This is a genomic window from Pseudomonas sp. NFPP24, assembly GCF_900112095.1.
Lineage (GTDB): Bacteria > Pseudomonadota > Gammaproteobacteria > Pseudomonadales > Pseudomonadaceae > Aquipseudomonas > Aquipseudomonas extremorientalis.
The window spans coordinates 110,075-221,632 of record NZ_FOKD01000003.1 but is presented as its reverse complement, the minus strand read 5'-3'; the positions used below and the strand labels follow the sequence as shown (position 1 = coordinate 221,632).

General features: G+C 62.0%; 115 protein-coding genes (2 of these 115 only partly in view). 61 read left to right on the top strand and 54 right to left on the bottom strand.

The genetic code is table 11. From position 1 onward, the window contains the following. The 3 genes in view from BM026_RS07895 to BM026_RS07885 are tightly spaced (at most 15 nt apart) and all read left to right on the top strand, a layout consistent with a single transcriptional unit that may run on beyond the window. On the top strand, positions 1–1,162 hold the 3' portion of the coding sequence (locus BM026_RS07895; protein WP_093527927.1) for an efflux transporter outer membrane subunit. The gene continues 290 nt to the left of window position 1, outside the view; the window shows 1,162 of its 1,452 coding nt (coding positions 291–1,452); its start codon lies beyond the left edge, outside the window; its stop codon occupies positions 1,160–1,162. Positions 1,163–1,177: 15 nt separating this feature from the next. After that, the gene (locus tag BM026_RS07890) at positions 1,178–2,377 is read left to right on the top strand and encodes an HlyD/EmrA/EmrK family protein (protein WP_071493452.1); all 1,200 of its coding nucleotides are present in this window, start codon (positions 1,178–1,180) and stop codon (positions 2,375–2,377) included. Then, entirely contained in the window at positions 2,377–3,906 is a 1,530-nt protein-coding gene (locus BM026_RS07885) for a DHA2 family efflux MFS transporter permease subunit (RefSeq protein ID WP_058423856.1), read from the top strand. Before BM026_RS07890 ends, BM026_RS07885 begins: the two co-directional genes overlap by 1 nt. 155 nt (positions 3,907–4,061) lie before the next feature. On the opposite strand, the gene lpxH is transcribed toward BM026_RS07885, so the two are convergent. Continuing rightward, positions 4,062–4,811, bottom strand: coding sequence for a UDP-2,3-diacylglucosamine diphosphatase (lpxH, locus tag BM026_RS07880; protein WP_093527924.1), 750 nt, complete (start codon positions 4,809–4,811; stop codon positions 4,062–4,064). Then, complete coding sequence (locus BM026_RS07875) at positions 4,808–5,311, bottom strand: peptidylprolyl isomerase (RefSeq protein ID WP_010209496.1); 504 nt, start codon at positions 5,309–5,311, stop codon at positions 4,808–4,810. The genes lpxH and BM026_RS07875 overlap by 4 nt, the downstream gene beginning before the upstream one ends. Before the next feature lie 239 nt (positions 5,312–5,550). Between BM026_RS07875 and BM026_RS07870 the strand changes: the two genes are divergently transcribed. Together BM026_RS07870 and cysS are read left to right on the top strand one after the other, a co-directional pair. Beyond that, positions 5,551–7,251, top strand: coding sequence for a glutamine--tRNA ligase/YqeY domain fusion protein (locus BM026_RS07870; protein WP_092244897.1), 1,701 nt, complete (start codon positions 5,551–5,553; stop codon positions 7,249–7,251). A gap of 21 nt (positions 7,252–7,272) precedes the next feature. Continuing rightward, positions 7,273–8,661, top strand: coding sequence for a cysteine--tRNA ligase (cysS, locus tag BM026_RS07865; protein ID WP_092244900.1), 1,389 nt, complete (start codon positions 7,273–7,275; stop codon positions 8,659–8,661). Between the two features lie 352 nt (positions 8,662–9,013). Here cysS and BM026_RS07860 read toward each other — a convergent pair whose 3' ends face one another. Continuing rightward, complete coding sequence (locus BM026_RS07860) at positions 9,014–9,562, bottom strand: dihydrofolate reductase family protein (protein ID WP_093512856.1); 549 nt, start codon at positions 9,560–9,562, stop codon at positions 9,014–9,016. 111 nt (positions 9,563–9,673) lie between these two features. Here BM026_RS07860 and lepB point away from each other — a divergent pair, with 111 nt between their 5' ends. Further along, positions 9,674–10,342, top strand: coding sequence for a signal peptidase I (gene lepB, locus BM026_RS07855; RefSeq protein WP_093527921.1), 669 nt, complete (start codon positions 9,674–9,676; stop codon positions 10,340–10,342). A gap of 50 nt (positions 10,343–10,392) precedes the next feature. Then, a complete protein-coding gene (locus BM026_RS07850) occupies positions 10,393–10,851 on the top strand; it encodes an HIT family protein (RefSeq protein ID WP_093512853.1) in 459 nt (152 codons plus the stop codon). A 126-nt stretch (positions 10,852–10,977) separates the two neighbouring features. Here the strand turns inward: BM026_RS07850 and BM026_RS07845 are convergent, their stop codons facing one another. The 7 genes from BM026_RS07845 to BM026_RS07815 form a co-directional block, all read right to left on the bottom strand. Continuing rightward, complete coding sequence (locus tag BM026_RS07845; RefSeq protein ID WP_028616866.1) at positions 10,978–11,316, bottom strand: Na+/H+ antiporter subunit G; 339 nt, start codon at positions 11,314–11,316, stop codon at positions 10,978–10,980. After that, complete coding sequence (locus BM026_RS07840) at positions 11,313–11,591, bottom strand: K+/H+ antiporter subunit F (RefSeq protein ID WP_005789171.1); 279 nt, start codon at positions 11,589–11,591, stop codon at positions 11,313–11,315. Before BM026_RS07840 ends, BM026_RS07845 begins: the two co-directional genes overlap by 4 nt. Further along, positions 11,588–12,076, bottom strand: coding sequence for a Na+/H+ antiporter subunit E (locus BM026_RS07835; RefSeq protein ID WP_093527918.1), 489 nt, complete (start codon positions 12,074–12,076; stop codon positions 11,588–11,590). Before BM026_RS07835 ends, BM026_RS07840 begins: the two co-directional genes overlap by 4 nt. Next, on the bottom strand, positions 12,073–13,755 hold the full coding sequence (locus BM026_RS07830; RefSeq protein ID WP_092244912.1) for a monovalent cation/H+ antiporter subunit D: 1,683 nt from the start codon (positions 13,753–13,755) through the stop codon (positions 12,073–12,075). The genes BM026_RS07835 and BM026_RS07830 overlap by 4 nt, the downstream gene beginning before the upstream one ends. Continuing rightward, positions 13,752–14,096, bottom strand: coding sequence for a Na+/H+ antiporter subunit C (locus tag BM026_RS07825; RefSeq protein ID WP_003192163.1), 345 nt, complete (start codon positions 14,094–14,096; stop codon positions 13,752–13,754). Before BM026_RS07825 ends, BM026_RS07830 begins: the two co-directional genes overlap by 4 nt. Next, positions 14,096–17,017, bottom strand: coding sequence for a monovalent cation/H+ antiporter subunit A (locus BM026_RS07820; protein ID WP_093527915.1), 2,922 nt, complete (start codon positions 17,015–17,017; stop codon positions 14,096–14,098). The genes BM026_RS07825 and BM026_RS07820 overlap by 1 nt, the downstream gene beginning before the upstream one ends. Before the next feature lie 213 nt (positions 17,018–17,230). Next, positions 17,231–18,160: a DMT family transporter gene (locus BM026_RS07815; protein ID WP_093123976.1), complete on the bottom strand. Its 930-nt coding sequence runs from the start codon at positions 18,158–18,160 to the stop codon at positions 17,231–17,233. A gap of 92 nt (positions 18,161–18,252) precedes the next feature. Between BM026_RS07815 and BM026_RS07810 the strand changes: the two genes are divergently transcribed. The 11 genes from BM026_RS07810 (at position 18,253) to BM026_RS07760 (ending at position 29,218) form a co-directional block, all read left to right on the top strand. Continuing rightward, positions 18,253–18,816 (top strand): helix-turn-helix domain-containing protein, encoded by a 564-nt coding sequence (locus tag BM026_RS07810; protein ID WP_093512847.1) that lies wholly within the window; start codon positions 18,253–18,255, stop codon positions 18,814–18,816. Positions 18,817–18,971: 155 nt separating this feature from the next. Next, on the top strand, positions 18,972–20,168 hold the full coding sequence (locus BM026_RS07805) for an SfnB family sulfur acquisition oxidoreductase (RefSeq protein WP_093512845.1): 1,197 nt from the start codon (positions 18,972–18,974) through the stop codon (positions 20,166–20,168). A gap of 12 nt (positions 20,169–20,180) precedes the next feature. Next, positions 20,181–20,507 (top strand): acyl-CoA dehydrogenase, encoded by a 327-nt coding sequence (locus BM026_RS07800; protein ID WP_071491957.1) that lies wholly within the window; start codon positions 20,181–20,183, stop codon positions 20,505–20,507. Continuing rightward, the gene (locus tag BM026_RS07795) at positions 20,507–21,940 is read left to right on the top strand and encodes an LLM class flavin-dependent oxidoreductase (RefSeq protein WP_092244926.1); all 1,434 of its coding nucleotides are present in this window, start codon (positions 20,507–20,509) and stop codon (positions 21,938–21,940) included. The genes BM026_RS07800 and BM026_RS07795 overlap by 1 nt, the downstream gene beginning before the upstream one ends. A gap of 109 nt (positions 21,941–22,049) precedes the next feature. Further along, complete coding sequence (locus BM026_RS07790; RefSeq protein ID WP_093512841.1) at positions 22,050–22,952, top strand: AMP-binding protein; 903 nt, start codon at positions 22,050–22,052, stop codon at positions 22,950–22,952. Then, positions 22,949–23,719 carry an ABC transporter ATP-binding protein gene (locus tag BM026_RS07785; protein ID WP_093527912.1) on the top strand — a complete coding sequence of 257 codons (771 nt, stop codon included), beginning with the start codon at positions 22,949–22,951 and terminating at the stop codon, positions 23,717–23,719. The genes BM026_RS07790 and BM026_RS07785 overlap by 4 nt, the downstream gene beginning before the upstream one ends. Further along, positions 23,719–24,600 carry a branched-chain amino acid ABC transporter permease gene (locus BM026_RS07780; protein WP_093527909.1) on the top strand — a complete coding sequence of 294 codons (882 nt, stop codon included), beginning with the start codon at positions 23,719–23,721 and terminating at the stop codon, positions 24,598–24,600. The genes BM026_RS07785 and BM026_RS07780 overlap by 1 nt, the downstream gene beginning before the upstream one ends. 4 nt (positions 24,601–24,604) lie before the next feature. Continuing rightward, complete coding sequence (locus BM026_RS07775) at positions 24,605–25,654, top strand: branched-chain amino acid ABC transporter permease (RefSeq protein WP_071491953.1); 1,050 nt, start codon at positions 24,605–24,607, stop codon at positions 25,652–25,654. A gap of 21 nt (positions 25,655–25,675) precedes the next feature. Further along, entirely contained in the window at positions 25,676–27,016 is a 1,341-nt protein-coding gene (locus tag BM026_RS07770; protein WP_093512834.1) for an ABC transporter substrate-binding protein, read from the top strand. A gap of 3 nt (positions 27,017–27,019) precedes the next feature. Next, a complete protein-coding gene (locus BM026_RS07765) occupies positions 27,020–27,787 on the top strand; it encodes an ABC transporter ATP-binding protein (protein WP_093123960.1) in 768 nt (255 codons plus the stop codon). A 12-nt stretch (positions 27,788–27,799) separates the two neighbouring features. Then, on the top strand, positions 27,800–29,218 hold the full coding sequence (locus tag BM026_RS07760) for an FAD/NAD(P)-binding protein (protein ID WP_093527906.1): 1,419 nt from the start codon (positions 27,800–27,802) through the stop codon (positions 29,216–29,218). Here BM026_RS07760 and BM026_RS07755 read toward each other — a convergent pair. The 4 genes from BM026_RS07755 to BM026_RS07740 are packed head-to-tail and all read right to left on the bottom strand — an operon-like array spanning position 29,210 to position 33,818. Continuing rightward, on the bottom strand, positions 29,210–30,454 hold the full coding sequence (locus BM026_RS07755) for an efflux RND transporter periplasmic adaptor subunit (protein ID WP_093527903.1): 1,245 nt from the start codon (positions 30,452–30,454) through the stop codon (positions 29,210–29,212). The genes BM026_RS07760 and BM026_RS07755 overlap by 9 nt on opposite strands. After that, positions 30,444–31,922 carry a TolC family protein gene (locus BM026_RS07750; RefSeq protein ID WP_071491948.1) on the bottom strand — a complete coding sequence of 493 codons (1,479 nt, stop codon included), beginning with the start codon at positions 31,920–31,922 and terminating at the stop codon, positions 30,444–30,446. The genes BM026_RS07755 and BM026_RS07750 overlap by 11 nt, the downstream gene beginning before the upstream one ends. Continuing rightward, the gene (locus BM026_RS07745; RefSeq protein ID WP_093123951.1) at positions 31,915–33,114 is read right to left on the bottom strand and encodes an ABC transporter permease; all 1,200 of its coding nucleotides are present in this window, start codon (positions 33,112–33,114) and stop codon (positions 31,915–31,917) included. The genes BM026_RS07750 and BM026_RS07745 overlap by 8 nt, the downstream gene beginning before the upstream one ends. Next, the gene (locus BM026_RS07740) at positions 33,111–33,818 is read right to left on the bottom strand and encodes an ABC transporter ATP-binding protein (RefSeq protein WP_093527900.1); all 708 of its coding nucleotides are present in this window, start codon (positions 33,816–33,818) and stop codon (positions 33,111–33,113) included. Before BM026_RS07740 ends, BM026_RS07745 begins: the two co-directional genes overlap by 4 nt. A 356-nt stretch (positions 33,819–34,174) precedes the next feature. On the opposite strand from BM026_RS07740, the gene BM026_RS07735 reads away from it, so the two are divergent. Next, on the top strand, positions 34,175–34,933 hold the full coding sequence (locus BM026_RS07735) for a TetR/AcrR family transcriptional regulator (protein WP_092244948.1): 759 nt from the start codon (positions 34,175–34,177) through the stop codon (positions 34,931–34,933). A gap of 168 nt (positions 34,934–35,101) precedes the next feature. Here BM026_RS07735 and BM026_RS07730 read toward each other — a convergent pair whose 3' ends face one another. After that, positions 35,102–36,163, bottom strand: coding sequence for an FUSC family protein (locus BM026_RS07730; protein WP_092244949.1), 1,062 nt, complete (start codon positions 36,161–36,163; stop codon positions 35,102–35,104). Between the two features lie 90 nt (positions 36,164–36,253). Beyond that, positions 36,254–37,870 (bottom strand): NADP-dependent glyceraldehyde-3-phosphate dehydrogenase, encoded by a 1,617-nt coding sequence (locus BM026_RS07725; protein ID WP_093527897.1) that lies wholly within the window; start codon positions 37,868–37,870, stop codon positions 36,254–36,256. A 138-nt stretch (positions 37,871–38,008) separates the two neighbouring features. Here BM026_RS07725 and BM026_RS07720 point away from each other — a divergent pair, with 138 nt between their 5' ends. Beyond that, entirely contained in the window at positions 38,009–38,869 is an 861-nt protein-coding gene (locus tag BM026_RS07720; protein ID WP_093527894.1) for a Dyp-type peroxidase, read from the top strand. Here the strand turns inward: BM026_RS07720 and BM026_RS07715 are convergent. Continuing rightward, entirely contained in the window at positions 38,866–39,291 is a 426-nt protein-coding gene (locus BM026_RS07715) for a winged helix-turn-helix domain-containing protein (protein WP_093527891.1), read from the bottom strand. The two genes, BM026_RS07720 and BM026_RS07715, sit on opposite strands and share 4 nt — an antisense overlap. Positions 39,292–39,883: 592 nt before the next feature. Here BM026_RS07715 and BM026_RS29175 point away from each other — a divergent pair. The 7 genes from BM026_RS29175 (at position 39,884) to BM026_RS07680 (ending at position 45,552) form a co-directional block, all read left to right on the top strand. After that, on the top strand, positions 39,884–40,045 hold the full coding sequence (locus BM026_RS29175) for a hypothetical protein (RefSeq protein ID WP_016969018.1): 162 nt from the start codon (positions 39,884–39,886) through the stop codon (positions 40,043–40,045). A 103-nt stretch (positions 40,046–40,148) separates the two neighbouring features. Further along, the gene (locus BM026_RS07705; protein WP_093527888.1) at positions 40,149–41,033 is read left to right on the top strand and encodes a SctD/MshK family protein; all 885 of its coding nucleotides are present in this window, start codon (positions 40,149–40,151) and stop codon (positions 41,031–41,033) included. 26 nt (positions 41,034–41,059) lie between these two features. Next, on the top strand, positions 41,060–41,416 hold the full coding sequence (locus BM026_RS07700; RefSeq protein ID WP_093123932.1) for a hypothetical protein: 357 nt from the start codon (positions 41,060–41,062) through the stop codon (positions 41,414–41,416). Beyond that, positions 41,416–41,751, top strand: a complete 336-nt coding sequence (locus BM026_RS07695) for a tetratricopeptide repeat protein (RefSeq protein ID WP_071491939.1) — start codon at positions 41,416–41,418, stop codon at positions 41,749–41,751. The genes BM026_RS07700 and BM026_RS07695 overlap by 1 nt, the downstream gene beginning before the upstream one ends. After that, complete coding sequence (gene sctV, locus BM026_RS07690) at positions 41,748–43,880, top strand: type III secretion system export apparatus subunit SctV (protein WP_093512813.1); 2,133 nt, start codon at positions 41,748–41,750, stop codon at positions 43,878–43,880. Before BM026_RS07695 ends, sctV begins: the two co-directional genes overlap by 4 nt. Further along, positions 43,877–45,157 carry a type II and III secretion system protein family protein gene (locus BM026_RS07685; protein WP_093527885.1) on the top strand — a complete coding sequence of 427 codons (1,281 nt, stop codon included), beginning with the start codon at positions 43,877–43,879 and terminating at the stop codon, positions 45,155–45,157. Before sctV ends, BM026_RS07685 begins: the two co-directional genes overlap by 4 nt. A 14-nt stretch (positions 45,158–45,171) precedes the next feature. Further along, complete coding sequence (locus BM026_RS07680; RefSeq protein WP_071491936.1) at positions 45,172–45,552, top strand: hypothetical protein; 381 nt, start codon at positions 45,172–45,174, stop codon at positions 45,550–45,552. Positions 45,553–45,758: 206 nt separating this feature from the next. Here BM026_RS07680 and BM026_RS07670 read toward each other — a convergent pair whose 3' ends face one another. Next, positions 45,759–46,523 (bottom strand): tetratricopeptide repeat protein, encoded by a 765-nt coding sequence (locus BM026_RS07670; protein WP_093527882.1) that lies wholly within the window; start codon positions 46,521–46,523, stop codon positions 45,759–45,761. Positions 46,524–46,571: 48 nt separating this feature from the next. Here BM026_RS07670 and BM026_RS07665 point away from each other — a divergent pair, with 48 nt between their 5' ends. The 13 genes from BM026_RS07665 to BM026_RS07605 are packed head-to-tail and all read left to right on the top strand — an operon-like array spanning position 46,572 to position 55,383. Continuing rightward, positions 46,572–47,135 (top strand): type III secretion protein, encoded by a 564-nt coding sequence (locus tag BM026_RS07665; RefSeq protein ID WP_093123922.1) that lies wholly within the window; start codon positions 46,572–46,574, stop codon positions 47,133–47,135. A gap of 12 nt (positions 47,136–47,147) precedes the next feature. Beyond that, positions 47,148–47,381 (top strand): hypothetical protein, encoded by a 234-nt coding sequence (locus tag BM026_RS07660; RefSeq protein WP_092244980.1) that lies wholly within the window; start codon positions 47,148–47,150, stop codon positions 47,379–47,381. A 9-nt stretch (positions 47,382–47,390) separates the two neighbouring features. After that, the gene (locus BM026_RS07655) at positions 47,391–47,825 is read left to right on the top strand and encodes a hypothetical protein (RefSeq protein ID WP_093527879.1); all 435 of its coding nucleotides are present in this window, start codon (positions 47,391–47,393) and stop codon (positions 47,823–47,825) included. 4 nt (positions 47,826–47,829) lie between these two features. After that, positions 47,830–48,612: a type III secretion system inner membrane ring lipoprotein SctJ gene (sctJ, locus tag BM026_RS07650; RefSeq protein ID WP_093123916.1), complete on the top strand. Its 783-nt coding sequence runs from the start codon at positions 47,830–47,832 to the stop codon at positions 48,610–48,612. After that, positions 48,609–49,223: a type III secretion protein gene (locus BM026_RS07645; protein WP_092244986.1), complete on the top strand. Its 615-nt coding sequence runs from the start codon at positions 48,609–48,611 to the stop codon at positions 49,221–49,223. Before sctJ ends, BM026_RS07645 begins: the two co-directional genes overlap by 4 nt. Beyond that, positions 49,220–49,804: a type III secretion system stator protein SctL gene (gene sctL / locus BM026_RS07640; protein WP_092244989.1), complete on the top strand. Its 585-nt coding sequence runs from the start codon at positions 49,220–49,222 to the stop codon at positions 49,802–49,804. The genes BM026_RS07645 and sctL overlap by 4 nt, the downstream gene beginning before the upstream one ends. Further along, positions 49,801–51,123: a FliI/YscN family ATPase gene (locus BM026_RS07635; protein ID WP_093123906.1), complete on the top strand. Its 1,323-nt coding sequence runs from the start codon at positions 49,801–49,803 to the stop codon at positions 51,121–51,123. The genes sctL and BM026_RS07635 overlap by 4 nt, the downstream gene beginning before the upstream one ends. Positions 51,124–51,139: 16 nt before the next feature. After that, complete coding sequence (locus BM026_RS07630; protein WP_092244992.1) at positions 51,140–51,586, top strand: hypothetical protein; 447 nt, start codon at positions 51,140–51,142, stop codon at positions 51,584–51,586. Then, the gene (gene sctQ / locus BM026_RS07625; protein ID WP_093512800.1) at positions 51,583–52,584 is read left to right on the top strand and encodes a type III secretion system cytoplasmic ring protein SctQ; all 1,002 of its coding nucleotides are present in this window, start codon (positions 51,583–51,585) and stop codon (positions 52,582–52,584) included. The genes BM026_RS07630 and sctQ overlap by 4 nt, the downstream gene beginning before the upstream one ends. Then, entirely contained in the window at positions 52,581–53,234 is a 654-nt protein-coding gene (sctR, locus tag BM026_RS07620) for a type III secretion system export apparatus subunit SctR (protein WP_017137580.1), read from the top strand. The genes sctQ and sctR overlap by 4 nt, the downstream gene beginning before the upstream one ends. A 10-nt stretch (positions 53,235–53,244) precedes the next feature. After that, the gene (locus BM026_RS07615; protein ID WP_093123897.1) at positions 53,245–53,514 is read left to right on the top strand and encodes an EscS/YscS/HrcS family type III secretion system export apparatus protein; all 270 of its coding nucleotides are present in this window, start codon (positions 53,245–53,247) and stop codon (positions 53,512–53,514) included. Positions 53,515–53,520: 6 nt separating this feature from the next. Beyond that, entirely contained in the window at positions 53,521–54,333 is an 813-nt protein-coding gene (gene sctT, locus BM026_RS07610) for a type III secretion system export apparatus subunit SctT (RefSeq protein WP_071491925.1), read from the top strand. Between the two features lie 3 nt (positions 54,334–54,336). Next, positions 54,337–55,383, top strand: coding sequence for an EscU/YscU/HrcU family type III secretion system export apparatus switch protein (locus BM026_RS07605; protein ID WP_092245001.1), 1,047 nt, complete (start codon positions 54,337–54,339; stop codon positions 55,381–55,383). A gap of 32 nt (positions 55,384–55,415) precedes the next feature. Here the strand turns inward: BM026_RS07605 and BM026_RS07600 are convergent, their stop codons facing one another. Then, positions 55,416–55,838 carry a hypothetical protein gene (locus BM026_RS07600; RefSeq protein ID WP_093527876.1) on the bottom strand — a complete coding sequence of 141 codons (423 nt, stop codon included), beginning with the start codon at positions 55,836–55,838 and terminating at the stop codon, positions 55,416–55,418. A 213-nt stretch (positions 55,839–56,051) separates the two neighbouring features. Beyond that, positions 56,052–58,868: an ATP-binding protein gene (locus tag BM026_RS07595; protein WP_092245527.1), complete on the bottom strand. Its 2,817-nt coding sequence runs from the start codon at positions 58,866–58,868 to the stop codon at positions 56,052–56,054. 574 nt (positions 58,869–59,442) lie between these two features. On the opposite strand from BM026_RS07595, the gene BM026_RS07585 reads away from it, so the two are divergent. From BM026_RS07585 to BM026_RS07555, 7 genes are read left to right on the top strand one after another with little or no spacing between them, the layout of a single operon-like run. Further along, positions 59,443–59,715 (top strand): BufA1 family periplasmic bufferin-type metallophore, encoded by a 273-nt coding sequence (locus tag BM026_RS07585; protein WP_049712652.1) that lies wholly within the window; start codon positions 59,443–59,445, stop codon positions 59,713–59,715. Continuing rightward, positions 59,712–60,119 carry a DoxX family protein gene (locus BM026_RS07580; protein ID WP_093123889.1) on the top strand — a complete coding sequence of 136 codons (408 nt, stop codon included), beginning with the start codon at positions 59,712–59,714 and terminating at the stop codon, positions 60,117–60,119. The genes BM026_RS07585 and BM026_RS07580 overlap by 4 nt, the downstream gene beginning before the upstream one ends. 18 nt (positions 60,120–60,137) lie before the next feature. After that, positions 60,138–60,899: an alpha/beta fold hydrolase gene (locus BM026_RS07575; protein WP_071491921.1), complete on the top strand. Its 762-nt coding sequence runs from the start codon at positions 60,138–60,140 to the stop codon at positions 60,897–60,899. A gap of 26 nt (positions 60,900–60,925) precedes the next feature. Beyond that, the gene (locus BM026_RS07570) at positions 60,926–61,198 is read left to right on the top strand and encodes a BufA2 family periplasmic bufferin-type metallophore (protein WP_093123885.1); all 273 of its coding nucleotides are present in this window, start codon (positions 60,926–60,928) and stop codon (positions 61,196–61,198) included. A gap of 54 nt (positions 61,199–61,252) precedes the next feature. After that, entirely contained in the window at positions 61,253–62,077 is an 825-nt protein-coding gene (locus tag BM026_RS07565; RefSeq protein ID WP_071491920.1) for an MNIO family bufferin maturase, read from the top strand. Further along, positions 62,074–62,823, top strand: coding sequence for an HvfC/BufC N-terminal domain-containing protein (locus BM026_RS07560; RefSeq protein ID WP_093527873.1), 750 nt, complete (start codon positions 62,074–62,076; stop codon positions 62,821–62,823). The genes BM026_RS07565 and BM026_RS07560 overlap by 4 nt, the downstream gene beginning before the upstream one ends. Continuing rightward, a complete protein-coding gene (locus tag BM026_RS07555) occupies positions 62,816–63,268 on the top strand; it encodes an alpha/beta fold hydrolase (RefSeq protein ID WP_093527870.1) in 453 nt (150 codons plus the stop codon). The genes BM026_RS07560 and BM026_RS07555 overlap by 8 nt, the downstream gene beginning before the upstream one ends. Here the strand turns inward: BM026_RS07555 and BM026_RS07550 are convergent, their stop codons facing one another. Continuing rightward, entirely contained in the window at positions 63,269–63,994 is a 726-nt protein-coding gene (locus BM026_RS07550) for a carbonic anhydrase (RefSeq protein WP_092245022.1), read from the bottom strand. Positions 63,995–64,173: 179 nt separating this feature from the next. Here BM026_RS07550 and BM026_RS07545 point away from each other — a divergent pair, with 179 nt between their 5' ends. Genes BM026_RS07545 through BM026_RS07535 form a run of 3 tightly spaced genes read left to right on the top strand, consistent with a single transcriptional unit; the run spans position 64,174 to position 67,199 of the window. Continuing rightward, on the top strand, positions 64,174–65,538 hold the full coding sequence (locus BM026_RS07545) for an MFS transporter (protein ID WP_093123870.1): 1,365 nt from the start codon (positions 64,174–64,176) through the stop codon (positions 65,536–65,538). Positions 65,539–65,584: 46 nt separating this feature from the next. After that, positions 65,585–66,715 carry an MFS transporter gene (locus BM026_RS07540; RefSeq protein WP_093527867.1) on the top strand — a complete coding sequence of 377 codons (1,131 nt, stop codon included), beginning with the start codon at positions 65,585–65,587 and terminating at the stop codon, positions 66,713–66,715. A gap of 16 nt (positions 66,716–66,731) precedes the next feature. Further along, positions 66,732–67,199, top strand: coding sequence for an MEKHLA domain-containing protein (locus BM026_RS07535; protein ID WP_231999507.1), 468 nt, complete (start codon positions 66,732–66,734; stop codon positions 67,197–67,199). Here BM026_RS07535 and BM026_RS07530 read toward each other — a convergent pair. Next, positions 67,196–67,717 carry a DUF3087 family protein gene (locus tag BM026_RS07530; RefSeq protein ID WP_092245035.1) on the bottom strand — a complete coding sequence of 174 codons (522 nt, stop codon included), beginning with the start codon at positions 67,715–67,717 and terminating at the stop codon, positions 67,196–67,198. The two genes, BM026_RS07535 and BM026_RS07530, sit on opposite strands and share 4 nt — an antisense overlap. Before the next feature lie 113 nt (positions 67,718–67,830). Here BM026_RS07530 and BM026_RS29170 point away from each other — a divergent pair, with 113 nt between their 5' ends. Further along, positions 67,831–68,007 carry a hypothetical protein gene (locus tag BM026_RS29170; RefSeq protein WP_175507937.1) on the top strand — a complete coding sequence of 59 codons (177 nt, stop codon included), beginning with the start codon at positions 67,831–67,833 and terminating at the stop codon, positions 68,005–68,007. A gap of 14 nt (positions 68,008–68,021) precedes the next feature. Further along, positions 68,022–68,222: a DUF6021 family protein gene (locus BM026_RS07525; RefSeq protein WP_083351478.1), complete on the top strand. Its 201-nt coding sequence runs from the start codon at positions 68,022–68,024 to the stop codon at positions 68,220–68,222. Between the two features lie 21 nt (positions 68,223–68,243). Here BM026_RS07525 and BM026_RS07520 read toward each other — a convergent pair whose 3' ends face one another. From BM026_RS07520 to BM026_RS07505, 4 genes are all read right to left on the bottom strand, one after another. Beyond that, the gene (locus tag BM026_RS07520; protein ID WP_092245038.1) at positions 68,244–68,753 is read right to left on the bottom strand and encodes a flavin reductase family protein; all 510 of its coding nucleotides are present in this window, start codon (positions 68,751–68,753) and stop codon (positions 68,244–68,246) included. A gap of 70 nt (positions 68,754–68,823) precedes the next feature. After that, positions 68,824–69,858 carry a methionine synthase gene (locus BM026_RS07515; protein ID WP_093527864.1) on the bottom strand — a complete coding sequence of 345 codons (1,035 nt, stop codon included), beginning with the start codon at positions 69,856–69,858 and terminating at the stop codon, positions 68,824–68,826. 27 nt (positions 69,859–69,885) lie between these two features. Continuing rightward, positions 69,886–70,869: a DUF1852 domain-containing protein gene (locus tag BM026_RS07510; protein WP_093527861.1), complete on the bottom strand. Its 984-nt coding sequence runs from the start codon at positions 70,867–70,869 to the stop codon at positions 69,886–69,888. A gap of 214 nt (positions 70,870–71,083) precedes the next feature. Then, the gene (locus BM026_RS07505) at positions 71,084–71,320 is read right to left on the bottom strand and encodes a DUF6555 family protein (protein WP_058425027.1); all 237 of its coding nucleotides are present in this window, start codon (positions 71,318–71,320) and stop codon (positions 71,084–71,086) included. Between the two features lie 120 nt (positions 71,321–71,440). Here BM026_RS07505 and BM026_RS07500 point away from each other — a divergent pair, with 120 nt between their 5' ends. Together BM026_RS07500 and BM026_RS07495 are read left to right on the top strand one after the other, a co-directional pair. Further along, entirely contained in the window at positions 71,441–72,274 is an 834-nt protein-coding gene (locus BM026_RS07500; protein WP_093527858.1) for an arylamine N-acetyltransferase family protein, read from the top strand. 126 nt (positions 72,275–72,400) lie between these two features. After that, entirely contained in the window at positions 72,401–73,153 is a 753-nt protein-coding gene (locus tag BM026_RS07495) for an outer membrane beta-barrel protein (protein WP_093527856.1), read from the top strand. A 354-nt stretch (positions 73,154–73,507) separates the two neighbouring features. On the opposite strand, the gene BM026_RS07490 is transcribed toward BM026_RS07495, so the two are convergent. The 24 genes from BM026_RS07490 to BM026_RS07375 all read right to left on the bottom strand — a co-directional run bounded on the left by BM026_RS07490 (position 73,508) and on the right by BM026_RS07375 (position 100,597). After that, positions 73,508–73,822 (bottom strand): helix-turn-helix domain-containing protein, encoded by a 315-nt coding sequence (locus BM026_RS07490; RefSeq protein WP_071491908.1) that lies wholly within the window; start codon positions 73,820–73,822, stop codon positions 73,508–73,510. Then, positions 73,812–74,162 (bottom strand): type II toxin-antitoxin system RelE/ParE family toxin, encoded by a 351-nt coding sequence (locus tag BM026_RS07485; protein WP_093513166.1) that lies wholly within the window; start codon positions 74,160–74,162, stop codon positions 73,812–73,814. Before BM026_RS07485 ends, BM026_RS07490 begins: the two co-directional genes overlap by 11 nt. A 239-nt stretch (positions 74,163–74,401) precedes the next feature. Then, on the bottom strand, positions 74,402–75,865 hold the full coding sequence (nuoN, locus tag BM026_RS07480; RefSeq protein ID WP_058425023.1) for an NADH-quinone oxidoreductase subunit NuoN: 1,464 nt from the start codon (positions 75,863–75,865) through the stop codon (positions 74,402–74,404). A gap of 7 nt (positions 75,866–75,872) precedes the next feature. Beyond that, positions 75,873–77,405: an NADH-quinone oxidoreductase subunit M gene (gene nuoM, locus BM026_RS07475; RefSeq protein ID WP_017737145.1), complete on the bottom strand. Its 1,533-nt coding sequence runs from the start codon at positions 77,403–77,405 to the stop codon at positions 75,873–75,875. A gap of 49 nt (positions 77,406–77,454) precedes the next feature. Next, complete coding sequence (gene nuoL / locus BM026_RS07470; RefSeq protein WP_071491906.1) at positions 77,455–79,308, bottom strand: NADH-quinone oxidoreductase subunit L; 1,854 nt, start codon at positions 79,306–79,308, stop codon at positions 77,455–77,457. After that, positions 79,305–79,613, bottom strand: coding sequence for an NADH-quinone oxidoreductase subunit NuoK (nuoK, locus tag BM026_RS07465; protein WP_003174727.1), 309 nt, complete (start codon positions 79,611–79,613; stop codon positions 79,305–79,307). Before nuoK ends, nuoL begins: the two co-directional genes overlap by 4 nt. A 2-nt stretch (positions 79,614–79,615) precedes the next feature. Beyond that, positions 79,616–80,119, bottom strand: coding sequence for an NADH-quinone oxidoreductase subunit J (gene nuoJ / locus BM026_RS07460; protein ID WP_016974048.1), 504 nt, complete (start codon positions 80,117–80,119; stop codon positions 79,616–79,618). A gap of 9 nt (positions 80,120–80,128) precedes the next feature. Further along, complete coding sequence (gene nuoI, locus BM026_RS07455) at positions 80,129–80,677, bottom strand: NADH-quinone oxidoreductase subunit NuoI (protein WP_003174725.1); 549 nt, start codon at positions 80,675–80,677, stop codon at positions 80,129–80,131. 11 nt (positions 80,678–80,688) lie between these two features. After that, on the bottom strand, positions 80,689–81,696 hold the full coding sequence (gene nuoH / locus BM026_RS07450; protein WP_071491905.1) for an NADH-quinone oxidoreductase subunit NuoH: 1,008 nt from the start codon (positions 81,694–81,696) through the stop codon (positions 80,689–80,691). Continuing rightward, the gene (gene nuoG / locus BM026_RS07445) at positions 81,693–84,407 is read right to left on the bottom strand and encodes an NADH-quinone oxidoreductase subunit NuoG (protein ID WP_092245056.1); all 2,715 of its coding nucleotides are present in this window, start codon (positions 84,405–84,407) and stop codon (positions 81,693–81,695) included. The genes nuoH and nuoG overlap by 4 nt, the downstream gene beginning before the upstream one ends. 135 nt (positions 84,408–84,542) lie before the next feature. Then, complete coding sequence (gene nuoF / locus BM026_RS07440; protein ID WP_025858970.1) at positions 84,543–85,898, bottom strand: NADH-quinone oxidoreductase subunit NuoF; 1,356 nt, start codon at positions 85,896–85,898, stop codon at positions 84,543–84,545. Continuing rightward, complete coding sequence (gene nuoE, locus BM026_RS07435; protein WP_003174721.1) at positions 85,895–86,392, bottom strand: NADH-quinone oxidoreductase subunit NuoE; 498 nt, start codon at positions 86,390–86,392, stop codon at positions 85,895–85,897. Before nuoE ends, nuoF begins: the two co-directional genes overlap by 4 nt. Positions 86,393–86,394: 2 nt before the next feature. Further along, positions 86,395–88,179, bottom strand: a complete 1,785-nt coding sequence (gene nuoC / locus BM026_RS07430; protein WP_092245059.1) for an NADH-quinone oxidoreductase subunit C/D — start codon at positions 88,177–88,179, stop codon at positions 86,395–86,397. A 72-nt stretch (positions 88,180–88,251) separates the two neighbouring features. Next, positions 88,252–88,926 carry a NuoB/complex I 20 kDa subunit family protein gene (locus BM026_RS07425; protein ID WP_003174719.1) on the bottom strand — a complete coding sequence of 225 codons (675 nt, stop codon included), beginning with the start codon at positions 88,924–88,926 and terminating at the stop codon, positions 88,252–88,254. A gap of 10 nt (positions 88,927–88,936) precedes the next feature. Further along, complete coding sequence (locus tag BM026_RS07420) at positions 88,937–89,350, bottom strand: NADH-quinone oxidoreductase subunit A (protein WP_003219575.1); 414 nt, start codon at positions 89,348–89,350, stop codon at positions 88,937–88,939. A 599-nt stretch (positions 89,351–89,949) separates the two neighbouring features. Beyond that, entirely contained in the window at positions 89,950–91,275 is a 1,326-nt protein-coding gene (gene aceA, locus BM026_RS07415) for an isocitrate lyase (protein WP_003174717.1), read from the bottom strand. A 491-nt stretch (positions 91,276–91,766) separates the two neighbouring features. After that, complete coding sequence (locus BM026_RS07410) at positions 91,767–92,504, bottom strand: secretin N-terminal domain-containing protein (RefSeq protein ID WP_093527853.1); 738 nt, start codon at positions 92,502–92,504, stop codon at positions 91,767–91,769. A gap of 229 nt (positions 92,505–92,733) precedes the next feature. Next, on the bottom strand, positions 92,734–93,156 hold the full coding sequence (locus tag BM026_RS07405) for a GNAT family N-acetyltransferase (RefSeq protein ID WP_092245065.1): 423 nt from the start codon (positions 93,154–93,156) through the stop codon (positions 92,734–92,736). Beyond that, entirely contained in the window at positions 93,149–94,315 is a 1,167-nt protein-coding gene (locus BM026_RS07400) for a ribosomal protein uL16 3-hydroxylase (protein WP_093527848.1), read from the bottom strand. The genes BM026_RS07405 and BM026_RS07400 overlap by 8 nt, the downstream gene beginning before the upstream one ends. A gap of 84 nt (positions 94,316–94,399) precedes the next feature. After that, a complete protein-coding gene (purB, locus tag BM026_RS07395; protein WP_093527845.1) occupies positions 94,400–95,770 on the bottom strand; it encodes an adenylosuccinate lyase in 1,371 nt (456 codons plus the stop codon). Positions 95,771–95,895: 125 nt separating this feature from the next. Then, entirely contained in the window at positions 95,896–96,519 is a 624-nt protein-coding gene (hflD, locus tag BM026_RS07390; protein WP_058425015.1) for a high frequency lysogenization protein HflD, read from the bottom strand. Then, on the bottom strand, positions 96,516–97,640 hold the full coding sequence (gene mnmA, locus BM026_RS07385) for a tRNA 2-thiouridine(34) synthase MnmA (protein ID WP_071491899.1): 1,125 nt from the start codon (positions 97,638–97,640) through the stop codon (positions 96,516–96,518). The genes hflD and mnmA overlap by 4 nt, the downstream gene beginning before the upstream one ends. 59 nt (positions 97,641–97,699) lie before the next feature. Beyond that, positions 97,700–98,146 (bottom strand): NUDIX hydrolase, encoded by a 447-nt coding sequence (locus tag BM026_RS07380; RefSeq protein WP_093123827.1) that lies wholly within the window; start codon positions 98,144–98,146, stop codon positions 97,700–97,702. Between the two features lie 225 nt (positions 98,147–98,371). Continuing rightward, positions 98,372–100,597: an NADP-dependent isocitrate dehydrogenase gene (locus BM026_RS07375; protein WP_093527843.1), complete on the bottom strand. Its 2,226-nt coding sequence runs from the start codon at positions 100,595–100,597 to the stop codon at positions 98,372–98,374. 493 nt (positions 100,598–101,090) lie between these two features. On the opposite strand from BM026_RS07375, the gene icd reads away from it, so the two are divergent. After that, on the top strand, positions 101,091–102,347 hold the full coding sequence (gene icd / locus BM026_RS07370) for an NADP-dependent isocitrate dehydrogenase (protein WP_028616796.1): 1,257 nt from the start codon (positions 101,091–101,093) through the stop codon (positions 102,345–102,347). Between the two features lie 77 nt (positions 102,348–102,424). On the opposite strand, the gene cspD is transcribed toward icd, so the two are convergent. Beyond that, positions 102,425–102,691 (bottom strand): cold shock domain-containing protein CspD, encoded by a 267-nt coding sequence (gene cspD / locus BM026_RS07365; protein WP_092245095.1) that lies wholly within the window; start codon positions 102,689–102,691, stop codon positions 102,425–102,427. 218 nt (positions 102,692–102,909) lie between these two features. On the opposite strand from cspD, the gene clpS reads away from it, so the two are divergent. After that, positions 102,910–103,278: an ATP-dependent Clp protease adapter ClpS gene (clpS, locus tag BM026_RS07360; RefSeq protein ID WP_071491895.1), complete on the top strand. Its 369-nt coding sequence runs from the start codon at positions 102,910–102,912 to the stop codon at positions 103,276–103,278. A 29-nt stretch (positions 103,279–103,307) separates the two neighbouring features. Then, entirely contained in the window at positions 103,308–105,578 is a 2,271-nt protein-coding gene (clpA, locus tag BM026_RS07355) for an ATP-dependent Clp protease ATP-binding subunit ClpA (RefSeq protein ID WP_071491894.1), read from the top strand. Between the two features lie 183 nt (positions 105,579–105,761). Here the strand turns inward: clpA and infA are convergent, their stop codons facing one another. The 3 genes from infA to aat form a co-directional block, all read right to left on the bottom strand. Next, positions 105,762–105,980: a translation initiation factor IF-1 gene (gene infA, locus BM026_RS07350; protein ID WP_002553999.1), complete on the bottom strand. Its 219-nt coding sequence runs from the start codon at positions 105,978–105,980 to the stop codon at positions 105,762–105,764. Positions 105,981–106,080: 100 nt separating this feature from the next. Beyond that, a complete protein-coding gene (locus BM026_RS07345; protein WP_071491893.1) occupies positions 106,081–106,788 on the bottom strand; it encodes an arginyltransferase in 708 nt (235 codons plus the stop codon). A 55-nt stretch (positions 106,789–106,843) separates the two neighbouring features. After that, positions 106,844–107,524 (bottom strand): leucyl/phenylalanyl-tRNA--protein transferase, encoded by a 681-nt coding sequence (gene aat / locus BM026_RS07340; protein WP_071491892.1) that lies wholly within the window; start codon positions 107,522–107,524, stop codon positions 106,844–106,846. 288 nt (positions 107,525–107,812) lie between these two features. On the opposite strand from aat, the gene BM026_RS28880 reads away from it, so the two are divergent. The 4 genes in view from BM026_RS28880 to BM026_RS07325 are tightly spaced (at most 54 nt apart) and all read left to right on the top strand, a layout consistent with a single transcriptional unit that may run on beyond the window. After that, positions 107,813–108,049 (top strand): hypothetical protein, encoded by a 237-nt coding sequence (locus BM026_RS28880; protein WP_139217544.1) that lies wholly within the window; start codon positions 107,813–107,815, stop codon positions 108,047–108,049. After that, positions 108,024–110,432, top strand: coding sequence for a DNA translocase FtsK (locus BM026_RS07335; protein ID WP_071491891.1), 2,409 nt, complete (start codon positions 108,024–108,026; stop codon positions 110,430–110,432). The genes BM026_RS28880 and BM026_RS07335 overlap by 26 nt, the downstream gene beginning before the upstream one ends. Positions 110,433–110,486: 54 nt before the next feature. After that, positions 110,487–111,110: an outer membrane lipoprotein periplasmic chaperone LolA gene (gene lolA, locus BM026_RS07330; protein WP_071491890.1), complete on the top strand. Its 624-nt coding sequence runs from the start codon at positions 110,487–110,489 to the stop codon at positions 111,108–111,110. A 27-nt stretch (positions 111,111–111,137) separates the two neighbouring features. Further along, positions 111,138–111,558 carry the 5' end (the start) of a replication-associated recombination protein A gene (locus BM026_RS07325; protein WP_071491889.1) on the top strand. 902 nt of this gene lie beyond the right edge of the window, so 421 of the gene's 1,323 nt are visible here — the first part of the coding sequence; it begins with the start codon at positions 111,138–111,140; its stop codon lies beyond the right edge, outside the window.

The window sequence follows — 111,558 nt, the reverse complement described above, 5'->3', positions numbered from 1 at the left end:
CAACGCCGAGCGCATGCCGACCCTCGACGCCAGCGCCGGTGTCAGCCGCTCGCGCCTGGCAAAAGACCAGGACCCGCGCGGTGAAGGCGATGCTTATTCGACCGTGCGCAACATCGGCGCCAGCTTCAACTACACCTTCGACCTCTGGGGCGGCCAGCGGGCTGCCTGGGAAGCCGCGTTGGGTGAGGCGCGTGCTGCCCAGGTCGACCAGCAGGCCGCGCGCCTGACCCTGGCCGCCAACGTGGCCAAGGCCTACAGCGACCTGGGCCAGGCCCATATCGTGCGCGACCTGGCCAACGACGACCTCAAGCGCACCCGGCAGATGCTCGACCTGGGCAAGCGCCGGCTGAATTCGGGCATCGACAGCCAGTACCAGTACCAGCAGACCGAAAGCCTGGAAGCCAGCGCCCAGTCGCAACTGATCGACGCGGAAAAACAGCTGCAAAGCGCCAAGATCGCCCTGGCCGTATTGCTTGGCAAAGGCCCGGACCGTGGCAGTGAACTGGCCCGGCCCAACGTGCTGAAACCCAGCGCGGTGGCCGTGCCCTCGGTGCTGCCGGCCGAGCTGTTGGGCCGCCGCCCGGACCTGATCGCCGCGCGCTGGCGGGTCGAATCGGCGGGCCGGAACATCGATGCCAGCAAGACGCGCTTCTACCCTAACCTCAACCTGAGCGCGAGCGCCGGGGCCGAGTCGTTGCTGGGGGATGCGATGTTCGGGTCGGCCAGCCGCTTCTTCAACATTGCGCCGACGATCTCGCTGCCGATCTTCGACGGCGGCCGCCTGCGTGCCGACCTCGATGCCCGCGACGCCGACTACGACCTGGCGGTGGCGCAGTACAACAAAACCCTGGTGCAAGCCCTGGGCGATATCGGCAACACCCTTTCGCAACTGCGCGACACCGGCCGGCAGATCCAGGCCCAGCAACATGCCGCGGACATTGCCCAGCAGTCCTACGACACCGGGGTGCAGCGCTACAGCTCCGGGGTCGGTAACTACCTGGATGTGCTCAGCATCGAGCAGCAACTGCTGCAGGCCCAGCGTCAGCTGGCAACCCTGAATGCCGCGCAGATCGATCTGTCGATTCAACTGATGCAGGCCCTGGGCGGCGGCTACAGCGCCGACAACGTGGCAGCGACCACCCCCGCCACACGCACGGAATAATTTGAGGTATTTGTCATGGCCACTGCCGAAAACACCAATGCAACCGAACAACCCAAAGACAACAACCCCCGCAAACGCAAGGTGATGCTGATCGGCCTGGCGCTGATCGTCATCCTCGCCGTGGTCGGCGTATGGGGCTGGTATGAGCTGTACGGCCGCTTCAGCGAAAGCACCGACGACGCCTACGTGAACGGCAACGTGGTGGAAATCACCCCGCTGGTCACCGGCACCGTGGTCAGCATCGGCGCCGACGATGGCGACCTGGTCCACGAGGGCCAGGTGCTGATCAACTTCGACCCGAACGACGCCGCCGTCGGCCTGCAAAGTGCCCAGGCCAACCTGGCCCGCACCGTGCGCCAGGTGCGCGGCCTGTACAGCAACGTCGACGGCATGAAGGCCCAGGTCAATGCGCAGAAAGCCGACGTGCAGACCGCCCAGGACAACTTCAATCGTCGTAAAACCCTGGCCCAGGGCGGGGCGATTTCCCAGGAGGAGCTGTCCCATGCCCGTGACAGCCTCACTGCGGCCAAAAACGCCCTGACCAACCTTGAGCAACAACTGAAAACCACCAATGCGTTGGTGGACGACACGGTGATCAGTTCTCACCCGGATGTGCAGGCCGCCGCCGCGCAACTGCGCCAGGCCTACCTGGCCAATGCGCGCAGCACCTTGATCGCACCGGTCACCGGCTATGTGGCCAAGCGCACCGTACAACTGGGCCAGCGCGTACAACCGGGCACCGCATTGATGGCGGTGATCCCGCTGAACCAGCTGTGGATCGACGCCAACTTCAAGGAAACCCAACTGCGTGACATGCGCATCGGCCAGCCGGTGGACATCGAATCGGACATCTACGGCAGCGACGTGAAATTCAGCGGCACCATCGACAGCCTCGGCGCCGGTACCGGCAGCGCGTTTGCCCTGCTGCCGGCGCAGAACGCCACGGGTAACTGGATCAAGATCGTGCAACGGGTGCCGGTGCGTATCCACATCAATGCCGAAGAACTGGCCAAGCACCCGCTGCGCGTGGGCTTGAGCACCCTGGTCAAGGTCGACCTGCATGACCAGAGCGGCCCGGTACTGGCGCAACAGGCGCCGCAGAAGGCCTCGTTCAGCACCAACGTGTATGACCGCCAACTCGCCGAGGCCGACGCCATGATCACCCAGTTGATCCATGACAACAGCCTCGCCGCGCCCAAGGCTGTGCAACGCTGATGAGCAATAACGCCTCCTTCACGCCACCCAGCCTGTTGATGGCCACCATTGGCCTGTCGCTGGCGACCTTCATGCAGGTGCTCGACACCACCATCGCCAACGTGGCGTTGCCGACCATTTCCGGCAACCTGGGCGTGAGTTCGGAGCAGGGCACCTGGGTCATCACCTCGTTTGCGGTGAGCAACGCGATTGCCTTGCCGCTCACCGGCTGGCTGAGCCGGCGGTTTGGCGAGGTCAAGCTGTTCTTGTGGGCGACGATGCTGTTCGTGCTGGCGTCGTTCCTGTGTGGTATTTCCACGTCGATGCCCGAGCTGATCGCTTTTCGCGTCATACAAGGCCTGGTGGCCGGGCCGTTGTACCCGATGACCCAGACGCTGCTGATCGCCGTCTACCCGCCGGCTAGGCGTGGCATGGCCCTGGCGTTGCTGGCGATGGTCACGGTGGTGGCGCCGATTGCCGGGCCGATCCTCGGCGGCTGGATCACCGACAGCTACAGCTGGCCGTGGATCTTCTTCATCAACGTGCCCATCGGTATCTTTGCGGTGATGGTGGTGCGTTCGCAGTTGAAGAAACGTCCGGTGCAGACCAGTTATCAGCCGATGGACTACGTCGGGTTGCTGAGCTTGATCGTCGGCGTGGGCGCCTTGCAGATCATTCTCGACAAGGGCAATGACCTGGACTGGTTCGAATCCAACTTCATTATCGTGGGCGCGGCGATTTCGGTGATTGCCCTGGCGGTGTTCATCATCTGGGAACTCACCGACAAACACCCGGTGGTCAACCTGAAGCTGTTTGCCTACCGCAACTTCCGCATCGGCACCATCGTGTTGATCCTGGGGTACGCAGGCTTCTTCGGCATCAACCTGATCCTGCCGCAATGGTTGCAGACCCAGATGGGCTACACCGCGACCTGGGCCGGGCTGGCGGTGGCGCCGATCGGTATTTTGCCGGTGCTGATGTCGCCGTTCGTGGGCAAGTACGCGCACAAGTTCGACCTGCGCCTGCTGGCGGGCCTGGCCTTCCTGGCGATTGGCTTGAGCTGCTTCATGCGCGCAGGTTTCACCAATGAGGTGGACTTCCAGCACATCGCCCTGGTGCAGCTGTTCATGGGGATTGGCGTGGCGCTGTTCTTCATGCCGACCTTGAGCATATTGATGTCCGACCTGCCGCCGCACCAGATTGCCGACGGCGCGGGCCTGGCCACGTTCCTGCGCACCCTGGGCGGCAGCTTCGCGGCGTCGCTGACCACCTGGATCTGGATTCGCCGGGCGGACCAGCACCATGCCTACATGAGCGAGAACATGACCACCTACGACTCGGCGACCCGCGATGCCTTGCAGGCGCTCGGTGGGGCAGGGCAGAAGGCCTATACGCAGCTGGACCAGATCCTCACCAGCCAGGCATACATGATGTCCACCGTGGATTACTTCACGTTGCTGGGGTGGATGTTCATGGGGTTGATGCTGTTGGTGTGGCTGGCCAAGCCGCCGTTTGGCGCCAAGGCCGGGCCGGAGGCTTCCGGCCACTGATCCGCAAGGGCTGGAATGCAATCAACTGTGGGAGGGGGCTTGCCCCCGATGGCGGTGGCTCAGTCAAAAATATGCTGACAGATCCACAGCCATCGGGGGCAAGCCCCCTCCCACATTTTGATCTCTTTTCACGGGGGATCTGGGGTGTTGGTGGCTCAAGCCCCAGGCAACGCCAATTGCGGATTGACGAAGTCAAACGCCGCCAACTGAAACCCTTGCTCATCCACCTGCAGCGCCCAGCCCTGCTTGTCCCAATCCCCCAGCACAATGCGCTTGGCGGCCTGGTCGCCAATCTGCAACTTGTGAATGGCGGGGCGGTGGGTATGGCCGTGGACCAGGGTGCGCACGCCGAACTGCTGCATCACCCGCGGCACTTCCTCGGGCGTTACATCGACAATGTCGTTGGCCTTCATGCGCGTCTGCGCCCGGCTTTCACTGCGCAGCTTGCGCGCCAGCTTGTGCCGCGTGCCCAGGGGCAGGTGGCGCAGGATAAACAGCACGATCGGGTTACGCAGGATGCGCCGCAGCTTCATATAGCCGACGTCGCGGGTGCAGAGACTGTCGCCGTGCATCAACAGCACGGGCTCGCCATGGAGCTGCACGACACTCGGGTCCTTGAGCAAGGTGGCGCCTGCGGCTTTGCAGAACGCCTTGCCGATCAGGAAATCGCGATTGCCGTGCATGATGAAAATCGGAGTGCCGCTGTCGCTCAGTTCGCGCAGGGCTGCGCAAATGGAGCGCTGAAACGGTGTCATCCCATCGTCGCCAATCCAGGCTTCGAAGAAGTCCCCCAGAATGTACAACGCCTGGGCGCCACGGGCGCGGCCGTGGAGCAGATCCAGAAACGCCCGGGTGATGTCCGGGCGCTCCTCTTCCAGATGCAAATCTGAAATCAGCAGTATCACCCAACGATCTCGGCTTTCTCGACGATCACGTCTTCTACCGGAACGTCCTGGTGACCGGCTTTACCGGTGGTCTGCACGCCTTTGATCTTGTCGACGACGTCCTGGCCTTCGGTGACTTTACCGAATACCGCGTAGCCCCAGCCCTGCACGTTCTTGCCGCTGTGGTTCAGGAAGGCGTTGTCGGCCACGTTGATGAAGAACTGCGCGGAGGCCGAATGCGGCTCCATGGTACGGGCCATGGCGACGGTGTACTTGTCGTTGGAAAGGCCGTTGTCCGCTTCGTTCTGGATGCTTGGGCGCTTGTCTTTCTTTTCTTTCATGCCAGGCTCGAAACCGCCGCCCTGGATCATGAAGTTGCCGATGACACGGTGGAAAACGGTGTTTTCGTAGTGGCCGGCGTTCACGTACTCGATGAAGTTGGCGACGGTGATCGGCGCTTTCTCGGCGTTGAGCTCGATGACGATGTCACCGTGGTTGGTGGTCAGTTTGACTTGAGTCATGTTGGCTACTCTTTTCAGGGAATTCGTGGGTTTGGGTGCCCGGGGCACCACGACCGGTATGGCGAAACTGCGGCCAAGGCGCGCAGTTTAGCGTGACCTGCAGGAATTTCGAGGTGGTTTTTTACCACTGGTGCGTTAAATGCACCGCAACCCTGTCAGCGGCTTGACAGCATCAGCTATGATAAGCCCTTTGTTTTGTCGGCCTAGCCCGGCCACGTACTTGTCTGTTCAAGGATCCTATGAGCAAGCCCACTGTCGACCCTACCTCGAATTCCAAGGCCGGACCTGCCGTCCCGGTCAATTTCCTGCGCCCGATCATCCAGGCGGACCTGGATTCGGGCAAGCACACGCAGATCGTCACCCGCTTCCCGCCAGAGCCCAACGGCTACCTGCACATCGGTCACGCCAAGTCGATCTGTGTGAACTTCGGCCTGGCCCAGGAATTCGGCGGCGTCACGCACCTGCGTTTCGACGACACCAACCCGGCCAAGGAAGACCAGGAATACATCGACGCCATTGAAAGCGACGTGAAGTGGCTGGGTTTCGAATGGTCCGGTGAAGTGCGCTATGCCTCGCAGTACTTCGACCAACTGCACGATTGGGCCGTCGAGCTGATCAAGGCCGGCAAGGCCTACGTCGACGACCTGACCCCGGAGCAGGCCAAGGAATACCGTGGCACCCTGACCGAGCCGGGCAAGAACAGCCCGTTCCGCGACCGTTCGGTAGAGGAGAACCTCGACTGGTTCGCCCGCATGCGCGCCGGTGAGTTCCCGGACGGCGCCCGCGTATTGCGCGCCAAGATCGACATGGCCTCGCCGAACATGAACCTGCGCGACCCGATCATGTACCGCATCCGCCACGCCCATCACCACCAGACGGGCGACAAGTGGTGCATCTACCCGAACTACGACTTCACCCACGGCCAGTCGGACGCCATCGAAGGCATCACCCACTCCATCTGCACCCTGGAGTTCGAAAGCCATCGTCCGCTGTACGAATGGTTCCTCGACAGCCTGCCGGTACCGGCGCACCCGCGTCAGTACGAGTTCAGCCGCCTGAACCTGAACTACACCATCACCAGCAAGCGCAAGCTCAAGCAACTGGTCGATGAAAAGCACGTACACGGCTGGGACGACCCACGCATGTCGACGCTGTCGGGCTTCCGCCGTCGCGGCTACACGCCGGCGTCGATCCGCAACTTCTGCGAGATGGTCGGCACCAACCGTTCCGACGGCGTGGTCGACTACGGCATGCTCGAATTCAGCATCCGCCAGGACCTCGATGCCAACGCCCCACGTGCCATGTGCGTGCTGCGCCCGTTGAAGGTCGTGATCACCAACTACCCGGAAGACAAGGTCGACCACCTTGAACTGCCGCGTCATCCGCAAAAAGAAGAACTCGGCGTGCGCAAGCTGCCGTTCGCCCGTGAAATCTACATCGACCGCGATGACTTCATGGAAGAGCCGCCAAAAGGCTACAAGCGCCTGGAGCCAAACGGCGAAGTGCGCCTGCGCGGCAGCTACGTGATCCGTGCCGACGAAGCAATCAAGGACGCCGATGGCAACATCGTCGAACTGCGTTGCTCGTATGACCCGGACACCCTGGGCAAGAACCCCGAAGGCCGCAAGGTCAAGGGCGTGATCCACTGGGTGCCGGCGGCGGCCAGCATCGAGTGCGAAGTGCGCCTGTACGATCGCCTGTTCCGCTCGCCAAACCCTGAAAAGGCTGAAGACAGCGCCAGTTTCCTCGACAACATCAACCCTGACTCCCTGCAAGTACTTACGGGTTGTCGTGCCGAACCCTCGTTGGGCGAAGCACAGCCGGAAGACCGTTTCCAGTTCGAGCGCGAAGGTTACTTCTGCGCGGATATCAAGGACTCGAAACCAGGTCGCCCGGTATTCAACCGCACCGTGACCTTGCGTGATTCGTGGGGTCAGTGATTCTGTCTTAAGGGAATTGTCGTGTTAACGATCTACAACACACTCAGCAAGACCAAAGAAGTCTTCAAGCCGCTGGACGGCAACAAGGTGCGCATGTACGTGTGCGGCATGACCGTGTACGACTACTGCCACATCGGCCACGGCCGCAGCATGGTGGCCTTCGACCTGGTGACCCGCTGGTTGCGTTTCAGCGGCTATGACCTGACCTATGTGCGCAACATCACCGACATCGACGACAAGATCATCAACCGCGCCAACGAAAACGGCGAGTCGTTCGACGCGCTGACCGAGCGCATGATCGCCGCGATGCACGAGGACGAGGCCCGGCTCAACATCCTCAAGCCGGACATGGAACCGCGTGCCACCGACCACATCCCGGGCATGCACGCGATGATCCAGACCTTGATCGACAAGGGTTACGCCTACGCGCCGGGCAATGGCGACGTGTACTACCGCGTCGCCAAGTTCATGGGCTACGGCAAGCTGTCGCGCAAGAGAATCGAAGACCTGCGCATCGGCGCACGTATCGAAGTCGACGAAGCCAAGCAGGACCCGCTGGACTTCGTGCTGTGGAAAGGCACCAAGCCCGGCGAGCCGAGCTGGGAGTCGCCATGGGGCGCCGGGCGTCCGGGCTGGCACATCGAATGCTCGGTGATGTCCACCTGCTGCCTGGGCGAGACCTTCGACATTCACGGCGGCGGCAGCGACCTCGAGTTTCCGCACCACGAAAACGAAATCGCCCAGAGCGAAGCCGCCACCGGCAAGACTTACGCCAACGCCTGGATGCACTGCGGCATGATCCGCATCAATGGCGAGAAGATGTCCAAGTCCTTGAACAACTTCTTCACCATCCGCGACGTGCTGGAAAAGTACCACCCCGAGGTTGTGCGTTACCTGCTGGTATCGAGCCACTACCGCAGCGCCATCAACTACTCGGAAGACAACCTCAAGGACGCCAAAGGCGCCCTGGAGCGTTTCTACCACGCATTGAAAGGCCTGCCGGCCGTGGCGCCGGCCGGCGGCGAAGCCTTCGTCGCACGCTTCACCGAAGTCATGAACGACGACTTTGGTACACCGGAAGCCTGCGCGGTGCTGTTCGAGATGGTGCGCGAGATCAACCGTTTGCGTGAGAGCGATCTTGATGCGGCGGCGGGTCTGGCGGCGCGCTTGAAAGAACTGGCCAGCGTGCTTGGGGTTCTGCAAATGAAGCCCGAAGATTTCCTGCAAGCCGGTGCCGAAGGGCGTGTGGATGCGGCGCAAGTGGATGCGCTGATACAGGCGCGTTTGACTGCACGTGCCAACAAGGACTGGGCGGAATCCGACCGACTCCGCGACCAACTCACCGCCATGGGCGTGGTGTTGGAAGACGGGAAGGGTGGGACGACGTGGCGGTTGGCTGATCAGGCTTGATTGGTAAACGTTGAATGAAAAACGCCCCGACTGGTTCGGGGCGTTTTTTTGCACATCCGTTTAACGGCTTACTCGATCAACTGTGGTAGCTGGCAGGGCGGGTGATGAGCGCCCTGTGGCGAGCGGGCTTGCCCCGCGTTGGGCTGTGAAACAGCCCCAGAACCCGCGGCCGAAGAGTGCCTGATTCACCGCATTCCTCCTTCCAGGGTCGCTTCGCAACCCAACGCGGGGCAAGCCCGCTCGCCACAGTTACGTGCGATATTGAAAGTTGTGCTGATACCTATGTCGCGATAACAGAGTGTCTACCATATATCGATTCGCCCACCTCCATTGCACGCTGGCTTTGCAATTGCTACGACAGCGATACTTGATAGCGGCTCTGCACAAATCCATTGTCCGATACATACGTGCCGAGATGACGAAGTTCTTGCTCGCTGCCCATCTGGCTGAACAAACAAACCCCTTTGCCCAGCAACACTGGTATGCGTGTGATGATCAACTCCTCGATCAGGCCCGCTTCAAGAAACGCCTGGATCGTCTGGCCACCGTCGATATAAAGGTGCTTCATACCGCGCTCGGCTAACGTTGCCACCAGTGTGGTCACGTCTCCCGCCATGACCTCGATCTTGCCCTCCAGATGTGTCGGAATCTGCAACTGCTGGCGAGACAGCGCAATCACCGGGATACCCTCATAGGGCCACTTCGCAAATGACAACACCTTCTCCAGGGTCTTGCGTCCCATCACCAGCGCATCCACCGTGGCGACAAAGCCTTCATAAGTCACGCCGTTCAACTCGGCGGTTTCATACTCCGGCCGGTGCAACCAGTCGATATCACCGTCCGGGCGGGCGATGAAGCCGTCGACGCTGGCGGCGATAAACACTGAACATTTGATATCCATGGCGAAAACTCCTTTTGTGCGCTTGGACGCTAATGTTGATTTAATCCTCGCGTGTAACAACCGGGCGTCTGGGAAACAGACCTGATGCCCCTTTCTGCCGTGCGAGGATGTATGCGAAGTTGGTTGATCCGTTACCGTTACGCAATCATTTTCTGGTTGTGCTTCGGCGTTTTCCGTACCTCCCTGGCGGACTGGAATCCCATTCCCTCTGGCTCCATGCGCCCGACCTTGCTGGAGGGCGATGTAGTGTTGGTGAACCGGGTGGCCTACGACCTCAAGCTGCCGCTCACGGACATTTCCCTGGCCCAGCTCGATAACCCCCGGCGCGGTGATGTGGTGACGTTCTCGTCGCCCAAGGACGGCATGCGTCTGATCAAGCGCATCGTCGGCATTCCCGGTGACACCCTGGAAATGAAAGATGAGGTGTTGTGGGTCAACGGCGTGCCTGCCACCTACAGTGACGCGCAGGACATCAGCGAACCCATCCTGCCCGGCCATACGGTGCCAGGAATCAAGCTGACCGAACGGGCGGCCAACCGTCAGCGCACGGTGCAGTTCATGCCGACGGTGCGGGCACTGCGCAATTTCGGGCCGGTGGTGGTGCCGGCCGACAGTTACTTCATGCTGGGGGACAATCGCGATAACAGCGATGACTCCCGGTACATTGGTTTTGTGCCGCGTCGGCTGTTGATCGGGCGGGCACATCATGTGCTGGCATCGGCGCAGATCCTGGATCACTGGATGCCACGGTTTCGCAGGTTTGGCTCGCCTATCTTGTAATGGAAGTTGTGCTATTTGAAGGGCACCAAGAACCACTGATGGAGACTCGAATGACGTGTATTTTCTGCAGCATCGTCCAAAAGACTTCCCCGGCGCACATCCTGTGGGAAGACGACCAGCACATGGCCTTCCTGTCGATCTTCCCCAACACCCCGGGGTTCAGCGTGGTGATTCCCAAGCAGCATTACGGCAGTTATGCGTTTGCGCAGTCGGATGAAGTGCTAGCCGCGCTGGTGGTGGCGGCGAAGAGGACGGCGTTGCAGATCGACCGTGCGTTTCCCGATGTGGCGCGCACCGGGATGATCTTGGAAGGGTATGGCGTGGATCACCTGCATGCGAAGCTGTTTCCCATGCATGGAACCGGCGGCGACAGTACCTTCAAGCCGCTGAGTTCGAAGGTGGACAAGTTCTTCGAGGCATATGAAGGGTACATCTCGTCCCACGATCATGTGCGGGCCGATGATGAGGGGTTGGCGGAATTGGCGGCGCACATCAGGTCTTTTGCCTAGCGCCAATCCAAATGTGGGAGGGGGCTTGCCCCCGATAGCAGTGGGTCAGCTACAGGTGAGCTGACTGATCCACCGCCATCGGGGGCAAGCCCCCTCCCACAGTTTTGACCGTGTTTTCTATAGGGATCAACGGCGGCTGCTGACTTCGGCGGGTACATCATCCCCAGCCATGCGCTTGCGGAACAACGCCGTGCGCGCCAACAGCAACGTGGTCACCGGCACGGTGATCGACAGCAGAATCGGAATCAACCACCCGTGCAACACCGGCCCGGACTTGAGCACCGAAAAATAAATGATCGACGCCAACGCCACACACCACGCTCCCAGCGTCGATGCGAGTGCGGGCGGGTGCATGCGCTGGAAGAAGTCCTTCATGCGCAGCAACCCGATCGCGCCAATCAATGCAAATACACTGCTGAGCACCAGCAGCACGGCCACGACGATTTCCATCCATAACGGCATCATTCAATCACCTCCCCACGCAGCAGGAATTTCGCCAGGGCAAACGAGCCGACGAAGCCGAACAGCGCGATCAGCAGCGCCGCTTCAAAGTAGGTGTCACTGGCATACCGGATACCCAGCACCAGCATCATCAACATCGCCAGGATGTACAGGTAGTCCAGCGCCAGTACCCGGTCCTGGGCTGACGGGCCTTTGAACAGGCGGATAAGCGTCAGCACCATGGCCAGGGAGAACAGGAACAGGCTGAACAGGATCGCATTGGAGAGCAGCGCGCTCATTCGAAGATCTCCATCAGGGGCCGTTCGTAGGTGGTCTTGAAGTGCTCGATGAAGGGCGCCTCATCGTCCAGGTCGAATACGTGCAAGAGCAGGATGCTGCGGTCCAGCGCCAGTTCCGACCAGATGGTGCCGGGCACCACGGTGGTGATCATCGACAGCGCGGCGAGGCCGTTGGGGTCGCGCAGGTCCAGGGGAATCCTGATGAAGCGCGAACGCGGTGGGCGGGAGCCGCAGGTCAGCACGCCCCAGGCCACTTGCAGGTTGGAGACGATCACGTCACGGCCCACCAGGAAAAACAGGCGGATGATCACGCCGGGGCGACGGATGCGGATCGGCAGTGGTCGCAACGGTGCCATCAGCAGCGGCGCAAGAAAGCCCAGCAGTGCACCCAGCAGCAGGTTGCCCGGACTGACCGACAGGTTCAGCACCAGCCACAGCACCCACAGCGCCAGGGACAGCCACGGAGCAGGGAGCAATCGCTTCATGGTTGCACCTCCAGGGCGGCGGCCTGGGCTTCGGGGCTCGGCACCGGACGCGTGGCCATCACCGCCATCACATAGTGCTCGGGGTTGTTCAGGCTCACGGCAGTGGCCTGGGTGTAGCGCAGCAGTGGTTCCGCCTTGAAGGTCAGCAGGATGCTCAAGCCCAGCAGGAAGAAAATCGGCACGCATTCATAGCGACGCAGTAGCGGCGAAGGGCGTTCTTCCGGGGTCCAGAAGCGCTGGATGCCCAAGCGTGCGAAGGCAATCAACGAGGCCAGGCCGGAGAGAATCAGCAACGCCACCAAGCCCCAGGCGGCTGGCCGGATCGGTTCGTCAATACTCATACCCAGGCCCAGTGGATTGACCAGCGCACTCAACAGACTGAGCTTGCCGATAAACCCGGAGAGCGGCGGCATGCCGATGATCAGCAGGGCGCAGGCGATAAAGCTCAAGCCGAGGAACGCCATGGTCCAGGGAATCACCTGGCCGACCACGGCTTGCTGCTCGTCATCGAGGTTGACGCCAGGGCGCGGGTGCAGGGATTCCATGGCCTTGGGCAACGCATCGATCTCTTCATCCAGCGGCAGGTCGTTGGCCGAGCGTGACCGTTCGATCAATTCAGCCAGCAGGAACAGCGCGCTCAAGGCCAGGGTGGAACTGACCAGATAGAACAGCGCGCCCGCCGTCAGGCTTGGTTGGGCGAAACCGACGGCGGACAGCAAGATCCCCGCCGACACCAGGATGCTCAAGCTGGCCATGCGCTCCAGGCGCTGCGCCGCCACCATCGCCAGCGCCGCGCAAATGATGGTCGCCATGCCGCCATACACCAGCCAATCCCCGCCAAACAGCGCCGACGCCCCGGCCTGGCCGGAGAACAGCAGGGTCCACAGGCGCAGCACGGTGTACACGCCGACCTTGGTCATGATCGCAAACATCGCCGCCACCGGCGCACTGGCCGAGGAGTAGGCGGGCGCCAGCCAGAAGTTCAGCGGCCACATGCCGGCCTTGGCCAGGAACGCCGTCGCCAGGATCGCCGCGCCGGCATGCAACAGACCACGATCGGCCTCCGGCACCAGCGGGATTTTCAGCGCCAGGTCAGCGAAGTTCAGCGTGCCGGTGACACCGTAGATCATCGCCGCGCCAATCAGGAACAGCGAAGACGCCAACAGGTTGATCGCAATGTAATGCAACCCCGACGACACCCGCGCACGCCCGGAGCCATGCAGCATCAGGCCATAGGAGGCCGCCAGCAGCACTTCGAAGAACACGAACAGGTTGAACAAGTCCGCCGTGAGGAAGGCGCCGTACAACCCCATCATCTGTATCTGGAACAGTGCGTGGAAGCTGGTGCCCGCACGATCCCAACGGGCCATGGCGAACAGCAGCGCACTCACGCCGATGATCCCGGTGAGTACCAGCATCAGCGCCGAGAGTTGGTCCACCACCAGCACAATGCCGAATGGCACCTGCCAGTTGCCCGGCAGGTAAACCCCAATCGAGCCTGGGCCGCCTTTTTGCGTCCAGTACAGCAGCAGGATTGCGATGCCCAGGCCGATGACGCTGGAGAACAGATTGATTTTCGCCTTGAGCGGGCGGCGCTTTTCGCCAAGCATCAGCATCAGCGCGGCGGTCAGCAATGGCAGCAGGATCGGCGCGACGATCAGTTGATTCACCCAATTCATTCCTTGGGCTCCCGGCCGTCCACATGGTCGGTGCCGGTCAGGCCCCGGGAGGCGAGCAGCACCACCAGGAACAACGCGGTCATGGCGAAGCTGATCACGATGGCCGTGAGCACCAGGGCCTGGGGCAGCGGATCGGTGTAGTTGAGCAGGTCCTGCGGCACGCCGTCCTTGATGATCGGCTCCTTGCCGATAAACAGGCTGCCCATGCTGAAAATGAACAGGTTGACCCCGTACGACAGCAGGCACAGGCCCATCACCACCTGGAAGGTCCGTGGCCGCAGGATCAACCAGACGCCGGAAGCCGCCAGGACTCCAATGGCAATTGCGATGACTTCTTCCATCAGGCGGCTCCTTCCGTTGCGGCAACCACTTTGGCCTGGTTGCTCGGTTTATGGGCCCGCACGGACTGGTGACCGAGGGCGGTGAGCATCAGCAGCGTCGAGCCGACGACCATGGCGTACACGCCGACGTCGAAGAACAGCGCGCTGGCGATGTGAATGTCGCCAAGCAATGGCAGGCTGAAATGCCAGGTGTGAGTGGTGAGGAACGGGTAGCCGGCAAACAGCGCGCCGAGCCCGGTCAGGGTTGCCGACAGCAGCCCGAAGCCCATCCAGCGCATCGGCCGCAGGCTCATCTGCGCCTCGACCCACTGCGTACCGGCGACCATGTATTGCAGGATGAACGCCACCGACATCACCAGCCCGGCGACAAAACCGCCACCCGGTTGGTTGTGGCCGCGCATGAACAGGTAGAACGACACCACCAGCGCAATCGGCAGCAGCAGGCGCACCAGCACCGCCGGCACCATCATGAAGCCCAGGGCGGTGTCGCTGGCCTGGCGCGGGTTGACCAGGTCGGTGGCCACGTCCGGCGCCAACTGGCGCTGTTGCGGCGGCAACTCCATGCTCTCTTTTGACGGGCGGAAGCGCCGCAGCAGGGCGTACACCGTCAGCGCCACGGCGCCGAGTACGGTGATTTCGCCCAGGGTGTCGAAGCCCCGGAAGTCCACCAGCATCACGTTCACCACATTGCTGCCGCCGCCTTCGGGCAGGGCGCGGCTGAGGTAGAACGAAGAAATATCGTTGGGCGTCTGGCGCGTCAGCATCGCGTAGGACAGCAACGCCATGCCACCGCCCACCACGGTCGACAACAGGAAGTCACGCAGGCGACGGATGCGCGCCTTGCGCAGCGAGCTGGGCAGTGGCGACACCTCTTCGATCCGCCGTGGCAGCCAGCGCAGGCCGAGCAGGATCAGCACGGTGGTGACCACTTCGACCACCAACTGGGTCAGCGCCAGGTCCGGCGCCGAGAACCACACGAAGGTCACGCAGGTCATCAGGCCGCACACGCTGACCATGGTCAGGGCCGCCAGCCGGTGGTACTTGGCTTGCCAGGCGGCGCCGAGGGCACAGGCAATCGCCAGCAGCCACAGGGTGACGAACACGATGGAGCCCGGGATCTTCGGGCGGTCGCCCCAACTGAGGCCACTGTTGAGCATCGGGATCATGCCGCCGATCACCGCCACCAGCACCAGCAGGAACAATTGGGTCTGCAGGCGCTTGGTGCTGATGCGTTTCTCGATCCTGCGCACGCCGCGCATCATCACCACCAGGCTGCGCTCGAAGCCGCGCTTGCCGTTGAAGTAGCTGATTACCGGCGGGTACTTGAAGCGGCCACGCTTGAGTTGCTTGCGCAGCAGCAGGTACAGCACCACGCCGCCGGACATGGCCACCAGGCTCATGATCATTGGTGCGTTCCAGCCGTGCCAGATTGCCAGGCTGTACTCCGGCAGCACGCCACCCACTACCGGCAGCGCGGCGGCGGCGAGGATCGAGCCGACCACCTGGGCCGGGAAGATCCCCACCAGCAGGCAGGTGAACACCAGCAACTCGACCGGTGCGCGCATCCAGCGTGGCGGTTCGTGGGGAGTGTGCGGCAGGTTGGTCGCGGTCGGGCCGAAGAACACGTCGACGGTGAAGCGCAGGGCGTAGGCCACGCTGAAGGTACCGGCGATGGTCGCGATCAACGGCAGGGCGAACTCCACCCAGGCCGTCGAGGTGATGAACACGGTTTCGGCGAAGAACATCTCTTTGGACAGGAAACCATTGAGCAACGGCACGCCGGCCATGGACGCACTGGCCACCATCGCCAGGGTCGCGGTAAACGGGATCAACCGCACCAGCCCGCTGAGCTTGCGGATGTCCCGCGTGCCACTTTCATGGTCGATGATGCCCGCGGCCATGAACAGCGAAGCCTTGAACGTGGCGTGGTTGAGGATGTGGAACACGGCTGCGACGGCCGCCAGCGGGCTGTTGAGACCCAGCAGCAAGGTGATCAGCCCGAGGTGGCTGATGGTGGAGTAGGCCAGCAGGCCCTTGAGATCATTCTGGAACATGGCGCAGTAAGCGCCGAGGAGGAGGGTAAGGGCGCCGGCACCGCCGACGATCCAGAACCATTCTTCGCTGCCGGACAGCGACGGCCACAGGCGGGCCAGCAGGAACACGCCGGCCTTCACCATCGTTGCCGAATGCAGGTACGCCGACACCGGCGTAGGGGCCGCCATCGCGTGGGGCAGCCAGAAGTGGAAGGGGAACTGCGCGCTTTTGCTCAAGGCGCCGACCAGCACCAGGGCCAGCATGACCGGGTACAGCGAATGCGCGCGGATCTGCGCGCCCGCCGCCAGTACCTGGTCCAGGTCATAGCTGCCGACGATATGCCCCAGCAACATTACGCCCGCCAGCAGGCACAGGCCGCCGGCGCCGGTGACCATCAGCGCCATGTACGCCCCACGGCGCGCATCGGCGCGGTGGTGCCAGTAGCCGATCAGCAGGAACGAGAACAGGCTGGTCAGTTCCCAGAAGAACACGATCTGGATCAGGTTGCCGGAGATCACCAGCCCGAGCATGGCGCCCATGAAGGCCAGGAAAAACGCGAAGAAGCGCGGCACCGGATCGTCCGGCGACATGTAATAGCGCGCATACAGCGACACCAGCGTGCCGATGCCCAGCACCAGCATCGAGAACAGCCAGGCAAATCCATCCATGCGCAGCACGAAGTTCAGCCCGAGGCTGGGCAACCACATGAGTTCTTCGCGGATCACGCCACCGTGGGCGATCTGGGGGTAGAGCAGGGCGACTTGAATAGTGCCGACCAGGGCCACCAGGCCGGCCAGCAGGGATTCGGTGTTACGTGCATTGTGCGGCAGCAAGGCCGCCAGACAGCTGCCAATGAACGGCAGAAGCAGTAGAACTATCAGGGACATAGGCTTCTAATCTGCGGGAGTTTGGGATGCATCATACGTGCCGCTTTAACGATCACCAAACGGCAAGATGTGGCAGGATCCTACAAGCTAAGCCGAAATCGCCCATTTGGCATTGTTTCAGGTAACCCGATTCGGACAAGCGACACCGCCCCCCCTGTGGGAGCCGGGCTTGCCCGCGATGGCGATCTGACAGCCACTGCAAGTACTCGGACCTTATCCCTGCTGTTCCTGTTCCCTCTCATCGCGCAATTCCAGGGCCTTCTGCCCCTTGGTCTTCATCTCGCTGACAATCACCGCCAACACAATCAACGCCGCCCCCACCATCGCGATCGGCGGGAAGCGTTCCCCGGCAATCCGCCCGACCACGCCGGCCCACACCGGCTCACCGGCATAAATCAACGTGGCGCGGGTCGGCGAAACACTTTGCTGCGCCCAATTCATCGCCACCTGGATCACCGCACTGGTCAAGCCCAGGCCCACCGCGCTGAACAGCAGCAACCACGAAAACCCCGGCAGCGCCTCGCCCATTGGCACCACCATCAGGAACGACAGCAACGACGCCGTGGCCAGTTGCACCACGGTCACCCGACGCACGTCCACCTGCCCGGCAAAGGCGCTGATCAGGATGATCTCCGCCGCGATTGCCACTGCACCGATCAACGTGGCGATTTCACCGGGACTGAAATTCAGCGAAGCCCCCGCCGGCCCGGTCAGCAGCATCAAGCCGGTAAACGCCAGCATAATACCGATGCTCGGCATCAACCCCGGGCGCCGGCCCAGCACCAGCCATTGCAACAGCGGTACGAACGGCACATATAACGCCGTGATAAACGCCGATTGACTGCTCAAGATGGTCTGCAAGCCAATGGTTTGCAGCCCGTAGCCAAACATGATCGCCACACCGATAAACACTCCGGCTTTCAATTCGAACAGCGTCAGGTCGCGCAACGTGCGCAAGGAAAAGAACCCCACCACAATCGCTGCGGCCGCAAAGCGCAAACCGACAAAAAACATCGGCCCACTGACCGTCATCGCATGTTGCACCAGCAAAAACGTGCCGCCCCAGATCATGGTGATCACCACCAGGATGCATTCGGCTTTGCTGAAACGGTTGAAACGTGGGGAGGCGGTCGGGGTGGTCATGGCGGCTCGGTCTTGCAAGGGAAAGGCACGGACCGCACAATGCGCCGCACGCTGGGCAGTATACTGCGCACACCCACCCATTGAGCAATATAGTGCACAAAGAAAATCCCCACCGGGCTTCGGTCCTGCAGCACGTCAGCCAGAACGTCCGTCGCCTGCGGCATGCCGCCGACCTGAGCCAGACTGCGCTCTCGGAAAAATCCGGGGTCAGCCGGCGCATGTTGGTGGCCATCGAGGCGGGCGAAAAGAACGTCAGCCTGTCCACCCTCGACCGCGTGGCCGAAGCGTTGGACGTGGCGTTCAGCGACCTGATCCAGGCGCCCGATGCCCCCGACCACAGCCGCATCAATGAACTGGCCTGGGCCGGTGACATTCCCGGCAGCAAGGCGGTGTTGCTGGCCAAGGCCACGGCGCGGCGCGAGGTCGAGTTGTGGGAAATGCAACTGGAGCCGGGCGATCGCTACAGCCCTGACCCCGACCCGGATGGCTGGAGCGTGCAATTGTTCGTGTTCCAAGGCTGCCTCACGCTGCTGGTGGGCGATGAAGAAAAGCGCGTCGCGGCTGGTGAGTTTTATATGTTCGCCAGCCGGAACGTGCATGGTTATCGCAATGACGGCGACATGGCAGTGCGCTTTGTGCGCAACGTGGTGATCTAACTGTTCCTGCGGCAACAGTGGATGGACACTTTGCTGGTTTAAAAAGCGCTCGGCTGCGCTGAAATGCCAGCAACTCGCTGATTTTATTGGCGACTGGATTCAGGCACGACTCCTGCAATCACCCAGGTCATCCCCTCGGAGCCTGGAGTCGGCCCATGTCAGCCCACCCTCAACACCCTGCCCATATCATCCGCTCGGACGCGGAAGCCATCGAGGTCGCCACGCGGCTGGCGGCGCGGTTTGCCGTCGAGGCCAGCGCCCGCGACCGTGAGCGGCGCCTGCCGGTGGCCGAGCTTGACGAGTTCTCCTCCAGCGGCCTGTGGGGCATCACCATTCCCAAAGCGTACGGCGGCGCTGGCGTGTCCTATGTGACCGTGGCAGAGGTGATCAAATTGATCTCTGCCGCCGACCCGTCCCTGGGGCAGATCCCGCAGAACCACCTGGGCGTGGTGGACATCCTGTTGCAAACCGCGACCGAGGCACAAAAACAGTACTACTTCGGCAAAGTCCTCCAGGGCTACCGTTTCGGCAACGCCTTTTCCGAAGCCAAGAGCAAGAACGCCGGCACCTTCGATACCCAGATTCGCTTTCACGGCGATACCGCGCAGATCAACGGCGAGAAGTTCTACTGCACCGGCGCGCTGTTTGCTCACCTGGTGCCCACCGTCGGCAACAATGAAGACGGCCAGGCCTTTATCGCCTTTGTCGAACGCGACGCGCCCGGCCTGAACGTGATCGACAGTTGGGACGGCTTCGGCCAGCGCACCACTGCCAGCGGGGGTGTGACCCTTGATGGTGTGACCGTGCCCCTGAGCGCGGTAATCCCTGCGCACCAGGCCTTCGACCAGCCGACCGCCAATGGTCCGATTTCGCAGATCATCCAGGCGGCGGTCGATACCGGTATCGCCCTCGGTGCCCTTGAACAGGCGAAGATTTACGCACGCCAGGCGCGGCCCTGGATCGACAGCCAACAGGATCACGGCTGGCAGGACCCGTTCACCATCGCCGCCATCGGCGACCTGGAATGGCGTGTGCACGGCACCGAAGCCATCCTCGCCAAGGCGGGGCAAGCCGTAGACCGCGCCCTCGCCGAGCCCAGCGAAGACAGTGTCGCCCACGCCTCACTGGTGGTCGCCCAGGCCAAAGTCCTTTCTGCCGAAACCGCCTTGCTCGCCAGCAGCAAACTGTTCGAACTGGCCGGCACCCGCTCGGTCACCGGCAAGCACAACCTCGACCGCTTCTGGCGCAATGCACGCACCCACACTCTGCACGACCCGGCGCGCTGGAAATACCACCTGATCGGCAACTATGTGCTCAACGGCGTAAAACCTGCGCGCCACGCCTGGAACTGAGGAACCTCACCCATGACTGCACTGACCCTTGCGCGCCAACTGCTGGATAGCACCCGCCGTCACGTTGAAAACAGCACTGACCCCTACGTGATCAGCCGCTTCGGCGACTTGCAGATTCGCGTCGATGTGGCCGCGGCCTTGTTTGAACGCGCCGAAACCCATCCAGGCCCGGTGGCGTTGACCGAAGCGCAAATCGCCGCCGCAGAGGCGCTGATCGCCGCGAGCAACGCCGAGTTCGAACTCACCGGCCAACGCACCGCACTGCCGTCGAGCCTTGATGACCCGCTGCGTACGAAGTACCAGATCGTCGGCAACTACCATCTCAACGGAGTGCTTTGATGTCCCGTGAAATCCGCTTGAACGCCTTCGACATGAATTGTGTCGGCCACCAGTCGCCGGGCCTGTGGGCGCATCCGCGTGACCGTTCGTGGCAGTACAAGGACCTGGAATATTGGACCGACCTCGCCAGGATCCTTGAACGCGGCAAGTTCGACGGCCTGTTTATCGCCGATGTGCTGGGCATCTATGACGTGTACAACGGCAACGGCGACGCGGCGATTCGCCAGGCCACCCAAGTGCCGGTCAACGACCCGCTGTCGCTGATCGCACCGATGGCCTTGGTCACCGAACACCTGGGCTTCGGCCTGACCGCTTCGTTGTCGTTCGAACATCCGTACCCGTTCGCCCGCCGTCTCTCGACCCTGGACCACCTGACCAAGGGCCGCATCGGCTGGAACATCGTCACCTCCTACCTGGAAAGTGGCGCCAAGAATCTTGGCCAGAAGGCCCAGACCGAGCACGATGCGCGCTACGACTACGCCGAGGAATACCTGGAGGTCTGCTACAAACTCTGGGAAGGCAGTTGGGAGGAGGGCGCCGTGTTGCGTGACCGCGAACGGCGGATTTTCAGCGACCCGAGCAAGATCCACGAGATCCGCCACGTCGGCAAACACTTCCAGGTGCCCGGCATTCACCTCTGCGAACCGTCGCCGCAGCGCACGCCAGTGCTCTACCAGGCGGGCGCGTCGAGCCGTGGCAAGCAGTTCGCCGCCGAACAGGCCGAGTGCGTCTTCGTTGCCGCGCCGTCCAAGGTGCTGCTGAAAAAGACCGTGGCCGACATCCGCCGACGTGCGGCCGAAGCCGGGCGCGATCCGAAGAAAATCCTGATCTTCAACTTGCAGACCGTGATCGTCGGCGAGACCGATGCCAAGGCCAAAGCCAAGTTTGAGGAGTACAAATCCTATGTCAGCTATGAAGGCGCCATGGCGCTGATTTCCGGCTGGACCGGCATCGACTTCAGCCAGTTCAAACCGGATGAGCCACTCAAGCACGTGCACACCAACGCCATTCAATCGGCGGTAGAGGCGTTCTCTACGGCCGATCCGAACAAGGTCTGGACCCCGAATGAGCTGGCCGACTGGGTCGGTATCGGCGGCTTTGGCCCGCTGTTCGTCGGCGGCCCGGAAACCGTCGCGGACCTGTTGCAGGAATGGGTCGAAGACACCGATGTGGACGGCTTCAACCTGGCCTACGCCCTGACCCACGAGACCTTCATCGATGCCGTGGACCTGCTGGTGCCGGAGTTGCAGAAGCGCGGGGTGTACAAGACCGAGTATGCCCAGGGCACGTTGCGCGAGAAGTTGTTTGGCGACGGCGCAAGGTTGGCCTCCAACCACCCTGGTGCCGGCTACCGCAATTTATCTGACGCGCACATAACCAATGTGGGAGGGGGCTTGCCCCCGATAGCGGCAGTCCAGTCAAAGCACTTGTGACTGACACACCGCCATCGGGGGCAAGCCCCCTCCCACAGTAAATCGGTGTTGATCCAAATAATCCAGCCAGCGGACCACCGCACGCCCCCCCAATAGGAGCACTACCCCTATGAGCGTGCACGAACTCAAACGCCCACTGGCCGTGGAGTGGCCCGCCGAATGGCTCGGCCACCTGCCCAAGGCCCTGGAACAACTGCGCCACTGGGCGCAGATCACGCCGCTGCACACCGCCCTGCGCCACAAGCGCCAAGGGCAGTGGTACGCATGGCGCTGGATCGACGCCTTGCGCGATGTGGAGCGTCTGGCCGATGGCTTGCGCCAGCAGGGGGTCAGCGAGCAATCGCGGCTGGCCCTCAGCGGGGCGTTCGAGCCGAACCTGCTGTTGCTGGCCCTGGCGGCGCAATCCATCGGCGCGCAGGTGCTGACCCTGGCCGATGACCTGGAGCCCGAGGCGCTGCAACACCACCTGTGGCGCATTCGCCCGACCCATTCCTATGTGCAGGGCCGCCAGACTGCGCGGCATTGGCAGTCGGCGAACCTGTTGGATTTCGCCCAGTTGCTCGGCCCGTTGGCGCCGACGCAACACCTCGCACGCTGGTGGCAGCCCACGGGTGAAACCCTGTTGTGGAGCGAAGAGGGCACCCACTGGCAGGGCGGTCTGGCGGTGGTGCTGGAGCAATGGCTGAACAGCGGTCACGGTCTGGCCTTCCCTGAAAGCCTGGCCTCGGCGCGGCGCGACCGCAGCGAAGTCGCACCCACCGGCCTGCTGTTGTCGCCCGCACGCTTGCAGCACCTGGCCGACGAGATCGAAAGCCGCTTGGCGCCCCACGGCACCTGGCGCCGACGCTTATGCGACTGGGCCATCGCCCACCCGCAAAGCGGCCTGCGGCGCCTGCTGAAAAACCGCGTGCGCCGGCTCCTGGGTTTCCAGCGCCTGGCGTACATCTGGCAACCCGTCAAAGCCGCCCCTTCACCGGTGTGGCTGGCGGAATTCAAACGGGACATCGCATGAGCCAGGCCATTTTGCAGGTGCGGGATATCTCGCTGTCGTTCAAGGGGGTCAAGGCGATCAATGGCTTGTCCTTCGAGGTGTTGCGCGGCGAGATCTGCGCGTTGATCGGGCCGAATGGTGCCGGCAAGAGTTCGTTGCTCAATGTGCTCAATGGCGTGTATCGCTTCGATGCCGGCGAGATTGTGTTCGAAGACCAGCACTTCCACCGTATCGATCCGTTGGGCGCCGCGCGCCGCGGCATTGGGCGCACCTTCCAGAACAACGCGCTGTTCAAGAAAATGAGCGTGCTCGACAACATCCTCACCGGCCTGTCGCGGCATATGCGCAGCAGCTTTATCGAACAGGCCCTGGGCTTGCCTCGCGCACGCCGGGAAGCCGAAGCGTTCCGGTTGCGCGCCCAAGGCATTCTCGAATTCCTGGAACTGCAAGCCCACCGCGATGTGCTGGTGGGCAACCTGTCCTACGGCCTGCAAAAACGCGTGGAACTGGGCCGGGCGTTGATCGCAGGGCCGAGCTTGTTGCTGCTGGACGAGCCCATGGCCGGCATGAACGCCGAGGAAAAACAGGAAATGGCGCGCTTCGTTGCCGACGTCAACCGCGACCTTGGCACCACCGTGGTGTTGATCGAACACGACATGGGCGTGGTCATGGGCCTGTCCGACCATGTGGTGGTGCTCGACTACGGGCGCAAGGTCGGCGACGGCACGCCGGCGCAAGTGCAGGCCAACCCCGAGGTGATCGCGGCTTACCTGGGAGTGGTGCACTGATGACGTTTTTCTTTGAAACCCTGCTCGGCGGCCTGCTCGCCGGCACCATGTACTCGTTGGTCGCCATCGGCTTCGTGCTGATCTACAAGGCCAGCGGCGTGTTCAATTTTGCCCAGGGCGCGATGCTGCTGTTTGCCGCACTGACGTTCGTCAGCCTGCATGACCAGGGCGTGCCGTTTGCCCTGGCGTTGCTGCTCACGGTAATTGTGATGAGCGTCGGCGCCTTGTTGATCGAGCGCCTGGTGTTGCGGCCATTGGTGAACCGTTCGCAGATCACCTTGTTCATGGCCACGCTGGGCCTGTCGTTCATTATCGAAGGCCTGGCCCAGGGGTTGATGGGCTCCCAGGTGCGGGCGCTGGACTTGGGCATCGACGACGTACCGCTGTTCGTCGGCCCACTGATGCTCAGCCAGTTCGACCTGATCGCCGCCGCCGCTGCGGTGGTGCTGGTGACGGTGCTGGCGCTGCTGTTCAACAAGACCCGCATCGGCGTGTCGCTGCGCGCGGTGGCGGATGACACCACGGCGGCGCTGTCCATCGGCATCAACCTCAACCGCATCTGGCAGATCGTCTGGGCGGTGGCCGGCATCGTCGGGCTGGTGGCCGGGCTGCTGTGGGGCGCGCGCCAGGGGGTGCAGTTCTCGTTGTCGCTGGTGGTGCTCAAGGCCTTGCCGGTGTTGATCATCGGCGGCTTTACCTCGATTGGCGGGGCGATTGTCGGCGGGCTGATTGTCGGCGCGGCGGAGAACGTTGCCGAGGTGTACATCGGCCCGTTGATCGGCGGCGGTATCACGCCGTGGTTCGCCTATGTTCTGGCCCTGGCCTTCCTGTATATCCGCCCCGCCGGCCTGTTCGGCGAGCGCGCCATCGAGCGAGTCTGAAAGCATGTCGATCCCTCTTGCACAACATACCGCGCCGTTGCTGCTGATTCAGCGGCGCATGCCCTGGGCCTTGATTGGCCTGCTGGCACTGGCCTTTATCGGGGTGCCGCTGTGGGGCAATGACTATTGGCTGAACGCGATCCTGATCCCGTTCCTGGTGCTGTCATTGGCCGGGCTGGGCCTGAACCTGCTCACCGGCTATACCGGGCAGACCTCGGTGGGCGCGGCCGGCTTCATGGCCGTCGGTGCGTTTGCCACCTACGGTTTTCTGCTGCGCCTGCCGGAGCTGGGGTTGCCGGTGGCACTGCTCGGCGGCGGGGTCATCAGTGCGTTGGTCGGCCTGCTGTTCGGCCTGCCCAGCTCGCGGATCAAGGGCTTCTACCTGATGGTCACCACCCTGGCCGCGCAGTTTTTCCTGGAGTGGCTGTTCGTCAAGTTTCCCTGGTTCTACAACTACGGTTCGTCCGGGACCATTTCCGCGCCCAGGCTGGCGCTGTTCGGCCATGACCTCAACACACCGCTGGGCCGCTATCTGCTGACCCTGGTCACGGTACTGCTGCTGACCTGGACCGCGATCAACCTGGTGCGCAGCCAGGTCGGCCGCAACTGGATGGCGATCCGCGACATGGACACCGCCGCCGCCGTGGTCGGCATTCCGGTGGTGCGCTACAAGCGCCTGGCGTTCGCGGTCAGTTCGTTCTACCTGGGCATAGCCGGTGCGCTGTGGGCCTTCGCCTACCTGGGCACTGCCAGCGCCAGTAGCTTTGATATCAATCGCTCCTTCCAGATCCTGTTCATCATCATTATCGGCGGCATGGGCAGCATCGCCGGCAACTTTGTCGGGGCGGCGTTCATCAGTTTGCTGCCGATCTTCCTCAGCCATGCCGGGCAGGCGTTGTTCGGCGGCTCGGTGGATGCGGGGCAGTTGCAGAACCTGCAGAAAATCATCTTTGGCGTGTTGATCATCGTGTTCCTGATCAAGGAACCCGAGGGCTTGATTCGCCTGTTGCACAACCTGCGCGACCGCGTGCGGCAGTGGCCGCTGCGTTTCTGACATTCCCTTAAGAGAATCCCTATGCGTGCATCCTTGAAACGTTCCCTGGTCGGCGCTGCCTTTGCGCTGGCAACCTTGGCCGGTGCAGTCCCCCAGGCAATGGCCTCGCCGGACCAGCAATTCATTCCCCTGGCGACCTATCGTGTGGGCGCCTATGCGTCCAGCGGCGTGCAGGTGTGGGCCGGGATGATCGATTACCTGCGTTACATCAACGAGGTCGAAGGCGGCATCAACGGCGTCAAGCTGGTGTGGCAGGAATGCGAGACCGAGTGGACGGCAGAGAAGGGCATCGAGTGCTACGAGCGCTTCAAGCATGGCCTGGATGGCGCGCCGGTCGCGGTGTACCAGCCCAATGGCGCGCCGGCGGCGTATGCGCTGAGCGAGCGGGCCGAGGTGGACAAGATCCCGCTGATCACCCTCGGCTACGGCCGCACCGAAGCCACCGACGGCACGGTATTCCCGTATAACTTCCCGGTGATGCTGACCTTCTACAGCGAGGCGTCGACGCTGGTGAACTACATCGCCGAGCGTGAAGGCGGTTTCGACAAGCTCAAGGGCAAGAAGATCGCCACGGTCTACCACGACTCGGCCTACGGTCGCGAAACCCTCGGCCCGCTCAAGTTGCTGGCGGAAAAATACGGCTTCGAAAACATCCAGATCCCGGTCGCCGACCCCGGCAACGAGCAGTCCGCGCAATGGCGCCAGGTGCGCCAGGCCAACCCGGACTGGGTGTTCCTGCGCACCTGGGGCGTGTCCACACCGGTTGCGGTGAAGACCGCCGCGCGCTTCGGCTTCCCGGTGGACCATATCATCGGCGACATCTGGGCCAGTTCCAGTGAAGACGTATTGCCCGCAGGCGCCGCCGCCAAAGGCTACCTGGCCCTTACGCCATACCCGGCCGGGGCTGATTTCGAGATCCACAAACGCCTCAAGCAATACATCCTCGACAAGGGCCACAGTGACCTCAAGGACCTGAAGAACTTCGGCAGCGTCTACTACAACTCCGGCCTGGTGAACGCCGCCGTGGCGGTGGAGGCAATCCGCACCGGCCAGGCCAAATTCGGCAAGCGCCCGCTCAATGGCGAAGAAGGCCGCTGGGGCCTGGAACACCTGAACATCGACGATGCGCGCTTGAAGGACATGGGCTACCTGGGCCTGATGCAGAACCTCAAGCTGTCGTGCCGCGATCACGAAGGCGGCGGCTCGGCGCGGGTGCAGCAGTGGGACGGCGCCAACTGGACGCTGATCAGTGAGTGGATCGCCGCCGACCGTGGGTTGTTGCGCCCGTTGATCGATGAAAAGTCGGCAGCGTTCGCCAAGGAAAAAGGCCTGACGCCACGCACCTGTACCGGGGACGAATAAATCATGCGCCAGCCCGCCACCGATGCCGCGCAGTCGTCGCTGCTGACGGTCAACGATATCGAAGTGATCTACGACGGCGCGATCCTCGCGGTGGCCGGAGTGTCGCTGAGCGTGCCCAAGGGGGCCATTGTGGCCTTGCTCGGTGCCAATGGCGCCGGCAAGAGCACCACGCTCAAGGCCATCTCCGGGCTGGTACGTGCCGAGCGGGCCGAGGTCAGCCGCGGTGTGATCGAGTACGCCGGCGCCGACCTGGCCGGCATCGACCCCAGCCAGCGCGTGCGCCAGGGCATGGTGCACGTGTTGGAAGGCCGCCATGTGTTCGGCCAACTGAGCGTGGAAGACAACCTGCGCAGCGGCGGCTTTGTGCGACGCCTGAGTCGCCGGGACCTGGAGCACGACCTGGAACGCCTCTACGCCTGGTTCCCACGGCTCAAGACCAAGCGCCATACCCGCGCCGGCCTCACCTCCGGCGGCGAGCAGCAGATGGTCGCCATCGGCCGAGCGTTGATGACCCGTCCTACTTTGGTACTGCTCGACGAGCCGTCCATGGGTCTGGCGCCTATGATCGTGCAGGAGATTTTCGAGATCATCGCGCAGCTCAACCGTGAGCAGCAGGTGAGCTTCCTGATCGCCGAGCAGAACATCAACGTCGCGCTGAACTATGCGTCCCACGGCTACGTATTGGATACTGGGCGCGTGGCCTTGAGTGGCAGCGCCGCTGAACTGCTGGCGCGGGGCGATCTGCATGACATTTACCTGGGCAAACAGTAAGGGCGACTTCGCATGACTGAATCCATCCGCAACGCTGATGTCCTGATCATCGGCGGCGGCCTGAGCGGCACGATGCTGGCCGTGCAACTGCTGCGCCTGCCGGGCGCGCGCCGGGTGCTGGTGATCGAACCGCGTGCCGAGCTGGGCCGGGGCGAGGCCTACAGCGCCGTCGAACTGGGCCACACCCTGAACGGCAACGCGGCGCGCATGAGTGTCGACCCGGACAACCCTGACGACCTGACCCAATGGCTCACCGACTACATCGGTGCCGGCGGCTGGCCTGAGTCCGACCAGCAACACGTGCCGATCAGCGAACTGTTCCCGCCACGCGGGATATTCGGCTTGTATGCCCAGCAACGTTTGGCCGAGGCGAAGGCGCAGTCCGCATCCAGCGTGGAGCATGTGCGCAGCGAGGTAGTCGACCTGCAAGTGGATGAAGGCTCAACCCTGCTGACCCTCGATAACGGCCAGCAACTGCGTGGCGCGTTTGCGGTACTGGCTACCGGCATGTTCCCGGCGGCGCGTACACCGCAGACTGAATCCAGCGGGCTGAACGCGGCGGCGGTGGCCCCGTGGGACGTGAGCGCGATGCGCCGGATCGACCCGCAGGCGCCGGTGCTGATCATCGGTTCCGGGCTGACCATGGTCGACGCCGTGGTGTCCCTGGAACAGGCCGGGCATCGCGGGCCGATCGAGGTATTCTCGCGTCACGGCCTGCTGCCCCATGTGCGGCGGCAACCGCCGGCCTGGGGGGATTTCCTTGGGGAGGACCACCGCCTGCGCAGCCCTCGGCAGTTGCTGCGCGAGGTGCGCCGGCAATGCGCGCTTGCACGGGAGCAGGGCATCGACTGGCAGGCGCCGCTGGACACCGTGCGCGTGCATATCGCGCGCCTGTGGAGCCAGGCCAGCGAGCGCGAGAAGCGCCAGTTCGTGAGGCATGTACGGCCCTGGTGGGAGAGCCATCACCACCGCTCGCCGCCGTTGAGCGCGCAGTTGGTGGCGCGCTTGCACGAAGAGGGGCGGTTGCGGATCCGGGCGGCGTCGTTCAAGGGGTTGGAACCTTCGGGTGAAGGGGTGACGATTCGCTTGCGTTATCGCGGCGAGCAAGGCATCACCCAGGTCTCGGGCGCAGCGCTGATCAACTCCAGCGGTATCGAATACGACTGGCGCCGCGTGGCGCGGCCGCTGCCCCGGCAGTTGCTCAAGCGTGGGCTGATCCAGCCAGGGCCGCTGGCGTTGGGGATTGCGGCGGATGCGTCGGGGGCAGTGGTGGACGCCCAGGGGCAGGTCAGCCAGCGCTTGTTCGCCATGGGCCCGCCGTTGCGTGGGATGTGGTGGGAAAGCACGGCGGTGACTGATGTAGCGCTGCAAGCCAAGGCACTGGCCGCAAAGCTGATGCCCCTCCCACATAGGGTTTTCCATTTATCTTGAGGTCTTCACAAGGCCGGGTTTCAGGCCGAAGACTTCGACGCCCTGCGCGGTTGATTGCCCCGTGGTCACCTTCACCCGCTCCACCGGCTTATCCATCGTCTCCCGATACTCCACCGTGTTGTCCGCCTGGATTGCCTGGCTGGGAATCACCATCGCCTGGGCATTGTTGTAGGTCACGATGGTCAGCCGCGCACTCATCCCCAGGCGCACCCGTTGCAACTGCTGCGGCGTGAGTCTGGGGATCGACAGGGTCACCGGAAACTGCGCGCTGCCCTGGCTGTCGTTGGCAATTGCCAAGCCGCTGACCACGCTTACCGAGCCGGTCAGTCGCTCGCCATCAAACCCGTCGCCCAGCACTTCCACCGCCTGGCCCTGATGCAACTGGTTGATGTCCAGCTCCGAAACCTTGGCGGTGATTTTCAGTCGTTCAATGTTCGCCAGTCCAAACAGCACCTGGCCCTGGCTGACCTTGCTGCCGGCCTGCACCGGGGCATTGTTGTTGCCGCCGCCCTGGGATGAGGTGTTGCCCGGTGGCGGCACCACGATGCCGGAGAACGGCGCCTTGACCTCCTGGCCGTCGAGCAGCTTGTGCAGGGCGTCGTATTTCACCGTGGCGTTGGTCAGCTCCATGTCGGCGATCTGGCGGTACTCGCCCTTGCCCTGGTCGATGGCCTGTTGCAGTTCGCTGCGGGCGGACGCGAGATCCAGTTGCTGCTGCTGGGTCTGTTGCCTGAGGTCGTCCAGTTCATTGCGCGGGATGATGCCGCGCTTGAACAGGTTTTCGCTTTCGGTGAGTTTGCGCTGGGTGTTGCCGGCGGTCATTTCGGCGGTGCGCAGGCTGCGGCGGGCGCGGCTGACGGCGGGGCTGCTGTCCCAGTCCTGCATCTCTTGCACGGTGCGCCGAGCCTTGAGCTGGGCGGAAAGCGCTTCGCGCAATTGCACCTCCAGGGTGGCCGGGTCCATGCGCAACAGCACTTGGCCGGCCTCGACCCGCTGACCTTGCTCCACCAGGTTGGCTTGCACGTTGCCATCGAAGGGCGCGGTGAGGGTGATGGTGGTATCAGGCTCGATCTTGCCTACCAGGCCGATCCGGTGCTCCAGCGCTTCGGGCTTGACGACCAGCCACTGTTCGCTGGCACCGCCCGGATCGGACGCCGGGCTGCGCAAGGCCAGGCCCGCACTGCCCAGCAGGACGATCAACACAGCACCCAGCAGGCGTTTCTGATTAGTAGTCATTGAGGGCGATTTCCCAACTTTCCAGCGTCATGCCCAGGGTCAGGTCGAGCTGGGTCTGGGCGTTCAAATAAGCGATCAGCGCATTCAGTTGCGCGTTTTCGGCGTTGCGCAGGTCGGTCTCGAAACTCAGTACCTGGAAGTTGGTGGAGCGTCCGGCGCTGAGTTTTTCCCGCTCGATCTCGATCTTGCGCCGCGACAATTCCACGGCGCGCTGGGAGATTTCATACTGGCGCCAGCGGGTGCCGAGGTCACGCACCACATCGTTGACGCTGCGTTCCAGTTCCTGGCGTGCATCGGTGATGCGGATGGCCTGGTCCTCCACATTCACTCGCGCGCGCACTTCGGCCTGGCGCGTGCTGATATCGCCGATGGGAATCTGCACTTGCACCCCGGCGTAGCTGTCCCAGGTACGGTTGTTGGAACGGCCGGTATCGTTGTCGGTGTTGGCGCGCACCTGGTTGGCGCCGGCCACCAGGTCCACTTGCCAGCGGCCCGAGTCCTTGGCGATCACCAGGTTGAGGTCGGCCTGCTGGCTGCCGAGCAGGGCGGCGAGGTATTCGGGTTGCTGGGTCTGCGCCAGGTTGAAGGCCTGGCGCTTATCGATCTGCATGGGCCTGGCCTCCAGGGCTTCGGTGGCGCGAATCGGCGTGGACAGGTCCAGGGCCAGCAGGCGCAGCAGCGCCAGGCGGCTGGTGTCCAGTTGGTTTTGTGCTTCTTCCACGCCCAGTTGCTGGGTGGCGATATCGGCTTCGGTCTGCACGATTTCGAATTCGGCCATGCGCCCGGCACTGATCAGCGCCTTGTTCACTTCCAGCAAGGTGCCGGAACGCTTGAGCGCATCCTGCACGATGCTCAGTTGTTCCTGGGCACGCAGCAGTTCGCGGTAGGTGGCAATGATCTGGCTGATGGTTTGCGCGACGGTGGCCTTGAGGTTCAGGCGGTTGGCCTGTTCCGACAGGCGCGACAGGCGCAGCGGCGCGGTGGTGGCGTCCCAGCCGGCGCCGCGCAGCAGCGGTTGGATGATTGCCAGGTCCAGGCCGTCGCTGCGGTAGCGACCGGCGCGGTCGGCGTTGCTCAGTTGCTGGGTCCAGGCCATGCTCAGGCGCGTGCCGTACTCGCCGAGCAGGCTGGTGGCGGGCGCCACGTTGGCATTGCGCGTATTGTCGGCGGAGCCCCGGGTGCTGCGGTAGTAACTGTTGAGGGTGAGCTTGGGGTTGAACACATCTTCGGCCACGCGCAGGTCGAACTTCTGTGCCACCCGTTGCAGGTACGCGCTGCGGATCGCCGGGTTGTTGCGCAGGCCCAGGTACACCGCATCCCCGAGGGTCATGGCGGTGGTCTGGGCATTCAACGAAACGCTGCGCTCGTAGCCGCTGCGGGTGGTGCTGGGTGCCGATGGTCTGATGACCACGTCGGCGGCCATGCCGGGCAGGCTGGCGAATGCGAGCAGCCATAGCCATTTACTCATCGCGCAGGGCCTCCACTGGCTGCAACCGCGAGGCCGAGACCGCCGGGTAGATGCCGAAGAACAACCCCACCAGCAACGTGCTGCCCACCCCCAGCGGCAGGGCGGCGACCGCCAGGGCAAATTCCCAGCCCGACAGCCAGGCGTACAGCCAGGCCGCCGTCATGCCCAGCACGGCGCCACACAGGGCACCGACGGCGGTGAGGGTCACGGCTTCGAGCAGGAACAGGTTGCGGATGTCGCGCTGGCGTGCGCCGAGGGCCATGCGAATGCCGATCTCGCGACGGCGCTCCGAGACGTTCATCAGCATCACGTTCATCACCCCGACGCCACCGCCCACCAGGGAAATCGCCCCCAGGGCCAGCAGCAGATACGCAAAGGTGCGGCTTTGCCGGGTCAGGCCGTCGATCATTTGCTGGGGCACCTGGATGTCTGCATCGTGGTCGGAGAGCTGCGAGCTCAGGGCGCCAGCCACGTCCTTGGCAAGGCGTTCCATGTCCTGGCCGGGCGTGGCGCGGATGATCACGTTGCCGATCTGCGGTGTGGCATAGATGCGGCGCATGCCTTCGGCGGGGATGAACAGCGACTCGTTGGCCTGCACCGGCATCAGCATCGCCCGGGGCTGGTTGCGCAGGATGCCGATGATCAGGAACAGATAGTCGTTGATGCGCACACGGTCGCCCAGTTGCAGCGGGTCACCTGGCGCACCGAGCGCCTGGGCCAACTGGTCGCCGATCACGCCGTAGGTTTCATTGGCATCGAAGCTCGACAGGAAGCGCCCCTGCTGCATCACCAGGCGCATCGCGTCCTTGATGTCCGGCGTGCTGCCGACGAAGTTGGCGTTGGTGGTGCGACCGTGGAACACGATCGGCCCGCTGAACAGCGTGAGGGCGCCGATATGGGCAATCCCCGGCACGGTTTGGCGCACCGCGTCCAGGTCGAGGCGGGCAGGCATGGGGATACTGCTGCCGTCCTTGGGCGGGAACTGGGCGATCAGGGTGTCGGTGCCCATGTCCTTGAAGATCATCGCCGCGTCGGTGGCGGCGTTGTGGCCGATATTGATCAGCGCCACCACCGACGAACTGCCGATGACGATGCCCAGCAAGGCCAGGACCGAACGCTTGCCCAGCGTGCGCAGGCTGACGAACGCTTCATGCAGCAGTTGGCTGAGGCTTTGTTCGACCCGCAGGCTCATAGGCTCCCGGCCTCTTGCACCAAACCATTGCGCACCAGGATCTTGCGCTCCAGGCGCTCGGCGATATGCGGGTCGTGGGTGACGATGATCAGCGTGACTTGCTGTTCGCGGTTCAACGCCAGCAGCAGGTCCATGATCTCCTGTGCAGTGGTGCTGTCGAGGTTGCCGGTGGGTTCGTCGGCGAGGATCACCGAAGGCTTGCCCACCAGCGCCCGTGCGATGGCGACCCGTTGGCGCTGGCCGCCGGAGAGGTCGGCGGGGCGATGGTGGGCGCGGTCGGCCAGGCCGACCTGATCCAGCATGAGCAAGGCCTGTTCCACCGACTCATGCCGCGACACGCCGCGATAACTCAAGGGCAGGGCGACGTTGTCCAGGGCGCTGAGGCGCGGCAGCAGGTTGAAACTCTGGAACACGAAGCCGATCTGCTGGTTGCGGATAGCCGCCAACTGGTCCGGTGTGGCGTTGAAAATATCGTGGCCGGCGAAGTGGTACTGGCCGCAATTGGGCAGGTCCAGCAGGCCGAGGATATTCAGCAGGGTACTTTTGCCCGAACCGGAGGCGCCAAGGATGCCGCAGCTGTCGCCACTGGCGATGGACAGGCACACATCATTGAGAATGGCCAGGTGTTGCCCGGCCAGCTGATAGCTTTTGCCGATGCCTTGCAGGGAGATCAAGCCTGGGTGCGCGGGGGTATCTGTCATCATGACTACGCCTGCAGTCTCGACGATGCCGTGCTGCCCCGGAAAAGCATTGTTACAAGTTCGGGAGCTGCCTGGCATGCGTCACGGACTGGTTTTATTTCTTGTTTTTAAAATATTGTTTGAATACTAACCGTGTTCCCGCTGCTTCGCCAGCCATGGATATAGAGCGGTTTCATCCTTTGAAACGATTTCCTCCAGGGGCCTCCAGGCCGCTCAAAATTCATCCGACCAGTCTCAAAGAGCCCGTGGGCGCAGGCTTTTGATCATATGGCGCAGTGTCACTACTTGCTTTCAGGCGGCGGCCCCGGTATAAAAAATCAAATTATTTTTTAAAACAATATTTCCCACGTGGAACTTCTATGGTCGCGAAGAAAGTCAGCGCTCCAAACATTACCAAGACTCGATTGCTGGATGCGACAGAGGCTCTCTTCATCAAGTACGGATATGACGCGGTTTTGTTACGGCAGATTACCGAGCGTGCCCAGGTCAACCTGGCGGCGGTGAACTACCACTTCGGGGACAAGGATTCCCTGATGCAAACCCTGCTCAAGCAGCGCCTGGAGCCGCTCAACGAGCAGCGCCTGGAACTGCTGGCGCGGTGTGAGGCCGAGTCCGACGGCCCGCTGGACTGCGACACCTTGCTCGGCGTGCTGTTTGCCCCGGCCATGGGCCTGGAGCGCAGCGACCCGGCCAGTGCCAATGGGGAAGGGCGTTCGTTCATCCGTTTCCTGGGCCGGGTCTACAGCGATACGTCGCCGTTTATCCAGGAATACCTCAAGGTGCATTACCAGCCGGTGTTCCAGCGTTTCTTCGAAGCCTTCGCCCTGGCCTTGCCGGACCTGCCGCGCAATGAACTGGGGGTGCGCCTGCAATTTGCCCTCAAGGCGATTTCCGGGGTGATGGCCGGCACCGAGCTGCGCCTGCTGATGAACTCCATGAGCCTGGGCCGACCGGCGACGGATGCCGAGGTGATGGCCAAGCTGATCACCCTGGTGTCGGCGGCGATTCGCGTGCCGCAGCAGAGCCCGGAAGCGGAAACTGCATTGGCCAAAGTGCTGGATACCCAGCGGGCCATTCGGGAACAAGCGGCAGCTCCCGCTGCCAAGGCTTCACGCTAGGTCAAATCCGATACAAAAAAAAGCCCGCTGGGGCGGCGGGCTTGATATGCAACGTTTGTAACGGATGAGGCTTCACCCTACGTTCCGGGATGTGAATAAAACGTGAAAAATATGTAAGAGAAAGTGTGAAAGTGTTGACGCTGGTAAATGCGGCAACAGGCCACCTCTCTAGATCTTCCAGCGTCCGGCAGTTTTGGCCAGGCGTTGGCGCATCGCATCCACGTTTGCCGCCAGTTGTACCGTCAACAACCGATAGCCATCCAGCGCGCTGTAGACCGGCGTATCCAGTGCTGGCTCGGTGCCTGTGATAGGGCTGGGCCGCTGCAACCGTTCCGTCACCCCCGACTTCAACGCCCGCGCCATCCCCACCAACTGCACCCGGATCTGCCGATGTTCGGTCCTCAACATCACCTGCATCCGCGCCATCGCCTGTTCATCCCGTGGATCGGGCCGGGTATTGCCAAGAATCTCCAGGGTACTGATGCACATACGCAGATGCCGCTGGATCGCGTCCAGCTCGGTCATGGAAATCCGCACTTCCTTCGACACCGACGGCATCAGCGAACGCAGTTGCACCATCGACGCATTCAAGCGGTTGAGCAGCTTGACGTGCTCATCATCGGTGACCGACTGGCCATTGATGATCCGGCTGTAGATCGCCGCACAATCGCGCAGCGCACTGGCCAGGTTGTAGCGCCACGAATACACGGCGTACAGCGGCAGGGCGAACGAAAACGCCAAGGCCAGCACAATGCCGATCAAGATATCGACGGTGCGCCATAGCCCATCGGAGATCGGGTTGTCCCCGTGGCCGGCGACGATAAACACGGTGATCGCTGACAACAGGGCGATGTAGCCGCCCTTGCCGATGGCGTGATAGGAAAAGAACCCGCACACCGCCGACATCAACAGGTAGGTCAAGAAGGGCAGGCCGAAGTAGGCCTGCTGCACCACCACCACCAAGCCGACGCTGGCGCCGATCAAGGTGCCATAGGCACGCTCCACGGCTTTCTTGCCGATATTGCCGTGGTGCTGCAAACCACCGATCACGATCAGCATGGTCACCGACGCCCACTCACCGTGGGGCAGGTTGATACCGGTGGTCAGCAGGATCGTTGCCAGCAAGCCGATGGATACGCGCACGGCGTGGATCAGCTTGGCATGGCGGTAGCGGCGGTACGGGTCGAGCAGCGGGCGCAGCAGGCGCCGGGCGAAGAAGGGCAGGTTCATCGGTAGTAAAGTGGCCTCGAAATTCAGGGGGTACGCGGTCCAAATGTGGGAGGGGGCAAGCCCCCTCCCACATTTGGGTCTGTAGCGTTTTCAGAAGATGTAGTCGGTAGTCAGGAAGCTTGAATCGCGGTTACGCAATATGTCGCTGACCAGCGCCTTGTTGCTCTCCTGGAACTTGGTCGCCACCAGGGTGCGGATCGAAAACACGCGCAACGCGTCATGTACCGACAGCGTACCCTCGGCCGAGTTCTTGCGCCCGTTGAACGGGAAGGTGTCCGGGCCGCGCTGGCACTGGGCGTTGATGTTGATACGGCCGACCTGATTGGCGAAGGCGTCCACCAGGCGCCCGACTTCCACGGCGTTGGTGCCGAAGAGGCTCAGTTGCTGACCGAAATCGGAGTCGAGCACGTACTCGATCACGGTCTCCAAGTCGCGGTAAGGCACGATCGGCACCACCGGGCCGAACTGCTCTTCATGGTACACGCGCATCTGCGGGTTCACCGGGTACAGCACCGCCGGGTAGAAGAACGAACCGCAATTTTCACCGCCATGCTCATTCACCACCTTGGCGCCATGTTGCGCGGCATCGGCTACCAGGCTGGTGAGGTAATCCACCTTGCCCACTTCGGGCAATGGCGTCAGCGCCACGCTGTCTTCCCACGGCATGCCGGGCTTGAGCGTGGCCAGCTTCTGGTTGAATTTCTCGATAAAACTGTCGACGACATCTTCATGCACGAAGAGGATTTTCAACGCGGTGCAGCGTTGGCCGTTGAACGACAGCGAACCGGTAACGGCTTCGCTGATCGCATTGTCCAGGTCCACCTCGGGCAGCACGATGCCGGGGTTTTTCGCATCCAGGCCCAATGCCGCGCGCAGGCGGTGTGGTTTCGGGTGTAGTTTTTTCAGGTCGCTGGCGGCCTTGTTGGTGCCGATAAACGCAAAGATATCGATCTTGCCGCTGGCCATCAGTGCACTGACGGTTTCACGGCCGCTGCCGTAGATCACGTTGATCACCCCGGCCGGGAAGCTGTCGCGGAACGCCTCCAGCAACGGGCGGATCAGCAGCACGCCGAGCTTGGCCGGCTTGAACACCACGGTGTTGCCCATGATCAGCGCCGGGATCAGCGTGGTGAAGGTTTCGTTCAGCGGGTAATTGTAGGGGCCCATGCACAAGGCCACGCCCAGCGGTACGCGGCGGATCTGGCCGAGGGTGTCCTGTTCCAGCTCGAAGCGGCTGGAACGGCGGTCCAGTTCCTTGAGCGCGTTGATGGTATCGGTGATGTAGTCGCAGGTGCGGTCGAATTCTTTCTGCGAATCCTTGAGGTTCTTGCCGATCTCCCACATCAGCAGCTTGACCACCGCGTCGCGCTGTTCACGCATGCGGCGCAGGAACGCTTCGACATGCTGGATGCGCTCGGCCACGCGCATTGTCGGCCATTCGCCCTGGCCGCGGTCATAGGCACGCACGGCGGCGTCCAGGGCGGTAAGGGCGGTCTCGGCGTCCAGCAGCGGCGTGCTGCCGATATGCACGCGCTCGTCGCCAAACTGCACCGGGCTTTGCACCTTGGCCAAGGGGCCGTTCCATACCTGCAACTGGCCGTCGACCAGGTAATCACGCTGTTCAATGGGCGCTCCGAGCTGGAACTGCTCGGGAACTGCGGCGGCGGAGGCGGGAAACAGCTGGGCGAGCAGGTTGCTGGTGGTCATGGCGCTACCCCTGGAATAGTTGCAAAACATGACTAGAGAGTCACCCAACAACAGGCTCTATGGCAAGGCTTGCGCGCTTTCTTGTACGCAGGGCTGTGCCCGGCGGTTAAACTGCGCGGCTTTTCAGAAGGAGTTCACATGAGTCAGTACCAGCCGGGCATTCTTGCCGCACCGGTGCCGTTGCAGGCACGCCATCTGTTTTTTGCCGTGGAGGCTCTGGCAGCCGTACCCGCTGCGTTGGACGCACTGGTGCAACTGACCGATTCGGCGGCAGTGGTCGGTCTTGGCGAGCCGCTGGTTGCCGCACTGGGCGCACGCGTTGAAGGCTTGCGCAGTTTTCCGGCCATCAGCGGGCCGGGCGCGCATAACCCGTCCACACAGCAGGCGCTGTGGGTGTGGCTGCATGGCGTGGATCGCGGTGAACTGCTGTTGCGCAGCCGTGCATTTGAAAAGGCCCTGGCTCCGGCATTTCGCCTGGTGCAGATGACCGAAGGTTTCCGCTACAAGACCGGCTTCGACCTCACCGACTACGAAGACGGTACCGAAAACCCCCACGACGACGCGGCGGTCGACGCCGCCCTGACCGACAGCGGCGCCAGCTTCGCCGCGATCCAGCAATGGCAGCACGACCTCGATGGCTTCGCTGCGCTGCCGGCTCAGGAGCGCGACCACATCATCGGCCGCCGCCATGGCGACAACGAAGAGCTCGACGACGCCCCCGAGTCCGCCCACACCAAGCGCACCGCCCAGGAAAGCTTCACCCCGGAAGCCTTCGTGGTGCGTCGCTCCATGCCCTGGGCCGAGAATGGAAAGGCGGGGCTGATGTTCCTGGCGTTCGGCCATTCCTTCGATGCGTTCGAAGCGCAACTGCGCCGCATGAGCGGTCTGGAGGACGGGATTGTCGATGGCCTGTATCGCATCAGCACCCCCTTGACCGGTGGCTACTACTGGTGCCCGCCGATCAAGGATGGCCACTTGGACCTGAGCGCCCTGGGCTAAAGCACGCCGCTGGCCACACGTTCACCGCCGCCGCCCGACGGTCTCATCGCCCGCGGGTGCGCCGCCCGCTCGAACCAGGTGGGCGCGACAAAACGATAGCCCATGCCCGATGCCGTGGCGATGTACGGCACATCGGCATCGCCCAGCGTGCGGCGCAGAGTCTTGATCTGTGTGCGCAGGTTGCATTCCTCGACCACCCGTTTCGGCCAGGCAATGTCGAGCAATTCGGTTTTCTGCAGCAATTCGCCGGGCCGCGAGGCAAGGGCGATCAGCAGGGTCAGGGCGCGGTTGCCAAGGTTTACCGGCTGGTCATGCCTGAGCAGTTGGTGGCGCTTGGGCAGCAGTCGGTAAGGGCCGAAGTGAATCTCAACGCAACCGTCGTCTTTGAGGAGAGTGGTGGGTGAATAATTCATGTCGGTCATAGATCACCTGGAAGATTTCTATATAGCCGGCCTGAAAGCGAGTCCTTTGGTTATTAGTGCAGTTGCACTAGCAGGCGCGGAGGAAAGTTGCTCGCCAAGCAATTGGGTTGCTTGGGACGAGTTATCAAACGCGATGATTAAGTCGCTTCTGTTACAAATCAAAATGTCTGGGAAGTTGGGCAAAAGGCTATTAGCGAAAAATGTGAAGTAATCGCGAAAATAAATGCCGGGTGTCGCTAGGTGGCGCGTTTCAAAAGAGGCTTATTGTTCAGCATTATTCAGTGGGTATTAGCGGAGTGCCCGTAAACATTGGTCTTGAGCGTGTTTTTGTTTTTCTCTGAAAGTTCCATGTCACTCAGGCGATGAATTTTTTTCAACGCCAGGTTGAGCCAAACCTTTCACAGCGCGTATCTGAAACGTTTCACAAGCTTTCACAGCGAAGGCGTTTTGATCGTGAGTAGTATGGGCCCCATGCAAACCAACAACGGTTCGAAGGCGCATTGTCTGACGTTTTGGGTCTTCATCGGTTTGCATACTTTCAGCGTGCTGTTGCGCAACTGAATAACTTCCCTATCGATGCAAGGAGATGAACATGGCTGATGTCCCACCAGTAAAAGCAGGCGGCGCCGACGACGCTATCGCGAAGATGGAAGCGACCTTCAACATGGCTATCGAGAAGTCGGCCAAGATCACCGAAATCAGCACCGCGAAAAAAGCCGAGCTGGACGCCACCAAACAGCGTCCGCAGAACTGATTCGCCAAACGGGCGGCGCCGGCGCTGCCCGTTTACCTCTCAATTCCCGTTTTTATCCTGATTCTTGACCCCGTTGCACAGGCTCAAAGGGGCAAACCCGACTATGACAGCCCTGATTTCCCTGGGCCCGGTCGCCGCAACTGGCGTGCCGACCCTGACGGTGACCGGCGGTTTGCATCAGGGCAGTTCCCTGGTGCTCGACCAGCCTGTCTACACCCTCGGCGCCGATCTGGCGGCTGATTTGGTGCTCAGCGATCCCGGCGTTGCCGGCCTGCACCTGCGCCTGCGTTTTGAAGGCGGCCAGGTGGCGGTCGAAGCCTTGGGCGGTGACGTATTGATCGCCGGCAATGTGCGCATTCCCCAAGGCAACGGTCATCGCGCGCGGCTGCCGGTGCAGCTGCGCATCGGCACAGCGGGGGTGAGCCTGGCAATGCCTGGCGGTGCTGAAAAACCAGTGCCCGCGCCACGCACATTGGCCCCCTGGATCGTCGCGACCGCGCTGCTGTTTATCTGTGCTGGAGCGCTGGCGTTTCGCAGTGAAGCACCACCGCAGCCGACAACCGCCGTTGCCGCCGTTGCACCGCTGAAAACACCTACCCGCGAACAGGCCAAGGCCTGGCTGGAGCAGCAGTTGCAAGCCGCCCGACTGGATACCGTGAAGGTCAGCAACAGCAACGGCCAGCTCAGCGCCACGGGCACCTTCGAACAGTCGCAAAAACCGCAGTGGCTGGCGGTGCAGCAAGCCTTCGACCAGCGTTACGGCCAGCAGATCGTGCTCAACCCGCGCGTCGCCGTGCGGGCCGATGCGGCGGCGCCGCGCGTGCGCTTGCAGGCCGTGTGGTTCGGGCCTCATCCGTACGTGATCAACGACAGCGGCAAGCGCTTGTACCCCGGCGCGGCGCTGGCGGACAACTGGGTGCTGGAACGTATCGAAAACAACCAAGTGATCCTCGCCCGTGGCGAGGAGCGCTTCACCTTAACGTTGTGACCACGCTCTTAAGCTAAGGCCCAGGGATGAAAGTCGAACCCCGCCCGTTGATCCCCAGTGACGTACGCAGTGCGCCGGTCGAAGCTGTGCGCCCGGTCAATTCGCGCCAGGCCACCGCCTTCGAAGCGGTGCTCAAGACCCGCAAGACCCAGACCCGTCGCTCCCTGCGCAGCGACCTCGAAGAACTCACCGGCGCCGCTGGCGTCGACTCGCTGTTGTTCGGCAGTGCTCGCTCCCTGGAACTGCTGGAGCATGTGATGGAACACATCCTGCCAAGCCTGGACGCCGAGCCACACATCAAGGCACTGGCCGTCGAGCTGATCGGCGAAGAGATCGAGATGCGCCGCACCCTCGCACAGCAACGCTCGGAGGTACACGCCTGATGGCCCGCGATAACGACGACGCCGTGCAACTGCTCAAGGGCATCGGCGAGCTGTACCGGCGCAATGGCCAGTCCCAGCGCGCCCTGGTGATGCTGCTGATCGCGGTCAACGTCGCCCCCGATGACGGCGTGTTGCTGCGCTCGCTGGTGCTGGCTTTCACCGACAGCGGCGACGCGTCCCGCGCCCTCGGCGCCCTGGACCGTCTGGTGGCGCTGGAAGGCGAGTCCGCCAGCCTGTTGCTGCTGCGCGCCCGCGCCTTGTGGTACGGCGAGCGCAAGGACGACGCGCGCCAGTGCTTCAAACGCTATCTGGCTGCACGCAGGGCCGGCGCATGAGTGTGCTCAACCGCCTGAACAACCTGGCGCGCCTGGCTGCCCAGCGCACCGACGTGATCATCGTCGCATTCATGCTGATGGCGATTGTGATGATGATCATCCCGCTGCCCACCTACCTGGTGGACGCGCTGATCGGTCTCAATATCGCCCTGAGCATCCTGATCCTGATCGTGGCCTTCTACATCGGCCACTCGGTAGAGTTCTCCGCGCTGCCGCCGCTGATCCTGCTCAGTACGCTGTTTCGCCTGTCGCTGTCGATCACCACCACCCGTTTGATCCTGCTGCACGGCGACGCCGGGCATATCGTCAAGGCCTTCGGCGACTTCGTGATCGCCGGGCAAGTGGTGGTGGGCATGGTGGTGTTCCTGATCATCACCGTGGCGCAGTTCGTGGTGATCACCAAGGGGGCCGAGCGCGTGGCGGAAGTGGCCGCGCGCTTCACCCTGGACGCCATGCCCGGCAAGCAGATGAGCATCGACAACGACCTGCGCAATGGTGATATCGACCAGGCCGAAGCCCGTCGTCGCCGCTCTCGATTGGAGCGTGAAAGCCAGATGTTCGGCGCGATGGACGGCGCCATGAAGTTCGTGAAAGGCGATGCCATCGCCGGCCTGGTGATCCTGGCGGTCAACCTGCTGGGCGGCATGCTGATCGGCATGATCGAGCGCGACATGCCGTTCGGCGTGGCGGTGCACACCTACTCGTTGCTCACCGTGGGTGACGGCCTGATTGCACAGATCCCGGCGCTGCTGATTTCGGTGGCGGCGGGCACCGTGGTCACCCGCGTCAACAGCGACGGCGAAGCAGGGGACCTGGGCAGCGAGATCATCAAGCAACTGGGCGCCAGCTACCGCGCTCTGGGGTTGACCGCGTTGATCATGATCGGCGTGAGCCTGCTGCCGGGGTTTCCGACCTGGGTGTTCCTCGGCTTGTCCCTGGTGTTCGGTGGCGCGGCATTCATGATGTATCGCCGGCATCACCGCCAGCCGGAACTTGAAGTGCTGGTCGAGACGCCGGAGCCGGTGGTCGAAGTCCAGGCCGAACGGGATGACAACCTGCTGCCCGATACCCGCGTGCTGCTGACCCTCGGCAGCGGCGTGTCCCAAAGCGCGCCGCGCCAACTGCTGCGCCAACGCGTCGAAGCGCTGTGCCACGACCTGCGCACCGAACTCGGCGTGGATATACCGGTGCCGGGCATCTACATGGAAGCCAAGGCCACGCCTGGCAGTTTCCGCGTGTCCCTGGAAGGCGTGCCGGTAAGCGAAGGCGAGTTGCCGACCAACTGCCTGCTGGTGCAGGACGATCCGGTGCATGTGCAGTTGCTCGACCTCGCCACGGTGCAGGCCGATTCGCCGCTCACGGGCCGCAACGCCCACTGGGTCGAGCGCCAGCACGAAGACACGTTGCGCAACGCCGGCATCGGTTTCCTGCTGCCCGACGAGGTGTTGCGCGGTGTGCTGGAGCGCAGCCTGCGCCGCTATGCCGCCGACTTTCTCGGCATCCAGGAAACCCGCCTGCTGCTGGAGCGCACCGAGGCCACCTACGGCGAACTGGTCAAGGAAGCCCTGCGCCTGGTGCCGTTGCAGCGGGTGGCCGAGACCCTGCGTTTGCTGGTGGGCGAAGGCGTGTCGATCCGCAACCAGCGCGCCTTGCTCGAAGCCATGGTGGAGTGGGGCGCCCGTGAAACCGATGCCGGGCGCCTGGCCGAGCACCTGCGCGCCGCGTTGGCACGGCAGATCAGCCATCAGTACGCCGACCGCAACCGGGTGATCGGTGCGCTGGTGCTGGCGCCGGGCCTGGAAGACCAGTTGCGCGGCTCCCTGCGTCGCCAGGAACCGCAGCGCGAGTTGATCCCCGAGGACGTCAGCCGCGCCTTGCTCGCCCAACTGCGCCAGGCGTGCGAGCACACCCGCGAGGTCAACAGCGCGGTGTTGCTGGTGCACCCGGAACTGCGCCGCAGCCTGCGCCGCCTGGTGGTGCGCGGCGAGCTGGAACTGGCGGTGCTGTCGTTCCGCGAACTGGCCACCGAGTACAACCTGCAAGCGCTGGTGACCATCAGCCTGACCGAGATTTCCAATCGCCGCGGGCCTGCCGCGGCTTCCGTCACTCCCCTGGCGTCTGCCTCATGATGCGTTTTTGTGTGTTGTTGCTGACTGTATTTTCGTGTGTGAGCCAGGCTCAGGAAATCGCCGCCGGTGCCGGAGGTTCTATCGCCCTGGCCTCCGGCGAAGGGCGCATCCTGCATTTTGTCGCCCCCGTGGACACGGTGTTGGTGGCCGAACCGAATGTGGCCGACTTGCAGGTGGTGTCACCGGGCACCCTCTACATCTTCGGCAAGGCGCCGGGCAATACCAGCCTGATCGCCCTCGGCAGTGACGGTCAGCAACTGGCGAGCCTGAGCCTGGCCGTCAGCAGCGCCAGCCAGGCGGTGACGGCGCCGATGCAGGCATTGCATCCCGGCAACGCTGCGCAGATCAGCGGCGCGGGTAACCGTCTGATCGCCAAAGGCACCGTGGGATCGGTAGCGGAAGCCACGGACTTGAACGCGCTGCTCAATCCCCAGGGGCAGGGTTTCCAGAGCGCGATCAACACCACCGAGTACGCAGGGGCCGCCCAAGTGAACTTGCGGGTGCGCTTTGCCGAAGTGTCCCGTTCGGAGTTGCTGCACTACGGCGTGAACTGGAACGCGATGTTCAACAACGGCACGTTCTCGTTCGGCCTGATCACCGGCGGGCCATTGGCCGCAGCTTCGGCGGGTGGCTTGGCCGCAGCGGGCGCAGGCTCAGGCAATGTGAATATCGACGGCATGCTCGACGCCTTGCAGGCCAACGGCGTGCTGCAGATTCTCGCCGAGCCGAACATCACCGCCATGACCGGCCAGACCGCCAGCTTCCTCGCCGGTGGCGAAGTGGCGATCCCGGTGCCGGTCAACCGCGACCTGGTGGGCATCGAATACAAGTCGTTCGGCGTGTCGCTGTTGTTCAACCCGACCCTGCTGCCCAACGGCCGCATCGCCCTGCAGGTGTGCCCGGAAGTCAGCAGCGTGGTCAGTGGCGGCACCGTGGATTTCGGCAACTTTCATGTGCCGTCCTTCAGCGTGCGCCGCGCCGATACGCGGGTGGAAGTCGGCAGTGGGCAGACCTTCGCCATCGCCGGGCTGTTCCAGCGGGAAAGCAGCCAGGACATCGAGAAACTGCCGCTGCTGGGTGACCTGCCGATCCTCGGCAATCTGTTCCGCTCCAAGCGCTTCCAGCGCAATGAAACCGAGTTGGTGATCCTGATTACGCCGTACCTGGTGGAGCCGGTGCGCGGTCGCACCCTCGCCACGCCCCTCGACGCACCACCGGCTACCGCAGCGACCACCGGACCGCGCAGCGGCGGGGCGTTCGGTTTCTACATGAATTGATCAGGGGGCCTGCCATGAATGTTTTACGTGTGTTGCTGCTGTTGCCCCTGGCGCTGATGGGTTGCCAGACCCACCTGGCGCCGACGTACTACTCATCCGAATACCGCGCCGATGGCTTGCCGACCCAATGCCAGCAACCCCCGGCGACGGACACCATTGGGCTGGGCGAGGATTTCAAGCCGACGTTGGCGCTGGGCTGTGCGAACAATTTGAACCTGATGCAGATGGTCGAGCGCAAGCAGGACCTGACCCAAGGCCGCCCTACAGGGCCGGCCATGGCCGCGCCAGTGGGCCGCGCTGCCCAGGTGTACATCGAAGGGTTTGACCGCGAGCAATTGCAGCGGCGCAAGGATCAGCAGGAAGCCAAGGCCGATGCGGCGGGGGGCAAGCAATGACCTGTGTTGCTTGTTGTGGCGAGCGGGCTTGCCCCGCGTTGGGGCGCGAAGCGGCCCCTGTCAAATTCACCGCATTCCAACAGACAGTTCTCAGCGCCTGGTTTTGGGGCTGCTTCGCAGCCCAACGCGGGGCAAGCCCGCTCGCCACAACAGGCCCGCTCACCACAACAACCCTGCTCACCACAGAACGCTCATCCACAACAGATTCAACGCGAATCAACCAACCCCAGCTCTCGTGCCTGGGCCAGCGGATCACTGATCGCCTTGATCCGCTTGGCTTCATCCACCAACCGCGCCCTTTCGGCTGCGGGAATATCGTCCAACGGCAGCGCAGCGACGCGGTCTTCATGTCCTGTCAACACCATCACCAACAACTCATTGCGCTGATGCCGCGCCAAGGCACGGGGCGACTGGGTAACGGGAGCGATGGTGTCCAACGCCTGCTGCGACTGCCCGCCCAGCGCATACGCCAGGGCCAGGTTGCAGCGGTTGTCGAGGTCGTCGGGCTTGAGGCTCAGGCTCCTGGCGAACGCGGTTTGCGCCGCAGCGGCCTGGCCATTGAGGATCTGCGCGACACCCAGGCGGGTGTACGCAACCGGCAAGCCGCTGATCCCGGCGGCCTGGCCCAGGGCGGTGACGGCGCGCTGAGTCTTGCCCACTTGCAATTGCGCGGTGCCCAGGCCGAGCAGGGCTTCGGCATTGCGGGCGTCGAACCCCAGGGCCTGCTGGAAGGCGCGCTCGGCGCCCGCCGCATCCTTGGCGTCGAGCCTGGCCTGGCCGAGCTTGAGCCACAGCTCGATACCCGCGCCGGGTTGCTGCGCCGCCCGCTCGTACAGCGCTGCCGCACTGGCGTAGTCGCCGCGCTGGCTCAGGTCATTGGCCAGTTGCAGGGACTTGTCGGCATCGGTCGCAGGTGGGTGGGCGCAGGCGGTCAGCAGCAGGGTACTGGCGAGCAGAAATCTAGGGGTCATCGTCACAACTCGTCTGGCGAAGGCGGAGGCCATGTAAGCATATTTTTGATGGCTGTCCTATGCCTGTTCAGCGCCAGTTTCGCCCACGCTGCCCAAGAGCCTGACTGGTTCTCCCAACCCTACGCCTACGTGCTGGTGGACCAGGACGTGCGCAGTGCCCTGGAAGAATTCGGGCACAACCTCGATGTGCCGCTGGTGCTCTCCGACAAGGTCCGCGGCAAGGCCCGCAGCACGATTCGCACGGCCACCGCCGGGGAGTTCCTGCAAACCCTGTGCAGCACCAACGGCCTCACCTGGTACTTCGACGGCAACCTCTTGTACCTCAACGCCAGCGATGAAATCAGCACCAGGCTCTTCAAGGCCAGTGCCCTGGACCTCGACCAGTTGCAGGCCTACCTCGGCAACCTCGATGTTTTCGGCCAGCAGTTGTCCATGCGCAACGGCCCCGAGGGCGATGAAGTGTTCGTGTCCGGGCCACCGCCGTACCTGGCGTTGGTGCAGCAGCATGTCGATCACCTGCAACCCAAGGTCACCGCCGCCCCGGTGGCGCGCGAGCGCGGTGTGCGGGTATTCCGTGGCGCCCAAGTCAGTACCGAAACCCCAACCCAGTAAAGGAGCAGCACCATGTCCGTAACGGCCGTAGACAGCAATCTCGCCCCTGGTGGCGCCAGCCCTGAAGCCAGGTTCAACGCGGCGGTGGATAACGCCAAGGCCGCCGATAAGCCCGCCGAGCCCACCGACGCCGAACTCACCGATTCGTTCATCACCCAGGCGGTCACTTACGGCGGCCAGTTCATCATCATGCCGAAGATGCAGGAACTGCTGAACGACGCCATGTCCGATGACGACGAAGAGTAGGAAGCCCCTATGACTATCAGTCTCGCCGCCGGCGCTTCGGCGTTGCCGCCGTCTGCCGGCGCGGGGCCCGCCGGGGCCTCGCAGAACCTGTTCGAGCACATGGCCAACACCGCCAAGGGCATGCCCGAAGGCGCCAGCCCGCACCAGATCGGCTCGGGCCTGATGGAGCGCATGAACAGTTTCATCGACCGTACGCGGGCGTTTTCCGAGCGCGCCGACCTGCTCACCAATAATCCTTCGGCACCGCCGCCGGCCCAGGCAGAAATCCGTACCGCCAGTGCTTCGATCCAGGGTGAACCCGGGAAAAAAGTCGGCGAGCAACAGGTCGACCAGATCGTCCACTCCCTGGGCAAGATGTTCGATTACTCCATCGAAACCCAGATGGTGGTGCGCGGTGCGACGCAGATTTCCGGGTCCGCCAACACGCTGCTCAAGGGGCAATAACATCATGCCAAGCCCAAACCGTGCGCTGCGCCTGTTGCTGATTGGCCTGCTCGCCGGCCTGTTGCAGGCGTGCAACACCGACCTCTACACCAACCTCAGCGAGCGCGACGCCAACGCCATGGTCGCGGTACTGCTGCGCGGTGGCGTCCCGGCCGAGCGCAAGGCCCAAGACAACGGCCAGCTCAAGGTGGTGGTCGATGAGTCACGCTTTGCCGAAGCCATGACCCTGCTCGACAACGCCGGCCTGCCGCAGCAGAGTTTTTCCAACATGGGCGAGGTGTTCAAGGGCAATGGCCTGGTGTCGTCGCCGGTGCAGGAGCGGGCGCAGATGATCTATGCGCTCAGCGAAGAGCTTTCGCATTCGGTATCGCAGATCGACGGCATCGTCGCTGCCCGCGTGCACGTGGTGCTGCCGGACAACGACCTGCTCAAGCGCGTGATCTCGCCGTCATCGGCCTCGGTACTGGTGCGTTACGACCCGGGCACCGACATCAATACGCTGATCCCGCAGATCAAGACCCTGGTCGCCAACGGTATTTCCGGGCTGAGTTACGACGGCGTTTCGGTGACGGCGATCAAGGCCGCCGTCGCCATCAGCCAGAACCCGGCGCAACCGCGCCTGGCGCGCTTCATGGGCCTGTGGCTGCTGGAAGACAACCTGGCCCAGGCGCGGCTGATGTTCGGGGCCTTGTTGCTGATCGCACTCGGTGCGGTGGGTGTGCTCGCCCGTCAGCAGTGGGCACGTCGTCAGTCCCAGGCGTTGTATGTGCTCAAGGAGGGTGAATGAGTTTGTTCGAACGCTGGCAGGGGCTGATTGCCGAACCGCTGCGGTTTGTGCGCGGGCCGAGCCTGGGGGCATGTTTTACCGATGAATTGCCAGACGCCGTGCTGCAGGCGATGCAGGGCCAGCCACGCTTTCGCCAGCGCCTGGAGCAGTTGCTGGTCAGCCATTATCAACTGGCACCCATGGCGCAATTGACCACGCCAATGGCGGCGGACTTGGCGGTGCTGTTGTTATCGCCGGCACAGTTTGCCCGCTTGCCGAGGTTGTGCGGCGCCATCTGGCACGCCCCGACCCTGAGCCGCGAGATCCGTCGCGAGGTGGTTAACGAATTGCGCGAAGGCCTGGGCGCTGAGGTCTTCGTGAGTGCCCTGGCCTTGCGCCAACTCGGTGGTGCGGCGGATCTGCTGCGCGAGCCGGTCGAGTTGGTCGACGCCGTCGACCGCGATGGCCAAGGCTGTGTCGCGGCCTGGCTGCACGCCCAGCACGCCGACTGGCAGGGCTGGCTGCGTTTGCGCTTTGCCTTTCCCCAGGGCCACGGCGCCCGTGTACCGCGCGACCTGGAAATCGTCCAGGCCGCCGCTGCGTGCCTGCTGGCCGAGGAGATCACGCCATGAGTGAACTGCCAAGCCGTCCCACCGCCCGCATCCTGCGCGCCGAAGACGCCGCGTTGTGGAGCGATGGCTTTGCCTTCCTGCAAGCGGCCAAGGCGCAGGCCGAGCAGATCCGCGCCGACAGCGAGCAATGGCTGAGCAGTGCCCGCGCAGAGGGCTTTGAAAGTGCCCGGCAAGCCGGCGCTGAACAGGTGGCGCAACTGCTGCTCGCTACCCAAGCCCAGGTGCAGCATTACTTGAGCAGTCTGGAAACGTCCCTGGTCGACCTGGCCCTGGGTATCGTGCATGAAGTGCTGGGGGAGTTGGACAACGCCGAGCGTGTGGTGCGCAGTACCCGCCAGGCGTTGAGTGCATTTCGCCAGGACCAGGCCCTGACCTTGTGGGTGCCGCCGGCGGACGTGGATGCCCTGCGCCAACGCCTCAAGCTGGAGGGATTGGCGATTGCGGTGGATGCGGATGAACAGCTGAGCGCCGGACAGGCTCGCCTGAACAGCCCGGCCGGCTCCGTGGAGCTGGGCCTCGACGCCCAATTGCAGAACCTGCGTCGCAGCCTGCTGCCCTTTGCCGAAGAGGGCCTGGCATGAACCTGGAACAGCTGCTGCCACGCCTCTGCGAGCGCCTGGCCCAGGCGCGCCCGCGGCCGATGCACGGCACCGTGCTGAGCATTCGCGGTGTATTGCTGCGCGCCAGTGTGGCCGGGGCGAGCATCGGTGAGCTGTGCCAGCTGCGCGACCCCGGCAGCGCCCGCAGCCTGAGCGCCGAGGTGATCGGTTTTGACGGTGACGAGGCCATCCTGTCGCCCATCGGCTCCATGGAAGGCCTGTCCACGCGCACCCAAATCACCGCCACTGGCGAGACCCTGGGCGTGGCCGTCGGGGATGCGCAGCTCGGCCGGGTCATCAGCCCCATGGGCGATTTCCTCGACGGCGACGGCATGCCGCCGACCGTGGCCTTGCAGCACTACCCGCTGCACGCTGAACCCCCGGCAGCGTTTTCGCGACAGTTGATCGTGCGTTCCATGGCCCTGGGCATTCGCTCCATCGATGGTCTGCTGACCCTGGCCCAGGGCCAACGCATGGGCATCTTCGGTGAGCCCGGTGTGGGCAAGTCGTCGCTGCTCGCCAGCATCATCCGCAACAGCGAAGCCGATGTGATCGTGATCGGCCTGATCGGCGAGCGCGGCCGGGAAGTGCGTGAATTGCTCGATGTGCAGCTCGACGCCCAGGCCCGTGCGCGCACGGTGGCGGTGGTTGCCACTTCGGATCGCCCGGCGGCCGAGCGGGTGCGTGCGGCGTTTGTCGCCACCACCCTGGCCGAGTACCACCGCGACCAGGGCCGCAACGTATTGCTGTTGATGGACAGCCTCACGCGTTTCGCCCGGGCCCAGCGCGAGATCGGCTTGGCGGTGGGCGAGCCGCCGACCCGGCGCGGTTATCCGCCGTCGTTCTTTTCGGCCTTGCCGCGTTTGCTGGAACGCGCCGGCCCCGGGCCCACCGGCAGCATTACCGCGCTGTACACCGTGCTGACCGAGGGTGATGCCGCCAGCGATCCGGTGGCCGAAGAGGCCCGTTCGATCCTCGACGGGCATATCGCCTTGAGTGCCGAGTTGGCCCAGCGCAACTACTTTCCGGCGGTCGATGTGTTGCGCAGTCGCAGCCGTTTGATGGAGCAGGTCGCCGGTGAAGAGCACAAGCGGCTGGCGATGCGCATGCGTGAATTGATGGCGCGGTATGGCGAGATCGAAATGCTGATCCGCGTGGGGGAGTACTCCGCCGGCAGCGATCCTTTGGCCGATGAAGCGATCAACCGCCACGCCGCTATCGAAGCCTTCCTGCGCCAGAACGCGGGTGAGCCGAGCAACCTGGAACAGACCCTGGCCCACATGCGCCGGGTACTGGCATGAACAAGGAGCAAATCCAATGAAAACCCAACAACTACGCACCCTGCAAACTCTGCGGGTGTTGCGTGAACAGCGGGCCGCCAGCCAACTGGCCGCGCAGCAGCAACGCTGCGAGCAGACCCACGGTGTGCTGACCGACGCCAAGGAGCAATTGCGCCTGCACCGTGAGGCGATTGCCGAAGAAGCGCGGCAGGTTTATGCGTCCCTGACCGAAGGCCTGTCGGTCGCCAGTTGGCAGGCCGCCCAGGATCGCCTGCGCGGCCTGTCGGATGACCAGCAGCAACTGGAAAACGATGTGGCTCACGTGTCCACCACGCTGCAAAGCCAGGAGCGCGAGCGCGATGTGTTCCGTCAGGAGCGCCTGAGCCGCCAGCGACAGTCCGAGGCCTGGCAAAGCCTGCTTGAGGGGCGTGAAAGCGCCGAGCGCCGGGTGGGCGAGCTGCGTGATGAAGGCGCCGGCACATGATTCCAGCCCTTGCCGATCCGCTGTCGCCGTGGCTGACCCACCACGACCCGGCGTTACTGGCTCTGCACAACCAATTGCACCGCCGCTGCCGTCCCTGGCAGGGCCGTTGCGGCGGGCAGGACTTGCGCGTGAGCTGGGCCGCCGCAGCGCGCCGCCTTGACGCGCCGCGTCATGTGCCGCTGTCGCTTGGCGGTGCCGCGATGCGCCTGAGTTTGCCCGCTGCGGCGCTGGAGCAACTGATGCTGCCGTTGGCGCTGCCGTTCGATGTGCAGCCGTTGCCTGCGCTGCCGCGCGCGTTGTTGCTGGAGCTGGCGTTGCTCGACCTGATCGAAAGCCTGGAGCCGTTGCTCGGTCACCCGCTGCAGGTGCTCGAAGCCGGTGATGAGCAGGGCGTGTTTGCCCTGCGGCTGGCGCTGGAGTTGACCTTCGGCAACCAGCCCGCCATGAGCGCCCAGTTGGACCTGAGCGAAAGCGCCGCCGTACTGGTCACGCAGTTGCTGGCGCAATACGCCGAGGTCGAACCCGACCCCTTGCCAGGCCTGCGCCAGACCCTGGCGGTGGTGGCGGGGCGCCAGTGGCTGTCCCTCGGTGAACTGCGCAGCCTGCGCCCCGGTGATGTGCTGATGCTGGAACAAGGCCCGGGCCTGTTGCTCGACCTCGATGGCCGCCTGCAGGCGCGCTGCCAATACCAGGGCGAAGTCCTGCGCCTGCAGGAAGCCTTGAAAGCCCCCTTTGTGGAACCGGAGAACCCCATGACTGATGTTGATGCCGCCGTTGCGCTGGATGCCCTGCCGTTGAAACTGGTGTGCCAGGTGGGCAGCCTGGAACTGACCCTGGCGCAATTGCGTGAACTGGGCGCCGGCAGCCTGTTGCAGCTCGACACGCCGGGCGTGGACAGCGTCGACCTGATGGTCAACGGCCGCCGCGTCGGCCAGGGCCAACTGGTGAAAATCGGTGACGGCCTGGGTGTGCGCCTGCTGAGTTTTGCCACCCCATGACCGGTTATCAGCCGAACCTGATCGAGATCATCCTGGTCGTTGCGACGATCGGGCTGATCCCGCTGGCGGTGGTGACACTCACCGGGTTCATGAAGATCTCGGTGGTGCTGTTCCTGATCCGTAACGCCCTTGGCGTGCAACAGACGCCGCCGAACCTGGTGCTGTACGGCATCGCGTTGATCCTGTCGGTGTACGTGACCACGCCGTTGATTGGCGACATGTACCGGCAGGTGGAGGGGCGCGACCTCAACATCGAGCATGTGGAGCAACTCAAGGATTTGGGCGATGCATTGCGTCCACCGTTGCAAGCGCACCTGAAGCGGTTTGCCAATGAGTCCGAGCGCGGTTTTTTCGTGCAGGCCACCGAGACCATCTGGTCGCCTGAAGCACGCGCCGATTTGCGTGACGACGACCTGGTGGTGCTGATCCCGGCGTTCGTCAGCTCGGAACTGACCCGCGCCTTCGAGATCGGCTTTCTGCTGTACATCCCGTTCCTGGTGGTGGACTTGCTGGTGTCCAACGTGCTGATGGCCATGGGCATGTCGATGGTCTCGCCGAACCTGATCTCCATTCCGCTGAAGATTTTTTTATTCGTGTCCCTGAGCGGCTGGTCGCGCTTGATGCACGGTTTGATTCTGAGTTACGGCTGAGGCACGACCCATGGGCCAGGACGTATTCCTGTCATTGATGAAACAGGCGCTGATGACGGTGCTGATGCTCTCCGCACCGGCGCTGGGCGTGGCGATTCTTGTGGGCTTGAGCGTGGGCCTGTTCCAGGCGCTGACGCAGATCCAGGACCAGACATTACCGCAGGTAGTGAAGCTGGTCGCGGTGTTGCTGACCATCGTGTTCCTGGGGCCGGTACTCGCCGGGCAGGTGGCGGAACTCGGCGGCCAGGTGCTGGACAACTTTGCGATGTGGACGCGCTGACCGCCCATGGATGCCAGCCTGACCGCGCAGTTCCTCGAAGTCGCCTACCCGGTGATCAGCTCCGCGTCGCTTGCCGCTTGCCGTGCCATGGGCGTGGTGGTGATCACCCCGGCGTTCAACCGCCTGGGCCTCACCGGCATGATTCGCGGCTGTGTGGCCGTGGCGATTTCCATCCCGATGTTCTTCCCGGTGTTCGACGCGCTGACATCGATGCCGGAGCACGGCAGCCTGTTTATCGCCGGGTTGCTGATCAAGGAATTCCTGATCGGTATTTTGATCGGCCTGCTGTTCGGCATTCCATTCTGGGCCGCCGAGGTGGCGGGGGAGTTGATCGACCTGCAACGCGGCTCGACCATGGCGCAACTGGTGGACCCGCTGTCGTCCGGGGAATCCAGCGTGATGGCGACCCTGCTCACGGTGATGCTGATCACGCTGTTCTTCATGTCCGGCGGGTTCATCCTGATGGTCGACGGCTATTACCACAGCTACCAGCTCTGGCCGGTCACCGCGTTCACGCCGGTGTTCGCCAGCTCGGCGCTGCTGGCGGTGTTGTCGATCCTTGACCAGATCATGCGCGTCGGCGTGCTGATGGTCTCGCCGTTGCTGATCGCACTGCTGGTGACCGACCTGATGCTCGCCTACCTGTCGCGCATGGCGCCGAACCTGCATATCTTCGACCTGTCGCTGCCGGTGAAAAACCTGTTTTTCACGATCCTGATGGTGGTCTACATCGGCTTCCTGATCCCGCTGATGCTCGACCAACTGGCGGAGTTTCGCGGCACGGTCGAACTGCTCAAGACCCTGGCCGGCATGGAGTAGCCCATGGCCGATACCAGCGAAGAAAAATCCCAGCCAGCCACGGACAAGAAACTCCAGGACGCACGCAAAAAGGGCCAGGTTGCCAAGAGCCAGGACCTGGTGTCGGGCATGGTCATCCTGTTTTGCACGCTGTGCATTTCCATTCTGGCGCCACGGGCCAAGGCCCAGGTCTCGGCGCTGATCGACCTCACCGCGCTGATCTACGTCGAACCGTTCGCCACGGTGTGGCCACGGGTGCTCGACCATGCCGAGCAACTGGTGATCGGCATCACGTTGCCGGTGATGGCGGTGACCACCGGCGTGGTGATCCTGACCAATATCATCACCATGCGCGGGTTTGTGTTCTCCACGGACCCGATCAAACCCGAGTTCAAACGCATCAACCCGGCGGAGGGCATGAAGAAGATCTTTGCGCTGCGCAACCTGGTGGAGTTCATCAAGGGCCTGATCAAGGTGCAGGTGCTGGCAATCGCGTTCTACGTGGTGGGCAAGCATGCATTGCAGGCGCTGATGGAGTCGTCGCGCTGCGGTGCCGAGTGCATGCAGTCGACATTCTTCCTGGTGCTCAAGCCGCTGGTGTTTACCGTGCTGTGCGCATTCATCCTGGTGGGCGGGGTGGACGTGATGATGCAACGCTGGCTGTTCGGCCGCGACATGAAGATGACCCGCAGCGAGACCAAGCGCGAACGCAAGGACATCGACGGCGACCCGCTGATCAAAAGCGAACGCCGCCGCCAGCGCAACGAGATGCAGGCACTGGCGACCAAGTTGGGTTTGGGCCGTGCGTCCTTGATGATCGGCACCACCGACGGTTGGGTGGTTGGCGTGCGTTATGTGCGCGGGGAAACGCCGGTGCCGGTGATCGTATGCCGGGCTTCGCCGGAGGATGCGTTGTTGATGCTGCAGGAGGCGTATGACCTGGGCATTCCCCATGCGCCGGACAAAACCCTGGCAGCGGACATCGCAAAAAAGGCGGTGGCTGGCGACCCGGTACCTGATGCCGCATTCCAGGCAGTAGCGGACTGGTTGGTGGCAGCCCGTCTGATCTGAAGTAAAGACGGTGTCATCGCCTTTACTTCAGATCAGACGCGCATGGCTCCAGAGGTTGGGGCCGCCGCCACAACGGGTAAGACAGGCGCAACCGGATTGGCTGCGCCTACGACTGTTGGCGCCTTTTCGAGGGCGGTATCGACTGAGGGTCCAGGTGAATCGACAGAGGTCGCCTCTTTCACGGCAGGTTTTTCCGGGGCGCGCAGATGTTCGGGGACCTCGTTTTTCAAGGCTTTCCAGGACGGCTCAAGCGATACCGGCGGTTTTTTGGGGGGCGCGGCGGCTGGTTCCTTGTCGGGTGCTGGTTTAGCCGTCTTGTCACCTGCTATGGCTTTAATCGCTTTACCTGTGCCGTAGGTGGCGCCGGCAGTGGCCACACCGGTGACGGCACCGACAGCGATTGCTTTGCCAGCGCCAATCAAGGCGGGAATGATTGCAGCAAGAAATGGAAACATAGGTAGGGTCCTTCATTAGCCGGGACGGAAGCCGATCATGAGTGTCCAGAGCGCCTCCATCAGTTCCATTTCTTACTGCTGGGTTCAATCAATTCCGACATCGTGGTTGTCGTTGGTCCACTCCGACGGTTTGAGCGAGTACTTATCCTGGTCTGCCTGACAGGGTCATTTCACCGCTGTAAAAGCTTGTGCGATTCATCCCATGTTCAATCACTACCGGTGCTGGAGCCGCGGCAACGAGGCGATGCGCAACTTGGGTTCCTGCAACCGCGCCAGGTCGGTCGCGATCTGCGCCCGCCAAAAATGCGCGCCCGCCAACTGCGCGTCCACCCAGGCCTGGCGCAGCAGCACGGTGGCCTTGTCCACCGAGCCGTAGTGTGCCTGGCGCAGGATCAGTTGCGCCTTGATCCGCAGCATTTGCGGCACGAACCAGCGTTCATGGCGGCCGAGGGCCAATTGCAGGGTGTCTTCGAGCACTTCCAGGGCGAGTTTTTCCAGGCCCAGGCGCGCCAGGCCCAGGGCGTACTCACAGCGCAGCAGGCTATAGAGCTGGCTGTCGCCCTGGCCTTGCAGGTGGTGCAAGGCTTCGCCCAGTTGCGGCACGCCGGTTTCCGGGGCGCCTTCGCGGATCAGCAGGATGTTTTCGAAACACAGGCGAAATTGCCGCCAGATATGCAGGTCCTGGCCGGTGGTGCTGTCTTGCAGCAGGCCAAGGTAATAGCGCACTTTCGGCAGGTTGGATGCCAGCAGTGCCAGGGGTATGGCACCCAGGCACAGGGTGTACCAGAGGGTCGCAGGGTGTTCGAGGGAGATGGCTTCGTCGACGCAACTGCCGATCAGGCGCAGCGCCGGGTCGACATCGCCTTCAAGCAACTGCACCTTGGCCTTGAGGCAGCGGGCGGCGATGCGTTGGTCGAATTGCAGGTCGATGATGTGCGAACGCGGTGCCGACGGCGAGCCCAGGGCTTCATCGATGTTCTGCCGTGCCCCCATCAGGTCACCCATATGGAACAGCGCCACGGCACGCATGCGCTTGCCGAGCAATTGTTGGCTGCCGCTGCTGTTCAGCGCGATGTAGCGCTCGGCCAGTTCCAGGGCTTCAGTGTACTGGTTGCAGCCGCAGCGGTCGGTCCACAGGCCCCACAGGGCACGCAACTTGTGCTCGGCATCGCCGAGGTCGCGGGCGTCTTCGCATACCTGGCGCCAGGCGTCGCGCATCGGGCCGCCGGTGCCGTAGGTGAGCATCAGCACGCTGGCCAGGGCGGTGTGCAACAACATGCGCTGGCGCAAGGGCAGCGGGATGAGGGCGTCGCTGGCCAGGCCTTTGTCGACCCAACTGCGGCACTCGCTGATCAAGGACACCCGCAGCCACAACGGCACGCCGCCCAGGGTCAATTCGATGCCCAGGGACAGGTCGCCGGTGGGCGAGTAGGCCCAGTCGAGGGCTGCCCGGATGGTATTGATCTGCGCAGCGTAGAGGGCCAGCCAGGTGCCCGGCGACAAGCCATCCAGGGTTCGCCCGGCTTCCTGCAGCACGCCGAGCGCATAGCGCGCATGACGCTGGCAAGTGGTACGGGTTTCGCCCTGTTCGTCGAGTTTTTCCAGGGCGTAGGCGCGGGTGGTTTCCAGCAGGCGGTAGTGCTTGGGCACGGTGGATTCGCTGGCGATCAGCAGCGACTTGTCCATCAGGCTTTCGAGCAAGGGCAGGGCGTTGCGCGGGGCCAGGCGGCTGCTGGCGGTCATCGTCTTGACGGCCTCCAGGGTGAAGGAACCAGTGAACACCGCGAGCTGGCGCAGCATGGCCTGTTCGTCGTCGCTGAGCATGGCGTAGGTCCAGTCCAGGGTCGCGCTCAGGGAACGGTGCCGGGCGAGGGCGGTACGCCGGCCAGTCATTTGCAGGCGGAAGCTGCCGTCGAGCAGGCCCACCAGGTCCTGGATGCCAAAGGTGCGCACGCGGGCGGCGGCGATTTCGATCGCCAGCGCGTTGCTGTCGAGTTTGCGGCAGATCGCACTGACGGCCGCGACGTCGGCGTCGGTGAACACAAAACCCGGGTCGAGGGCGCGTACGCGTTCCACAAACAGACGCACGCCGGACCATGCCAGGGCTTGCTGGGCACTGAGGTGGGCGTGTGCGTCGGGCACCTCCAGCGGCGCCAGGTCATGCACCCGTTCGCCGTGTGCACGCAGCGGTTCGCGGCTGGTGGTAAGCACACAGCATTGCGGGGCGCTGCGCAGCAGGATTTCGACCACGTCGGCGGTGGCCGGCAGTACGTGTTCGCAATTGTCGAGCACCAGCAGCAAGCGGCGGTTGGCCAGGCTGGCGACCACACAGTGCAGCGGGTCTGCGCTGACGGTCTGGATACCCAATGCGCTGGCGAGCATGCCGGCCACCCATTGCCCGCCAGTGGCGGGGGCCAGGTCGACGAAGCACGTGCCCAGATTGAGTTCACCGGCCAGACGCTGCGCCACCGCCATGGCCACAGTGGTCTTGCCGATTCCGCCGGGGCCGGTGAGGGTGACGAAGCGCTGGCTCATGACCTGGTCGGCCAGGCTGGCGATCAAGGCGTCGCGGCCGATCACCTCAGCCGTCGGCGTCGGCAGGTTGGGCTCATCCACACGCACATAGGGCGCGGGCAGGTGCTCTTCACTGGCCGCCTGTACGGTGACGGGGGCGACAAAGCGATAGCCGCGGCCCGGCACGGTGACGATATAACTGCAGTTGCCATCGTCACCCAGCGCGCGGCGCAGCGCGACGATCTGTGCGCGCAGGTTGCATTCCTCCACCACCACCTTGGGCCAGGCGAAGGCGATCAGTTCGGCCTTCTCCAGCAATTCTCCCGCACGGGTCACCAGGGCAATCAACAGGTAGAGCGCGCGACTGCCCAGGGTGACCGGCACGCCGTTGCGCAACAACACATGCTGCTTGGCCAGTAATAGATAGGGGCCAAAGCCCAGGGTGCTGTCAGGGGCGGCCGGCGCGGGATGGTCTGCGTCCAGGAAGGACACTGCGTGGTTCTTGCTCGAGCTCATCAAATCGTCCTTTTTATAGTCAGGCTTGTTATTGGCGATCAGGCCATTCGCCCTTTTTGGGGTACAGATGTGCAGCAGCAGTCTTGGAAAAATGATGTCGATCAACCGTGTTAAAGGCTGCCCTCCTTTGGGGCGTGGTGGTTTTTATGGTGACGTCACGGCGCCTGTTTCAGGGGATGAGACTGTCTCAGAGCTGAAACATTTTATTACTAGAAATACTGATAAAGCAGAATGTATGCCAGTTGGCATGTAACAAACATGACAACAACCGCATGAAATTTATGGTGATTTTTGCGGTCGTCGACGACACGGGAGGGCCTTCGTTCGGAAAGGCGAATATTTCTAATTGTGTCGTTCGGGATGCCGAATAAAGCGCCGGGGTTTTGGCACTGTTTTATTGACTGTGTATCGAACTGTATCCCTGCACCATCCTGATACACCTGCATGACGTTCTGTCGCGTTCGCGACACAGAGCGGATACACGCCTGGCTTTAACTCTGCTCACCAGCTGGCGCAGGCGGTCACCGACCCCAAGCGCCCTGGCCACCCTCAGTCAAGCCAGGAGACTCATCTTATGAAGCGTCCTTACGCAGCCCTCGCGGCAACCCTTGCGCTGTCCCTCAGCGCCTTCGCGGCCGTGGCTCACGCCGACGAGCCCAAGCCCCAGGAAAAATGCTTTGGCGTGTCCCTCGCCGGTGCCAACGATTGCGCCGCCGGCAAAGGCACCTCGTGTGCCGGCACCGCCACCACCGACTATCAGGGCAACGCCTGGGTGCTGGTGGACAAAGGCACCTGCACCCAGATCAAGACCCCTAAAGGCTTCGGCAGCCTCACGGAGCAACCGTGATCCAGCGCCTGCTGCCCGAAGCCCTGCTGTTGCTGGTGGCGCGGGTGGCGATCGCGGCGGTGTTCTTTCTGTCGGGACGCACCAAGGTCACCGGTTGGATTGAACTCAAGCCGTCGACCTACACGCTGTTCCGCTCGGAGTACGCCTTGCCGCTGATTCCGCCGGAGTGGGCGGCGCACCTGGCGACCTACGCCGAGCACCTGTTCCCGCTGTTGCTGGTGCTGGGCCTGCTGACCCGTCCGGCCGCCGCCGCGCTACTGGGCATGACCCTGGTGATCGAGGTGTTTGTGTACCCCGATGCCTGGCCGGTGCACCTGACCTGGGCGGGGCTGTTGTTGCCGCTGCTGGCTTATGGCGGTGGGGCCTGGTCGCTGGACCGCCTGATGCTGGGCAAACGTTCTTAACTTTGATGGAGATTTCCCATGCGTATGCTTTCTTCCCTGGCCATTGCCATGGCCTTGACCGTTCCGATGCTGGCCCAGGCCGCGGATGCCCCACAGCCCGGCACCGGTAAAAGCGTGGTGATCGTGCCCGGTTCGTTTGTCGACGGCTCCGGCTGGCGTGTGGTGCACGACATCCTGATTCACAAGGGCTACAAGGTCACGGTGGTGCACCAGGGCCACGAGAATTTGGCCGCCGACGTGGCCGAGGCGCGCGAAGTGCTGGAGCAGCAAGTCGGCCCGGTGGTGCTGGTGGGTCACAGTTCCGGTGGCGGGGTGATCTCGATTGCCGGCGACCGCGACAAGGTCAAGTCGCTGGTCTACGTGTCGGCGCTGCAACCGGAAGTGGGCGAGAACATGGCCCAGTTGATCGGCTCCATGCCGGCGCCCAGCGATGACATCAAGCAGAGCCGCGACGGTCACCTGTTCTTCGACCGTGCCAGGTTCAACGCCGACTTTGCCGCCGACCTGACCACCAACCGCACCGACTTCATGGCCGCCTCCCAGGTGCCCGCGACCACTGCCCTGTTCGGCGGCACCGTGTGGGCCGCGGCCTGGCACAAAAAGCCGACCTACGCGGTGGTCTCCACCGAAGACCGTGCCCTGAGCCCCGACCTGCAGCGCTGGATGTACAAGCGTGCCGGTTCCAAGGTCACCGAAATCAAGGCCAGCCACTCGGTGTACATCTCCCAGCCCGAGGCTGTGGCGAAGGTCATCGAAGACGCTGCGTCCGTTATCAAGTAATTCACCCCAACCCTGGAGAAACACCCATGAACACTGCACTCAAATCCCGCCTGAGCCTCGCTGCCGCTGCCGCCCTTATCGCCATGGCCTCGGCCTCATTCGCCAGCGCCGCCAGCGCCGCCGACCAACAGGAAAAACCCGGGCGCTGCTACGGCGTCAACACCTGTAAAGGCACCAGCCTGTGTGCCACCGCCAAGAACGACTGCAAGGGTCTCAACAGCTGCAAGGGCGAAGGCGTGATCGTCAAGACCCCGTCCGAGTGCCTCAAGGCCGGTGGCACCTTGACCGAACCGAAGTAATCCACCCGGCGGGTCCTGTGTGGGCTCGCCACTTATTCGTTGCGGAGATCCGTCATGTCGACATCCAACCCTCACTTTTCAGGCTACGGCCTGGGGCTGCGCAAGGAGCATTACTGCGACTTCCTGGAGACTTCGGTGCCCGTGGATTTTGTCGAAGTGATCTCCGAAAACTTCATGGTCGCGGGCGGCCAGCCCCGGCACATCCTGCGCCAGGTGCGCGAGCGCTACCCGGTGGCACTGCATGGCGTGTCCATGTCCATCGGCACCGCCGAAGGGCTGGACACCGATTACCTGCGGCGCCTCAAGTCGCTGGTGGATGAAATTGAACCGCTGTTTGTCTCCGACCACCTGAGCTGGTCGCGCAGTGGCGGTTTCAATGCCCATGACTTGTTGCCGGTGCCCTACACCGACGAAGCGCTGGACCGGGTCTGCGCCAATATCCACCAGGCCCAGGACGTGCTGGGCCGTACGATGCTGTTCGAGAACCCATCGAGTTACCTGGCGTTCGAGGGTGCCTGCATGACCGAGTGGGAGTTCATCACGGCCATGGCCCGGCGCACCGGCTGTGAACTGCTGCTGGACGTCAACAATGTGTTTGTCAGTGCGAGCAATCACGGTTTCGACGCCCTGGCGTTTCTCGACGGCATCCCCGCCGAGCGAGTACGCCAGGTGCACCTGGCCGGCCACAGCCAGGGCCGTGACATCTTGATCGACAGCCATGACAGCCCGGTGTGCACTGGCGTCTGGGAACTGTACGCACGGGCCATGCAACGGCTGGGGCCGGTGGCGACCATGATCGAGCGTGATGATGAGATCCCGCCGCTCGCCGAGCTGCTTCAGGAACTGTCGATGGCCCGGACCTTGGGGGCGGCGCTATGAACCTGGCGCAATTTCAGCAGGCTTTTCGCCGCTGGCTGGTGAGCGCGTCGGATGAATCCGCGCAGTTGCTGGGCAGCAATCACGCCGGTTTGGCGGTGTACCAGAACAACTACCGCGCCCAGTTGGTGGGCTGCCTCGAACAGGCGTTCCCCAACCTGCGCCGTTGGCTTGGAGAGCAAGCGTTTCTGGCCGCGAGCATTACCCATATCGACAACCATCCGCCCCATGCCTGGACCCTGGATGCGTACCCCGAGGGGTTCCACGCCACCTTGAAGGATGTGTTTCCACTGAATCCGGATGTGCATGAGCTGGCCTGGATCGAGTCGGCCCTGAATGAGGCCTTTGTCGCCGCTGATGCGCAACCGCTGGCCCTGGAAGCGCTGGCCGAGCTGGACTGGGACACGGCGGTATTGCAGCTCACACCGTCGTTGCGTTGCCACGACTTGACCACCAATGCCGAGGCCATCTGGTCGGCGCTGTGGCAGGAAACGTCCGCGCCGGAAGCGGTGATGCTGGAACAGGCGGGCGGTTTGCTGGTGTGGCGGCGGCAATTCACCTCGCGGCTGCGTCAGGTCGATGCGCTGGAACTTCAGGCGGTGCAGCAGGTACAGGCTGACGGCAGTTTCGCCGGGCTGTGTGAGTGCCTGGTGCAACGCCTGGGGGAGGACGCGGGCGTGATGCAGGCAGGTGAATACCTGGCCGCTTGGCTGGGCAGTGAATTGATCGTGGGGGTGAGAGATGTTTGACCGTCGTGGTTTTTTATTGCTGGCGACGGTGGTGATCACCGCCCCGGCGTTTGCGCTGCAACAGGTGAGCACGGATGAGGGGGAGGTGCGTTATGAGCAGTTCGGGCCGGAGGACGGCCGCGCGATCATCTTGCTGGCGGCGGATGTGCACGTGTTTGCGGCGGTCAGCGGGCCGCTGGCGGCGCAGGGTTTCAGGGTGATCGTGCCGTACCTGCGCGAGGCCGATGACGTGACGCTCGGCCAGGATGTGCTGGAACTGATGAACGCGCTGCATATCCCCGAGGCGGTGCTGGCCGGTGTGGAACAGGGCGCACGCGTGGCGACGCACACGGCTACCCTGAAACCGACACGCTGCGTGGGGCTGGTCACGCTCAACACAGTGCCCCAGGCGGGTTTTGCCGAGGCGGTAGGGGTGATGACGAAGACTGGACACTGGCGAACCTGATCACGCCAGGAACTCCACTTTGCCACTGCGCAGTCGGTAAGTGCCGCCGACAATGCTGAGTTTTCCTTGGGCAAGGGCATCGGCCAGCACGGTCGATTCGCCCTTGAGCCGTGCCACGGTGTCCCGGACATTTTGCGCAATGGCGTTGTCGAGCAGGTTGCCGGGCGCTTTCAGGATTTTGTTCACGGAAGGCTTGATCGCATCCGCCAGACTCTGGATTTTACCGGGGAAGGTCACGTTATCCTTGACGGCCTTGACCCCGGCCGAAATGGCGCCGCAGCTGTCATGCCCCAACACCAGGATCAATGGCGTCCCCAGCATCACGACGGCGTATTCGAGGCTGGCGAGGCCGTTTTCCGTCACGAAGTTGCCGGCTACCCGTACGCAAAACAGTTCCCCCAGGCCGGTATCGAAGATGTATTCGGGGGCAATCCTCGAATCGGCGCAAGCGAGTACTGCCGCGAACGGATGCTGGCCGCTCACCAAGGCCTCGCGCTCCACCATCAGGTCGCGGCGCTTTGTCACGTCGGCGGCGTAGCGGCTGTTACCCTCCATCAACCGCGCCAACGCCTGCTGCGGGTCGATAATGCTGGTTGACGTGTCGGCCGTGTGAGCCGAGGCGATTGGCAACTGACCTGCCAGAAGCACAGCCCCGGCGCTGGTGGCCGCCAGGCGCAGAAAATGCCGGCGTGCATCGCAATGCGCGGTTTCACGATCGTTGTCCATCAGTGAGTTTCTCGTAAGGGCAGAGGAACGTCACCCTCGCAAAAATTGCAGCGGGACAATGTAGGAGGTCTCTTTCAATAGGCGCGAACATGAAAATACGGACAGTTAGCCAATCGGCCACTGAATAAATTCGCGGCTGCCATTAATCTAACCGCCTTAGTCACCTGCGCGGATTGTTCATGTCTTCTGTTGCCGATGGGTTGCCCCTCGATAAACGCCTGCCGGCCGTGATTGCGATCTCCCTGGGGATCGGCATGGCGACCCTGGACACGGCCATCGTCAACACGGCGTTGCCGACCCTGGCCGAGGGGATCGGCACCGATTCCGCTTCGGTGATCTGGGTGGTCAATGCCTACCAGTTGGCGATCATCGCCACGGTGCTGCCGTTTGCTTCGCTCAGCGATGTGCTGGGGCATCGCCGGGTGTACCTCGGCGGGTTGTTGCTGTTTATTGTGTCGTCGCTGTTTTGCGGGTTGGCCGGCTCGCTGCTCACCCTGACTGCCGCGCGAGTGGCGCAGGGGCTTGGGGCGGCGGCGATCATGAGCGTGAACACGGCGTTGCTGCGGCATATCTACCCGTCAAAAATGCTCGGGCGCGGGCTGGGCTATAACTCGTTGGTGGTGGGGTTGGCCTTTACCCTTGGGCCGACGGCTGCGTCGGCGATTCTGTCGGTGGCGACCTGGCATTGGTTGTATCTGATCAACGTGCCGCTGGGGTTACTGGCCTTGGGGTTGGGCGTGCGCTCGTTGCCGACCCTGCCAATGACCGGGCATGCCTTCGACCGTCTTGCCGCCGTACTGTGCGCCGGGCTGTTCGCCCTGCTGGTGCTGGGCCTGGGCACGGCGGTGCACGGTGCCCAGGGTGCGCTGACGCTGGGTGTGATTGCGATGGCACTGGTCTGCGGCGTGCTGCTGTTGCGGCACCAGGCCGGGCACCCGGCACCGATGCTGGCGCTCGACCTGTTCAAGCGCCCGGTGTTTGCCTTGTCTTCCTTGACGGCCGTGTGTGCCTTCAGCGCCCAGGGCCTGGCCTTTGTGTCGCTGCCGTTTTTGTTGCAGGCGGTGCTCGGCCATAGCCAGGTGGAAACCGGTTTCCTGATGACGCCATGGCCGGCGGTGGTGGCGGTGATGGCGCTGGTTGCGGGGCGTCTGGCGGACCGTGTGTCCCTGGGCGTGCTGTGCGGCATCGGCTTGTTGATGCTCAGCGTGGGGATGGCTGCGTTGGCTACCCTGGGCAGTGGCGCCTCGGCATTTGATATCGGCTGGCGCATGGCGCTGTGCGGGGCCGGGTTCGGTTTTTTCCAGTCACCCAACCTCAAGGCGTTGATGACCAGCGCACCGCTGGCGCGCAGTGGCGGGGCGAGCGGCATCGTGGCGATTTCACGCCTGTTGGGCCAGACGCTGGGCGCATCGCTGGTAGCGTTGTGTTTCCACCTGTCTGTGGGCAGCGGCCCGCATTATGCGCTGTGGCTGGGCTGCGGGTTTGCACTGGTGGGCGCCGTGGCCAGTGGTCTGCGTTTGTTGCCCTATGGGAAAAAGGGCTGATTAACGCTACCGTGGCGACCTGAATATTTCGGGATGTTTCAGATTTATGTCCAGCCTGGCCCTCCGCACCGCTGATACCCACTCCCGCCGCGCCGCTTTGACCTTGGCGTTATGCCTGCCCAGTGACGTGTTGCTCTACCTGTTGCTGCCCATGGAATCCCAGGCGTTCGGCATCACCCTGGCCCAGGCCGGGGTGTTGCTGGCCGCCAACCGCCTGGTGCGGATTTTCGGCTACCGGCATGTGCTCAATTTCTACGCACGCAACGGCGACCGCCTGACCTGCATGATCGCCGCCGGCGCCGCGGCGTTGTGTGCGGTGGGCAACTCGATGTTGTCCGGGTTTGCCGCATTGCTCTGCCTGCGCCTGGTGTGGGGCTTGTGCTTTGCAGCGTTGAACCTGTCGACCCAAGTGCTGGCCACGTCGGAACCTGCCGGCGCCGCACGCCGCGCCGGGCGCTCGCGGGCGTTGATCGCCCTGGGGCCGATGCTGGCGCTGCCCCTGGGCGGCTGGCTGACGCTGTGGGCCGGGCCGCGTCCGATCTTTCTGATTCTGGCCGGGTGTTGCCTGGTGGGCTTGTGGATGGCGCGCGGTTTGCCTACGGTCGGGCATGATTTGCACAGCACCCCGGGCCGACGCTTCAAATGGCCGGACAGTGTGGCAGTGTGGTCGTTTATCGAGGGCGTGGCGCTGGACGGGTTGTTTATCTTCGGCCTGTCGATCCAGGCGCAGAAGCTGCTGGGCGGGGATGCGGTGCTGATCGCCGGCGGCCTGATGGCGTTGCGTTATGTCTCGGAAATGCTCCTGAGCCCTTTGGGCGGTCGAGCGGCCCAGCGGTTTGGCGCCACCTCGATGCTGTTGCTGTTTTCGTTCCTGAGTGCCCTGGCCCTGACGGCGTTCGGCAGTTACTGGGTGATTGTCGGCGCGGCGGCGGTACTGGTGTTGCGCGCACTGCAACTGCCGCTGGTGACTACCCTGGTGGCGGAGCGCAATCCCGGGTCGATGCGGGTGTCGGCCCTGGCCTCGAATGCCGTGTGGCGCGATATCGGCGCCGGCCTCGGCCCCTTGCTCGCCGGCCTGCTGCTGCCGATCGCCTCGGCGCCGTGGGTGTTTGGCCTGGCCGGTGCAGCCATCGCCGTCAGCGCGGTGTTCTGCTGGCGGGCAAAAAATCCCAACTGATGATGTGAGGTTGTACGTGTCCTCTCAAGAAAGCTTCGTAGACGTGCTGGACAAGGCCTATCGACACTGGACCGGCCAGGGACTGCCGGCCCCGGCACACCTGGACGCACAACAGCGCCTGGCCTGGCTGCACCGCGACGCACCTTACAGCCTGCTGGCCCATGACGGCGGCGCAGATCCGCGATTTACGTATGTGAATGAATGCGCCCTGCAGTGCTTCAAATACCCGCGCGAGAGCTTTATCGGCATGCCCTCACGCTTCAGCGCTTCGGCCCTCGACCGCGATGCGCGCCAGCTGCTGCTGGAGCAAGTCACCGCCAACGGCATCGCCGAGGGCTACAGCGGTTGGCGGGTGGATGCGCACAACCAGCCGTTCATGATTCATGCCGGGGTGGTATGGACCTTGCTCGATGACGCCGGCCAGCCGTGCGGCCAGGCGGCGCTGTTCTGGCCCGACGAGCAGCGCATCGGCGAGTTGGCTTAAGCGGTTTTCAAGGTTGCCAGCCAGGCGGGGTCGAGACGGGTTTGTTCGGTGTCGATCCCCAGCGCCTGCATCCTGGCCTTGTGCGCCTCGACCTCAGCCACCAACTGCACCTGGGCGCTGGAGTTGGCCTCAAGCTCATGCATCTGCGTCAAGCCCAAGTGGTAGAAGCGCAGTACCTTGATCGCCGCCGGGTCATTGGCCTGCACCCGCTCGATGACCTTGTGCATCACATTGGTCACGCTCATCAGGCTGCGCTTGAGCTGCCAGCCATACACCGCCGGCGCGAGCCACCCCTGGGTCCAGAACGGGCCACGGATCAGGGCCATGGTGATCAGCACCCCGGCGAACACACCGCCGACATTGAAGCGGAAATTGTCACCGCCGGGCTCACCAAACAGCATCACCGCCAGGCTCGACAGCAGCATCGCCAGGGCGACGAACAACACGGCCACGATCAGCGTGCTGCGCCGGGTCTGTTGACGGAAGGTGACAGGGTCGCAGGGTTTGAGCTCGAACATCCGGGGCATTTCTCCAGAAGGGGCCGGCATCATCTCACGCTTGGGCAAACAAGTTGAACGATGCTGCACGGCGGTTTCTCTAAATTGATGTAGACCCTTTGAGGTGAGCCATCATGCCCGAATACAAGCAACCACCGCCCGGTACCCCGAACCCTGACCGCACACCCGGAGAGGAAGAGCGCGACAACGATGCGTTGCGCCCCAACGAGCCGGCGGAGCGTCAGGAAGACGACGTGGAGCGCGTCGAGGAAGACCTTGAACGCCTCCATGACAAGGCTCGCCCACTTTAAATGAGGAGAACGCCGTGAGTGACACATCGAAAGGCCCGGCTTCGGGCGAGCATTCCAGTGTTCAGGATGAACTGGGGTTTGATCCGGATTCACCGGATGTATCGGATCCGCAGGTAGACCCGATTGGCCCGGCTATCGCGCCGTTGGATAAGAAAAATACCGACAAGGACGAGCGCAAACCACCTTACGATCCGCTGGGAGATTTGAAGACTTGATCCGGCCACGGTCCTTGCGGCTCATTCTTGCCGACACGCATCGTGCGTGGCGAGGTCGCGATACTGTCCTTTGAAGTACAGCAATGGCCGCGAAGCAGTCGCTTCAGGCGGGTTCATGGCTTTCACTTCGCCGATCACGATCAGGTGATCCCCCGCGACGTGTTCGGCGTGAATTTCGCAATCCAGCCAGTGCAGGCTGCCGGCAATGAGCGGATTGCCCAGTGGTGATGCCTGCCACTCTACGCCGTGCCACTTGTCTGTGCCTCGCCGAGCGAACTGGTTGGAAATCCTGACCTGCTCGCCGGACAGGATATTGACGGCAAACCGGCCGGCCTGGCGCATCCTCGGATAGCTGGCTGAATTGGACATGACGCTGAATGACACCAGTGGCGGGCTCATCGACACGCTGTAGAACGACTGGCAAGTGAAGCCGATCGGCTCGCCGTCAACGTGGGAGGTAATCACTGTAATACCGGACGCGTAGTGCCCGAGGGCTTCTCGAAAGCGCGAGGGCTCGATGGGAGGTGACATGGGCGGTCCTGAATGGGGTGACGTGCGAATGCGCCAGGCAAGGCCTGACATCGTCAGGCCTTGCGTATTCTCAGTACGGGTTCGAGAGTTCGTTTCGGACAATCGCTGCGCCGGCACTCAACGCATTCAGCTTGCCCCTGGCGATGTGACGAGGCAGCGGCGCCATGCCACAGTTCGTGCAAGGGTAGAGCTTGTCGGCATCGACAAACTGCAGTGCTTTTCTCAAGGTGTTGGCGACTTCCTCGGGTGTTTCAATGGTGTGGCTGGCCACGTCGATGGCGCCGACCATCACTTTTTTGCCGCGGATAAGTTCAATCAGCTCCATGGGCACATGGGAGTTGTGACACTCCAGCGAGACGATATCGATACTGGATCGCTGCAGCTTGGGGAAGGCTTCTTCATATTGACGCCACTCTGATCCCAGCGTCATTTTCCAGTCAGTATTGGCTTTGATGCCGTAGCCGTAGCAAATATGCACGGCGGTTTCGCATTTGAGACCTTCAATGGCCCTTTCCAGGGTGGCCACGCCCCAGTCGTTCACCTCATCAAAGAACACGTTGAAGGCGGGCTCGTCGAATTGGATGATATCCACCCCGGCGGCTTCTAATTCAAGGGCTTCCTGGTTGAGGATTTTGGCGAATTCCCAGGCGAGCTTTTCACGACTCTTGTAATGGTTGTCATACAGCGTGTCGATCATCGTCATGGGGCCAGGCAGCGCCCACTTGATGGGTTGACTGGTTTGCTGGCGCAAGAACTTGGCGTCTTCGACAAACACGGGTTTCTGGCGGGAAACAGCCCCTACGACCGTTGGCACGCTTGCGTCATAACGATCACGGATTCGCACGGTCTCGCGTTTCTCGAAATCAACACCGCTGAGGTGTTCAATAAACGTCGTCACAAAGTGTTGGCGCGTCTGTTCACCATCACTGACGATATCAATGCCCGCGTGCTGTTGTTCCTGCAGGGACAGGCGCAAGGCGTCGTGTTTGCCCTCGGTCAATGCCTCATCCTGCAGTTTCCAGGGTGACCACAGTGTTTCAGGTTGAGCCAGCCAGGAAGGTTTAGGCAAACTGCCGGCGGTAGAAGTAGGTAACAACTTTTTCATCAGGGATGACCTTGTAGTATTAATGCGTCAAAGCGCGCAGTGGGCGGACCACTGTTGAAGAACAGCCTGGTAGGGTTTGATAAAGTGCTCTTCAACAAATTTTCCCTGTTCAATCGCCAGGCGGCTGCGTTCTTCTCGATCGTAGACAATCAACGTCAGTGAATAATCCTGGTGCTTCAAGCTGGGTCGGTAGAGTTTGCCGGCGGCAGAATTGGCATTGTAAATCTCGGGCCGGTAAATCTTCTGGAAAGTGTCCATGGTGCTGATGGTGCTGATGAGTTCAAGATTGCTGTAATCCGCCAGCAAATCACCGGAAAAATAAAAGGCCAGCGGCGCAACACTGTTTGAAGGCATGAAGTAGCGAACCTTCAATCCCATTTTATTGAAGTACTCATCGGTCAAGGAGTAGGCGTCCTGTTGGTATTCAAAGCCCAATACAGGATGCTGGTTTTCTGTCCGATGATAGGTCCTGGTGTTCGAAACGCTCAGGCAGATCACCGGCGGCTTCTTGAAGTTTTCTTTGTACGTGTCTGAGTTGACGAAGTGCTTGAACAGTTTTCCATGCAAGTCGCCAAAGTTCTCGGGTGTGCTGAACTCGGTCTGATTCTTGTTGTGTGCTGACAAGGCAACGCTGAAATCGTAGTCGCGAACGTAGGAGGAAAAGTTGTTGCCGACAATACCCTCAATGCGTTCATGGGTGTGTTGATCGACAATCGTCGTTTTCAATATTTCAATCAGCGGGATGGCGTTGCCACGCTGTTCAGGGGCAATGTCCATTTCAACCGAGACGATATCAAGTTCCACTCTGTAGCGATCACCCTTGGGGTTATCCCACTGCGCCAACGCATTGAAACGATTGTTGATCATCCTCAATGTATTGCGCAGATTCTCCTGGCGACTTTTGCCCCTGGCCAAGTTGGCAAAGTTGGTGGTGATGCGCGTGTTTTTCGAGGGCTGATAATGTTCGTCGAAACGCAGGGTTTTGAGGGTAAAGGCAAACTCGCTGTTCATTGTGGCCTGACATCCTGATTTCCGGAATACACCTGATGGGTTGTTCAGGTGCCAGATTGATTTCTAGAATCAATAATTAGGATGTAGTTTAGGCAGCGCATGGGTCGAGTGAAATTGAATTGATTTCACTGAAGCGTTAGCCCTGTTCATGATGGGCAAATGGTCAACTGCAGAGGGTGTTAAAAGCCCCACCTTGTACGATGGGGCTGTGCACTTACTTGGGTGCGATCCACGTGACATCCGTAATCCCAAACTTCTCCGCCCAGGGCCGGGTGGTTTTCTTGACTTGCTCATGCCCCACGCGCCCCACGCGACTGACATGGGCAATATCGGCATCCACCGCCGCCCAGTGCCAGGCCTCGGCGTTGTTCATCACTTCAGCACGCACCACAAAGGTTTTCGGTTGACCGTGCAGCTGATAATTGATCGTGTAGATTTTTGCGGTACTCATGTTGCCTCCCTGTGTTGTTATAGATGGATAGGGCAGCGTTCAAAAAGGTTCATTCAAAATGACAATCTGCAGGTTGGCGCGGCATAGTGATGCCTTCTTCCTGTGCCCAAGGATCGCGCCATGCCTCTGCTGACCCATAGCCGTCTCTACCTGCAACGCCTGGGTTATGACACGCCGCCGGCGCCCACCCTGCAAACCTTGCAGGCCCTGCAACTGCGCCACGTGTACAGCTTTGCCTTCGAGAACCTATCGAGCCTGATACGCCTGCCGGTGCCGATCGACCTGCCCAGTGTCGAACAAAAAGTGCTGTTGGACGGGCGGGGCGGCTATTGCTATGAGCTGAACCAGATGTTCCTGGCCTTGCTGCAGGAACTCGGCTTCGAGGCGCGTGGCATCACCGGCCGGGTGGTGATGGGCGGGGCGCCGGATGCACGCACGGCGCGTACTCATCGTTTGAGCCTGGTGACCCTGGACGGCGTGCGCTACATCACCGATGTCGGCTTTGGCGGCATGGTGCCCAGCAGCCCGTTGCAACTGGACACCGAAGTGGTGCAGGCCACGGCCCATGAACCGTATCGCCTGACTTTCGACGGGCAGGGCAGTTACACCTTGTGGGCACAAGTGGCCGAGGAGTGGCGTGGCCTGTATGTGTTCGACCTGCAAGTACAGGCGGATATCGATTACGAAATCGGCAACTGGTACGTTTCCACCCACCCGGATTCGGTATTCGTGGGCCAACTGAAAGTCGCACGCCTGGCACCGGGCAAGCGCCATACCCTGAACAACACCCACTATGCGATCCACTCACTGGACCGGCCGAGCGAAAAACGCACGCTTGGCAGTGCCGATGAGGTGGTGCAGGTGCTGACTGAAACCTTCAGGATTCGCGTGCCGGACACGGCAACGCTTCGGCAAACCCTGGATGGCCTGGTCCTGGCTGCCTCCCGGGAATAGTGAGATAGAGCCTCGCTGAACCGTTTTATCTCCAAATCCACGCAAATTAATTCGAACCTTTGGCGCATGCCGGGGTTCGAACCGTTTCCTGAATAATTTGCTCACCAGACAAGGAGATGTAAAACGATGTCCAAGCTATTCGGAAAACTCTTCAAGGGTTCCTCGCTGCTGGCGCTGGTCGCTGCGCCTGCCGTGGTGTTCGCCGCACCGTCCACCGACCCGATCTCCACCTTCGGGATCCTGGGCAGCTACAACGACTTCAAATTCGAAGGCGGCAGCCAGAGCGACAAGAGCCACATGCCTGAGGCGGGCCTGTTCTACAACTTCGGCAACAAGCTCACCGCCGAATCCGGCTTTATCTACCAGGCCAGTATCGAAGCCAAATACGGCGAAAAGAGCGATAACAAACTCAAGGAAGGCCAGGCAGACCTGGATCTCGGCTGGCGCGCCGCGCTGGATGCGCGCAACTTTGTCGACGTGATCGTTGGCGGTGGCTACAGCTGGACCCGCTACGAGCCAGAGATCAACGACCTCGACGTGAAGCTCACCAACAAATCGCCGTTCGCCAAGGCGGCCCTGGGCTATAACCACCAGTTCGATGACATGACCCTGCGTCTCGAAGCCGGCGCCCGTCGCACCATCGACGGTCGTACCAAGCTCAAGGTGGAAGATTTCGGCAGCGACACCGTGGACCTCAAGGACCGCACCAACCCCTACGCCGAAGTCAGCCTGTTGATGAATCAGAAGGGTGACCTGCCGGTGGTCGCGGGCTTGTACTACACCCGCACCGAGTACAAACTCGACGGTAACTCTGAAGTAGCTGACAACACCAAACTCAAGCGAGATGAGTACGGGTTCAAGGTCGGTATCGCGTTCTAAGTGCATCGCCCGGACGTGGGCGGCCAACGCCCACGTTCAACTGTCCCCGCCAGCCCCCCTTTGTGTCCGCCAAAACCCTCAACGCAGTCGCGTCGCTGCCTTAGTGTGGAACCTGCTTTCCATATCCTGAGAAGAGAGGGTGGCCATGCCCCGCATCGCCTACCAGACCCTGGCCTGGGCGATTTTCACCTCGGCGCGTTGGGCGTGGCCACTCGCATCCGCTCGCAGAACCGCACCCCGTATCACCTGCGCGAACGCTAGTGGACCGCCAGGACTGGGGGTGGCTGCGTATAACATGCTCGGCGGCCCATAGTGCTGAATGAAAAAGCTCCGAACCTGTCGGGGCTTTGTTGATCAACCCAATGCAGCGAGTTGCGCTACGGTTTCCGGGAAACGTGCCACCAGGCGAATCAGGGTGGCGGCCTGGGCATTTGGCTTGGCCCGACCTTGTTCCCAGTTTTCCAGGGTGCGGGTGTTGGTGCGCAGGTACATGGCGAACACCGACCGGGAGAGGTTGAGTTGTTGACGCACGGCCACCACCTCCTCGGCGGTAAGCGGCTCCAGTTGATTGAGATGAACCTTATGGGTTCGCAGGGTGACTTTGCCCTGGCGTTCGTTTGCCAGGGCGTCGAAGCCTTCGACCAGTTCGGAAAAGATTTCACGTTTCATGATGTGTTCTCGCTTTGATTTCCCTGTCCAGCATGTGTTTTAGGGCTTTTTTGTGCTGTGGTGTCAGGTCATCCTGTTCGTGCTTGCCGTACAGGGTGAACAGCCAGAATTGCGTGCCGCCCGACCACCAGTAGTAAATGACCCGCAGGCCACCGCGCTTGCCTTTGTTGCGTCGCTCGTCGATGAAGCGAACCTTGCGCAGTCCGCCTGTTCCCTCGATCACATCTCCTGCTTCCGGGTTCTTCATCAACTCTTGTTGAAAACCCTGGAAAAGCTCGTCACTCAGATAGTCCTTGCGATGCCGCTCGAAGGGCGGCAGTTCGATAAATAGAGCATCCATGTTCTGTACGTAGCCTGCGTAGAGTTTGGTGGCCCACCTGCTTATGGTCAAGTGACCTGGCTGTGGGAACTTTCCTAAAACTCAAACACCATACGGCGGGCTTCGGCGTGCATATGCCAGATGAGTAGGCGAGTGGAAGAGGAAATTTCCGTGAGTTGAAGAGGGTGTTTGAACCCATTGCCCAGAATGCAAAACGGCGCCCGAAGGCGCCGTTTTGTTGACTGCATCCCGCTAAGCGATCAAACGCCCAACACCGCGTGCTGCACCAGGGTGAGCAGCGGTTGTGGGTACACACCCAGGAAGAACGCGAGCAGGGCAATGGCCAGCAGCATTACACCGCCTGCCTTCTGTTCCCAGTGCAGTTCGGCATCCACACGGCGCAGGTTCGGCTCGATCAGGTACAGGGTGACCATCACGCGCAGGTAGTAGAACACGCCGATGGCGCTGCCCAGTACCAGGGAGGCAACCAACCACCACTCGTGCGCTTCGACGCCGGTGGCGACGATGTAGAACTTGCCGATGAAGCCCGCCGTGAGCGGAATACCGGCCAGGGACAGCATCATCACGGTCAGTACGGCGGTCAGGTACGGACGGCGCCAGAACAGGCCGCGGTACTCGTACAGGGCGTCGGCGTCACGGCCTTTGAACGGCGAGGACATCAGGGTGATCACGCCGAACGCGCCGAGGCTGGTGATCACGTAGGTGACCAGGTACACACCCATGGCTTCCACGGCCAGGCCTTTGCTCGCCACCAGGGCGATCAGCAGGTAGCCGAAGTGAGCGATGGACGAGTAACCCAGCAGACGCTTGAGGTTGTTCTGGGTCAGGGCCAGCAGGTTACCGAACAGGATCGACGCGATGGCGATCACGGTCAGCACGTTGCTCAGCACGCCAGTGTTGGCAGCAGGCGAGATCTGGAACAGACGCACCATCACCGCAAACACCGCAACCTTCGACGCGGTCGCCAGGAACGCGGCCACCGGCGCCGGGGCGCCTTCGTACACGTCCGGGGTCCACAGGTGGAACGGCACCAGCGACAGCTTGAACGCCAGGCCGATCAGCATCATGGCCAGGCCCAGTTGGGCAATCGGCGCAGGCAGGCTGGTGGTGGCCAGGGCGTGGCCGATACCGGTGAAGCTCAGGCTGCCGGCTTCGGCGTAGAGCAGGGCCATGCCGAACAACAGGAACGCGGAACCGGCGGCGGACAGCACCATGTACTTGATGCCGGCTTCCAGCGAGCGCTTGTTGAAGAACGCGTAGGCCACCAGGCCGTAGGTCGGGATCGACAGCAGTTCCAGGCCGATGAACAGGCCGGCCAGGTGCTGTGCGCTGACCAGCACGATGCCACCGGCCGCGGCCAGCAGGATCAGCAGGTACAGCTCTTCCTTGTTGCCTGGGTAACCGGTGCCGCCTTCGCCCATGTAGGCGTGGGCGAGGGTGACGCAGGCCAGGGTCGCGACCAGGATCAGCGCGATATACAGCAGGGCGAAGTCATCCACCATCATCAAAGGCGTGACCGCCAATGGCGCGACCTTGAGGGCCGGGATGATCGACAGCAGGGCCAGGTTCAGACCGGCACAGGACAGCAGGAACGTTTGCGAGTGATTGCGGCGCCAGGCGATTGCCAGCATCACCACCACGATGGTGAGGCTGGTGATCAGCAGCGGCGCAAGCGCGATAAAGTGTTGGATCGTGAATTCCATAGCGCTCTTACCGGGCCGAAGCGAGTTGAGAGAAGGCGGTGCCGAACCACTGCTGCACGCCATGCATCGTTGCGGCAGAAGTGTCCAGGAACGGTTGCGGGTACACGCCGATATAGATCAGCAGTACCGCAAGGCCGAGCACCATGATCAGTTCGCGAGCATCCATCCCTTGCAGGACGGTGTCGGACTTGGCCGGGCCGAAGTAGGCGCGGTGGATCATGATCAGCGAGTAGACCGAACCGAATACCAGGCCGGAGGTAGCAATCGCACTGATCCACGGCGTTTGCACGAAGGCACCCATCAGGATCAGGAACTCGCCGATGAAGTTACCGGTGCCCGGCAAGCCCAGGGACGCGGCGGCGAAGAACAGGCTGATCGCCGGCAGGTAGGCGATGCGCGACCACACGCCACCCATTTCACGCATGTCACGGGTGTGCAGGCGCTCGTACAGCTGGCCACTCAGGATAAACAGGGCTGCGGCCGAGACACCGTGGGCCAGCATCTGGATCACCGCGCCCTGCAGCGCCAGTTGGCTGCCGGAGTAGATGCCGATCAGTACGAAGCCCATGTGGGAAACGGACGAGAAGGCAATCAGACGCTTGATGTCGGTTTGCGCGAACGCCAGGAACGCACCGTAGAAGATCCCGATCAGACCCAGGGTCATGGCGATCGGCGCGAACTCGGCCGAGGCATTCGGGAACAGCGGCAGGGCGAAACGCAGCAGGCCGTAGGCCGCAGTCTTCAGCAGGATACCGGCCAGGTCCACGGAACCGGCAGTCGGCGCCTGGGCGTGCGCATCGGGCAGCCAGGAGTGGAACGGCACCACCGGCAGCTTCACCGCGAAGGCGATGAAGAAGCCCAGCATCAGGATGTACTCGGTGGTCAGGGACATCTTGGTCTTCAACAGGTCGGCGTAGTTGAAGGTAATCACGCCGGTGGTATTGAAGTTGACCAGTACCAGGCCCAGGATCGCCACCAACATGATCAGGCCGGAAGCCTGGGTGAAGATGAAGAACTTGGTCGCCGCGTAGATCCGGGTTTTCTTGCCGTCCGAAGAACTGTGACCCCAGAGCGCGATGAGGAAGTACATCGGCACCAGCATCATTTCCCAGAAGAAGAAGAACATGAACAGGTCGAGGGCGAGGAACACGCCGACGACACCACCCAGGATCCACATCAGGTTCAGGTGGAAGAAACCCACGTGACGCTGGATCTCTTTCCAGGAGCAGAGTACCGAGAGGATACCCAGCAGGCCGGTCAGCAGGATCATCAACAGCGACAGGCCGTCCAGGGCCAGGTGCACGTTGATGCCGAAGCGCTGGATCCACACGTGCTTGAATTCAAGCGCGAAGGTCGGATCGACACCCGGTGCCGGAGCAAATGAATAGTCGCCATGGGCCCACAGCCAGAGGCCGAGCGCGAGTTCCAGGGACATGGTCAGCAACGCAATCCAGCGGGGGAGGGTGGCGCCGAAGCGTTCACCCATCCAGCAGAGCAGGCCGCCGATGAAGGGGATCAGGATTAGCCAGGGCAGAATCATGACAGGCTCGTTTCCTTTCGCAAGTTCGCAAAGATCGCAATGTTCATAGTCATATCGCTACCACGACGATGGCGCCGATTACCAGCACGGCACCGGCCGCCATGGAGGCTGCATACCAGCGCAGTTGGCCAGTCTCGCTGCGGCTCAGGGCGGTGTGACCGGCCTTGGCGGCACGCGGGATCAGACCGATGGTCTGGTCGAGCGGGTCCTTGCGCAGAATGTGGCTGATGGCGAGGTAAGGCTTGACGAACAGTTTGTCGTAGATCCAGTCGAAGCCCCAGGCGGCGAACCACCAGGCCGACAGGAAGCGGCCGATGCCACTGTTGGCGACGGCCGTCACGAAGCGACGCTTGCCGAGGAACAGCAGGGCCGCCAGCAGGATACCGGCAATGGCGATGGCGCCCGAGGCGATTTCCAGGCTGTGCTGGGCTTCGCCGCCGGCATGGCCGACGCTTTGCGGCAGTACACCGTGCAGAGGCGGGGTGATCATGGCGCCGACGAAGGTCGACAGGATGATCAGTACCGACAATGGCAACCAGTGCGAGATGCCGTGGCCTGCGTGAGCTTCGGTCTTGGCTTCACCGTGGAAGGTGATGAAGATCAGGCGGAAGGTGTACAGCGAGGTCATGAACGCACCCACCAGGCCTGCGTACAGCAGGTTCTGGTTGCCGCTGGCGAAGGCTTCCCAGAGGATTTCATCCTTTGAGTAGAAACCGGCGGTCACCAGCGGCAGGGCGGCCAGGGCGGCACCACCGACGATGAAGCTGGCATAGGCCAGTGGCAGTTTCTTCCACAGGCCGCCCATCTTGAAGATGTTCTGCTCGTGGTGGCAGGCCACGATCACCGCACCGGAAGCGAGGAACAGCAAGGCCTTGAAGAAGGCGTGGGTCATCAGGTGGAAGATCGCCGCGTCCCAGGCGCCAACGCCCAGGGCCAGGAACATGTAGCCGATCTGGCTCATGGTCGAGTAGGCAAGGATGCGCTTGATGTCGGTCTGTACCAGGGCAGCGAAGCCAGCCAGGACCAGGGTCACGCCACCAACGATGCCGACCAGATGCAGGATGTCCGGCGCCAGGGTGAACAGGCCGTGGGTACGGGCGATCAGGTAGACGCCGGCGGTTACCATGGTGGCGGCGTGGATCAGTGCGGAAACCGGGGTAGGGCCGGCCATCGCGTCCGCCAGCCAGGTTTGCAGGGGCAGTTGCGCGGATTTACCCACGGCGCCGCCGAGCAGCATCAGGGTGGCCAAGGTGATCCAGAAGTCGCCAACCTGGAATTTCTGCGGTGCCAGCACCAGCAGTTCCTGGATGTTCAGCGTGCCCACTTGCTGGAACAGGATGAACAGGCCGATGGCCATGAACACGTCGCCGATGCGGGTGACGATAAAGGCCTTGAGTGCTGCGTTACCGTTGTTGCGGTTGCTGTAGTAGAAACCGATCAACAGGTACGAGCACAGGCCCACGCCTTCCCAGCCGAAGTACAGGAACAACAGGTTATCGCCGAGCACCAGGAACAGCATGCTGGCGATAAACAGGTTGGTGTACGAGAAGAAGCGCGAGTAACCGGCTTCACCGCGCATGTACCAGGACGCGAACAGGTGGATCAGGAAGCCCACGCCGACCACCACGCCGAGCATGGTGATCGACAGGCCGTCGACGTAGAGGGCGAAGTTGGGCTTGAAGCCCTCCACCGACATCCACTGCCACAGCACCAGGGTGTAGTGACCGCCTTCCGGCGGCGCCACGTTGAATTGCCAGATGACGTAGGCGGCAACGATCGCCGACAGGCCAATGGAACCCACGCCCACCAGGGCAGACAGGTTTTCCGACCAGCGTCCACGGGAGAACGACAGCAGCAGGAAACCGATCAGGGGAAATACGAAAGTCAGAAAGATCATGTTCATCCGCGCATCTCACTGGCAGCGTCGATATCAAGCGTGTGGAAGCGACGATACAGTTGCAGCAGGATCGCCAGGCCAATGCTGGCCTCGGCGGCTGCCAGGCTGATCACCAGGATGAACATGACTTGTCCATCCGGCTGGCCCCAACGTGCACCCGCAACGATGAACGCCAGTGCCGCGGCGTTCATCATGATTTCCAGGCTCATCAACACGAACAGAATGTTACGGCGGACCATCAGGCCGACCAGGCCAAGGCAGAACAGGATGCCGGCGACCGCCAGACCATGCTCCAAAGGGATAGCAGGCATCGTCATTGCTCCTTGGCTTCGTTGCGGCCCAAGTGGAAGGCGGTGACGGCTGCAGCGAGCAGCAGCATCGACGCCAGTTCGACCACCAGCAGGTACGGGCCGAACAGGCTGATGCCCACGGCTTTTGCATCCACGGTGGTGTGGCCGATGGCCTGGCCGCTCTGGTGAGCGAACAGCACATACAGCAGTTCACCCAGCAGCAGCGCTGCCAGGACAACCGGGCCGAGCCAGATGCCGGGCTTGAGCCAGACGCGTTCCTGGGCGACCGAAGCCGGCCCCAGGTTGAGCATCATCACCACAAACACGAACAGCACCATGATGGCGCCGGCGTAGGCGATCACTTCCAGCACACCGGCGAACGGCGCGCCGAGGCTGAAGAAGGTCATGGCCACGGCGATCAGTGAAATGATCAGGTAGAGCAGGGCGTGCACGGGGTTGGTGTTGGTGATCACGCGAAGCGTGGACACAACCGCGATACCCGATGCGAAATAGAAAGCGAATTCCATCTTTCTTCCTTAAGGCAGCAAGCTCTTCACGTTGATCGGCTCGGCTTCGTTTTGTGCGGCGCCTTTCGGCTTACCGGCAACGGCCATACCTGCAACACGATAGAAGTTGTAATCAGGGTTTTTACCGGGACCAGAGATCAACAGATCTTCTTTCTCGTACACCAGGTCCTGACGTTTGAACTCGGCCATCTCGAAATCCGGTGTGAGCTGGATCGCGGTGGTCGGGCAAGCTTCCTCGCAGAGGCCGCAGAAAATGCAGCGCGAGAAATTGATGCGGAAGAAGTCCGGGTACCAGCGACCGTCTTCGGTTTCAGCTTTCTGCAGGGAGATGCAACCCACCGGGCACGCCACGGCGCACAGGTTGCAGGCTACGCAACGCTCTTCGCCATCGGGGTCGCGGGTCAGTACGATGCGGCCGCGATAGCGCGGCGGCAGGTATACCGCTTCTTCCGGGTATTGCAGGGTGTCGCGTTTGCGAAAGCCGTGACCGAACACCATCACCAGGCTTCGCAACTGGGTACCGGTACCCTTAACGATGTCGCCAATATATTTGAACATGGGTCAAATCCTCACTGAACCGCAGCCGCTGGCGTGTGCATCAGCACCACGGCAGCAGTCACCAGCAAATTGATCAGGGTCAGCGGCAGGCAGAAGCGCCAGCTGAAATCCATCACCTGGTCATATCGTGGACGCGGAATGGAAGCGCGCAGCAGGATAAACAACATGATGAAGAACGCGGTCTTCAGGAAGAACCAGAAGAACGCCAACTGCGGCAGGATGCCGAACGGTCCGTGCCAGCCGCCGAAGAACAGCGTGACCAGCAGGGCCGAGATCAGGATGATGCCGATGTATTCACCGACGAAGAACATGCCCCACTTCATGCCGGCGTATTCGATGTGGTAACCGTCGGCCAGTTCCTGTTCCGCTTCCGGCTGGTCGAACGGGTGACGGTGAGTCACGGCGACGCCAGCGATGAAGAAGGTACAGAAGCCGAAGAACTGCGGAATGATGAACCACAGGTTCTGTGCCTGGTACTCGACGATGTCGCGCATGTTGAACGAGCCGACCTGCACCACGATGCCCATCAGCGCCAGGCCCATGAACACTTCGTAGGACACGGTCTGGGCCGAGGCCCGCAAGCTGCCCAGCAGGGCGAACTTGTTGTTGCTCGACCAGCCGGCGAACAGTACCGCGTAGACCGACAGGCCGGCCATGGCGAAGAAGAACAGCAAGCCGATGTTCAGGTCCGCCACGCCCCAGGTCGGGGTGATCGGGATGATCGCGAAGGCGATCAGCAAGGCGCTCATGGCCACGACCGGTGCCAGGGTGAAGATCACCTTGTCGGCAAACGGCGGGGTCCAGTCTTCCTTGAAGAACATTTTCAACATGTCGGCGGCGATCTGGAACATGCCGAACGGGCCAACGCGGTTCGGACCGTAGCGGTCCTGCCACCAGCCCAGCAGGCGACGTTCGACGAAGCTGAGCAGGGCGCCCGCGACGACCACGGCCAACAGGATCACGATGGCCTTGACGACCGAGATGATCACGTCGATCACTTCAGGGGTGAACCAGGTCATTGCGCTGCCTCCTGCAGACCGTCAACGGTTTTGCCAAAGATCGCAGGCGGAATACCGGCGAGGCCTTTTGGCAGTGCAACCAGGCCTGCACCCAACTCATCGTTGATGCGCAGCGGCAGACGCAGGGTCTGGCCGGCCACGTTCAGGCTGAGCAGGGCACCGTCGTTGACGCCCAGGCGGTCGGCTTCGGACTTGGCCAGGGATACGTAGGCTTCAGGGATGCGGCTTTGCACCGGCGCGGCCTTGGAAGAGTTCTCTTCGCTGCCGAACAGGTGGAAGAACGGCACAACCTGCCAGGTGCCCTGGGCCGGGTTGAACGGACGCGGTACGGCGGCGAACCAGTTCAGCGCATCACCGGTGCTTTCGATCAGGCGGGTGCCAGGGTCGCCAGCGCGGAGGTGACCACCGACTTCGTCCTGGAACTTGTTCCAGGCCTGCGGCGAGTTCCAGCCCGGTGACCAGGCGAATGGCACCTGCTGACGCGGCTCGACCGAACCCGAGTAGCCTTCCATGGAGAAGGCGAACGCGGTGTCGTTGTCTTGCGGGGTACGCGGTTCGTGCACGCTGATGTCGGCGCGCATCGCGGTACGACCGGAATAACGCAGCGGTTCACGGGCCAGTTTCAAGCCCTTGATGCGGAACGAAGCGGACGGTGCCGCGTCGACAATCCGCGCCAGTTGCGGGGCGCTGGCAGCGGTGGCTGCGGTAACGTGATCGAGCTGGGTCCAGTCGATCGGCTGGTTCAGCAGGGTGGCGCGCAAGGCATGCAGCCAGCGCCAGCCTTCGTGAACCAGGATGCTGGCGTCCATGTACTTCGGATCGAACACTTGGAAGAAGCGCTGGGCACGGCCCTCCTGGCTGACCAGGGTGCCGTCGCCTTCGGCGAAGGTGGCGGCCGGCAGTACCAGGTGGGCGCGGTCGCTGGTGGCGGTCTTCTGGTGATCGGCAACGATCAGCACTTTGGCCGCGTTCAGTGCCGCGTCGACCTTGGCGGCATCGGTGCGGGTGTACAAGTCGTTTTCCAGTACCACGATGGCGTCGGCGTTGCCGTCGGTCACCGCTTGCAGGGCAGCGTCCAGGGACTCGCCACCGAGCATGGCCAGGCCGAGGCTGTTGGCTTCCGGCACCACCAGGCTGATGGAACCGTTCTTGTCGCGCAGCTTCAGGGCCTTGGCGATGTTGGCAGCGGCTTCGATCAGCGCCTTGGAACCCAACGAGGTGCCAGCAATGATCAATGGGCGCTTGGCCGCCAGCAGGGCGTCGGCGATGCGCTGGGCCAGTTCACCGGCTTCGGTGTCCAGGCCTTCGACGGCAGGCGCGCTGGCGTCCAGGGCGTGGGCCACGGCGAAACCGAGGCGGGCCAGGTCGTCCGGTGCTGCGTGCACACATTCTTCGGCGATGTCGTCGAGCTTGGTTTCAGCGATGCTCGCAATAAACAACGGGTTCAGCGCGTGCTGGCCGATGTTCTTCACTGCGGCGTCGAGCCACGGCTGTACGCGCATGGCGTCGGCCATGTCTTCGGCCTTGCCCTTGACCGACTGGCGCAGCGACAGGGCGATGCGGGCGGCGGTCTGGGTCAGGTCTTCACCGAGCACGAAGATCGCGTCGTGGTCTTCGATGTCGCGCATGTTCGGTACGGGCAGCGGGCTGTCGTTCAGCACCTGCAGGACCAGGCGGATGCGCTCCAGTTCACCGGCTTCGATACCGCTGTAGAAGTGCTCGGCGCCCACCAGCTCGCGCAACGCGAAGTTGCTTTCGAGGCTGGCGCGGGGCGAACCGATACCGACGATGTTGCGGCCGCGCAGCAGGTCGGCAGCTTTATCCAGCGCGTCGTCCAGGCTCAGCTTGGCGCCGTCGGCGAGCAGTGGTTGGCGAGGGCGGTCTTCGCGGTTGACGTAGCCATAGCCGAAACGGCCACGGTCGCACAGGAAGTACTGGTTGACCGAACCGTTGAAGCGGTTTTCGATGCGACGCAATTCGCCGTAGCGCTCGCCCGGGGAGATGTTGCAACCGCTGGAGCAGCCATGGCAGATGCTCGGGGCGAACTGCATGTCCCACTTGCGGTTGTAGCGCTCGGAGTGCGTCTTGTCGGTGAACACACCGGTCGGGCAGACCTCGGTGAGGTTGCCGGAGAACTCGCTTTCGAGCACGCCGTCTTCAACACGACCGAAGTACACGTTGTCGTGGGCGCCGAATACGCCGAGGTCGGTGCCGCCGGCGTAGTCCTTATAGAAGCGCACGCAGCGATAGCAGGCGATGCAGCGGTTCATTTCGTGGGAAATGAACGGGCCGAGGTCCTGGTTCTGGTGGGTACGCTTGGTGAAGCGATAACGGCGCTCGTTGTGGCCGGTCATCACGGTCATGTCTTGCAGGTGGCAGTGACCGCCTTCCTCACAGACCGGGCAGTCGTGGGGGTGGTTGGTCATCAGCCATTCGACGACGCTGGCGCGGAACGCCTTGGATTCTTCATCGTCGATGGAGATCCAGGTGTTGTCGGTGGCTGGGGTCATGCAGGACATGACGATACGACCACGGGTGTCGTTCTCGTCGGTGTACTGCTTGACCGCACACTGGCGGCAGGCCCCGACGCTACCAAGCGCGGGGTGCCAGCAGAAATACGGGATATCGAGACCGAGCGACAGACAGGCCTGTAACAGGTTGTCTGCCCCATCGACTTCGAGCGCTTTGCCGTCTACGTGGATAGTGGCCATGGTTCAAAGTTCTTCGTTGGCCCGTTGTCAGCGGGCGTGGCTAATGGAATCTTGTTATTCATGGGCCTCAACACAGCCTCTACGGCGTCAGCCCATGAGAAAGCGAAGGGCACGGACCCTTCGCCTTTTAAAGCGTTACGCGCCGACTACGATCGGCCTTGCCAGAGGCGGGACGGCAGCGCTGGTAGGCGCGATGCCGGCTTCGAACTCCGAGCGGAAGTATTTGATTGCGCTGCCCAATGGCTCCACGGCGCCCGGTGCGTGAGCACAGAAGGTCTTGCCCGGGCCGAGGAAACCGACCAGGCCCAGCAGGGTTTCGATATCACCCTCGCGGCCTTCGCCGTTTTCCAGGGCCATCAGCAGCTTCACGCTCCATGGCAGACCGTCGCGGCATGGTGTGCAGAAGCCGCAGGACTCGCGGGCAAAGAACTGCTCCATGTTGCGCAGCAAGGAGACCATGTTCACGGTGTTGTCGACCGCCATCGCCAGGCCGGTACCCATCCGGGTGCCCACCTTGCCGATGCCGCCGGCGTACATTTGTGCGTCGAGGTGCTCGGGCAACAGGAAACCGGTACCGGCGCCGCCTGGCTGCCAGGCTTTCAAGGTGTAGCCGTCGCGCATGCCGCCGGCGTAGTCCTCGAACAGCTCGCGTGCGGTCACGCCGAACGGCAGCTCCCACAGGCCAGGGTTCTTGACCTTGCCGGAGAAGCCCATGAGCTTGGTGCCCATGTCCTCGCTGCCTTCGCGGGCCAACGATTTGTACCAGTCCACGCCGTCGGCGATGATCGCCGGCACGTTGCACAGGGTCTCGACGTTGTTCACGCAGGTCGGCTTGCCCCACACGCCCACGGCGGCAGGGAAGGGCGGCTTGGAGCGCGGGTTGGCGCGGCGACCTTCGAGGGAGTTGATCAGTGCGGTTTCTTCACCGCAGATGTAGCGCCCGGCGCCGGTGTGCACGAACAGTTCGAAGTCAAAACCCGAACCCAAGATGTTCTTGCCCAACAGGCCGGCGGCCTTGGCTTCTTCCACGGCACGGTTGAGGTGCTTGGCGGCGGTGGTGTACTCGCCACGCAGGAAGATGTAGCCCCGGTAGGTTTTCAGCGCGCGGGCGCTGATCAGCATGCCTTCGATGAGCAGATGGGGCAGTTGCTCCATCAGCATGCGGTCTTTCCAGGTGTTCGGCTCCATTTCATCCGCGTTGCACAGCAGGTAGCGGATGTTGATGGATTCGTCCTTGGGCATCAGGCCCCACTTCACGCCCGTGGGGAAGCCTGCACCGCCGCGGCCTTTGAGGCCGGCGTCTTTCACGGTCTGGACGATATCGTCCTGGGCCATGTCCGCGAAGGCTTTGCGCGCAGCCGCGTAGCCGTTCTTGGCCTGGTACTCGTCGAACCATACCGGTTCGGCATCGTCACGCAGGCGCCAGGTCAGCGGATGGGTCTCGGGCGAACGCTTGATCAGGTTGGCCGGGCCGAAAGAAGTCAGGGTCATGGGTAGCCCTCGAGCAATTGGGTCACGCCAGCGGGCTGCACGTCACCGAATGTGTCGTCGTCGATCATCAACGCCGGCGCCTTGTCGCAGTTGCCCAGGCAGCACACCGGCAGCAGCGTGAAGCGGCCGTCCGGGGTGGTCTGGCCGAGGCCGATGCCCAGCTTGTTCTGGATCTCGCTGACCACCGATTCGTGGCCGCCGATGTAGCAGACCATGCTGTCGCACACGCGAATGATGTGGCGGCCCACCGGCTGACGGAAGATCTGGCTGTAGAACGTGGCCACCCCTTCAACGTCGCTGGCAGGGATGCCGAGGATTTCGCCGATGGCGTAGAGGGCGCCGTCCGGCACCCAGCCTCGTTCCTTCTGGACGATCTTCAAGGCTTCGATCGACGCCGCGCGCGGGTCTTCGTAGTGATGCAGCTCGTGCTCGATGGCCGAGCGCTCGGTTTCACTCAAGGTGAAACGGTCTGTCTGGATAAGCGTGCTGTTCATGCTTAGCGGTCCACGTCGGCCATAACGAAATCGATACTACCCAGGTACGCAATCAAGTCCGCGACCATCTCGCCTTTGATCACCGAAGGGATCTGCTGCAAGTGGGCGAAGCTCGGGGTACGGATCCGGGTGCGGTAGCTCATGGTGCCGCCATCGCTCGTCAGGTAATAACTGTTGATACCCTTGGTCGCTTCGATCATCTGGAAGGACTCGTTGGCCGGCATGACCGGGCCCCACGAAACCTGCAGGAAGTGCGTGATCAGGGTTTCGATGTGCTGCAGCGTGCGCTCTTTCGGCGGCGGCGTGGTCAGCGGGTGATCCGCCTTGTACGGGCCGGCCGGCATGTTGCGCATGCACTGCTCGATGATCTTCAGGCTCTGGCGCATTTCTTCGACGCGCACGATGCAACGGTCGTAGGCATCGCCATTGGCCGCCAGCGGGACTTCGAATTCGAAATTCTCATACCCGGAGTACGGACGTGCTTTACGCAGGTCGAAATCGCAGCCGGTGGAACGCAGGCCGGCACCGGTGACGCCCCATTCCAGGGCTTCCTTGGTGTTGTACTGCGCGACGCCGATGGTACGCCCCTTGAGGATGCTGTTATCCAGCGCGGCCTTTTGGTATTCGTCCAGGCGCTTGGGCATCCAGTCGATGAATTCCTTGACCAGGCGTTCCCAACCGTTCGGCAGGTCGTGGGCCACGCCGCCGATGCGGTACCAGGCCGGGTGCAGGCGGAAACCGGTGATGGCTTCGATGACCTTGTAGGCGCGCTGACGGTCGGTGAAGGTGAAGAACACCGGGGTCATGGCGCCGACGTCCTGGATATAGGTCCCCAGGAACAGCAGGTGGCTGGTGATCCGGAAGAACTCGGCCATCATGATGCGGATGGTGTCGACGCGGTCCGGCACCTTGATACCGGCCAGTTTCTCGACCGAGAGCACGTACGGCAGGTTGTTCATCACGCCGCCGAGGTAGTCGATACGGTCGGTGTACGGGATGAAGCTGTGCCACGACTGGCGCTCGGCCATTTTCTCGGCACCACGGTGGTGATAGCCGATGTCCGGCACGCAGTCGACGATTTCTTCGCCGTCCAGTTGCAGGATGATACGGAAGGCGCCGTGGGCCGAAGGGTGGTTCGGGCCCAGGTTGAGGAACATGTAGTCCTCGTTGGTGCCGGAGCGCTTCATGCCCCAGTCTTCCGGACGGAAGCGTGCAGCCTCCTCTTCAAGCTGTTGCTTGGCGAGGTTGAGGCTGAATGGGTCGAATTCGGTGGCGCGCGCAGGGAAGTCCTTGCGCAGCGGGTGACCTTCCCAGGTCGGCGGCATCATGATGCGCGTCAGGTGCGGGTGGCCCGGGAAGTCGATGCCGAACATGTCCCAGACTTCGCGTTCGTACCAGCTGGCGTTCGGCCAGATACCGGTCACGGTCGGCACGCTCAGGTCGCTCTCGGACAGGGCGACCTTGATCATCACGTCGCTGTTACGTTCGATCGACAGCAGGTGGTAGAACACGGTGAAATCGGCGCCGCTCGGCAGCCCCTGACGCTTGGTGCGCAGACGCTCGTCCACACCGTGCAGGTCATAGAGCATGACGAACGGCTTGGGCAGGTTGCGCAGGAAGGTCAGGACTTCGACAAGCCTGGCACGCGCCACCCACAGCACCGGCATGCCGGTGCGTGTGGCCTGGGCGGTGAAGGCGTCAGGGCCAAAACGGTTATTGAGTTCGACGACCACATCCTGGTCGTCTGCCTTATAAGGCGGGATGTACAGAGCACTGCCTGTAGTCATGGTTTTTTATCGCTTTCGGTCAACGTAAAGAATGAAGCCAGGTGTTCGTTCTATAAAAGAAGCGGTGCTGGATCAGACTTCGTCGGGGCTGCGCAGGTTGGTGACTGCGATACGCTGTTCGCGGCGCTGTTCCTTTTGCGACGGCATCTCGGCGCGGTACACGCCTTGATCGCCGACGACCCAGGAAAGCGGGCGACGCTCCTTGCCAATCGATTCCTGCAACAGCATCAAGCCTTGCAGGAACGCTTCAGGGCGAGGCGGGCAGCCAGGCACGTAGACGTCCACGGGCAGGAACTTGTCCACCCCTTGAACGACGGAATAGATGTCGTACATGCCACCGGAGTTGGCGCACGAACCCATGGAGATTACCCACTTCGGTTCGAGCATTTGCTCGTAGAGACGCTGGATGATCGGCGCCATCTTGATGAAGCAGGTGCCGGCGATAACCATGAAATCCGCCTGGCGCGGCGAGGCCCGGATAACTTCGGCGCCAAAGCGCGCGATGTCGTGGGGCGCCGTGAAGGCGGTGGTCATTTCCACGTAGCAGCACGAAAGACCGAAGTTGTACGGCCACAGGGAGTTTTTACGCCCCCAGTTGACCGCGCCACTCAGCACGTCTTCCAGCTTGCCCATGTAGATGTTTTTGTGGACTTGGTCTTCTAACGGGTCGGAAACGGTTTCCCGCTCGCCGATGGGGTACTGCTCGTTAGGAGCATCCGGGTCGATCCTGGTGAGATTGTATTGCATCGCCAAAGCCTCATTGTTTCAGCTTCGCTTGCCGCTTACGACGAGCTTCCGGAGCCCAGTCAAGGGCGCCCACTCGGAATAGGTAGACAAGACCTGCCAACAGAATTGCTATGAAAACGAGGGCTTCGACGAATCCGGTCCAGCCGCTTTCGCGGACGGACACAGACCAGGCAAAGAGAAAGAGGGCTTCGATATCGAAGATCACGAACAGCATCGCGACCAGATAGAATTTGGCTGAGAGCCGCAAGCGGGCGCCACCTGTAGGCAGCATGCCGGACTCGAACGGTTCATTTTTGCTGCGGCCCCAGGCTTTTGACCCGAGGAGGCTGGAAACACCGAGCATGAAGGCGCAGAGGCCGACAACACCGAGGAGGAAAATGGCAAAGCCCCAGTTGTGGGCCATGAGTCCTGTCGCTTCGGTCATGCTGGAAATCCTTAACAGAGAGCAAAGGTCTCTGAGCTCGAAAAAGTAACGATGCAGTGACGATATGTCGCACTGCAATCAATCGCGGTGATTTTATGGCTAAACACCGGGCAAGTAAAATTCCGATAGCGAAATTATTCGATGGAATAAGCACATAGTGCACCTTCTTGGGGCTACAGCCCTTGTGTGGCGGGCATTAGCGGGCATTTAATCAAATGTGTTTTGTTTAACCGGTAACGAAGTTTTCACGAGCTAAATGATAATGAATATTGTTTGCGCGGGTTTTAAGCGGGTGTGTGTGGTGGGGCGGGGGAAGTTGCTGTTACTTGGTTGAATACCGCTTAGTTGCCGACGGAGATCTTTTAACCGATTTGATCCCTGCAAATACCGCTCTGGATCAATGTTTTGCACAAAATCCAGAGCCTCGTCGGCATTTCCAGTGTGTGAGGGGGCTTGCCCCCTCCCACAGGTTGATCTTCATTTTGACAGGGAGGTTTTTCACGGGGCAAAAAAACGCCCCGAACAGGTCGGGGCGTGATCTTTGTGCGGCACTGCGGTTAGGTCTTCCCTGGGGCCGCAGTGGCCGTGTACTCAGTCAATCAGTGGAACTGCTCTTCTTCGGTCGAACCGGTCAGCGCGGTCACGGACGAGGTGCCGCCCTGGATCACGGTGGTCATGTCGTCGAAGTAACCGGTGCCCACTTCCTGCTGGTGTGCCACGAAGGTGTAGCCCTTGGCGGCGTCAGCGAACTCCTGCTCCTGCAGCTTCACGTAGGCGGTCATGTCGTTGCGTGCGTAGTCGTGCGCCAGGTTGAACATGCTGTGCCACATGTTGTGAATGCCGGCCAGGGTGATGAACTGGTGCTTGTAGCCCATGGCGGACAGTTCGCGCTGGAACTTGGCGATGGTCGCGTCGTCCAGGTTCTTCTTCCAGTTGAAGGAAGGCGAGCAGTTGTAGGACAGCAGTTGGTCCGGGTATTCCTTCTTGATCGCTTCGGCGAAGCGACGGGCTTCGTCCAGGTCCGGCTTGGCGGTTTCGCACCAGATCAGGTCGGCGTACGGCGCGTAGGCCAGGCCGCGGGCGATGGCCTGGTCGAGACCGGCACGTACCTTATAGAAACCTTCCTGGGTGCGCTCGCCAGTCACGAATGGCTGGTCGTACGGGTCGCAGTCCGATGTCAGCAGGTCAGCCGCGTTGGCATCGGTACGCGCCAGGATGATGGTCGGCGTGCCGGCAACGTCAGCGGCCAGGCGGGCAGCGGTCAGTTTCTGTACGGCTTCCTGGGTCGGAACCAGTACCTTGCCGCCCATGTGGCCGCATTTCTTCACGGACGCCAGCTGGTCTTCGAAGTGCACGCCGGCAGCGCCAGCCTCGATCATGCTCTTCATCAGTTCGTAGGCGTTGAGTACGCCGCCGAAACCGGCTTCGGCGTCGGCCACGATCGGCGCGAAGTAGTCGATGTAGCCTTCATCGCCCGGGTTCTTGCCGGCTTTCCACTGGATCTGGTCGGCACGACGGAACGAGTTGTTGATGCGCTTGACCACGGTCGGCACCGAGTCCACCGGGTACAGCGATTGGTCGGGGTACATGGATTCAGCGGAGTTGTTGTCCGCCGCCACTTGCCAGCCGGACAGGTAGATCGCCTGGATACCGGCTTTCACCTGCTGGACTGCCTGGCCGCCAGTGAGGGCGCCCATGCAGTTGACGAAATCTTTGTCGGGACGGAAGGACGGCTTGGCACCTTGTGTCACCAGGTTCCACAGCTTCTCGGCGCCGAGTTTTGCAAAGGTGTGCTCAGGTTGAACCGAGCCACGCAGGCGGACGACGTCAGCAGCGGAATAAGCGCGGGTCACGCCTTTCCAGCGTGGGTTTTCAGCCCAGTCTTTCTCGAGGGCTGCAATTTGCTGTTCGCGTGTCAGTGCCATGGAAGTAAACCTCGTCGCGTCTTCGTGTGGTGGAAAAATCCATTTGCCAGCCCTGCATTCAAATGCGTGGGCAGGGCTGCTCGCTGACCAGAAGCTTAGGCGGTCATGTCGGGTCTGACGGGGAATGCGACGGGATGAACGATTGGCGAGAGGGTGGAGCAGGTACAGGTGGACCGAGAACAGTCTCCGGGCGTCGTGGGCCCTCGGGTGTTCAACAGCGTGTAGCCGGGTTACCTGGTTAGCTTCCGTCCCTCGGGACAACTTCGTTCCAGTCGCAACCTCGTCAAACACGCCTTGTGGGCGGTACAGACACGAATCGGCTCGGGTGGGTAGCTTGGAGCGACGATCCGAAGGCCCTTGCCGGGGCCCCTGATTAGCGGGAGCGAGGCCATCATGCCCATGCTTTTTTGGATCGTCAAATGTTTTGTAGTGCTTTTTTTCAAGCACTACATCTTTCGTCTAATACGACTCGTCAGTCAGTTTTTGGTGCTTCAGTTCAGGGTGTCGACCTTGACCCGTACTGTCAGGTCATCGCGGCCCTGAGTAGAGTAGCTGCGGGTTGCAGAGGATTTGTCGGCCTGGGTCTCGCGATTGATGCCGGCCAGGGTGATCCATTCACCCAGGCGCCCGCTGACGGTTGTGTCGGTACTCTGTACGTTCACTACATCGGGACGCTCCTGGCTCATGCGGTCACGGTTGGTACTGATCGCCAGGTGTACGGTCTCGCCGGTGACGCTGGCGGTCACGTAGAAGCCCTGGGTCACGTTGCGATACTGGGTCTGGTTCTGCAGGCGGCCATAGCTGTCCTGCTGGGTGGTGGTCAGCGGCACGCTCTGGCCGACCTGGATCAGCGCGGGCACGCCTTCGCTGGCCTGGATCTGCTGGACGCCGCCGTCGCGGCTGGTGGTGCCGTAGCTGATGATGCGGGTCTGGCTGTCACCGGTGTTCTGCTGGTTGTTTTCGTTGGTGTCGACGGTGATCAGCAGGCGTTTGGCTGGCGTATCCAGCTGGGAAAGCAGGGTGCGCAGGTCCTGGATCTTGCCGGGGTCGGCCTTGACGATCAGTTGGTTGCCGTAGGCGCTGACGGTACCGTCCTTGCCGATGAAGTTCTGTGCCACTGGCAGCAGGTCGGCGCTGGTACGGTTGCTCAGGTTGACGACTTCGGTGTCGGCCATGGCCGCGGCGCTGGCGGTCAGGAGGAGGGCGGTGAGCAGGGTGCGTAGGGACATGTCCGTTATCTCTGCGAGTCAAAGGCTGGATAGTGCCAGTTTGTCGGCCTGGCCGGGTGCAAGTTGAATCGTAGACGGCAAAATGCCCTGGCATGGCAGGGCATTGTTGGTGTTGCTGAAATGGCTATCGGGGGCAAGCCCCCTCCCACACTTGGCCGCATTCCAAAGGACTTACTCGGTCAAAAAGTGGGAGGGGGCTTGCCCCCGATGGCAGCGACGCGATCTCGGATCAGCCCTCGCGCACCATATCCACATGCGGAATCCCGACTTCAAGAAATTCGTCACTGACGATCTTGAAGCCCAGCCGCTCATAAAACGGTGCTGCATACACCTGCGCACTCAGGAACTGCCTGGTCTGGCCACGTTGTTCGGCCACGCCAATCACCGTTTCCATCAGCTTGTCGCCGACCTTCAGCCCGCGCCAGTCCTTGAGGACCGACACGCGGCCAATCTCGCCGCTGGGTAGCAGGCGGGCGGTACCGATCGGAAAATCACCTTCGAATGCAAGGAAATGCACTGCGCCGGCGTCGTCCGCGTCCCACTCCAGTTCCGGTGGAACCGATTGTTCAGCGATAAACACCGCTTCACGAATGCGCCGAATCTCGGCGATATCCTTTTGCCAGTCCGCGACACTTACGTGAATCCTATTCATCGGCAAATCCCAGGCTTCCTTGCTTGACCAATTCACACAGCAGGTCGCGACCGTCTTCGTCTGCCAGCCATTCGCCCAGGTTCTCGCTGTGCAGCGCATCGGCCGAACACACCAGCTTCAGCAGTTCACGCAGCTTGCCCGGCAGGTAACGGCTCTGGCCACTGGCAAACAGCAATACATCGTCGTCCACTTCGGACCAGGCCAGGCGCGCACTCGGGTTGCGCACCAGGATCGCACCGTCCTGCAGGCTGCTGATGAAGTCGTCTTCGCCCAACTCTTCGCCGGCCACCAGTTCAGGATAGCGCGGTTCGGTCATGAACTGGCCGAACCAGGTCAGCAGCATGCGCTCGTCGCTCATGTGCTCGGCCAGCAGGCTCTTGAGGCGGTCCAGGGCGTCGCTCTGGATCTGGTGCGGGTCGCTGACCGGCTGGGCGTCAGCGTCGGTATAGCGCTCTTCGTCGGTCAGGTACTGGCTGAGGAAGTCGGTGAAGTGGGTCAGCACTTCGGACGCGCTCGGTGCACGGAAGCCCACGGAATAGGTCATGCAGTCGTCTTCGGCAATGCCGAAGTGCGCCAGGCGCGGCGGCAGGTAAAGCATGTCGCCCGGTTCCAGGACCCACTCGGCGCTTTCTTCGAATTCGGCGAGGATACGCAGGTCGGCGTGCTGCAGCAGCGCGCTTTCGGAGCTGCACATCTGGCCGATCTTCCAGTTGCGCTTGCCCTGGGCTTGCAGCAGGAACACGTCGTAGTTGTCGAAGTGCGGGCCAACGCTGCCGCCCGGTGCGGCGAAGCTGATCATCACATCGTCGATGCGCCAGCTCGGCAGGAAGCGGAACTGCTCCAGCAACTCGGCCACTTCCGGCACGAACTGGTCGACCGCCTGTACCAGCAGGGTCCACTCGCGCTCGGGCAGGGTGCTGAAGGCATCTTCGGCGAACGGGCCGCGACGCAGCTCCCACGGGCGCTCGCCATGCTCGATCACCAGGCGCGACTCGACTTCTTCTTCCAGCGCCAGGCCGGCCAGTTCGTCGGCGTCGATCGGGCTTTCGAAATCAGGGATGGCCTGGCGGATCAGCAGCGGTTTTTTCTGCCAGTAGTCGCGCAGGAATTCCCGTGCCGTCATGCCGCCCAGAAGTTGAAGAGGGATATCAGGATTCATGTGTAACCTATTGAAAAAAAGCACTTTTCAGACTGGAATAAAAACGCCCGGCGCGGCCGGGCGTCTCAAAGGGTCTTGCGATGATCAGATGCGCTTGGCTTGCTCTACAGCGTTGCCAATGTAGTTGGCCGGGGTGAGCAGTTTCAGCTCGGCCTTGGCGGCGGCTGGCATGTCCAGGCCGTCGATGAAAGTTTGCAGTGCTTCAGGGCTGATGCCCTTGCCGCGCGTCAACTCTTTGAGCTTCTCGTACGGGTTTTCGATGTTGTAGCGGCGCATCACGGTCTGGATTGGTTCGGCCAGGACTTCCCAGCATGCGTCCAGGTCAGCGGCGATCTTCTGCTCATTGAGCTCAAGCTTGCTGATGCCCTTCAGACTGGCTTCGTATGCGATCACGCTGTGAGCGAAGCCCACGCCGAGGTTGCGCAGCACGGTGGAGTCGGTCAGGTCGCGCTGCCAGCGGGAGATCGGCAACTTGCTGGCCAAGTGCTGGAACAGGGCGTTGGCGATGCCGAGGTTGCCTTCGGAGTTTTCGAAGTCGATCGGGTTGACCTTGTGCGGCATGGTCGACGAACCGATTTCACCGGCAACGGTGCGCTGCTTGAAATAGCCCAGGGAGATGTAGCCCCAGATATCGCGATCGAAGTCGATCAGGATGGTGTTGAAGCGCGCAATGGCGTCGAACAGTTCGGCAATGTAGTCGTGCGGTTCGATCTGCGTGGTGTAGGGGTTGAAGCCCAGGCCCAGCTCGTCTTCGATGAAGGCGCGGGCGTTGGCTTCCCAGTCGATCTCCGGGTAGGCCGACAGGTGGGCGTTATAGTTGCCTACGGCGCCGTTGATCTTGCCCAGCAGCGGTACGGCGGCGACTTGAGCGATCTGGCGCTCCAGCCGGTACACCACGTTGGCCAGTTCTTTGCCCAGGGTGGTCGGCGACGCCGGCTGGCCGTGGGTGCGCGACAGCATCGGCACGTCGGCAAAGCGGATGGCCAGTTCGCGGATGGCATTGGCGGTCTGGCGCATCAGCGGCAGCATCACGTCATCACGGCCTTCGCGCAGCATCAGGGCGTGGGACAGGTTGTTGATGTCCTCGCTGGTGCAGGCAAAGTGGATGAATTCGCTGACCTGGGCCAGTTCCGGCAGCTTGGCCGCTTGCTCTTTGAGCAGGTATTCGATGGCTTTTACGTCGTGGTTGGTGGTGCGCTCGATCTCCTTCACACGCTCGGCGTGCTCCAGGGAGAAGTTTTCCGCCAGAGCGTCGAGCACAGCGTTGGCTTGCGCGGAAAACGCCGGCACTTCGCTGATGGCGGGGTGAGCGGCCAGGCGCTGGAGCCAGCGCACTTCAACCAGTACGCGAGCACGGATCAGGCCGTATTCGCTGAAAATAGGGCGCAGGGCCTGGGTTTTGCCGGCGTAGCGGCCGTCTACAGGGGAAACCGCAGTGAGCGAAGAGAGCTGCATGGGGTGTTCTCGGACAGTCGGGCAACGAAATGGGGCGCGTATCATACATGAAAAAATCCGCCGGTCCGTTGCCAACTGACCGGCGTATTACGCGTAACGGCTTGAAAATGGCCTGTTGCTGCGACTTATTCGTTGCGCATCAACGGGTAAAGCTCTTTGAGCAATTTGCGACGGCTGATCACCAGTTGCCAACGATGACCACCCAACTGGCGCCACAACCGCGCCGAGCGAATACCGGCCAGCAGCAGGGCGCGGATTTTCGAAGCGTTGTTCGGTTGCTGCAGGTTGCGCATGTCGCCGTGCACCTGGATGCGCTGGCGCAAGGTGCTCAAGGTGTCCTGGTACAGCGCGCCACAGGCGGCGATCACGTTCTCGTGGGCCGGGCCGAAATGTTCCACCTGGGACTGGATCTGCGGCAGGCGCTTGCCGATGACCTCCAGCATGTCCTCGCGCTTGGCCAGCTGGCGCTCGAGGCCGAGCATCGACAGGGCGTAGCGCAACGGCTCGCGTTGCAGGGTGCTGGGGTCGCGCTCCAATGCGCCGATCAGTGCGCGATAACCTTCGCGCAGCGCCAGGTCGTCGCCGCCGTAGACCTCCAGGGTGTCCTTGGGGTCGCGGATCAGCAGGCTGCCGAGCATGCAGGTCAGGCCGGCCTCGGTGACCTGGCCGGTCTTGGCGATCTTGTCCACCAATACCGCGGCGAGGAACACCCCGCCCAGTGCCGTCAATTGCTCCTGGGTCGGGCTCATGCCTTCTGGCTCCAGGCTTCGGCGATTTCAATCACGCCGCCGCCCAGGCAGATTTCGCCGTCGTAGAACACCACGGACTGGCCAGGGGTGACCGCGCGTTGCGGGTCATCGAAGGTGGCGCGGTAGCCGGTGGCGGTTTTTTCCAGGGTGCACGGCTGATCACTCTGGCGATAGCGCACTTTGGCGGTCAGGCGGCGTGGCGTGCTCAGGTCGATCGGGTTGACCCAATAGATTTCCGAAGCGAGCAGAGCGCCGGAGAACAACAGCGGGTGCTCGTTGCCCTGGCCGACGATCAGCACGTTGTTTTCCAGGTCCTTGACCAGCACGTACCATGGCTCTTCACCGGCGTCTTTCAAGCCGCCGATGCCCAGGCCCTGGCGTTGGCCGATGGTGTGGTACATCAGGCCATGGTGACGGCCGATGACGTCGCCTTCGGTGGTGTGGATCTCGCCCGGTTGCGCCGGCAGGTATTGCTTGAGGAAGTCGCTGAAGCGGCGCTCGCCGATAAAGCAGATGCCGGTGGAATCCTTCTTCTTGGCGGTAGCCAGGCCGTGTTTCTCGGCGATCCTGCGCACTTCGGGTTTTTCCAGCTCGCCTACCGGGAACAGGGTCTTGGCGATCTGTTCGCCGCCGACGGCATGCAGGAAGTAGCTCTGGTCCTTGTTCGGGTCCAGGCCCTTGAGCAGTTCGGTGCGGCCATCGATGTCGCGGCGGCGCACGTAGTGGCCAGTGGCGATCAGGTCGGCGCCGAGCATCATGGCGTAGTCGAGGAACGCCTTGAACTTGATTTCGCGGTTGCACAGGATGTCCGGGTTGGGCGTGCGGCCGGCCTTGTATTCGGCCAGGAAGTGCTCGAACACATTGTCCCAGTACTCGGCGGCAAAGTTGGCGGTGTGCAGCTTGATGCCGATCTTGTCGCACACGGCCTGGGCGTCCGCCAGGTCGTCCATGGCGGTGCAATATTCCGTTCCATCGTCTTCTTCCCAGTTCTTCATGAACAGGCCTTCCACCTCATAACCCTGCTCCATGAGCAGAACGGCGGAAACGGAAGAATCCACGCCGCCGGACATGCCGACGATGACGCGCTTCTTTTGTGTGTCAGAAGGGGCTGGATCACGCATAGGGTTTCAACGGGTGTCTTGAAAAAGGACGCGATTCTATCAGGCTCAGGCCTTCAAGGCTAAAGAGAAGGGCGGATCAATTCGAGGCTATGGCGCTGGCCGGCCAGATAATCATCGATACAGCGGATAATCAGCTCGCTGCGCCAGTCGTCGCGTACCGCCATCAGCTCGTCACGGCTCAGCCAGCGGGCGCGGATGATGCCTTCGTCGAGTTGATAGTCCGGGTGGTGTTTCAGGGCTTTGGCGATGAAGCAGACCCGTTGGTAGGTCACGCCGTTGCTGGGGGCGGTGTACAGGTAGATGCCGACGATACCAGTGGCCTCGACGTCCCAGCCGGTTTCTTCGAGGGTTTCGCGGATGGCGGCTTCGGTCAGGGTTTCATGCGGGTCGAGGTGGCCGGCGGGCTGGTTGAGCACGGCGCGGCCGCCCTTGAGTTCTTCGACCATCAGGAACTTGCCGTCGTCTTCGACGAGGGTGGCGACGGTGATGTGGGGTTGCCAGGTCATGGTTGCCTCTGGATTTAAGATGCGGTGCTGTCCTGGAACAGGATAACAGTCAGTGTGGGAGGGGGCTTGCCCCCGATGAGGGCGTGTCAGTTGATCTATCTGTGCCTGACCCACCGCTATCGGGGGGCAAGCCCCCTCCCACATTTTGATTGGGTTTTTTCAGCAAAAAAGCACATAAACAGAAACCCCGGCACAGGGCCGGGGCTTGTTTGCATCCTTACAACCTTACTTCAACTTGGCAATCGCCGCATTGAGGGTGTTGCTTGGGCGCATGGCCTTGCTGGTCAGTTCCGGGTTCGGCGCGTAGTAGCCGCCGATGTCCACTGGCTTGCCTTGGACGGCGTTGAGCTCGGCAACGATGGTTGCCTCGTTCTCGGTCAGGGTCTTGGCCAGTTCGCCGAACTGCGCTTGCAGTGCAGTGTCTTCGGTCTGGGCGGCCAGGGCTTGAGCCCAGTACAGCGCCAGGTAGAAGTGGCTGCCGCGGTTGTCAATGTTGCCGACTTTGCGCGATGGCGACTTGTTGTTGTCGAGGAACTGGCCGGTGGCCTGGTCCAGGGTCTTGGACAGGACCAGGGCTTTCGGGTTGTTGTACGTCACACCCAAATGCTCGAGGGACGCAGCCAGGGCCAGGAACTCGCCCAGGGAATCCCAGCGCAGGAAGTTCTCTTCCACCAGTTGTTGTACGTGCTTCGGCGCCGAACCGCCGGCACCGGTTTCGAACAGGCCACCGCCGTTCATCAGCGGGACGATGGACAGCATCTTCGCGCTGGTGCCCAGTTCCATGATCGGGAACAGGTCGGTCAGGTAGTCGCGCAGAACGTTGCCGGTCACCGAGATGGTGTCCAGGCCCTTGCGGGTGCGCTCCAGGGTGAACTTCATCGCGTCGACCGGCGACATGATGCGGATGTCCAGGCCTTCGGTGTTGTGGTCTTTCAGGTAAGCCTGAACCTTCTCGACCACGACGCCGTCGTGTGCACGCTGAGGGTCCAGCCAGAAGATGGCCGGGGTGTTGCTGGCGCGGGCACGGTTGACGGCCAGTTTGACCCAGTCCTGGATCGGCGCGTCTTTGGTCTGGCACATGCGGAAGATGTCGCCGGCTTCGACTTTCTGTTCCATCAGCAGGTTGCCCTTGCTGTCGGTGACGCGGACTACGCCGTCAGCCTTGATCTGGAAAGTCTTGTCGTGGGAGCCGTACTCTTCGGCTTTCTTCGCCATCAGGCCGACGTTCGGCACGCTGCCCATGGTGGTTGGGTCGAAGGCGCCATTGGCCTTGCAGTCTTCGATGACCGCCTGGTAGATGGTGGCGTAGCAGCGATCCGGGATCACCGCCTTGGTGTCGTGCAGCTGGCCGTCGGTGCCCCACATCTTGCCGGAGTCACGGATCATGGCCGGCATCGAGGCGTCGACGATCACGTCGCTCGGCACGTGCAGGTTGGTGATGCCTTTGTCGGAGTTGACCATCGCCAGGGCAGGGCGAGCCGCGTAGACGGCCTGGATGTCAGCTTCGATCTGCGCTTGCTGCTCGGCCGGCAGGGCCTTGATGCGCGCGTACAGGTCGCCGATGCCGTTGTTCAGGTTGAAACCGATCTGCTCCAGCACGGTGGCGTGCTTGGCCAGGGCGTCTTTATAGAACTCGGCAACGATCTGGCCGAACATGATCGGGTCGGAGACCTTCATCATGGTGGCTTTCAGGTGAACCGACAGCAGCACGCCTTGTTTCTTGGCGTCTTCGATTTCAGCGGCGATGAACGCACGCAGGGCTTTCTTGCTCAGCACGGCGGTGTCGATGATTTCGCCGGCCTGTACCGAGGTCTTTTCCTTCAGGACGGTGGCGGTGCCGTCCTGGGCGATCAGCTCGATTTTGACAGCATCAGCGCCTTCGATCTGTACGGCTTTTTCGCTGCCGTAGAAGTCGCCATTGCTCATGTGGGCGACGTGCGACTTGGAGTCGGCAGTCCAGGCGCCCATTTTGTGCGGGTGCTTGCGCGCGTAGTTCTTGACCGACAGCGGTGCGCGGCGGTCGGAGTTGCCTTCGCGCAGTACCGGGTTCACGGCGCTGCCCTTGACCTTGTCGTAACGTGCGCGGGTTTCTTTTTCCGCGTCGGTGGTTACGGTTTCCGGGTAGTCCGGCAGGGCGTAGCCCTGGGCCTGAAGTTCCTTGATCGCGGCTTGCAGCTGCGGGGTCGAGGCGCTGATGTTAGGCAGTTTGATGATGTTGGCTTCAGGCGTAACGGCCAGGTCGCCCAGTTCGGCGAGGTGGTCCGGGATAGCCTTGGCACCCAGTTGCTCGGGGAAGCTTGCGAGGATGCGCGCGGCGAGGGAGATGTCGCGGGTTTCCACGGCAATATCAGCGGAAGCGGTGAAGGCCTCTACGATAGGCAGCAGTGAATAGGTGGCGAGGGCCGGGGCTTCGTCGGTGAAGGTGTAGATGATCTTCGAGCGGGTGGGCATATTCGGATTAACTCTCTTCTTTGCTGAAAGCGTGCGCAGAAACTCGAGATGCGCCGGGTGGAGCGCGTTCGTTCAAAGTCATCCATGAGCGAAATGTCGAGGTTTCTTCGCGGTGATGTTGGGTTGCATCAGTCGAGCGTCAAGCGGGTGGACTATTGTAATAGTCCTGCTTTGTAGCGGAAGGCTGTGTTCTAGAGCGGTCCGCCGTCGTGACTCTTTGGTCAGCGGCGGCATTATACATAGGTCGCTATGCTTACGCCGAGCCTTCATACAAAAGGTGTGTCGTCCATTGGTCTAAAGGTCGCAGGTACCCGATTGCGACGAAAGTCGCACGATGTGCTCAAGATTGGCGATTTTGCCTTTGCTTTCAGGCTTGTAGGCGACAAATTATGCTGTTTTCGATGCAAATGAGCATGGCGCGAGGTTTCAGTCGCCATTTATCTGGAGTAGGCTCGAACGCAGCCAGATGTTCAATCCATAGATGGAGTTCAGCATGGGATACAAGAAGATTCAGGTTCCGGCAGTCGGCGACAAAATCACCGTCAATGCAGACCATTCTCTCAATGTTCCTGACCAACCGATCATCCCTTACATTGAAGGTGACGGTATCGGTGTCGACATCAGCCCGGTGATGATCAAGGTAGTCGACGCCGCTGTTGAAAAGGCCTACGGCGGCAAGCGCAAGATCTCCTGGATGGAGGTTTATGCTGGCGAGAAAGCAACTCAAGTCTACGACCAGGACACCTGGCTGCCCCAGGAAACCCTGGATGCAGTCAAGGATTACGTGGTCTCCATCAAGGGCCCGCTGACCACCCCGGTGGGTGGCGGCATCCGTTCGCTGAACGTGGCCCTGCGCCAGCAACTCGACCTGTATGTGTGCCTGCGCCCGGTGCGCTGGTTCGAAGGCGTGCCCAGCCCGGTCAAGAAGCCTGGCGACGTGGACATGACGATCTTCCGGGAAAACTCCGAAGATATTTACGCCGGTATCGAGTGGAAGGCAGGTTCGCCTGAGGCGATCAAGGTGATCAAGTTCCTCAAGGAAGAAATGGGCGTGACCAAGATCCGTTTCGACCAGGATTGCGGGATTGGCGTGAAGCCGGTCTCGAAGGAGGGTACCAAGCGCTTGGCGCGCAAAGCCCTGCAATATGTAGTGGATAACGACCGCGACTCGCTGACCATCGTGCACAAAGGCAACATCATGAAGTTCACCGAAGGTGCCTTCAAGGAATGGGCCTATGAGGTGGCGGCTGAAGAATTTGGTGCGACGCTGCTGGATGGCGGCCCATGGATGCAGTTCAAGAACCCCAAGACTGGCAAGAATGTGGTGGTCAAGGATGCTATCGCCGACGCCATGCTCCAGCAGATCCTGTTGCGTCCGGCTGAGTATGATGTGATCGCCACCCTCAACCTGAACGGCGACTACCTGTCTGATGCGCTGGCGGCGGAAGTGGGGGGGATCGGTATTGCGCCGGGTGCCAACCTTTCGGATACCGTGGCGATGTTCGAGGCGACCCACGGTACTGCGCCGAAGTATGCGGGCAAGGATCAGGTCAACCCGGGGTCGCTGATTCTGTCGGCCGAGATGATGCTGCGCCATATGGGTTGGACCGAGGCGGCGGATTTGATCATCAAGGGCACTAATGGCGCGATTTCTGCCAAGACTGTGACTTATGACTTCGAGCGTCTGATGGATGGCGCCACCCTGGTGTCTTCGTCTGGCTTCGGTGATGCGCTGATCTCGCACATGTAAGCGACAGGGGTAAAAAAACCGGCCACACCGTAAACGGGATGGCCGGTTTTTTTATTGGGCGCCTGCTCGGTGGCTGATCAGGCTAATTGCTCTTTTGATTTTTGAGCGACGCCCTCTTTGGCTGTGCCGATGGTGACTGGCGCACTGATTTCGATCGCGTGCTTGCCTTTGGGCCCCTGAATAATGTCAAAGGAGACCGGCTGCCCCGCTTTCAGCGTTTTATAACCGTCCATTTTGATCGCTGAGTAATGCGCAAAAAGGTCTTCATCCTTGCCGTCTTCAATAATGAAGCCGTACCCTTTGGCATTGTTGAACCACTTGACCTTACCGCTTGCCATACCCATATCCCTCTGCACCAGACTCCATCACTGGAGTATCATCCAGTTTATCCGTCCTAACCCGAATAAATAAGGTTGACTGCGCGGACCTTTTTTACCCACTGTGGGTTCTATTGGTTGTAACACCGTTTCGCCGATAGTCAAGGCGACCAGTCGGTCAGAGTTGAAATTCTGACAGGTCGCCCCCACCACTGTATTTGAACCACTGACGAACCTTTCTTTCCATGCATGCAAACAGCCAGATTCGACTAACATTCAATCAGGATCGACCGGATCAGCAACATGATGACGACGGTTCTGCAGGCATTGCTGTTCAGGAGGCCAAGCCTGCTCTACAGGCGCCGCCGATGTACAAGGTGGTTTTGTTCAATGATGACTACACACCGATGGATTTCGTGGTCGAAGTGCTCGAGGTGTTTTTTAACCTGAACCGCGAGTTGGCGACCAAGGTAATGCTGGCCGTTCACACAGAAGGACGGGCAGTATGTGGAGTGTTTACCCGCGACATCGCCGAGACAAAGGCCATGCAGGTCAACCAGTACGCCAGGGAAAGCCAGCATCCGCTACTCTGTGAAATCGAGAAGGACGGTTAACGCCGACCACTTGGGTATGAGGTGAAGCTATGTTAAACCGCGAGCTCGAAGTCACCCTCAATCTTGCCTTCAAGGAGGCTCGTTCGAAGCGTCATGAGTTCATGACCGTCGAACACCTGCTGCTGGCACTTTTGGATAACGAAGCTGCCGCCACCGTTCTACGTGCGTGCGGCGCCAACCTCGACAAACTCAAGCATGACCTGCAGGAGTTTATCGACTCCACAACGCCACTTATTCCAGTCCACGATGAAGACCGTGAGACCCAGCCAACCCTGGGCTTCCAGCGGGTGCTTCAGCGTGCCGTGTTCCATGTTCAGAGCTCCGGTAAGCGTGAAGTCACGGGCGCCAATGTGCTGGTGGCGATTTTCAGCGAACAGGAAAGCCAGGCAGTGTTCCTGCTCAAACAGCAGAGCGTTGCCCGTATCGATGTCGTCAACTACATCGCCCACGGTATCTCCAAGGTGCCCGGGCACGGCGATCATTCCGAGGGTGAGCAGGATATGCAGGACGACGAGGGCGGTGAGTCTTCTTCTTCGGGCAATCCACTGGATGCCTATGCCAGCAACCTCAACGAACTGGCGCGCCAGGGGCGGATCGATCCGCTGGTGGGGCGTGAGCTCGAGGTTGAGCGTGTCGCGCAGATCCTCGCGCGTCGTCGCAAGAACAACCCGTTGCTGGTGGGCGAGGCAGGCGTGGGTAAAACCGCGATTGCCGAAGGCCTGGCCAAGCGCATCGTGGATAACCAGGTGCCGGACCTGCTGGCCAACAGCGTCGTCTACTCCCTTGACCTGGGCGCCTTGCTCGCCGGGACCAAGTACCGTGGCGACTTCGAGAAGCGCTTCAAGGCGCTGCTCGGTGAGCTGAAAAAACGCCCGCAGGCGATCCTGTTCATCGACGAAATCCACACCATCATTGGTGCCGGTGCGGCCTCCGGTGGGGTGATGGATGCCTCCAACCTGCTCAAGCCGCTGCTGTCGTCGGGTGATATACGCTGCATCGGCTCGACCACGTTCCAGGAATTCCGTGGCATCTTCGAGAAAGACCGTGCCCTGGCACGTCGCTTCCAGAAGGTCGACGTGTCCGAACCTTCGGTAGAGGACACCATCGGCATCCTGCGCGGGCTCAAGGGGCGCTTCGAGGCGCACCATGGCATCGAGTACACCGATGAAGCACTGCGTTCAGCCGCTGAGCTGGCGTCGCGCTACATCAATGACCGGCACATGCCGGACAAGGCCATCGACGTAATCGACGAAGCCGGTGCCTACCAGCGTCTGCAGCCGGTCGAGAAGCGTGTAAAACGCATCGACGTGCCGCAGGTCGAGGATATTGTGGCGAAGATCGCGCGGATTCCGCCAAAACACGTCACCAGCTCCGACAAGGAGTTGCTGCGTAACCTGGAGCGCGACCTCAAGCTGACCGTGTTCGGTCAGGATGCGGCCATCGACTCGCTGTCCACCGCGATCAAGCTGTCGCGTGCAGGCCTCAAGTCGCCGGACAAGCCGGTGGGTTCGTTCCTGTTTGCCGGCCCGACCGGTGTCGGCAAGACCGAAGCGGCCCGGCAACTGGCCAAGGCCATGGGTATCGAGCTGGTGCGGTTCGACATGTCCGAATACATGGAGCGTCACACCGTGTCGCGCCTGATCGGCGCGCCTCCGGGTTATGTCGGTTTCGACCAGGGCGGCCTGTTGACCGAGGCGATCACCAAGCAACCGCACTGCGTGCTGCTGCTCGATGAAATCGAGAAGGCCCACCCTGAAGTCTTCAACCTGCTGCTGCAGGTGATGGATCACGGGACCCTGACCGACAACAACGGGCGCAAGGCGGATTTCCGCAACGTGATCGTGATCATGACCACCAACGCCGGTGCCGAAACGGCCGCGCGGGCTTCCATTGGCTTCGCGCACCAGGATCACTCGTCCGATGCGATGGAAGTCATCAAGAAGAGCTTCACGCCTGAGTTCCGCAACCGCCTGGACACCATTATCCAGTTTGGTCGCCTCAGCCATGAGGTTATCAAGAGCGTGGTGGACAAGTTCCTCACCGAGCTCCAGGCGCAGTTGGAAGACAAGCGCGTGCAGCTGGAGGTCACGGACGCGGCGCGCAGCTGGCTGGCCGAAGGCGGCTACGATGCGGCAATGGGCGCACGCCCAATGGCGCGTCTGATCCAGGACAAGATCAAGCGGCCGCTGGCCGAAGAGATCCTGTTTGGCGAGCTTTCCGACCATGGTGGCGTAGTGCACATCGACCTGAAGGATGGCGAGCTGACCTTCGAGTTCGAAACCACGGCTGAAATGGCCTGATCCATAGCGGCGAGCGTCAATGTGGGAGGGGGCTTGCCCCCGATAGCAGTGTTTCAGTCGCTACATGGGTGACTGATCTACCGCTATCGGGAGCAAGCCCCCTCCCGCATTGGGTTGTGGCACTTGGTAAATAGCACGCACACAAAAACGCCCGGCATAACCGGGCGTTTTGTATTGACTTGCTTAGCGAGCGCGGTAAGTGATGCGCCCTTTGCTCAAGTCATAGGGCGTCAGCTCGACGCGCACTTTGTCACCGGTAAGAATACGAATGTAGTTCTTGCGCATCTTGCCGGAGATATGCGCGGTTACGACGTGCCCATTTTCCAACTCCACACGAAACATGGTGTTGGGCAGGGTGTCGACGACAGTGCCTTCCATTTCGAAGCTGTCTTCTTTCGACATGCAGTAAAGCCCTCGGTATCCAGTGAATGGCCCGGTGCAACTGCGCCAGGCAAAAGCGGCGTGCATTGTGCCCGAAAAAGGGTGTTCAAGCCAAGGGGTTCTAGTTAAGCACGACCCATCTTTGATTAATCAGCAGTTCAATGGGCCGATATTGGGTCTTGTAGTTCATCTTTTTGCAGTTCTTGATCCAGTAGCCGAGGTACACCGCCTCCAGTTCCTGGCGCAAGGCTTCGCCAATCTGCCAGAGGATCGCAAAGCGTCCCAGGCTGCGGCGTTCTTCGGCGGGTTCATAGAAGGTGTAGACCGCCGACAGGCCGTTAGGCAACAGATCGGTCACCGCGACAGCCACCAGCCGACCGTCCGCACGAAATTCGTAGAAGCGCGAGAAGGGCAGGTCGCGGACCAGGAACGTGGAAAACTGATCGCGGCTGGGCGGGAACATATCGCCGTCAGCGTGGCGTTGCTCGATGTAGCGCTGGTAAAGGTCGAAATATTCTTCGGTGAAGCGCGGCTTGGCCGACGTCACCGTCAGGTCGGCGTTGCGTTTGAGGATGCGTTTCTGGTTGCGGTCCGGTAGAAACTGCGCAACGGGGATGCGTGCGGGCACGCAGGCATTACAGTTCTGGCAATGCGGCCGGTACAGATGATCGCCACTGCGCCGAAACCCCATCTCCGACAGGTCGGCATACACATGCACGTCCATAGGCTGGCTGGGGTCGAGGAACAGCGTGGTGGCCTGCTCGTCGGGCAGATAGCTGCAAGAGTGGGGTTGAGTGGCATAAAACTTCAAACGCGCCAACTCGGTCATGATCAACCCTCGGATAAGCTTTGAAATAAGTGTAAGCCAGGAGCGCGGATGTCGCCTAGGAAACCCACGGTCCGGCGTTGGGCTGGTCCAGATGGTCGTGCAGGAACCCTGCGAAGTCGCTGCGGGATATGGCGCGGGCACCCAGGCTGTGCAGGTGATCGTTGGGCATCTGGCAGTCGATCAGCACAAAGCCCCAGGCCTGCAATTGATGGGTCAGCGTGGCAAAGCCGAATTTCGAAGCGTTGTCGGCGCGGCTGAACATGGACTCACCAAAAAACAGCTGGCCCATTGCGAGGCCGTAGAGGCCGCCTACCAGTTCACCCTTGTCCCAGACCTCCACCGAATGCGCGTAGCCGCGCTGGTGCAGTTCCAGATAGGCGCTCTGGATGCCTTCGGTGATCCAGGTGCCATCGGCATAGGCGCGTGGCGCCGCGCAGGCCTGGATAACGGCGGCGAAGTCCTGGTCGAAGGTCACGCTGTAGCGCTGTTGGCGCAACAGTTTGCCCAGGCTGCGCGATACATGCAGTTCGTCGGGGAATATCACGGTGCGTGGGTCGGGCGACCACCAGAGGATCGGTTGGCCCTCTGAAAACCAGGGGAAGCAGCCGTGACGGTAGGCTTGGATCAGCCGTTCGGCGCTGAGATCACCGCCGGCGGCGAGCAAGCCATTGGGTTCGCGCATGGCCTTGGCCAGTGGGGGGAAAGTCAGTGAATCGCGTTGTAACCAGGTCAGCATGGCATCCAGGCTTTACGGAAGGGGAGGGGAGTGGCAGGAATGACACCTGCGGCGGCAGTGCTGATTATTGTCGACCTGGCGCCATCGGACCAGCCCGGATCGGACATTAAGGTGGATTAGCGTGAGCAGGTGTTTCTGCAACTCTATGCCGGGGGCGTGGTCGTAATCGGGTCTGTTCCATGCAGGCCATTTGCCAAGCTTGCCTCGATTGGTAAAAACAGCTCATAAGCCTTTGTCAGCAAAGACAATGCATGCTCAAATTGAACATCTTGTGACACACAATTGGCTATGCTGCTGGAAGAGCGCCAAGCGGCGTGGCATCAGGGACACAAACCCGTACAATGCGGCCATTGTGGCGTTATCGTCATTTCATCCAGCAATAGTCCGGTGTTAAACAGTAGATTCAACGACGCTCGTTCATTTTTCAGCTGCTCGGATTGGGCAGTATTTGCAGTCATTCAACAGATGGACGCGCTAAAGGCGCAGGAAAAGACCCGTTTTGAAGAAATCCGCCGCAACACCTAAAGCAGCAGTCGTGCCGGCCTGGCGCCAGCACCTGCATTATCGCCTCAAGGAAGGTGCGCTGATCGCGATCGGCGCGCTGTGCCTGTTCCTGATGATGGCCTTGCTGACCTATGGCAAGGACGATCCGGGCTGGAGCCACAACAGCAAGATCGAAGACGTGCAGAACTTCGGTGGCCCTGCCGGTTCCTACAGCGCCGATATCCTGTTTATGGTGCTGGGTTACTTCGCCTATATCTTCCCGTTGCTGCTGGCGATCAAGACCTGGCAGATCTTCCGCCAGCGCCATGAGCCGTGGCAGTGGAGCGGCTGGCTGTTCTCCTGGCGCCTGATCGGCCTGGTGTTCCTGGTGTTGTCCGGCGCGGCGCTGGCGCATATCCATTTCCATGCACCCACCGGCCTGCCGGCGGGCGCCGGTGGTGCGCTGGGCGAAAGCCTCGGCGACCTGGCGCGCCGGACCCTGAATATCCAGGGCAGTACCCTGATGTTCATCGCCTTGTTCCTGTTCGGCCTCACCGTGTTCACCGACCTGTCATGGTTCAAGGTGATGGACGTGACCGGCAAGATCACCCTCGACCTGCTGGAGCTGTTCCAGGGCGCCGCCAATCGCTGGTGGGCGGCCCGTGTCGACCGCAAGCGCATGGTGGCCCAACTGCGTGAGGTCGACACCCGTGTCAACGAAGTGGTGGCCCCGAGCACACCGGACCGGCGTGAGCAGGCCAAGGTCAAGGAACGCCTGATCGAACGCGAACAGGCCTTGAGCAAGCACATGTCGGACCGCGAGAAGCAGGTGCCGCCAGTGATTGCTCCCGCGCCGCCCAAGCCGGCCGAACCGAGCCATCGCGTACAGAAAGAGAAACAGGCGCCGTTGTTCATCGACAGCGCCGTCGAAGGCACCTTGCCGCCGATCTCGATCCTCGACCCGGCCGAAAAGAAACAACTCAACTATTCCCCAGAGTCCCTGGCGGCCGTCGGCCACCTGCTGGAAATCAAACTCAAGGAATTCGGCGTCGAAGTCTCGGTGGACTCCATCCATCCCGGCCCGGTGATCACCCGTTACGAAATCCAGCCGGCCGCCGGTGTGAAGGTCAGCCGCATCGCCAACCTGGCGAAAGACCTGGCCCGCTCCCTGGCCGTGACCAGCGTGCGCGTGGTGGAAGTCATTCCCGGCAAGACCACCGTGGGTATCGAGATTCCCAACGAAGACCGCCAGATCGTGCGCTTCTCCGAAGTGCTGTCGACGCCCGAGTACGACAACTTCAAGTCGCCGGTCACCCTGGCCCTGGGCCATGACATCGGTGGCAAGCCGGTGATCACCGACCTGGCGAAGATGCCCCACCTGCTGGTCGCCGGTACCACCGGTTCCGGTAAGTCGGTGGGGGTGAACGCGATGATCCTGTCGATCCTGTTCAAGTCCGGCCCGGAAGACGCCAAGCTGATCATGATCGACCCGAAGATGTTGGAACTGTCGATCTACGAAGGCATTCCACACCTGCTGTGCCCGGTGGTCACCGACATGAAGGACGCCGCCAACGCCCTGCGCTGGAGCGTTGCCGAGATGGAGCGCCGCTACAAGCTGATGGCGAAGATGGGCGTGCGTAACCTGTCGGGCTTCAACGCCAAGATCAAGGAAGCCCAGGAACGCGGCGAGACCATCGACGATCCGTTGTACCGGCGCGAAAGCATTCACGACGAAGCGCCAAAGCTGACCAAGCTGCCGACCATTGTGGTGGTGGTCGACGAATTCGCCGACATGATGATGATTGTCGGCAAGAAGGTTGAAGAGCTGATCGCGCGTATTGCCCAGAAGGCCCGTGCCGCCGGTATTCACTTGATCCTTGCCACCCAGCGGCCGTCGGTGGACGTGATCACCGGCCTGATCAAGGCCAACATCCCGACGCGCATGGCGTTCCAGGTGTCGAGCAAGATCGACTCGCGGACCATCATCGACCAGGGGGGCGCCGAACAACTGCTCGGCCATGGCGACATGCTCTACATGCCGCCGGGCACCAGCCTGCCGATCCGGGTGCACGGCGCCTTTGTTTCCGACGATGAAGTGCATCGTGTGGTGGAAGCCTGGAAACTGCGCGGCGCACCGGAGTACAACGATGACATCCTCGCCGGTGTGGAAGAAGCCGGCAGCGGCTTCGATGGCGGCAGCGGCGGTGGCGACGATGATGCCGAGACCGATGCGCTGTACGATGAAGCCGTGGCGTTCGTGCTCGAAAGCCGTCGAGCCTCGATTTCCGCGGTGCAACGCAAGTTGAAAATCGGCTACAACCGTGCCGCTCGTATGATCGAAGCCATGGAAAACGCTGGCGTCGTGACCGCAATGAACACCAACGGCTCGCGTGAAGTCATTGCCCCCGGGCAGATGCGCGACTGATCCCGCGCCGCGTGACAGCACGCGGCGCGTCCTGACTACTCAATGAGGACTCCCATGCGCTTTATCCGCATGCTGTTGTTGCCGGCACTGGCCCTGACCGCTGTTTCGGCTCACGCTGACCCGGCCTCCGTCGCCAGCCTGAAGAATCTGCTCGACAAATCCCAGACCCTGACCGCGCGCTTCTCCCAGTTGACCCTGGATGCCGGCGGCACCCAGTTGCAGGAAACCGCCGGCGAAATGGCCGTGCAGCGTCCTGGCCTGTTCTACTGGCACACCGAGGGCAAGGCCGAGCAGACCATCGTGTCCGATGGCCAGAAGGTCACCCTGTGGGACCCGGACCTGGAACAGGCGACCATCAAGAAGCTCGACCCGCGCCTGAACCAGACCCCGGCGCTGTTGCTCTCAGGTGACGTGTCGAAGATCAACGACAGCTTCGACATCACCTCCAAGCAGACCAGCAACGTGATCGAATTCACCCTCAAGCCGAAATCCAAGGACACGCTGTTTGACACCCTGTCCTTGTCGTTCGGTAACGGCGTGATCAACAACATGCGCCTGATCGACAGCGTCGGCCAGCGCACCGATATCCTGTTCTCCGGGGTCAAGGCCAACCAGCCGGTACCGGCGTCCAAGTTCAAGTTCGACATCCCCAAGGGTGCCGACGTGATCCAGGAATAAATTCCCCAGAGGTTTCAAACGCTGCCCATGGACCTGTTTCGAAGTGACCCGATTGCCCAGCCACTGGCCGCACGCCTGCGTTCGACCAACCTGGATGAGTACGTCGGTCAGGAACACCTGCTCGCTCGCGGCAAGCCCCTGCGTGAAGCCCTGGAGCAGGGTGCGCTGCACTCGATGATTTTCTGGGGGCCGCCGGGGGTGGGCAAGACCACGTTGGCGCGGCTCTTGGCGAAGGTCTCGGATGCGCACTTCGAAACGGTCTCGGCGGTACTCGCCGGGGTCAAGGAGATCCGCCAGGCGGTGGAAGTCGCTAAGCAGCAGGCGGGGCAGTACGGCAAGCGCACCATCCTGTTCGTCGACGAAGTGCACCGTTTCAACAAGTCGCAGCAGGATGCGTTCCTGCCCTATGTGGAAGACGGTACGCTGATCTTCATCGGCGCCACCACCG

Bases quoted from the DNA above. Each gene is read 5' to 3' on its own strand.
- BM026_RS07830 (WP_092244912.1), bottom strand. From the start codon at position 13,755: ATGAATTGGGTGAATCAACTGATCGTCGCGCCGATCCTGCTGCCATTG.
- BM026_RS07375 (WP_093527843.1), bottom strand. From the start codon at position 100,597: ATGCCCACCCGCTCGAAGATCATCTACACCTTCACCGACGAAGCCCCG.
- nuoK (WP_003174727.1), bottom strand. From the start codon at position 79,613: ATGCCTGCTATCCCTTTGGAGCATGGTCTGGCGGTCGCCGGCATCCTG.
- BM026_RS07615 (WP_093123897.1), top strand. From the start codon at position 53,245: ATGGGCCAGGACGTATTCCTGTCATTGATGAAACAGGCGCTGATGACG.
- BM026_RS07850 (WP_093512853.1), top strand. From the start codon at position 10,393: ATGACGTGTATTTTCTGCAGCATCGTCCAAAAGACTTCCCCGGCGCAC.
- BM026_RS07510 (WP_093527861.1), bottom strand. From the start codon at position 70,869: ATGAACAGCGAGTTTGCCTTTACCCTCAAAACCCTGCGTTTCGACGAA.
- BM026_RS07720 (WP_093527894.1), top strand. From the start codon at position 38,009: ATGAGTCAGTACCAGCCGGGCATTCTTGCCGCACCGGTGCCGTTGCAG.
- BM026_RS07800 (WP_071491957.1), top strand. From the start codon at position 20,181: ATGACTGCACTGACCCTTGCGCGCCAACTGCTGGATAGCACCCGCCGT.
- sctV (WP_093512813.1), top strand. From the start codon at position 41,748: ATGAGTGTGCTCAACCGCCTGAACAACCTGGCGCGCCTGGCTGCCCAG.
- BM026_RS07700 (WP_093123932.1), top strand. From the start codon at position 41,060: ATGAAAGTCGAACCCCGCCCGTTGATCCCCAGTGACGTACGCAGTGCG.
- BM026_RS07870 (WP_092244897.1), top strand. From the start codon at position 5,551: ATGAGCAAGCCCACTGTCGACCCTACCTCGAATTCCAAGGCCGGACCT.
- BM026_RS07565 (WP_071491920.1), top strand. From the start codon at position 61,253: ATGTCGACATCCAACCCTCACTTTTCAGGCTACGGCCTGGGGCTGCGC.
- BM026_RS07540 (WP_093527867.1), top strand. From the start codon at position 65,585: ATGTCCAGCCTGGCCCTCCGCACCGCTGATACCCACTCCCGCCGCGCC.
- BM026_RS07410 (WP_093527853.1), bottom strand. From the start codon at position 92,504: ATGTCCCTACGCACCCTGCTCACCGCCCTCCTCCTGACCGCCAGCGCC.
- BM026_RS07655 (WP_093527879.1), top strand. From the start codon at position 47,391: ATGACTATCAGTCTCGCCGCCGGCGCTTCGGCGTTGCCGCCGTCTGCC.
- BM026_RS07775 (WP_071491953.1), top strand. From the start codon at position 24,605: ATGTCGATCCCTCTTGCACAACATACCGCGCCGTTGCTGCTGATTCAG.
- BM026_RS07645 (WP_092244986.1), top strand. From the start codon at position 48,609: ATGAGTTTGTTCGAACGCTGGCAGGGGCTGATTGCCGAACCGCTGCGG.
- BM026_RS07885 (WP_058423856.1), top strand. From the start codon at position 2,377: ATGAGCAATAACGCCTCCTTCACGCCACCCAGCCTGTTGATGGCCACC.
- BM026_RS07695 (WP_071491939.1), top strand. From the start codon at position 41,416: ATGGCCCGCGATAACGACGACGCCGTGCAACTGCTCAAGGGCATCGGC.
- BM026_RS28880 (WP_139217544.1), top strand. From the start codon at position 107,813: ATGCTGCTGGAAGAGCGCCAAGCGGCGTGGCATCAGGGACACAAACCC.
- BM026_RS07715 (WP_093527891.1), bottom strand. From the start codon at position 39,291: ATGACCGACATGAATTATTCACCCACCACTCTCCTCAAAGACGACGGT.
- BM026_RS07665 (WP_093123922.1), top strand. From the start codon at position 46,572: ATGGCTGTCCTATGCCTGTTCAGCGCCAGTTTCGCCCACGCTGCCCAA.
- BM026_RS07875 (WP_010209496.1), bottom strand. From the start codon at position 5,311: ATGACTCAAGTCAAACTGACCACCAACCACGGTGACATCGTCATCGAG.
- nuoI (WP_003174725.1), bottom strand. From the start codon at position 80,677: ATGTTCAAATATATTGGCGACATCGTTAAGGGTACCGGTACCCAGTTG.
- clpA (WP_071491894.1), top strand. From the start codon at position 103,308: ATGTTAAACCGCGAGCTCGAAGTCACCCTCAATCTTGCCTTCAAGGAG.
- BM026_RS07735 (WP_092244948.1), top strand. From the start codon at position 34,175: ATGGTCGCGAAGAAAGTCAGCGCTCCAAACATTACCAAGACTCGATTG.
- BM026_RS07420 (WP_003219575.1), bottom strand. From the start codon at position 89,350: ATGACCGAAGCGACAGGACTCATGGCCCACAACTGGGGCTTTGCCATT.
- aat (WP_071491892.1), bottom strand. From the start codon at position 107,524: ATGCTGACCTGGTTACAACGCGATTCACTGACTTTCCCCCCACTGGCC.
- BM026_RS07760 (WP_093527906.1), top strand. From the start codon at position 27,800: ATGACTGAATCCATCCGCAACGCTGATGTCCTGATCATCGGCGGCGGC.
- BM026_RS07680 (WP_071491936.1), top strand. From the start codon at position 45,172: ATGAATGTTTTACGTGTGTTGCTGCTGTTGCCCCTGGCGCTGATGGGT.
- icd (WP_028616796.1), top strand. From the start codon at position 101,091: ATGGGATACAAGAAGATTCAGGTTCCGGCAGTCGGCGACAAAATCACC.
- BM026_RS07595 (WP_092245527.1), bottom strand. From the start codon at position 58,868: ATGAGCTCGAGCAAGAACCACGCAGTGTCCTTCCTGGACGCAGACCAT.
- nuoJ (WP_016974048.1), bottom strand. From the start codon at position 80,119: ATGGAATTCGCTTTCTATTTCGCATCGGGTATCGCGGTTGTGTCCACG.
- BM026_RS07570 (WP_093123885.1), top strand. From the start codon at position 60,926: ATGAACACTGCACTCAAATCCCGCCTGAGCCTCGCTGCCGCTGCCGCC.
- BM026_RS07500 (WP_093527858.1), top strand. From the start codon at position 71,441: ATGCCTCTGCTGACCCATAGCCGTCTCTACCTGCAACGCCTGGGTTAT.
- BM026_RS07740 (WP_093527900.1), bottom strand. From the start codon at position 33,818: ATGATGACAGATACCCCCGCGCACCCAGGCTTGATCTCCCTGCAAGGC.
- BM026_RS07845 (WP_028616866.1), bottom strand. From the start codon at position 11,316: ATGATGCCGTTATGGATGGAAATCGTCGTGGCCGTGCTGCTGGTGCTC.
- BM026_RS07405 (WP_092245065.1), bottom strand. From the start codon at position 93,156: ATGAATAGGATTCACGTAAGTGTCGCGGACTGGCAAAAGGATATCGCC.
- BM026_RS07495 (WP_093527856.1), top strand. From the start codon at position 72,401: ATGTCCAAGCTATTCGGAAAACTCTTCAAGGGTTCCTCGCTGCTGGCG.
- nuoF (WP_025858970.1), bottom strand. From the start codon at position 85,898: ATGACCCTGACTTCTTTCGGCCCGGCCAACCTGATCAAGCGTTCGCCC.
- BM026_RS07750 (WP_071491948.1), bottom strand. From the start codon at position 31,922: ATGAGTAAATGGCTATGGCTGCTCGCATTCGCCAGCCTGCCCGGCATG.
- BM026_RS07635 (WP_093123906.1), top strand. From the start codon at position 49,801: ATGAACCTGGAACAGCTGCTGCCACGCCTCTGCGAGCGCCTGGCCCAG.
- BM026_RS07545 (WP_093123870.1), top strand. From the start codon at position 64,174: ATGTCTTCTGTTGCCGATGGGTTGCCCCTCGATAAACGCCTGCCGGCC.
- sctQ (WP_093512800.1), top strand. From the start codon at position 51,583: ATGATTCCAGCCCTTGCCGATCCGCTGTCGCCGTGGCTGACCCACCAC.
- nuoL (WP_071491906.1), bottom strand. From the start codon at position 79,308: ATGAACATGATCTTTCTGACTTTCGTATTTCCCCTGATCGGTTTCCTG.
- BM026_RS07660 (WP_092244980.1), top strand. From the start codon at position 47,148: ATGTCCGTAACGGCCGTAGACAGCAATCTCGCCCCTGGTGGCGCCAGC.
- BM026_RS07425 (WP_003174719.1), bottom strand. From the start codon at position 88,926: ATGCAATACAATCTCACCAGGATCGACCCGGATGCTCCTAACGAGCAG.
- clpS (WP_071491895.1), top strand. From the start codon at position 102,910: ATGCATGCAAACAGCCAGATTCGACTAACATTCAATCAGGATCGACCG.
- BM026_RS07490 (WP_071491908.1), bottom strand. From the start codon at position 73,822: ATGAAACGTGAAATCTTTTCCGAACTGGTCGAAGGCTTCGACGCCCTG.
- BM026_RS07400 (WP_093527848.1), bottom strand. From the start codon at position 94,315: ATGAATCCTGATATCCCTCTTCAACTTCTGGGCGGCATGACGGCACGG.
- BM026_RS07505 (WP_058425027.1), bottom strand. From the start codon at position 71,320: ATGAGTACCGCAAAAATCTACACGATCAATTATCAGCTGCACGGTCAA.
- BM026_RS07575 (WP_071491921.1), top strand. From the start codon at position 60,138: ATGCGTATGCTTTCTTCCCTGGCCATTGCCATGGCCTTGACCGTTCCG.
- lolA (WP_071491890.1), top strand. From the start codon at position 110,487: ATGCGCTTTATCCGCATGCTGTTGTTGCCGGCACTGGCCCTGACCGCT.
- BM026_RS07555 (WP_093527870.1), top strand. From the start codon at position 62,816: ATGTTTGACCGTCGTGGTTTTTTATTGCTGGCGACGGTGGTGATCACC.
- BM026_RS07770 (WP_093512834.1), top strand. From the start codon at position 25,676: ATGCGTGCATCCTTGAAACGTTCCCTGGTCGGCGCTGCCTTTGCGCTG.
- infA (WP_002553999.1), bottom strand. From the start codon at position 105,980: ATGTCGAAAGAAGACAGCTTCGAAATGGAAGGCACTGTCGTCGACACC.
- BM026_RS07780 (WP_093527909.1), top strand. From the start codon at position 23,719: ATGACGTTTTTCTTTGAAACCCTGCTCGGCGGCCTGCTCGCCGGCACC.
- BM026_RS07745 (WP_093123951.1), bottom strand. From the start codon at position 33,114: ATGAGCCTGCGGGTCGAACAAAGCCTCAGCCAACTGCTGCATGAAGCG.
- cspD (WP_092245095.1), bottom strand. From the start codon at position 102,691: ATGGGTATGGCAAGCGGTAAGGTCAAGTGGTTCAACAATGCCAAAGGG.
- nuoN (WP_058425023.1), bottom strand. From the start codon at position 75,865: ATGGAATTCACGATCCAACACTTTATCGCGCTTGCGCCGCTGCTGATC.
- BM026_RS29175 (WP_016969018.1), top strand. From the start codon at position 39,884: ATGGCTGATGTCCCACCAGTAAAAGCAGGCGGCGCCGACGACGCTATC.
- BM026_RS07815 (WP_093123976.1), bottom strand. From the start codon at position 18,160: ATGACCACCCCGACCGCCTCCCCACGTTTCAACCGTTTCAGCAAAGCC.
- BM026_RS07730 (WP_092244949.1), bottom strand. From the start codon at position 36,163: ATGAACCTGCCCTTCTTCGCCCGGCGCCTGCTGCGCCCGCTGCTCGAC.
- BM026_RS07380 (WP_093123827.1), bottom strand. From the start codon at position 98,146: ATGACCTGGCAACCCCACATCACCGTCGCCACCCTCGTCGAAGACGAC.
- BM026_RS07890 (WP_071493452.1), top strand. From the start codon at position 1,178: ATGGCCACTGCCGAAAACACCAATGCAACCGAACAACCCAAAGACAAC.
- BM026_RS07705 (WP_093527888.1), top strand. From the start codon at position 40,149: ATGACAGCCCTGATTTCCCTGGGCCCGGTCGCCGCAACTGGCGTGCCG.
- BM026_RS07765 (WP_093123960.1), top strand. From the start codon at position 27,020: ATGCGCCAGCCCGCCACCGATGCCGCGCAGTCGTCGCTGCTGACGGTC.
- BM026_RS07755 (WP_093527903.1), bottom strand. From the start codon at position 30,454: ATGACTACTAATCAGAAACGCCTGCTGGGTGCTGTGTTGATCGTCCTG.
- BM026_RS07560 (WP_093527873.1), top strand. From the start codon at position 62,074: ATGAACCTGGCGCAATTTCAGCAGGCTTTTCGCCGCTGGCTGGTGAGC.
- sctJ (WP_093123916.1), top strand. From the start codon at position 47,830: ATGCCAAGCCCAAACCGTGCGCTGCGCCTGTTGCTGATTGGCCTGCTC.
- aceA (WP_003174717.1), bottom strand. From the start codon at position 91,275: ATGGCACTGACACGCGAACAGCAAATTGCAGCCCTCGAGAAAGACTGG.
- BM026_RS07860 (WP_093512856.1), bottom strand. From the start codon at position 9,562: ATGGATATCAAATGTTCAGTGTTTATCGCCGCCAGCGTCGACGGCTTC.
- sctL (WP_092244989.1), top strand. From the start codon at position 49,220: ATGAGTGAACTGCCAAGCCGTCCCACCGCCCGCATCCTGCGCGCCGAA.
- sctT (WP_071491925.1), top strand. From the start codon at position 53,521: ATGGATGCCAGCCTGACCGCGCAGTTCCTCGAAGTCGCCTACCCGGTG.
- BM026_RS07485 (WP_093513166.1), bottom strand. From the start codon at position 74,162: ATGGATGCTCTATTTATCGAACTGCCGCCCTTCGAGCGGCATCGCAAG.
- BM026_RS07585 (WP_049712652.1), top strand. From the start codon at position 59,443: ATGAAGCGTCCTTACGCAGCCCTCGCGGCAACCCTTGCGCTGTCCCTC.
- BM026_RS07605 (WP_092245001.1), top strand. From the start codon at position 54,337: ATGGCCGATACCAGCGAAGAAAAATCCCAGCCAGCCACGGACAAGAAA.
- mnmA (WP_071491899.1), bottom strand. From the start codon at position 97,640: ATGCGTGATCCAGCCCCTTCTGACACACAAAAGAAGCGCGTCATCGTC.
- BM026_RS07670 (WP_093527882.1), bottom strand. From the start codon at position 46,523: ATGACCCCTAGATTTCTGCTCGCCAGTACCCTGCTGCTGACCGCCTGC.
- BM026_RS07835 (WP_093527918.1), bottom strand. From the start codon at position 12,076: ATGAAGCGATTGCTCCCTGCTCCGTGGCTGTCCCTGGCGCTGTGGGTG.
- nuoE (WP_003174721.1), bottom strand. From the start codon at position 86,392: ATGAACAGCACGCTTATCCAGACAGACCGTTTCACCTTGAGTGAAACC.
- BM026_RS07725 (WP_093527897.1), bottom strand. From the start codon at position 37,870: ATGACCACCAGCAACCTGCTCGCCCAGCTGTTTCCCGCCTCCGCCGCC.
- BM026_RS07515 (WP_093527864.1), bottom strand. From the start codon at position 69,858: ATGAAAAAGTTGTTACCTACTTCTACCGCCGGCAGTTTGCCTAAACCT.
- BM026_RS07630 (WP_092244992.1), top strand. From the start codon at position 51,140: ATGAAAACCCAACAACTACGCACCCTGCAAACTCTGCGGGTGTTGCGT.
- BM026_RS07820 (WP_093527915.1), bottom strand. From the start codon at position 17,017: ATGTCCCTGATAGTTCTACTGCTTCTGCCGTTCATTGGCAGCTGTCTG.
- BM026_RS07550 (WP_092245022.1), bottom strand. From the start codon at position 63,994: ATGGACAACGATCGTGAAACCGCGCATTGCGATGCACGCCGGCATTTT.
- BM026_RS29170 (WP_175507937.1), top strand. From the start codon at position 67,831: ATGCCCGAATACAAGCAACCACCGCCCGGTACCCCGAACCCTGACCGC.
- hflD (WP_058425015.1), bottom strand. From the start codon at position 96,519: ATGAGCCCGACCCAGGAGCAATTGACGGCACTGGGCGGGGTGTTCCTC.
- BM026_RS07530 (WP_092245035.1), bottom strand. From the start codon at position 67,717: ATGTTCGAGCTCAAACCCTGCGACCCTGTCACCTTCCGTCAACAGACC.
- sctR (WP_017137580.1), top strand. From the start codon at position 52,581: ATGACCGGTTATCAGCCGAACCTGATCGAGATCATCCTGGTCGTTGCG.
- BM026_RS07600 (WP_093527876.1), bottom strand. From the start codon at position 55,838: ATGTTTCCATTTCTTGCTGCAATCATTCCCGCCTTGATTGGCGCTGGC.
- BM026_RS07795 (WP_092244926.1), top strand. From the start codon at position 20,507: ATGTCCCGTGAAATCCGCTTGAACGCCTTCGACATGAATTGTGTCGGC.
- BM026_RS07825 (WP_003192163.1), bottom strand. From the start codon at position 14,096: ATGGAAGAAGTCATCGCAATTGCCATTGGAGTCCTGGCGGCTTCCGGC.
- lepB (WP_093527921.1), top strand. From the start codon at position 9,674: ATGCGAAGTTGGTTGATCCGTTACCGTTACGCAATCATTTTCTGGTTG.
- nuoM (WP_017737145.1), bottom strand. From the start codon at position 77,405: ATGATTCTGCCCTGGCTAATCCTGATCCCCTTCATCGGCGGCCTGCTC.
- BM026_RS07520 (WP_092245038.1), bottom strand. From the start codon at position 68,753: ATGTCACCTCCCATCGAGCCCTCGCGCTTTCGAGAAGCCCTCGGGCAC.
- nuoG (WP_092245056.1), bottom strand. From the start codon at position 84,407: ATGGCCACTATCCACGTAGACGGCAAAGCGCTCGAAGTCGATGGGGCA.
- BM026_RS07805 (WP_093512845.1), top strand. From the start codon at position 18,972: ATGTCAGCCCACCCTCAACACCCTGCCCATATCATCCGCTCGGACGCG.
- BM026_RS07685 (WP_093527885.1), top strand. From the start codon at position 43,877: ATGATGCGTTTTTGTGTGTTGTTGCTGACTGTATTTTCGTGTGTGAGC.
- BM026_RS07840 (WP_005789171.1), bottom strand. From the start codon at position 11,591: ATGAGCGCGCTGCTCTCCAATGCGATCCTGTTCAGCCTGTTCCTGTTC.
- BM026_RS07790 (WP_093512841.1), top strand. From the start codon at position 22,050: ATGAGCGTGCACGAACTCAAACGCCCACTGGCCGTGGAGTGGCCCGCC.
- BM026_RS07345 (WP_071491893.1), bottom strand. From the start codon at position 106,788: ATGACCGAGTTGGCGCGTTTGAAGTTTTATGCCACTCAACCCCACTCT.
- purB (WP_093527845.1), bottom strand. From the start codon at position 95,770: ATGCAGCTCTCTTCGCTCACTGCGGTTTCCCCTGTAGACGGCCGCTAC.
- nuoC (WP_092245059.1), bottom strand. From the start codon at position 88,179: ATGACTACAGGCAGTGCTCTGTACATCCCGCCTTATAAGGCAGACGAC.
- nuoH (WP_071491905.1), bottom strand. From the start codon at position 81,696: ATGACCTGGTTCACCCCTGAAGTGATCGACGTGATCATCTCGGTCGTC.
- BM026_RS07785 (WP_093527912.1), top strand. From the start codon at position 22,949: ATGAGCCAGGCCATTTTGCAGGTGCGGGATATCTCGCTGTCGTTCAAG.